Below are 113544 nucleotides of genomic sequence, written 5' to 3'. Positions count from 1 at the left end.
GGTTCCAGATCTGGAAGGTTTCGCCGACGCCGAGGAACAGCGCGAGGTCGTCGAGTTCGCCCTTGCGGCGCATCATCGGGGGCAGGACGATGCGGCCGGAGCTGTCGTAGGGCACTTCCTCGGTGGCGGCGAACGCCATCAAATTGCGTTGCTGATATTCGAGCTGGGCGTCGGCGCTGGTCTCTTCTTTCTCGAGCAATCGTTCCAGCTTGCTGTGCTTCAGGCCGGCGTAGGCGGGGTCGTAGGCGCTGAGGCAAGGGAAGGATTCATGCTTGGCCAGGACGATGCTCTTGGCATCGCCGCGCCGCTCGATGACACTGCGCAGGAAGGCGGGAACGGAGACGCGGCCCTTGCCGTCGACTGCGTTCAGCGCGTTGCCCTGAAACAGATGCTCAAGCGCCACGACCACTCCCCGTTCGCAGCGCAAAGGGACCCGCTCACGGAAGCACGGACAAACCGGCTCCCGCGTCAGGGTCGATTGGGTTGGGTAATCCCCCCGCGCTACAGACGATGTTGGTAACTCAACCCCGTGCGGGATACAATGGGTTTTGATGCCACTACATGGGAATTCATGGAAAGAGGCGGATTAGCGCGGCTTTTTGAACTCAATTCTTGGGGATGTTCCTCAATTGTTCTTGCGCATCTCCGGTGTGGATAAGTCTGTGCAGGGCCAATCCGGCAACGACTCGGATGGTCCGGGCCGAATCAGCGCTCGAGCGCCGCAAGCTCGGCGAGCAGTGCCTTGAGATTGGTACCGGCTGGGTCGTCAAGATGGTCGACATCGAGGAAATCCGCGTCGGCGACGATCGTCGCTTTGCCCTTACCTATATGGCAGTGCGCGACCAGCCGGTCGTCGCTAATCGCGCATCGGCCGAAGAGCAAACCAGGCGAATTGGTGAGCATGTCTTGGCCGCCGAGCTGGCGTGGTTGCAGTCCGCGCTTATCCGGAGCGTCCAATCGCAGCCCCCAATGCTGCAGCAGCCCGGTATCGGCGAACGCCGGCGGCGGCCGCAGCGGGTCGCCTAGCGGCCGGATGCTCGGCCATTCGAGCATCGGGTCGGCGAGCAGCAAGAGCCGCCCCCCGCCCCGCACCCAGCGGTCAAGATCGACCAGCGCCTCGGCCGGCTGGGCGCGCGGGTGCGCCATCAGCAGCAATCGGCGATGACCGAGCGTCCGTGCATCGGTGATCCCGATCGGCTCCACGCGGTAGCGCATCGCCAGCGCCACCAGCGCCGGCGATCCGCCACCGTCGAGCCCGAAAGTCTCGGCGAACACCAACGGCAGGCTCGACAGCAGCATCAGCGTTGGCTTGGCGGCAATCGCATTGGCGACCGGCGGCGCTGCGGCCCGTCGATCCGTAACAAAGACCAGCGCCGCAACCGCGATCAGGCCTGCGCCGAGCAAGGCCACCGCCCGCGTGCGGAACCCCGCCCGCGTGCGGAACCCCGCCCGCGGCGCGGGTTCGCCGGTCACTTGCTATCGCTGCTGTTGTTCGCCTGGCCGGCCCCCGGTGCAACCCCGAGCTCGGCCAGAGGCTCATTGGGTTCAGCATTCATCGCCGCATTCTGGGCGTTCGCGGCGCGGTCGTCGCTCCCCGACCGGCTGATCACCGAGCCCAATAGGACGAGCAGGAACGCAAAGGCCAGGCCAGTCAATCCGATGCGTATTCGTTGGGCGCTGGAGCCGGCATTCTGTACCATTGCGAAACGAAAGCTATGAGCCAGCCTTAGAATATGCAAGCCGCCCACCTTGACGGAAGGCACCGCGCCCGCGCAATGGCGAAATCATGACTCGCACCACAATCGCTTTCACCCTGATCGCGGCCGCCGCGCTAGCCGGCTGCAACAAGGGCGACCAAGCCGCCGCCGACGCGGCCAACGCCGCCGCCGCTGCCGCCGCTCCGATCGAGCTGCCGCCGGCGATCATCGCCAGCAAGATCTACCGCTGCAAGGACAATAGCGTCGTTTATATCGACTGGCTGTCCGACAATAAGTCGGCCAACGTCCGCAACGACAAGAACGGCGCTGCAACCCACGTCGTGGGTCCCGAAGCGGGCAAGGCGATGGTTGCCGAGGGCTATTCGCTGACCGGTTCGGCGACGGGTGCGATCACCTACAACGGCAAGAGCTGCAAGGCTTAAGCAGCCTGACTTGAACGCCTGAGCTTCGCAACTGCGAAGTTCAGGACGTTCGCACCCCACGCCATCTAGGCGTCGGGCGGAACGGCGGCTAGGAGCCGCGCCATGTCGGAAACCCCAATCACCCCCGCAGTCATTGCCGAGCACGGCCTGTCCGAAGACGAATATGCGCGCCTGCTGAAAGCCCTCGGCCGCGAGCCCAATCTCGTCGAGCTCGGCATTTTCTCGGTCATGTGGTCGGAGCATTGCAGCTACAAAAGCTCCCGCATTCACCTAAAGAAGCTGCCGACCGAGGCGCCGTGGGTGATCTGCGGCCCGGGCGAGAATGCCGGCGTGATCGACATTGGCGACGGCGACGCGGCGATCTTCAAGATGGAGAGCCACAACCACCCGTCTTACATCGAGCCCTATCAGGGCGCGGCGACCGGCGTCGGCGGCATCTTGCGCGATGTCTTCACCATGGGCGCACGGCCGATCGCCAATCTGAACGCCCTGCGCTTCGGCCGGCCCGACCATCCCAAGACGCGGCATTTGGTCGCGGGCGTGGTCGCGGGGATCGGCGGCTACGGCAATTGCGTCGGCGTCCCCACCGTCGGCGGTGAAGTCAATTTCGACGCCGCCTATGACGGTAACATATTGGTCAACGCGATGACCGTCGGCGTCGCCCGCGCCGACAAGATCTTTTATTCGGCCGCCGCCGGCATCGGCAATTCGGTGGTCTATGTCGGCTCCAAGACCGGCCGCGACGGCATCCACGGCGCGACCATGGCGAGCGCCGATTTCTCCGAGGACAGCGAGGAGAAGCGCCCGACGGTCCAGGTCGGCGACCCGTTCACCGAGAAATTGCTGATCGAGGCCTGCCTCGAGCTGATGGCCTCGGACGCGATCGTCGCCATCCAGGACATGGGCGCGGCAGGGCTGACGTCCTCGTCGGTTGAGATGGCGAGCAAGGGCGGCGTCGGCATCCGCCTCGACATGAACCAGGTGCCGTGCCGCGAAGAGGGCATGACGCCCTACGAAATGATGCTGTCGGAATCACAGGAGCGGATGCTGATGGTCCTGAAACCCGGCCGCGAGGGTGAGGCCGAGGCGATCTTCAAGAAATGGGAGCTGGATTTCGCGGTGATCGGCACCGTCACGGATACCGGCCACATGGAACTGCTGTGGAACGGCGAGACCATCGCCGATATTCCGCTCGACCCGCTCGCCGACGAAGCCCCGCTGTACGACCGGCCATACACCAAGCCCTACCCGCCAAAGCCGCTGACCGATATTCCCGAATCGACCGACATCGCCGCGGATTTATTGAAGCTGATGGCCTCGCCCGCCCTCGCCTCGCGCCGCTGGGTGTGGGAGCAATATGACCAGACGGTCGGCGCCGACACGATCCAGCGCCCCGGCGGCGACGCCGCGGTGGTCCGCGTCCACGGCACCAAAAAAGCGCTGGCGATGACCACCGACTGCACCCCGCGCTATTGCTACGCCGACCCCTATGAAGGCGGCAAGCAAGCCGTCGCCGAAGCCTATCGCAACCTCTGCGCGGTCGGCGCCAAGCCGCTGGCGATCACCAACTGCCTCAATTTCGGCAACCCGCAGCGACCCGAAATCATGGCCCAGTTCGTCGCCTGCGTCGAAGGCATCGCCGAAGCCTGCCGCGCCCTCGATTTCCCCGTCGTCAGCGGCAACGTGTCCTTGTACAACGAGACCAAGAACGACGACGGCACCTCGACCGCCATCCTCCCCACCCCCGCCATCGGCGGCGTCGGGTTGCTCGACGATTGGGAAAAGAGCGCGACGATTGGGTTTAAGGGTAACGACCAAGCGATCTGGCTTATCGGCAATCGAGCCCCCGCACTCGGACAGTCGCTCTGGCTGCGCGAGATCGCGGGTCGGAAGGATGGCAGCCCGCCACCGGTTGATCTGGACAGGGAACGGAAAGCCGGTGAACTGGTCCGAAAGCTGATCGATGGTGCGCATGTAACTGCGGTGCATGACATATCGGACGGCGGGTTGGCCGTCGCCCTTACCGAAATGGCACTGGCATGCTCAATTGGCATTCGGGTATTTCAGGAAGATTGGCGGGAGACGCCAACGTCCTTCCTGTTTTCCGAAACTCAGGGCTGCTTCGTGGTTGGCGCGGATAAAACTGTCGACATCAAAACTATTGCAGAAGCCAACAATGTATCGGCCGTGCTGATTGGTGAAACCGACGATGATGGCGAATTCTTCTGCTTCGACTCTCCCGACAAGTGGGAGGACGGCAAGCTGATTGAAGAGGCACCGACCTTCTGGCTTGAGCTCGCCGACCTCCGCGCCGCGCACGAGGGCTTCTTCCCCAACCTCATGGGCGCCGACGCCGCGCTCGCTTAGGTCGAAGGCGCGTTTTCACGACGACAGCACGCTAGGACGACAATGATCGATCATCCGACAATGCCGTACACCGCGCTGCCGACCCTGTCGGACGAGGAGCGCATCGCCGCCGCCCGCGCGGTTCGCGACGAGATTTCCACCCGCCGCACCTGCCGCATGTTCGCCGCCACGCCGGTGCCGCGCGCCGTCATCGAGGCGGCAATCCTCGCCGCGGGCTCCGCGCCGTCGGGCGCCAACCATCAGCCGTGGCATTTCGCGGTCATTGCCTCGCCCGAATTGAAGCACCGCATCCGGGTCGAGGCCGAGCAAGAGGAAGCCGCCTTTTACGCCGGCAAGGCGGGCCGCGAATGGCTCGAGGCGCTGGCCCCGCTCGGCACCGATCCCGACAAGAGCTTCCTCGACGTCGCGCCGTGGCTGATCGTCGTCTTCGGCCAGCGCCGCGGCGGGATCGAACCAGGCGCCGACAAGAAGAATTACTATGTCACCGAAAGCGTCGGGATCGCCTGCGGCTTCATGCTCGCCGCGCTCCATCGCGCCGGGCTCGCGACCTTGACCCACACCCCCTCGCCGATGGGATTTTTGCGCGAGATTTGCGGACGGCCGACCAGCGAAACTCCACTGATGATCATCGTTGCCGGCCTGCCCGCCGAAAACGCCACGATCCCCGCCTACGCCACCCGCAAAAAACCGCTCGAGCAAATTTCGACCTGGCTCTAACCGCCGCGCCGCTGCTCGCTATGACGCGGTGGACCAAGCCCCACCATCCGTTGGTCGAATTCATCGCCCCTCGCCGGACCCGCATTGGCTTGACTTCGCTTCCCCACCGCTAAATCTGCGCGGCGTTACAAGGGGGCAAGCAACATGGCACGCACAATCGCTTTGGCGACGCTGGTCGCGGGCACGCTGGACATATTGTTCGCGATGATCCTGACGCTGATTTTCGGCCGCCATATTCCCGACATGCTGCGCTTCGTCGCTTCAGGGCCGTTCCCCGCCGCCACCGACATGGGTACCAACGGCGCTATCCTCGGCCTCTTGGTCCACCTCGCGCTGATGGCGATCATGGTGGCAGTGTTCGTAGCCGCCGCGCGCCAGAAGCCCGACCTCACCGCCCAGCCGATCAAATGGGGCGCGATCTATGGCCTCATCACTTATGTCGCGATGAACCTGATCGTGGTTCCGCTCCGCTTCGGCGCCTGGCCACCCAAGCCGCTGTCGATCGCCACGCAGCTGTTCGCCCACATCGTCCTGGTCGGCATCCCCATCGCTTTGATCGCCGCTCGGACCCTGCGGAGACGCCAGAGCTGGTAACTATTGCGAATAGGTCGCATTAGCACTATATACGGGTCATGATCGTCTGTGTCTGCAACCGCCTGACCGAGACCGACGTCCGCACCGCCGCTCGCGCCGGCGCCGCGACCCCCGAGGCAGCTTACGCCCGCCTTGACTGCGAACCGCAATGCGGTTGCTGCCTCGACTATGCGCAGGAGATTATCGACGAGGAGCGGGCCAAGCGACCGCACCTTCGCGTCGTCGCCGCCTGACTTGACGCCTCGCGCCTCGCGGCGCATCGGCCATCCCGCGATGCGTGGAGGCAGGAATGAAGGGCGACCCCAAAGTTCTCAAGCTGCTCAATGAAGCGCTGAAGAACGAGCTTACCGCCACCAATCAATATTGGCTGCATTACCGGCTGCTCGACAATTGGGGCGTCCACAAGCTCGCCCAGTTCGAACGTTCCGAATCGATCGACGAGATGAAGCACGCCGACCGATTGGCGGTGCGAATCCTGTTTCTCGACGGCCTGCCCAACTTCCAGGCGCTCGGCCGGCTGCACATCGGCGAGACTGTCGAGGAGATTTTGCGCGGCGACCTCGAGTTGGAAATGGACGCGCTGGGCCAGCTCAAGGGCGCCATCGCGCATTGCGAGAAGGCCAAGGATTACGTCAGCCGCGACCTGTTCGCCGACATCCTCGAAAATGAGGAGGAGCACGTCGACACGCTCGAGCAGCAGTTCGAGATGATCAAGCGGATGGGCCTGCAAAATTACATCCAGCTTCAGTCGGAGCCGGCGAAAGCGTGATCCAGCGTCTCCTCACCGAGCTTGTCTCGGGGAGGGGGACCGTGCGAAGCATGGTGGAGGGGAAAGCCATGCTCAGCGGACCAGAGCAACCGTAACCAAGGCGCGAATATTGCGCCGAACCATGACTTGGCCCGAAATTATTCTCTGGCGCCGCCTTCGCCAACGCCCGGGCGGCCTCAAGTTCCGGCGGCAGCATCCGGCAGGCAATTACGTGCTTGATTTCTTCTGTTCTGACGCGCGGCTGGCTATCGAAGTAGACGGGATCGGCCACGATATGGGCGCGCGGCCAGCTCGTGACCAAGCCCGAGACCGATGGCTCAAGGACCAGGGCGTCGATACCATCCGAATTGCAGCGGGCGATATCACGCGCTCGCCGGACTCGATTGTCGACTCCATCGTCAACGCCTGCCTCGATCGCCGCAAACCCCTCCACCAGCTTGCAGCTGGTCCCCCTCCCCGTGCCGGGGAAGAGACAATTTGACCACGGGTTATTCGGGCACCCCGCTGGCGCAAAAACTGTCGCTCAGGGCCGGAATGCGGGTGTGGTTCGACGCGATGCCGGGCAGCGTGCTGGCGGAGATTGCCATGCCGTCGCTGGTCCAGCTTCCCGCGCCCGAGCCCGGGCTCGACGCCGCGCATATCTTCGTCACCGACTGGCACGACATGGTCGCCAAGCTGGCCATTCTGCGGCCGCTGATCGACCCCGCCGGGTTCGTCTGGGTCAGCTGGCCCAAGCGCGCCTCAAGACTCGCCACCGACATCACCGAAGACCGCATCCGCGACGCGATTCTGCCCGCGACGGACTGGGTCGACATCAAGGTGTGCGCGGTCGACGCGATCTGGTCGGGACTGAAACTGGTGATCCGCAAGTCGGCGCGGTAGCTGATGCAACGTCCCTGGGTCTTTTAATCCGGGACGGATGGGGATATTGTAAGAAGCACTGCCGGATCGCGTTGAATTCCTTGGATCGACCAAGCGTCCGGAGGCGTCATGTCATTTTCTGCACGTATTCTCGCTGTTCTCGCAGCGTCCGCATCCCTTTGTTCGTGTAAGCCTGATGAGGTCGCCAAAGGGCTTGGCGATCTTTCGCTCCTTTATGACCTATGCGTTACGGCCCCGAAAATCAGCTTGAGCGCTCCTGCTTCCAATGGCTCGAGGGACGCCATTTTTCAGGCTGTGATATCTAATCCCAAAGCGAGCGAAGCGCATGGGTCAGTGATCGTTTTCATGTGGGTCACGGCGACTGCCGCGGACGGAACGACGATTCAGCCGACCCCAATCAAGCCTGTCGTGGAAACGCCGGTGGCAACGACTTATCCGGCAAATTCGGTCACCGCCTTTACGACGGACGCAATGATCAGCATCCGTCACGATCCCCGGGCGACCTATACGATCAATGCGTACAAGACGATTCCGGGCCAGCCGAACTGGCTCCCGAATGACCCCTGCTACCATTATCAGGCGAAGCGCATGATTCCGGGCTAAGCTGCCCGATTATCGAAGCTAGATCCGGCCGAAGTCCTGGTTGCTGGCCTTGCGGCCGAAACCGTTCTGGGGCGCCCGCTTGACCAGCGGGTTGGTGGCTTTTTCGAACAGGTCGATGGTCTGCTGGAACAGCCGGCGCAGTTCGACCACGTCCTTGACCAACTCATCGGGGCGGCTGTGGGTTTCGATGCACAGCCGCGCGGTTGTCTCGATCAGCTCGGCGATGTCGGCCAAAGGCTCGGCGCCGAACTGGCGCGCTTCGCCTTTCAGCGTGTGCGCCGGGATGACCAGCGCGGTGGCGTTGCCCTCGTGCATCGCTTGCTCGATCTGGCCGACCGATTTCGTGCCGTCTTCACGAAAATAGCTTAGGATCCGGATGAACCCCGGCCCAAGCTCGGCGCGGCTCTTTTCGAAATGCACCCAATCGACGATGTCCGGCGCGCCTTCGCTAGTGTCGGTTGCATCGCCCAAGGTGAATTCGCTCCAAATTGCAGCCGGCGCGCGCCGGCCATGGTCCCACGCTGCCGGGAATAGCCCGGAAAGTGTAAAGACATGCTTAGCGGCGAATGACTTAGCGCCAAGTTGCTTAGCGAACGCTCACTTGCCGCGGTCGAGCTTGCTCGGCGCTGCGTCAAACGGGTTGCGTGATCCCCGGAACGACAGCCGCAGCGGCACCGGGCCCAGCTTCAGATCACGGCGCAGGGCGTTGACCAGATAGCGGCGATAGCTGTCGGGCAGCTCATCGGTGCGGTTGCCGAACACCACGAAGCTCGGCGGGCGGTTCTTGATCTGGGTGATGTAGCGAAGCTTGATTCTTTTGCCCTTGGGCGCCGGCGGCGGGTTGGTTTCGATCGCCGATTCGAACCAGCGATTGAGCTCGCCCGTCCCGACCCGCCGCGACCAGGCTTCGCGCAGTTCAAACGCGGCCTGCAAGATCTGGTCGATGCCCTTGCCGGTCTTGGCCGAGACGGTCAGCACCGGCACACCCTTCAACTGCGACAGCCCTTCTTCCAGCGCCGCCTTGATGCCGTTGAACAGCGACGAGGCGTTATCGGCAATGTCCCATTTATTGACCGCAATGATCAGCACCCGACCCTCTTCGACGGTGGCGTCGGCGATCTTCAAATCCTGCACTTCCAGGCCGCGGGTGGCGTCGAGGAGCAGCAGGACGACCTCGCTGCGGTCGATCGACCGGCGGGTGTCGGCGACCGACAGCCGCTCGAGCTTGTCATCGACCTTGGCTTTTTTGCGCAAACCCGCGGTATCGACCAGCCGCACTTGTTGGCCTTGCCAGGTCCACTCGACGGTGATCGAATCGCGCGTGATCCCGGCTTCGGGGCCGGTGATCATCCGCTCTTCCCCCAACATCCGGTTGACCAGCGTCGACTTGCCGGCGTTGGGCCGGCCGACGATCGCCAGCTTGAGCGGCCCGCCCTCGGTCGTGTCATCTTCATCGGCTGCGCCTTCATAGGCATCGATGTGCGGCCGCAGCGCCTCGAACAAATCAACGATGCCTTCGCCATGCTCGGCGCTGATCGCGATCGGATCGCCCAGCCCCATCGCATAGGCTTCGAGCCGCCCGGCTTCGCCGCCGCGCCCTTCGGCCTTGTTGGCGGCGACGATCACTGGCGTTGCCCCGGTCCGCAGCCAGCGCGCGATTTCCTCGTCGAGCGGAGTCAGCCCTTCGCGCGCGTCGATCAGGAACAAAGCGATATCGGCGTCGCGAACCGCGGCTTCGGTCTGCTGCCGCATCCGCCCGGGCAGCGTCTCGGGCTCTTCGTCTTCATAGCCAGCCGTGTCGACGATGCGGAATTCGAGCCCGAGCAATGTCGCATCGCCCTCGCGCCGGTCGCGCGTAACCCCCGGCCGGTCATCGACCAGCGCCTGCTTCTTGCCGACCAGCCGGTTGAACAGGGTCGATTTGCCGACATTGGGTCGGCCGACGATGGCGACGGTGGGGATGGGCATGTTGGTGCCCTAGCAGCCCCGGCGCCCGGGAGGGAGGGGTTCGTTCGCTTAGCGGAAGGCGCGCAGATTGCCCGCATTGTCGAGGATATACAGCGTCGAATTGGCAACCACCGGGGCCAGCGTGATCGGCACGCGGATTGTCGTCTGGCTCTGGAAGTTGCCAGTCACCGGATCGAAATTGATCAACGTGCCGTTGGACCCGACCAGGATCAGGCGACCGCCGGCCAGGATTGGCCCACGATAGGTGATCTGCCCGCGCTTGGTCTTGGCGCGCTCGAATTGCGGCATTTGATTGATCCAGCGGATTTTGCCGGTGTTGCGGGCAACCGCCATCAGCTTGCCGTCATCGGTCGCCACGAACACCCAATCGCCGGCGACCCACGGAGTAGCGATGCCGGCGATGTTGAGTTCCCACAATCGCTGGCCGCTGATCAGTTCCAGCGCGACCATCCGGCCGCCCTGGCCAATCGAGAACACCTGGCCATTGTCGATCACCGCATTGGCGTCGATGTCCGATAAGGACGACACGCTGGTGCGGATGCTGGTCCGCGACAAGGTGTCCTGCCACACCAGGCGGCCGTTTTCGTAGCGATAGGCGTTCAATTCGCCCGACGAGAAGCCGGCGACCACTGTCCCTTGCGCGAACGCGGGTGAGGCGGTGCCGAACACGCCGGCGATTTCGAGCGATGCCGCGTTCGACCAATTGGTCGTGCCGTCCGACGTTTTCAGCGAATAGATCTGGTTGTCCTGGCTCATCACATAGACCGTGTCGCCGACAACGGTCGGGGCGCCGCGCAGCGGCCCGCCGGGTCTGGTCTGCCAAATGACACCGCCGTTGCGATTGTCGAGCGCGGCCACGAAGCCGAGGCCGTTGGTCGCGTAAATCCGCCCGTTGTCGTAAGCGACGCCGCCACCATAGAGCGACGAGCTATTGTTCTTTTCGGTGCCGAACTGGCTTTCCCAGGCCCGTCCGCCGGTTTGCGCATCGAAGGCGCGAACGGTGGCGTTGGTGTCGATCGTGTAGACCCGGCCACCGCCGACCACCGGTGAAGACGCGAGCTGTCCGCCGACGGTGCTGCCATAACCGATCGGCACGCTGAATACTTGGCCTAGGTTGGTGCCGAGCGCGAGATGACCCATCGACTTCGATGCATTGCCGCCCGCCTGCGCCCAGTCGCTGTTGGCGACCGCTTCCGGCAGCACCATCGGCAGCGCCGCCGTGGCCGGATCCACCGTCGCGTCGTTCTCGGTCATGAGAACCGCGATGCGCTGTCCAAGTACCGGCGTCTTGGGACCTGATTTCTTGAGGATACCGCAGCTGCTCGCGGCCAAAGCGGCGGCAATCAGCAGGGCAATTTTGGTCTTGGTCCGAATCATTGTCGTTTGCATTCCTATTGAGCGGGAGCGGGGAACGACGCGCTCGCATCGACACCCAGTGAGCCGGCGATCTGCACCGCCCTGGCGCGAATGGACTCAGGCACCTGTTTGTCGGCGGAAACGGCGGCGAACAGCCGGCCCGCCTCCAGCGTCTTGCCTTGCTTGATCAGGGCCATGGCGGTCAGCTCGCCGGCGCTACCGAACCACGGATTGCCGGGCTTGGCGATCGGCGCCATCCGGGCGATCACCTGGTCGGGCTTGAGGCTGTCGAACTCCAGCGTCGTGGCGCGGATCAGGCCCAGGTTGCGATAGGGGGTCGGCAGCCCCTTGTCGTTCGCCGCCTCATTATATTTGGCGATGGCGAGCGGGCGATCGTTCTGCTCGATCGCGACCGCGGCGCGGGTGAACAGGGCCGATGCGCGAACGGCGTCGGTGCCATCCTTGGCCAAGCGATCCAGTCGTTGCGGCACCGTGGCCAGCTTGCCGACGCCGATGTCGGTATAGACTTGCGCCAAGGCTTCGGAATCCGCGGCCGCGGCTTGCTTCTGCTTGTCCTGCCAGAACAACCAACCCCCGACTGCGGCAAGCAACAGGACCACGCCGACGATCCACAGCGGGGCATATTTGCGCGCCATCGCGCGCAATTGATCGCGGCGAAGATTCTCGTCGACTTCGCGAAGAAAGGTTTCACCGGTGTCCGGGGTAAGCGCCAAGACGTGCCTCAACTCAAATCATCAGGAATTTCAGGTGCCGGCGGCTTCCTTCCCCACGTGACATGAACGGAAGCTGGCAGCGCCGCGTCTAGCGGGTCAAGCGCCAAAGGCAAACCCTCATCAGCCCTTGGGCCGATATGTCTGATCGGCGGTGGGAAAGGCGCGCGAGCGGACTTCGGCGGCGTAGGTCGCCGCCGCGTCGCCGATCCGGGTGGCCAGATCGTCATAGCGTTTGACGAACCGTGGGGTGCGTTCGAACAGGCCGAGCATGTCCTCGGTGACCAGCACCTGACCGTCACAGTCGGCGGAGGCGCCGATCCCGATGACGGGGGCGCTGACATTCCGCGTCACTTGGGTGGCAATGTCTTCCAATACCCCTTCGACGACGATGCAGAAGGCGCCGGCTTGGTCCACCGCCTTGGCGTCGGCGAGAATCTTGTCGGCTTCGGCCTTTCCCCGCCCGCGCGCGCCATAGCCGCCGAGCATATTCACCGCTTGCGGGGTCAGCCCGACATGACCGATCACCGGGATGCCGCGCTCGGTCAGGAAACGAATCGTCGGCGCCATCGCTTCGCCGCCCTCGAGCTTGACCGCCGCGCAGCCGCTTTCCTTCATCACCCGCGCGGCTGAGGCGAACGCCTGTTCGGGCGAGCCTTCGTACGACCCGAACGGCATGTCGACCGCAACCAGGGCGTGCCAGCTGCCGCGCACCACCGCGGCGCCGTGCGCGCACATCATCTCGAGGCTGACCGGGATGGTCGAGGGCAGACCGTAAATCACCTGCCCGAGGCTGTCGCCGACCAGCAGCATGTCGCAATGCGGGTCGAGCAATTGCGCCATCCGCATGGTGTAGGCGGTCAGCATGACGATCGGCTCGGCGGTCGTGCCGCCGGCCTTGTGCGCTAGGATGGCCGGCGCGGTCACCCGCTTGCCCGGCACCGGCGTCGGCGTCGCCCGGCTGGTATCGCTGTCGTAAGTGATTTTCGACATGGGTGGCCTTTAGCTGCCCTTCCCTAACGCAGCCACCCCCCGCGTTACCGCAACCATTGCCGTTGCCGCGAATGGCGGGCGAACCAGAAGATCGTCCAGGTCAGCGCCGTCACCACCAGCGCGACGATCAAATCATTGGCCGACATATTCTCGCGCAAATTGGTCACCAGCAGCAGCCCCGCCAGCCACACCAGTACCGCCGCCAGCGACACCATCATCAACGCTTCGGCGAGCTTCTTGCGCATCACCAGCAGCACCGTCCCGGCGAAGCCGATCCATACCGCAATGGCGTTGGCCGACAGCACCCACAGCGGCTCGGCTTCATACGCGGCGCGTTGCTCGAGCGGCATCGCTGCGGGATCGGCCAGCACGTGCATCAGGTACATGATGCAGCTCAGCGCCATGAACAGCATCGCGGCGACCGCCGCCGGCAGGTACCAGCCGGCCACCGGCCGCGGTTTATACTCTTCGTCCATGCCCCATCCTTTGTCGTCGTACGAAGCGCGGAACCTGCTCCGGATGCCAAGCGAGCGCAAGCCGCGCCGCGCGACTTCAAAGCGCCACCCGTCACCTGTAAAGGCTCGACTGGCGCGATGCGAACGAGTCGTCGTGCTGGGTCTGGCGAGGGGGAAGACATGCAAGCAATCGCGCACCGCAACCGGACCGTCATCGCCAGGATGATCGTTGCGGCGCTCGGCCTGCTGGGCCTTGCCTCGGCCGCCGCCGCGCAAGGGCCGTCGCTGCCGGCCAGTTTTCAAGCGCGCGAGATCGCCACCAACGGCACGACAATTCACGTCCGCTCGGGCGGCCTCAAAAACGGGCCGGCGGTCATTCTCCTCCACGGCTATGGCGAGACCGGCGACATGTGGGGGCCGCTCGCGATCAACTTGGCGCGCGATCATTTCGTCATCGTCCCCGACCTGCGCGGGCTCGGCCATTCCGCCAAGCCGGCCGGCGGCTACGACAAGAAGACCCAGGCCGGCGATGTCGCCGGCGTGCTCGACGCGCTGCATGTCCAGCGGGCGGACCTGGTCACCCCCGATATCGGCAACATGGTTGGCTATGCCTTTGCCGCGCAAAATCCGGCGCGGGTCACCCGCTTCATCTTGTTGGATGCGCCGCTCCCCGGCGTCGGCCCGTGGGAGGAGATTCTCAAGAACCCCTTGTTGTGGCATTTCCGCTTTGGCGGCCCGGACATGGAACGGCTGGTCAAGGGCCGCGAGCGGATTTACCTCGACCGCTTCTGGAACGAATTCTCGGCTAGTCCCAAGCGCTTCAGCGAAGCGGCGCGGGTGCATTACGCCCGCCTTTATGCGCTGCCCGGCGCGATGCACGCCGGCTTCAGCCAGTTCGCCGCCTTCGACCAGGACGCCGCCGACAACCAATCATTCCTGGCGCGCGGCAAGCTCGCCATGCCGGTGCTGGCGATCGGCGGAGCTAAATCCTTCGGCCCGATGATGTCCACCGTCATGCGCTTCGCCGCCAGCAATGTGACCCAGGTCGTCATCCCCAATTCGGGCCACTGGCTGATGGAGGAACAACCCGCCGCCACGGTCGCCGCCATCCGCGCCTTCCTCGACGACCCGGCCACTGCCCCAGGCCCTGGAGGCAGCGCCGATGGCTGATCCGCAGCAATCGATCATCGACACGCGCCGGGCGCAGATGTTTCCGACGCTGACCGCGGCGGAAATTAGCCGCCTGCGCCGGTTTGGCGAACCGCGCGCATTCGCCGTTGGCGAGGCGCTGGCCAGCGTCGGCGAGCCGAGCCTGGGCCTGCTGATCATCCTGTCGGGCGAAGTCGATATCACCCAGCATGGCGAGCTTGGCCGCCACGCGCCAATCGTCACCCATGGCGCCGGCAGTTTCATGGGTGAGCTCGCCCAATTGTCCGGCCGCCCGTCGCTGGTCGACGGCCACGCCAAGGGACCGGTCGAGGTTCTGGTCGTCCCGCCGGAGCGGCTGCGGGCGATGCTCGTCGCCGAAGCCGAGCTCGGCGAACGGATCATGCGGGCGCTGATCCTGCGCCGCGTCGGCCTGATCGAGACGGGCACCGGCGGCCCGGTGATTGTCGGCCGGGCGGACGATGGCGATGTCCTGCGGCTCGAGAATTTCCTGTCGCGCAACGGCCACCCGCACTTGCGGCTCGATCCCGACGCCGATGCTGACGCCCGAGCCTTGATTGAGCGCTTCCACGTCGAGGCCGACGAATTGCCGATCGTGCTGTGCCCCAGCGGCCAGTTGCTGCGCAATCCGACCGAAAGCGCGCTGGCGCGGTGCATTGGCCTGGTCGGTCCGATCGATCCCGACCGCCTGTTCGATGTCGCGGTCGTCGGTGCCGGCCCGGCAGGCCTTGCCACCGCCGTCTATGCCGCCTCGGAAGGCCTGGCGGTGCTGGTACTCGACTGCCGCGCGTTCGGCGGCCAGGCCGGGGCGTCGGCGCGGATTGAGAATTACCTCGGCTTTCCGACCGGCATTTCGGGCATGGCGCTGATGGGCCGCGCCTACAGCCAGGCGCAAAAGTTCGGCGTCGAAATGGCCATCCCCGATGAAGCGACGTCGCTCGAAACCGCCGGCGCCAAGCAGCCCCTGACCATCCATTTGGCCAATGGCGAGCGGGTCCGCGCGCGCTCGGTGGTGCTGGCGACCGGCGCCCGCTATCGTCGGCTCGACGTCCCGCGGCTCGAGGAATTCGAAGGCACCTCGGTCCATTATTGGGCCTCGCCGCTCGAAGGCCAGCTGTGCCAGCAGCAACAGGTCGCGCTGGTCGGTGGCGGCAACAGCGCCGGCCAGGCCACCGTCTTTCTCGCCTCCCATGCCGCCAGGGTGACGATGCTCGCCCGCCGGCCGCTCGAACAAACCATGTCGGCCTATCTGGTCGAGCGCATCGCCGGCCTCGACAATGTCGAGGTGATTACCGGCGCCCAGGTGTCGGCGCTCGAAGGGCAGGATGGCGCGCTCGAAGCCTTGCGCTGGCGCCTGCGCGGTTCGGACGAGGAGCAGCACCGCGACATCCGACATCTCTTCCTGTTCATTGGTGCCGACCCCAACACCGACTGGCTGGCGTCGTGCGGGATGGAAGTCGACGAACGCGGCTTCGTCCGCACCGGATCGAGCTGCACGCAGGGCCGCTTGCCGCTCGAAACCAGCCGCCCCGGCGTGTTTGCGATTGGCGATGTTCGCTCGGGCTCGGTCAAGCGGGTCGCGGCGGCGGTCGGCGACGGCGCCCAGGTCGTCGCCGCATTGTATCTGTATCTTGCCGATGTGGCGGTTGTCATCGACAAGCCCGCGGCAATGGCCACGGAGCCCGCCACGACCTAACCTTCGATGATGACCTTGGTGCCCATGCTGGTCAGGCCGTAAAGCCGCTCGGCGAACTTCAACGGCAGGCGGACGCAGCCGTGGCTGGCGGGATAGCCGGGGTTGGGGCCGGCGTGGAAGGCGATGCCCTTGGCGTCGTACATCTGCATGAACGGCATCGCCGCGTTGTCATATTTGCGGCTGTGGCCAAGCTTCTGCTTGTTCATCACCGCCCAGAAACCGAGCGGGGTTTCGCGGCCCTTCTTGCCGCTGGAAATGGTCGAGACACCCACCAGCTGGTCGGCGCGATAGACGTAGAACAGCTGGGTCAACAGGTCGATCACGACTCGCGTCTCGCCGGAGTCCGGTACTGCCGCCCAGCGGTAATCGCCGGGCCGCAGCGCCAGGCGGCCGAACACGGCGCTGGCGTCCTTATGTGCCTGGGGCGCGTTGCCCTGGGTCCAGTGGTATGGGAGCGGGGTCGGTTCGGCGACCTGGATTGGCGGCGCGACGCGCGGCGGCATGGTCGAACAAGACGCCAGCGTGACCGCCGCGCTCACCGCCAGAAATGACCAAATCCTGCGCATCCACGACTCCCGACGAGTTTTTCCCGCTCAAGGTTGATGCACAGCGCAAAGTCAGGCGCGGGTCAAGTCTGTCGGCCGGCGTTAAACTTCTGTTAAATCAGTACAAAGTTGCGCCGGCCGAGCATTGTCAGGCAATTGTCACCACGGTCCGGATGACCCGCGTCTGGGGATCGACCTGATAGATATTGCCGTCGGCATAGCGGTACCAATTGTCCGCATTATCGGCATATTGGCCGCGATAGGCGTAGGGGACATTGTACGCATCATAGCCCGCCGGCAGCATCTGGCCGACGCCGAAATTCTGCCCGGTCAGTAAGGCCGCGATCGCTTCCACCATCCGCGTCTTCGGGTCGATCTGGTAGATGCCGCCGTCGGCGTAGCGATAGTCATATCCCGGCTGGGCATAATAGAGGTTGCTGTAGAGTTGCGGCACCACATAGCCCGGATAATCCGCCGGGACCGGATAGCCGACCGCAAAGCCATCGTACGCGACCGGGAACGCCGTTTCGATCACCCGCGTTCGCGGATTGGCGCCATAAATGTAGCCGTCGTCGTATCGGTACATCGTGTTGGCCGTGTCGGCGTAGCTCGAACGATAGGCGTACGGCACATTATAGGCGTCGTATCCCGACGGCAACATCTGGCCGACGCCGAGGTTCTGCCCGGTGACCAAGGCGACCAGCGCCGACACCAGCTGCGATGTCGGATCGACCTGGTAAATGCCGCCGTTGGCATACTGATAATCATAACCGGGCTGGCCATAATATAAATCGTCATAGGCGTAAGGCACCGAATAGCTCGGATAGCCGTAGCCCGCGTAGTTTGGCGCCGGATAACCAACCTGATAGCCGCCGTAGGATACCGGATAGGCGCCCTCGATCATCCGCGAATAAGGGTCGACCTGATAGATGGTGCCGTCGTCATAACGGTACCAATTGTCGGCCGTGTCGGCATATTGGTCGCGATAGGCATAAGGCACGTTGTAGACGTCATAGCCCAGCGGCAATTGCTGTCCGATGCCGAAGTTCTGGCCGGTCAACAATGCCACCACCGCCTGGATCATCTGGGTGTCCGGATCGACGCGATAGATCGCCCCGTCGCCGTAGCGGTAATTATAGTCTGGCGTGTCGTAATACAGGCTCTGATAACCGTAAGGGACGTTGTAATTCTGATAGCCGGTCGGCAGCAGCTGGCCGGCCCCAAACGCCCCGCCGAGCAGCGGAAACAGCCCGGTCACGAGGCTGTTGCTGCGGTTGAGCTGATAGAGATAACCGTCGTTCGAATTGTAATTATAATAGCTGTTCGACGCGTCGGTGTTGGACGCGCTGTAGCGTTGCGCCGCATAGTCGCCGTACCAGTCGGGGGTCTGCGCCTGGAGAGTTAGCCGCTGGCCAACCGCCGCTTGCGGGCGCGGACTCCACTGCTCGCGACGAGCGCCGTCGAATTGCGCGCGCTGCATGGCCCATTTGTCGACCATGGCAGTACGCCGGTCGTCCCGCTGCTGCGCCTGCGCGAAGCGCTCGGCCTGCTGCTGCTGCTTGACCTGCTGCCTGAAGGTGCGGTCGCCCATCTGGCTTCGCTGCATCGACTGTCGGCCGCGCCAATCCGTGGCTTGAGCCTGGCGCTGCGCTTGCACCTGCTGCTCGACCCGGTTCTGCCCGTTGGCGCGCTCCGCCTGCACTTGCTGCTGACGGATCATGCGGTTGTCGATGCGCGGCGCGCGTTGCTCAACCACCTGCCGCTGCGGCCGAGCGACACGCTCCATCCGCTGCTGTTGGAATACCTGACGTTCGGGCCGGGCGCGCTGCTGGAAGACCTGCTGTTGCGGACGGGCGCGCTGCTCAAAACGTTGCATATCGCCGCCGCCGCCGCGATTATCGAACGAGCGCTGGGCGCGCTGCTGCATTGGCGGCGCCTGCTGCATTTGCGGCGTCTGCTGCTGTCGCTGCTGGTGACCGCCGCCGCCACCGCCACCGCGAGAGTTGCCCTGCGGTTGCTGCGGCTGCTGCGCCGGTTGTGGCTGCTGCGCCGCCTGGTCCGGGTTGGCGTGCTTCCCGCCTTTGTCGGCCTGGGCCGGGGCGGCCATGGCGATCGCCGACACGGCAGCCATCAAAAAGATCCTGTTCATGGTCAATCCTGACATTATTTGGCTTTGGCAGTGACTTTGGCAAAAATCGCGTGATTACAACGTGAATGGATCGCCCAAATCGCGCCAAATGCGGTGTTTCAACCCGCTCCCGGCTCGACTCAACCCACCGTCATCCAGGGTTCATTTTACGCGGTCGATTCGAGCGCGCGGACGTGCACGCTTTTGATGTTGGTGAATTCGCGGATGCCGAAGGCGGCGCATTCGCGGCCGTAGCCGGAATGTTTGACCCCGCCGAACGGCATGCGCGAATCCGACCGGACATTTTCGTTGACGAAGCTCATGCCGGCTTCCAGCTCCTCGGTCGCGATCCGCCGGCCACGATCGATGTCACCGGTCAGCACGCCGGAGCCGAGGCCGTAGTCGCTGGCATTGGCGATGCGGATTGCGTCGGCTTCGTCCTTGGCGGCGATGATCGCGGCGACCGGCCCGAACACTTCGTCGTCATGCGCCGGCTGGCCCGGTAAAACGTCGGCCAGCACCGTCGCCGGGTACCAGGCGCCGGGGCGGTCGGGCACTTCGCCGCCGAGCAGCAGTTGCGCGCCGGCCGCGATGCTTTTGATCACCTGGGCGTGAATTTCGTCGCGCGCATGGACGCTCTGCATCGGCCCGAGCTTGCTATGCTCATCGCCCGGATCGCCCATTGCGTAACCACGCATGGCTTCGACCATCGCGGCCTCGAACGCTTCGAGTATGTCGCGAACGACGATGAAGCGCTTGCCGGCGATGCAGCTCTGGCCGCCGTTGACCATCCGGGCGGTCGCGCAGATTTTCGCCGCGGCGGCGACATCGGCATCTTCGAGCACGACATAAGCGTCCGATCCGCCCAGCTCGAGCACGCACTTCTTGAGCACGCCGGCGGCGGCGGCGGCGACGCTTTTTCCCGCCGTCACGCTGCCGGTCAGCGTCACCGCCGCGACATGGTCGTCCTCGATAAGTGCCTTCACGTCACTGCTCGGCAGCAGCAGGGTTCGAAACAGGTCGCGCGGGAAACCCGCCTCATGGAACACTCGCTCGATCGCCAGCGCGCAGCCGGGCACGTTGCTGGCATGTTTGAGCAGCGCGCCATTGCCCGCCATCAGCGCCGGCGCGGCAAAGCGGAACGCCTGCCAGAAGGGGAAATTCCACGGCATCACCGCCAGCACGACGCCCAACGGATTGAAGGCGATGAACGCCTCCGGCCCGCCAACATCGACCGGCTCGGGCGCGAGATAGGTTGCGGCATGGTCGGCGAACCACTCGCAGTGAGCCGCGCATTTCTCGATTTCGGCGCGGCCGTCGGTCAGCGTCTTGCCCATCTCTTCGGTCATCAACGCGGCAAATTCGTCGGCCCGCTGGCGCAGCACCGCGCCGGCCTGGCGCATCAGCTTCGACCGGTGGGCAAAGCTGGTCCGCCGCCACGACTTGAACGCCGCGTGGGCGACTTCAGCAGCGGCATGCGCGTCGTCGATCGAATGGGCCGGATAGGCGTGCCCGGGCTCGCCAGTCGCCGGGTTGACCGCTTGCTGCGCTGACCGCTCGGTGGCCGGCGCAGGTTTGGCGGCGGTGGCTTCAAGCTGGTCGCTCATGCGCCGCTCCCTTGGTTGGTCGTGTCCTTAGTCACGAACCGCCCGCGGGTCGATCCTGTTCCGGCAGCCTTGATCAGTGGTGCATTTCGCCCTCGGCGATCGCCAGATGGTGGCGCTGGTGGTGGACGCCTTGGGTCAGTGATCCAAAAAAACCGAGCCCGCGGATCTGCGCCGCGACCCGGCTGTCGGCACCGGTCAAGGTCAGCGCGACGCCATTGGCGATGTCCTCGACGGTGGCTTTCTGGTCGCTCTCCCCGACCATACTGGCGTGCATCCGCACCATCCGCCCGATCGACGCCTGGACCCGCGGATCGGCGCTGGTAACCACGAACCGCGCGCCGCCGGGGACTGGCTGCGAGACGACGTCGGACCGCAACGTCACATTGTCCATATCGACGAGATGATTGCGCAGCGCATCGATGTTGATTTTCGACCAGTCGGTGGCCGGGTCGGCCTCAAGCCGGGCGGTGACCTCGGCAATGACGGCGAAGGCGCTCTGGCCAACTTCCTTGAGCGGCTGGTCGGCCCCCATCGCGGCCATCCCGCTCATCTGCTGGTGCTGATGTTCCTGGGCGTAGACAGGAACCGCGATCGCGGTGGCGGTGGCGATAGCGGCGATGGCGATCTTCATGGAGTCCTCCCGGCATTTGCGACGCCGGGACTTGCCCTGCCATTCCGAGTCCTGCCATGATTGCTATCATGTCCGATGTGATCGCCGCTTTGGCCCCCTTGTTTGTAACAGAAGTCACCGCGACCGCTGGCACGACGCTGTTCCATCGCGGTGACCAGGTGCGGCACCTGTATGCCGTCCGATCCGGCTGCATCCATCTCCAGCGCCTGTCCGCGGACGGCGCGGCGGCGGTGATGCAGCGCGCCAATGCCGGCGCGCTGTTGGCCGAAAGCTCGATCTTCTCCGACCATTACCATTGCGATGCCGTGGCGGTCGGCGATTCCTGTCTCGACCGCGCCGACATTGCGCAGGTGCGCCGGGCGATCAAAGCCGACCCCGACCTGCACGGAGCGCTGACGCGGCACCTCGCCGGCGAAGTTCAGCGCACCCGCGGGCGCCTCGAAATCCTCGCCCGCAAAACGGTCGCGGAACGGCTCGACATTTGGCTGGCGTTGAACGGCGGCGCCCTGCCGCCGCGCGGCGCGTGGCGCCCGCTCGCCGACGATATCGGCGTCAGCCCCGAAGCCTTTTATCGTGAGCTGCAACGACGGCGCGGTTCAGCGCCCGCGCCTCACTCCCACTCGATCGTCCCGGGCGGTTTGGACGTATAGTCGTAGACGACGCGGTTGATGCCGGGGACTTCATTGACGATCCGCGTTGCGCAGCGCGACAAAAACGCCGCGTCGAACGGATAGATGTCGGCGGTCATGCCGTCGACGCTGGTCACCGCGCGCAGGGCGCAGACGTTGTCGTAAGTGCGGTAATCGCCCATCACCCCGACCGTTCGCACCGGCAGCAGCACCGCGAACGCCTGCCAGATGGCGTCGTACAGCCCGGCGTTGCGGATTTCCTCGAGATAGATGGCGTCGGCCTTGCGCAGTACGTCGCAGCGCTCTTCGGTGACTTCGCCGGGGATGCGGATGGCAAGGCCCGGCCCGGGGAACGGATGGCGGGCGACGAACGCCTCGGGCAGCCCCAATTCGCGCCCCAGCACCCGCACTTCGTCCTTGAACAATTCGCGCAACGGCTCGACCAGCTGCATGTTCATGCGGTCGGGCAGGCCACCGACATTGTGATGGCTCTTGATCGTCACGCTCGGCCCGCCGGTGAACGACACCGATTCAATCACGTCGGGGTACAGCGTGCCCTGGGCGAGGAAATCGGCGCCGCCGACCTTGGCCGCTTCGGCTTCGAAAATGTCGATGAAGGTCTTGCCGATGAATTTGCGCTTGGCCTCGGGGTCGGTGACGCCGGCCAGTCCGCCGAGGAAATCCGCGCTCGCGTCAACGTGGATCAGCGGGATGTTGTAGCTGTTGCGGAACAGGCTGACGACCTGCTCCGCCTCGTCCAGCCGCATCAGCCCATGATCGACGAATACACAGGTCAATTGGTCAGCGATGGCTTCGTGGATCAGCACCGCGGCGACCGCTGAATCGACCCCGCCCGACAGCCCGCAGATTACCCGGCCCTTGCCGACCTGGGCGCGGATCTCGGCGATCTTGGCGTCGCGAAAAGCACCCATCGTCCAGTCGCCGGCGCAGCCGCAGACATGACGGACGAAATTGGCCAGCAACTTGCCGCCGTCGGGGGTGTGGACCACCTCCGGGTGGAACATCATCGAATAGAAATGCCGCGCCTCGTCGGTAGCGATCGCATAAGGCGCGCCTTCGGATTTCGCGACTATCGAAAATCCCTTGGGGAGTTTCTCGACGCGGTCGCCGTGGCTCATCCACACCTGGTGCTTCTCGCCGACCTGCCACAGCCCGTCGAACAGTGCCGATTGATCGATGATCTCAATGAACGCCCGCCCGAATTCGCGATTGTCAGAGGCGGCGACGACCCCGCCCAGCTGATGCGCCATGGTCTGCTGGCCGTAGCAAATGGCGAGGATCGGAATACCAGCGTCGAAGAAATGTTGCGGCGCCCGCGGACTGTCATCCCACATCACCGACGACGGCCCGCCCGACAAGATGATGCCCTTGGGCCGCAGCCGCGCGAACGCCTCGTCGGCGGCGTTGAACGGCGCGATTTCGGAATAGACCCCAGCCTCGCGCACCCGGCGGGCGATCAGCTGGGTCACCTGGCTCCCGAAGTCGACGATCAGGATGGATTCGGCGGGTTGGACGGTCATGCCAAGCCGATAAAGGTTTCGCGCGGGGAGTAAAGTTCAGCAGGCGCGTCCTGAGCTTGAGCGCCCCATTCAACCCGCTGCTTCCCGGAATGTCCACAAAGGGTGGAGTGCGGACGCTACGCTCGCCGGCCGAAACGCCGCATGAGCTTGGCACATGCAAGTATCGCCAACGCAACCGCGAGGAACGCGAACTGGTAGAGTGGAAGGAATAGGACAATGAGATGATTGTAGTCGCCGGGATTCCAAGCCAGTCCCCAGATGAGCAGCGGTGCGCCACCAATCGCCAAAAAGAGCAGTAGACTGAGGGCCACCAATTGCGGCAGTTTCTTCTGAGCAAAGAATGCCGTGGCCAGCGGCACAGCAAGAGGTGAGATTGCCCATAAACCCACCAGGTCGACGCCACCCATCAGCATGAACACCAGCACCGAGTAGCCGAGGGCGGTCAAAACAGCACTCAATCGTATGCCATACGAGTCCATGATGGCGTTATCTGTGCATCTCTAAATGTCCGCAATGGGTCGAGAACGGACGCTCCGCACAACCACCTTCAACTGACCCGTTCCCCCTCCGCCTCCCGATGCTCCCCCGCCGCGAATTGCTCGGCGAGCTTGAATTTCTGGATCTTGCCCGAGCCGGTCAGCGGCCATTGGTCGACCCACAGCCAATGCTTGGGCGTCTTTTGCGGTGACAATCGCGCGCGGATGAAGGCCTTCAATTCGGCCGGGTCGGGCCGGCGCTCGCCGCTGGCGCGCATGAAGCAGGCGACCTGCTCGCCGTACACCGGACACGGGACGCCGATCACCGCGACTTCGCCGACATCGTCATGCTCGAGCATGGCATTCTCGATTTCCGCCGGAAACAGATTCTCGCCGCCGCGAATGATCATCTCCTTGACCCGCCCGGTGATCGTCACATAGCCGCGCGCGTCCATCCGCCCGAGATCGCCGGTATGCAGCCAGCCGTCGGCGTCGATCGCTTTCGCGGTCGCTTCGGGATTGTCGTTATAGCCGGTCATGACGTGATAGCCGCGGGTGCAGATTTCGCCCTGCTCGCCGATCGGCATGACCGCGGCGGTCTGCAGGTCGAGGATCGCGACGTCCAAATTGGGCAGCGGCTGGCCGATCGTCCCGGTGAGGTCGGCAAGGACGTCGTCGTGCCACACCATGGTAATGACCGGTGAGCATTCGGTTTGCCCGTAAACAATCTGCACGGTCGGGCCGAACGCCGCTCTCACCCGGTTGATCAGCTCGGGCGCGACCATCGCCCCGCCGGACATGATCCGCTGAAACGAGGAGACGTCGCGGCCGCTCCGGACCGCTTCGTCGACCAGTGCCACCAGCATCGTCGGCACGCCGAGCAGGTAACCGGGCCGTTCGCGTTCGATGACCCTGACGATCATCACCGGATCGAATATCGGCGCCAGCAACATCGTCGCGCCCGCGTCGATAATGCCGAGCACGCAGATCGCGCAACCAGTGGTGTGGAACAGCGGCATGTTGTGCATGAAACTGTCGCCGGCGCCGAGGCCGAGGCGGACCATACAATCGCGCGCGTTCTGGATCAGGCCGTGGTGGTGGAGCAGCGCGCCCTTGGGGAATCCCGTGGTGCCCGAGGTATATTGAATTTGCGTCACATCGTCGGGGGTGACTTGCGGCAACACGCCGCGATCCTCACCGTCGAACAAGGCGGCATGATCGGTCAGCTCGATCCGGCGGCGGATCGCCGGAACCTCGTCGCACGCTTCGTTGGCGATGGCCGTCATCGGGCTGCCGCGAAACTCCGCGACGTAATAGATGGCTTCGGAGCGCGATTGCTCGAGCACATATTTGAGCTCGCGCGCCTGGAACGCCGGATTGACCGTGACCAGAATGATCCCGGCCATCGCCGTGGCGAATTCCATCAAGACCCATTCGGGCAGGTTGTTGGCATAGATCGCAATCCGCGTGCCGGGCTTGTGGCGGCTGGCGAGCGCGCGCGCCAGTCGCTCGGCATCGCGCAGCAACCCGGCATAGGTCCAGGTCCGGCCAACGGCGCCGTCGTAGCCAAATTCCTTGAGTGCGATCGTTGCAGCGTGCGCCGTCGCCCGGCGGCGCAACAGGTCGCCGATGGTCAGTTTCTCGACCGGCGCGTCGCGGACGGCCGGGAACAAGGATTCGGTTAGTGACACGCGGTACATGCCGGTTTCCCCCACCGGCAGACTGCGCCGCGCCAGCGACCGCGTCAAAACATAGTTATGGGCTAGGCGGTGCCCCGGAGCGCTGCCGCGCAGCTGGTACGCAGCTCAGCGAGCCTGACAAGAGTCGCTGCGTCGACGGGAGAGTCGGCCCGCATCGTCTCGGCGAGCACGTTCAACGTCTGAACGGCAATATCGAGATTCTGCAGCACAATGCCGTGTTGGGCGATGATCGCGGGGTCGCCTACCAGCGCATCGCCAAGACATTCGAGCAACTGCGCAACGCTGCGGAGATCCTCGGTAACTCCGGGCCGCGGTTTCGAACTTTGATTGCCCGGAACCGTCAATGGAACGACGCCGGCCTTCACCGCGGTCACGATTTGATCGACGCGGTTTTGCTCGCGATTGACTGTATTGGCCATCCAGTCCGGGACCGAAATCTGCGAAGTGAATTGCAATCCGCAGCGCCGCTCGGTGCGCCAGGCCACCTGACCCTGAACGCTCAGGCGCCCGCGCGACAAAGTCATCGGGGAGCCGACTTCGGGAAACAGGGGGCCTTCTATCTGCGCGCCCATGGCCGACAAATCGCGGACTTTCACGGCGGTTGCGACGCCCGACGCGTGCAGCGTCGCGGCCATGAACAGGTTGACGCGCACCGTTCCCCGCGCTTCCGGAGAGCCGCGCTGGACGTTGTCCGAAAGTGTGTTGTCTAGCATTCCACCCGCCACCTTGTGCCCAAACTAAGCATGACCAGTTGATGCTTAACCAGCTACTGGGGATGCCTCCATTTCGGATGCATTCTTGCGGTGGGCGGGGCAATCGAACCAGGCATGAATTGGCTCATCGCCATTCGGCGCTCGCCGCCCGGAGCGACGCAAAAAAATGCGCGGGAACCGCAAGGCTCCCGCGCATCCTTACCCCGAAAGGCGATCAGTTAGTAACGGCGATAACCGTAGTCGGCATAACTGTTGCGGTCGATGCTGAGTTGGCTGATGTAGCCGCGGTAATCGACCGTGCAATTGAACCTTAGCTCGCCGGTCTGCGCGCCATTCCCGCTGCCATAGCCGCCGTAGCCGTTATAGCCGCCGGAGCCGCCATACCCGCCGTAACCGCTATACCCGCCGTAGCCGCTATAGCCGCCGGAGCTGCCATACCCGCCATAGCCGGAATTCATGCCGCTGGTGGCGATGCCTTTAACCTTCACCCGGCCACCGCTGTGGACATCGGCATGGGTGATGCCGAGCACTCGTCCACCGCCGGAATTGCCGCCATATGCCCCGTAACCGGCACCGTAACCGCCATAGCCGCCGTAGCCGCTATTGCTGCCATAGCCGCCGTAGGCATTATTGCCGCCGTTGAGGCGTTGCTCGACCGCGGCCGCGCACTGCTGGACGGCGTAGCGGGTGTTGGTGTTATAGCCGTTTTGGCCATATCCTCCGAGTACCTGGGTCAGCACTTGGCTGATGATGTTGCCACCGTTGTTCCCGTAACCATAGCCCGGGTAATATTGCGCGGCCGCGGGGGCCGCACTGGCCAGCGCGGCGATTGCAACGCCGCCCGCCAGGATTTTCATAACAGCCTTCATGGCCACTCTCCTTGTTCGTCCAAAACAGACTCGTCGGCAAAACGCACGACGACCCGATTGGGGTTCCTAGAAAGACGGCGCTGCACGATGGCTGAATGTGACGTTTGCTGACGTTCATTTTATGGCGGTAAGTCCCGCTGTTCAAAGGATGAAAACTCATTCCCTTAAAACGCGCACCGCCGCTCCGGCTGCCCTTAGCGCGGCCCGACCGCCAAGCCGGTGAACTTGGCCAGGAACGCGTAGACGTCGGCGCTTTCCTCGATGATCTTGGTGGTCGGCTTGCCCGAGCCGTGGCCGGCCCGCGTTTCGATCCGAATCAAATGCGGTTCGCCATCCGGGTCGGCGGCCTGCAGCGCCGCCATATATTTGAAGCTGTGGCCGGGCACGACGCGGTCGTCGGTGTCGGCGCTGGTCGCCAAAACCGGCGGGTAATGCACGCTGGGCTTGATGTTGTGATAGGGCGAATAAGTCAGCAGGGTCTTAAAATCGGCGGCCTTGTTGGGATAGCCATAATCGTCGACCCAATAGCGGCCGGCGGTAAAGCGGTCGAAGCGCAGCATGTCCATCACGCCGACCGCCGGGTGCGCGGCGTCGAACAAATCGGGGCGCTGGTTGACCACCGCGCCGACCAGCAGCCCGCCGTTCGAGCCGCCGTCGATCGCCAGCCCCTTGGGCGAAGTAATCCCCTGCGCCTTCAGATATTCGCCGGCGGCGATGAAATCGTCGAACACATTCTGCTTGTTGGCCAGGCGCCCGGCGTCGTGCCACGCCTTGCCATATTCGCCGCCGCCGCGAAGGTTGGCCATCGCATAGACGCCGCCAGCCTCGATCCACGCCATTCGCGTCGGCGAATAGTCCGGAGTCAACGAAACATTGAACCCGCCATAGCCGTAGAGCACGGTCGGCGAGCCGCCGCTACGGTCGAGCCCTTTCTTCATCACGATGAACATCGGGATGCGCGTGCCGTCCTTGGACGCATAGAATCGCTTTTCGACGCTATAATCGTCGGGGTTGAACGCGACCTTGGGCGCCGCCCATTCGGACGCTTGCCCGCCCTTGACGTCGTAGCGATAGATGGTCGTCGGGCGGTTAAAGCTGGTGAACGCAAAGAACGTCTCGGGATCGTCGAACTCGCCGCCGAACCCGGATGCGCTGCCGATCCCGGGAAGGGCAATGGTGCGCTGCAAGGCGCCATCGAGACCATGGACGCGGACCTCACTCTTGGCGTCGGCGAGATAGGTCGCGATCAAGGCGCCGCCAACCATGCTCGCCCCCTCCAGCGTTGCCTGGTCCTCGGCGATCACGGTGTGCGCAACCGGCTTGGCCCGGGCGATGTCGAGGCTGACGACCTGCAATTTGGGGGCGCTGTCGTTGGTGACGAAAAAGAAGGTCGATCCGCGGTTGCCGATGAAGGTGTAATTATTCTCGAACCCGGGCACCAGGACGCGCGGCTTGGCGGCGCGGTTCTTCAAGTTGACCAACGTGATTTCAAAGCGCTCATCGGTGCCGCTCGACGAGGTTACGACCAGCCAGCCGCCGTCGTCGCTGACTTGCGCGACATGGTTGAGATCGGCCCTTTTGGGCGTCGCCAAGACCAAGCGATCGGCCGCTTGCGCCGTTCCCATCTTGTGGAAATAGACGGCTTGGTCCTCGTTTAGCGATTGAAAGGTTCCGCCCGCCTTGGGCTCGGGAAAGCGCGAATAATAAAAGCCCGAACCATCCTTCGCCCAGTCGAGGTTGGAAAACTTCACCCACTTCACTTCGTCGGGCAGAAGTTTGCCGGTGCCGGCATCGAGGACGCGCACCGTGCGCCAGTCGGTGCCGCCGTCCTGGATCGAATAGAGCAGCTTGGTGCCGTCCTCGCTCGGCACCCATTCGGCGAGCGCGGTGGCGCCGTCGGCCGACCAGCCGTTGGGGTCGATCAGGACCCGCCCCGGTCCGCTTAAGCTGTCGCGGACATACAGCACCGGCTGGTTCTGCAGCCCGTCGTTGCGCGTGTAGAAATAATGCGCGCCCTTCTTCACGGGAATGCCGAAGCGTTCATAGTTATAAAGGTCGGTCATTCGCGCCTTGAACGGCGCCCGCGCCGGCAGTGTCGCCAGGAAGCTGCTGGAGACCGCATTTTGCGCATCGACCCAGGCGCGTACCTCGGGATCGGTGCGGACATCATTTTCCAGCCAGCGATAGGGATCGGCCACGGGCACTCCAAACTGCGGTTCGACAAGGCCCACGCGCCGGGTTTGCGGATAGGAGATTTTTTGTCTGGCTAAAACAGCGTCAACAGCCGCGAGCGAGTCCGCCGTAGCGCGATTCACGTCTTCCTCTGCACGTGCATAGGCTTCGGCATTAACGATGGGTGCAGGTTTTACCGTCGTGCAAGCAGCAAGCGGCAGGATCAGGGCTACAAGGACGTGATTGCGCATTGGCGTTGTTCTCTTCTTAAAAGGCGAAGGTGTCAGTCAAGCTAGCAGCCGCGTTGCCGAACTCAACCAGCGGCGCTTGCGGACTCGGCGAAGCTCCATGCGGCTTTGGCCAGCGTCGGCACTTTGGCCGCGATCTCGGCCGCATTGGCGTGGCTGGCGCTGCCGTCGGCGAGGCGCTTCTTGATGCCCTGGACGATGCCGGCCAGGCGGAACAGATTATAAGCGAAATACCAGTCGAGCCTGGCGCCGACGGGTACCCCCGAACGCTCGGTATAACGCTGCGTAATTGCCTCCAGCGAGGGAATCCCCAGCGCCGCCAGGTCGAGCCCGCTCAAGGCCGCGCCGCCGTCGGCCGGCATCACCCATTGCATCGCCAGATAGGAGAAATCGGCGACCGGATCGCCCAGCGTCGCCAGCTCCCAATCGAGCACCGCAGTCAGCGTGCCGTCGCCGTCGAACACGACATTGTCGATGCGATAATCGCCGTGGACGATGGCGGTCCGCGACTGTTCAGGCAAGGTCTCCGGCAGGAACGCGATCAACCGCTCCATCTCGGGCACAAAATCGGTTTGCGAATCGCGATATTGCCGCGTCCAGCGCGCCACCTGGCGCTCGAAATAATTGCCCGGTTTGCCGAAATCCTCGAGCTCCGCGGCGACCGGATCGATAGCGTGCAAATCAGCCAACGTATCGATCAATTGCTCGTACATGCGGCCCCGGGTGGCGGGGTCGAACTCGGGCAGCGCGCCGTCCGCATAAGGCCGGCCCTTGGCCATCTCCATCACGTAAAAAATCGCGCCAATGACGTCCGGTTCGGCGCAGATCGCCAAAGGCTCCGGCACCGGAAAACCGAGCGGGGAGAGCGCCGACAACAAGCGATATTCGCGGTCGACCGCGTGCGCCGAGGGCAGCAGCGGCCCGAACGGCTTGCGGCGAAGCACATAGTCGCCCGACATCGCACTGATCTTGTAGGTCGGATTGGACTGGCCGGAGGGGAATTTGGTCAGCCGGAACGGCGGCGCGAACCCCGGCAAATTGGCCTCCAGCCAAGCGCCCAGCGCCTCCTCGTTGAGAGGCGGATCGCTCATAGATGCTTCTTATATTCCAGCCGCGCGATCGCCCGCCGGTGCACCTCGTCGGGACCATCGGCGAGCCGCAGCGTGCGCACCCCCGCCCACGCGGCGGCCAGCGGGAAATCCGCCGACACGCCGGCACCGCCATGCGCCTGGATGGCATCGTCGAGCACCTTCAACGCGGTGCGCGGCGCGGCGACCTTGATCATAGCGATCTCGCCTTGCGCGGCTTTATTGCCAACCCGGTCCATCATGTCGGCGGCCTTCAGGCACAGCAGCCGCGTCATCTCGATGTCGATCCGCGCGTCGGCGATCCGTTCTCCCCACACCGATTGCTCGGCCAATGTCTTGCCGAACGCGGTCCGCGATTTGAGCCGTTTGGTCATCGCCGCCATCGCTTCCTCGGCGACGCCGATCATCCGCATGCAATGGTGGATGCGGCCCGGCCCCAGGCGCCCCTGGGCGATCTCGAACCCGCGGCCCTCGCCCAGCAGCATGTTCGACGGCGGCACGCGGACGTCCTTCAACTCCACTTCCATATGCCCGTGCGGCGCATCGTCATAACCGAACACCGGCAAGTGGCGGACGATGTCGACGCCGTCGGCGTCGAGCGGCACCAGGATCATCGATTGCTGCTGGTGGGTGTTGGCGGCGGGATCGCTCTTGCCCATGACGATGGCCAGCTTGCAGCGCGGATCGCCGGCCCCGCTCGACCACCATTTGCGGCCGTTGACGACATATTCATTGCCGCGCATTTCGATCTTGCACTGGATGTTCGTGGCATCGGAGGATGCCACCTCGGGTTCGGTCATCAGGAAGGCCGAACGGATTTCGCCGTCCATCAACGGCTTGAGCCATTGCTCCTTTTGTTCGCGGGTGCCGTAACGGTGGAGCACTTCCATATTGCCGGTGTCGGGCGCCGAGCAGTTGAACGCCTCCGACGACCACAGGATCCGCCCCATCTCCTCGGCGCAGAACGCATATTGCAAATTGCTCAGGCCAGGCCCGTCGAAGGCGAAACTGTCATCGACATGCGCGGCGCCGTGGCTCGGCGGCATGAACAGGTTCCACAGTCCGGCCTGGCGCGCGAGGCCTTTGAGCTCATCGATCACCGGCAGGACTTTCCACCGATCGCCTGCCAGTTGCTGCGCATTATAGTCGCCGGCGCGCGGGCGAACCTCGGCGTCGATGAAGGATTTGACCCGGTCCCGCCAGGCGACGTCGGCTGATGATAAGTTGAAATCCATGGCGCGGCTCCGCAAAAGCGTGGCAGCTATAACAGCCGCAGATTGAATTGGGGAATGAGCATGGGATCAGGGCGCCTCAGCGGCAAGGTCGCAATTATCACCGGCGCGGCATCGGGCATCGGCCTCGCCGCCGCCGAGCTGTTCCGCGGCGAAGGCGCGACGGTCGTCGGTAGCGACATCACTGCGGCGGACGGCATCGCCCAGGCCGACGCTGGCAGCGATGCCGACATCAAGCGGCTGATCGACGATACGGTCTTGGCGCATAGCGGGCTCGACATCGTCTTTGCCAATGCCGGCATCTCCGGCGGGCTCGCGTCGATCTTCGAGCAGACGGCGGAGGATTGGGCCGAAATCTTGCGGGTCGATTTGATCGGTCCGTTCCTCGCCATCAAGCACGCCGCGCCGCATTTGAAAGCGCGCGGCGGCGGGTCGATCATTTGCACCGCCAGCGTCGCCGGCTTGCGCTCGGGCGCCGGCGGCGCGGCTTATTCGGCGGCCAAGGCCGGGGTCATCAACCTCGTCACCACCGCCGCCCAGCAGCTTTACGGCACCAACATCCGGGTCAATGCCATCTGTCCCGGCCTGATTGAAACCGGCATGACCGAAATTCTCTACCAGATGGCCCGCGACGCCGGACGGGCGGATCGCATCGGCGACTTGAACCCGCTCCGGCGCGGCGGCGAACCGGCCGAGATCGCCGCCGCCGCCTTGTTTCTCGCGTCGGACGAATCGTCCTACGTCAACGGCCAGGCACTGGTGGTCGACGGCGGCTTGTCCAGCAGTCACCCGACCGCCCGGCGCTTCGACATTCGCGCCGAGTGACATGACGGTAACGCCCGACCATTACGCCACGCTGGGCCTGGCGCCGACCTCGGAAGACGTCGTCATCCGCGCGGCCTATCGGGCACTGGTTCGGCGCTATCATCCGGATGGCAACGCCTCGGCCGCGGCGACCGCACGCACGCGCGCCATCAATGCCGCTTACGAAGTGCTCATCGACCCCGACAAGCGCGCGCAATATGATCAGGTGCGCGCCGCCGACGCTTGGCCGAGCGCGCCGATGCGCCGCGCGTTCCTGCCCGCGCCGAGCCGCTTGTTCGCTGCTGCCTCCGTGACCCTGCTGCTGGTGCTAGTGTTCCTAGTGACCTGGTCCCCCGTCGCGCTTGTCACGCCGGCCGAACGCGCCACCCACGCGCCGCCCCGCACGCCGGCCGTTGCGAGGGAGATTCCTGTCCTGCCGTCGGCCGAAGAGCCGGCCGTCGTGTCCGACGTCGCCCAAGTGGCAGTCGCGGATCCGCAACTGGACGAACCGGTTCCCGAACCACCAATTACCGCCGTGGCGACGCTGCCAAAACCGATCATCGCCAAGCCGACGGTGAAGCCCCGGAAGACCGCTGCGCAAACAATGTCGAACGCCAGCTGCCGCACCGCCGATGGGCGGCGCGATAGCCTGGTTTGCGGGAACCGCAATCTCGCCGAACTCGATCGCCAACAGGCGCTGTTCTACAGTCAGTCGTGGCTACGGGCCGATGCCGCCAGGCGGTTGGCGCTGCAAAGCACGCGCGACCGCTTCCTTGCCCGCCGCAAAGGTTGCCGCCGATCCGTTGCCTGCGCCCGCGCCGCCTACCTCGCCCGCTTGCGGGAAGTCAGTGAGATTATGATTGTCCGACCGCAACCGCGACCGTGAGCAACGGGCCGCGCTGGACATTTAGTCCTGACGGTCGTTGTCGTCGCGGGAGGTCGACCAGATTTGATCGCCTTCCACCACCACCGCGATCGGGCGCCCGCTGGCATCTTTACTCGGGCGATAACGGAAGCGTTGGATCGCCAGGCGGCAAGTGGTCGCATCAAGCTCGGCATTGCCGCTTGAACGCGTCACCGTGCAGGCGGTCACCCGGCCGGCAACCCCGACGGTAAAGCGGAATTCGACTCGCCCGCCGATCCCGGCCGCAAGTACGGCTCGGGGATAGTCCGAACGACGAATCTCGCCCGACAGCCATTCGAGATCGGCACCGCCATCGCCCTCACCAGTGCCAGCTCCATCGCCGGCGCCCTGACCGCCAGTGCCGCCGCCGCTGCCGCCGCCGGACAGCGTGCCAGAACCGGCACTGCCCCCTGGCGAGACGGTCGGGGCCGTGGCAACAATCGGGGCGACCGGGTTTGGCGCCCGGATGGTTGACGGACCGGTTGATCCGCCGGGCTGGTCGCGGGCCGCAACCGGCGCCGCCGACTGCGCTGCGGCGTGGCGCTGGGGTTCGATGACGACCATTGGCGGTGGCGGCGACAGTGTGACGGCAATGAGCCGCGTGACCGCTTGCGTCGACCGTCGGACATCCACCGACAAGCCATAAAGCAGCGCATAAGCCAAGCCCAGGTGAACCACCGCAACCGCCGCGATCGACCGTCGCCGATCGGCCGGTTGCAATAGCCCGCCGGGCGCCAGCGCCCGCTGTGTAAACTTAACGGTGCTCATTCGTCCGGGTCAGAGTCGGCCAACGGCCTGACCTTCGCCGCCGCCGTTTAGCGGCAGCCGCGACGCCGGGCGGTCATGCTGCGATCGATCGCGCGCCCGGCGAGCGCCCCGCCGACTGCGCCCGCGGCAACGCCGACCAAACCATGGCCGATCACCTGGCTACCGACCACGCCGCCGGCGACACCGCCGGCGACTAGGCCGGTGTTGCCCGGCGAGCGGCGACAGCGATAGACTTGGCCGTGGTAATGAGAATGGCGATAATTGCGGGCGTGCGCGCTGGCCGGAGCAGCAAAGCCAACGAACGACGTCGGCAGCACCAAGGAAAAGGCCGCCAATGGAAACAGGATCTTGCGCATTCGAAATTCCTCAACTGACAATGTTCTGGCTGTGTAACGTCCAAGGTTACAAATCGGGTTCAACAATGCAACGATGGGCGCGATAAGGGGCGACCAGCCGTGAGGTAGCCGCGACGGAATTGGAAATTTTACGACGAGAGGGACGGCAGTTGGTCCAGAGATTTTGTCAGTGGCTGATGCTCGTGGCGATGGTCGTCGCGACGCCGCTCGCCGCCAAGCCGTCCGCGCCGCCACGGATCGTCGCCGTCGGTGACCTGCACGGCGATTTCGACGCCTGGCGCCAGATCGCCGTCAAGGCCAGCATCATCGACTCGCGCAATCGCTGGGCGGGCGGTGCGACGATCCTCGTCCAGACCGGCGACATCGTCGACCGCGGCCCCGATTCGTTGAAGATTATCAGCCATCTGATGAAGCTGCAGGCGCAGGCCAAAGCCGCCGGTGGCCGGGTCATCGTGCTGGTCGGCAACCATGAAGCCATGAACATGACCGGCGACCTGCGCTACGTCACGGCGGGTGAATATGCGGCCTTCGCCACTAGCGATTCCGTTCGACTGCGCGACCGCGTTTATGCGGCGAACAAGGTGGCCCTCACTGCCGCCTTCCGGGCCAAGACGCCGGCGATGACCGACGACGCCATCCGGGCGGCGTGGCTGGCGCAAACCCCGCTCGGCAAGCTCGAGCATCAGGCCGCGTGGGGCCCGGACGGTCAATTGGGGCGGTGGACCATCGCCAACCCGGCGATCGCCAAGGTTGGCGACACGATGTTCGTCCACGGCGGCATTAGCATCAGTTATGCCAACACCGCGTTCCAGCTTATCAACCGGCGCGTCGCCGAGGCGCTCAAAGCGCACGACGATTCCGAACAGTCGATCCTCTACGACCCGTTCGGCCCGCTTTGGTATCGGGGCTTGGTCACGCGCAAAGCGGATCCGGAACAGGCTGCCGCCTTCCCCCCCGGCTATCCGTCGATTGATCAGGAACTGGCGGCGGCGCTGTCCTACGCCGGGGCCCGCCGCATGGTCATCGCCCACACGCCACGCCTCGCCGGGATCGAAATTTCGCACGGCGGCCAACTGGCCCGTATCGATACTGGAATATCGCGCTATTATGGCGGCAAGCTCAGCTATCTTGAAATCTTGGGGGGACAGCTCGTGCCACATGACTTCGATCGCTCACCGCCGCTAGCGCAGGCGCACTGAGATGACCTACCTGCGCATCGCCACCTTGCTCGCCGCGATCGTCACCGCCGCGCCGGCCCTCGCGCAAAGCGCGCCCAAGCCTTTGTTCGCGAGCAGTGACGTCCTCCACTTGACGATCCGCGGACCGATCAATCAGATTGCTCGGACGGCGGCGAGGCAGTTGACGAGCGACGCCACGCTATCCGTCCCCGGCGCCGCCCCGGAGACTCTGGCAATCCGGCTGACGCCGCGCGGCATCACCCGTTTGCGGCGCGACGTATGCCAGTTTCCGCCCTTGCGCGTCAGTTTTTCGCAATCCCCGGCACCGGATTCGATCTTCGCCGGCCAGAAGCAACTCAAACTGGTCACGCATTGCCAGGGCGCGGCGTCGTTCCAGCAATATCTGTTGCTCGAATATTCGGTCTATTTATTGTACAACCAGCTCACCCCGGCCAGCTTCCGGGTGCGGCTGGTGACGATCGATTATGTTGATGAGGCCAACCGTCCGATCACTACGCGCTTCGGTTTTTTCCTCGAAGAGGCGAACGACGTCGGCGCTCGCAATGGCTGGCGCCGCGCGGTCACTGGCGACCGCATTCCCGCGGCCCTGCTCAGTCCGGCGGATTCGGCGCGGGTCGCTATGTTCGAATATATGATCGGCAACATGGACTGGTCGATGCGCGCCGGCCCGGTTGGCGAAGGCTGCTGCCACAACAGCCGGCTGTTTGCCCGCGCCAGCGGCGGCGGCTACGTGCCGGTACCCTATGATTTCGATTATTCGGGACTGGTCAACCCGCCGTACGCCGTCTCTCCCAGCGGCGGTTCGGTGCTCAGGCGGCAATATATGGGTTATTGCGCGTTCAATGCGCAGGCACTAGCGGCGGCGGGATTGCTGCGCGCGCAACGCGGGCCGCTGCTCGCCGTGCTCGGCCAGGCCCCGCTGGACGAAGGCGTCCGCCGCAAGGCCGCGGCATATCTCGCCAGTTTCTACAACGACATTGCCGACGACCGAACGACGACCGCCAAGGTGCTCAAGACCTGTGCCTAGGGCTGGGTGACCGGCGGCACGGCTGGTGGCGGCGCGGCCGCGGCCGTGGTGACCGCGGACCCATCGCCGTCGAAATCGCTCATATAGCGCTTCATTCCTTCGCGCTCGCCATATTCGGTGAACCACAGCACCAGGAAGCCGTAGTTGAAGGCGATCGACATGACGACCGCCAGCTCGACCGCGCCGATCCCGGCCGACAGGCCGATGCCGACCGACAGCAGGATGAACAGCGCGTCACCCGAGCTTTTGAGCGAATTCTTGAAGCGCACCGCGCCGGCGATTCCGGCCAGCGAGAAGGCCAGCGCCAGCGAATTCTGGACGATGATGACGATGCCGGTGACGATCAGCGGCAGGATGATGATGGTGCTGATCAGCGACTGATCATATTCGTCGGCATTGCGGATCGACATGTAGGTCCAGCTGACCGGCAGCGAGGTCAGGAAGGCGCCGATCAATGCCGTGGTCAGCCAGAACAGGCTGTCGCCGAGACTGTCGACATGTCCTCCCGTTTGCGCTTGCACTCCGGTCAGGCCGTTCGCCCCGGCTTTTTGCGGCTGGTTGATCAGCTCCTCGACGCCGCCGATCGGCAGATAGTCCCGGGCCCACGGGAACATCTTCAAGGCGACGAAAATTACCAGACCGATGATCAGATAATATGCGCTCAGCTGCGCGAACAACCGCATGGCTTTCATAGCATTCCCCCTGAGCTTATTCGCCGCCCACGCCGCGCAAATTACGCTTTTCGCCGCGCTTCGCAATGCGCATCACTTGTCGAAATTAGGAATGGGCTTCAGCACGCCATATTTTTCCTTGCCCGGCTTTGCGGGCAGGTCCGGCCACGGAATATCCTTCAACGGCAGTTCGGTGTCGGGCACGCGGTCGAGCAAATCGCGCAGCAAGGTCAGTCGCCCCAGCGCCTGGTCGTTGAAGTCGATCAAGGTCCACGGCGCGAAATCGGTGTGAGTCGCTTGCAGCATCAACTCGCGCGCCTTGGTGTAGGCATCATATCTGGCCCGGGCGGCGATATCGATCGGCGACAGCTTCCAGCGCTTGAGCGGATTGTACAGCCGGGCTTCGAACCGTTTTTCCTGCTTCTTCTGGTCGCAACACAGCCAGTATTTGAACAGCAGGATGCCGTCGTCGACCAGCTGCCGCTCGAACTCCGGCACCGCGCGCAGGAAATTGTCGGTCTCCTTTGGGGTGCAAAAGCCCATCACCGGCTCGACGCCGGCGCGATTGTACCAGCTGCGATCGAACAGCGAGATTTCGCCCTTCGGCGGCAGATGCTCGACGTAGCGCTGGAAATACCATTCGCTGCGTTCGCGCTCGCTCGGCGATGACAGCGCCACGACATGGCACAGCCGCGGATTGAGCACCCGCGCGAACATGTCGATCGATCCCCCTTTGCCAGCGGTGTCGCGGCCTTCGAACAGGATGACGATGCGCTGCCCGGTCTCGTCGACCCAGCGGGCCATGGTGCCCAGCTCTTCGGTCAGCGGCTGGACCAGTTTCTCATATTTCTTGTGCGTCAGATCAACCATGCATGCGGGTCCCCCGTCCGCATCTTGGCCAGTCCGGCGAACCTCCGCAATAGTCGGCAGACAATTCGCGTCAGAACAGGATCGACGCGCCGGCGTAGAGTTCGATATCGGGCGTCTGGCGGTTGAGCCCGACATTGGCGCCGAGGTCCAGTTGCAGCGCATTGGACGCGGCATAAGCGATCGCCGCATCGGCCGACGCCTGCTTGACGGTCCCGGCGGGATCGAGGTTCCAATTGCCCCAGAGCTCGCCGCCGACCGTGACCCGGGGCGCGACGGCGACCGACAGGCTGACGAGGTTGGTGAGGCCAAAATGCCGGCCCGATCCGTCGGCGTCGGCCAGCACATCCACTTCGGGGCCGAAAGTCACGGTCACCGGCCCGCCAAGGGCCAGGCCAACCGGGACCGCGAGCCCGCCCTCGACCTTGCCGTTGCCGATGGCGTGCGCGGCCGTCGGCACTTTAACGAAGGGGATGGCCGCGACTTGCAGGTCGGCATCCTTGTCGGTCAGTTGATGCTTGTAACGCACGACGACGTCACCGAATCCTGAAACACGGCTGCGCGACCCGGCCTGTTTTATGGTCGCTTGCACGAACGGCGTCACCCCGACTTCGAGATCGGCCGTGTCCGACAATCCCAGCTTGAGAAACGACGACCCGAGGATCAGCACGGCATCGCGCGTCCCCGCTTGCCTGGTCAGGCTCCAGTCGGCGATGCCGGTTTCGAGCTGCCACTTGCCCGCCGGCACCGTGCACACCGCATTGGCCTTGCCCGGTCGTTCGGCGCAGATCGGGGCCGTCGCCACCTCGGCGGCCAGCAGCATCGCCTGGGCCATGCTCATAGCTGCAATTGGCTACCGAGTTCGACCACCCGGTTGGTCGGCAGCCGGAAAAACTCCATCGCCGATTCCGAGCTTTTGAGCATCCACGCGAACAGCCGCTCGCGCCACGGCGCCATGCCCGGCCGTTTGGTCGACTGGATCAGTTTCTGGCGGCCGAGGAAGAAACTGGTGCTCATCATGTCGAACGCCGGGCCGCAGCCCTTGATCCAGGCGAGGTCGCGCGGGATGTCGACTTCTTCCATGAAACCATAATGCAGGATCATGCGATAAAATCCCTGGCCGGCGTCGTGGAACTCCAGCCGCTTGGGAACCTCGACGTACGGGATATCCTCGACCGCCACGGTCAGCAAGATCACCCGTTCGTGCAGCACCTGATTATGCTTGAGATTGTGGAGCAGCGCCGCCGGGACGGTGTCGGACGCCGACGACAGGAAGACCGAGGTGCCGCGCACCCGATGCGTCGATCCGGCCGCCGATTTGATGAAGACTTCCAGCGGCAGCGCGCTTTCGTTGAGCCGCTCGCGCATCAGCCGGCGGCCGGTCGCCCAGGTCGTCAGCACGGTAAAGCCGATCGCCGCGATCAGCAGCGGGAACCAGCCGCCGTCGGGGATCTTGGTGATGTTCGACGCGAAATAAGCACCGTCGACCACCATGAACAGCCCGATCGTGCCCCAGGCGAGGACCCGGTTCCAGCGCCAGACCTTGGTCACCAGGACGCCGAGCATGACGGTGGTGATCAGCATCGTCCCGCTGACCGCGATCCCGTACGCCGAGGCCAGGCGGGTCGATTCCTTGAACCCGATGACCAGCAGGATGATCATCGCCAACAGCGTCCAATTGACCGCCGGAATGTAAATCTGGCCGGCGGCGCGTTCGCTGGTGTGCAGCGTTTTCAACCGCGGCAGGAAACCGAGCTGGACCGCCTGGTGGGTGATCGAAAATGCGCCCGAAATGACCGCCTGGCTGGCGATGATCGTCGCCGCCGTCGCAATCCCGACCAGTGGCAATCGCGCCCATTCCGGGGCCATCAAATAGAAGGGATTGGTGGCGGCTTCGGGATGGTCGAGGAGTAGCGCGCCCTGGCCCATATAGTTGAGGATCAGGCACGGGTAGACTAGGCCGAGCCAGCTAACGCCGATCGCTTTCCTGCCGAAATGCCCCATGTCGGCATAGAGCGTTTCGGCGCCGGTGACGGCCAGGAACACCGACCCCAGCGCGAGGAAGGCGAGCTTGGGATTGTACAGGAAAAACTGGACTGCCCAGTGCGGGCTGAGGATGCCGATAATCTCTGGCCGGGCGAGAATATTGCTGACGCCCAGCGTCGCCAGCACCGCGAAATAGATCAGCACCACCGGCCCGAACAATTTGCCGACCCGCGCCGTGCCGCGCGCCTGGATGAGGAACAGGCCGATCAGGATGCCGATCGCAATCGGGATCACCAGCGGCTGCAGCCCCGCCTCGACCACGGTCAGCCCCTCGACCGCCGACAGCACCGAGATCGCCGGCGTAATCATCGCATCGCCGTAAAACAGGCAGGTCGCCAGCACGCCCATGAGGACCAGGCTGGCCGTCCAGCTTTTGCCTTCGAGGTTGCGCGAAATCAGCGCCAGCAAGGCAAACGACCCGCCCTCGCCCTTATTGTCGGCGCGCATCGCGACGAACACATATTTGAACGTCACGATCAGCATCAGCGACCAGAAGATCAGGCTCAGCACACCGAAAATGTGCAGCGGGTCGACCGCCAGCGGATGCGGGCCGAGGAAGCTCTCCTTCATCGTGTACAGCGGCGACGTGCCGATATCGCCATAGACGACGCCGATCGCGCCGAGCGCCAGCACCGGCAGGCTGTCCTTGGAGCCGTGATGGGCAGGCGCGGTCGCTGCCTCCGCGGCGGGTGTTGAAGCTTCTGTTGTCATAAGCGAACGATGTGCGCCCTCGGGCCGTAAGGATTCCATGTGGATTCTTGGCCGTCGCCGTAAGGATGCCATGCGAAGCGCCGCCGCACCCCTCGACGATCGCGCCCGGGAAGCGCAGGGAACGCCCATGGCCGACCCCCCGCCATCGCCGAACAGCCCCGAACCCGTGCCGTTCGCCCTTGCCGTGCGCCGTTACGCCGAAGCGCTGATGATGGTCGCCGCCTCGACGCTGATTGGCCTGTTCGTCGCCCCGCGCTGGGGGCCGGCGTCGGTCGACCTGCTCTATTTTCCCGCTGTCCTCGCCGCAGCCGTTTTCTACGGTTTGCGCCCTGCCTTGCTCGCCGCTTTGGCCGCCGCGCTGGCTTATAATTTCTTCTTCCTCGCGCCCGTCCACACCTTCCGCATCGACCGCCCGTCCGACATTGTCACGGTGGTCATCCTGTTCCTGGTCGCGGTGGTGACCAGCCAGCTTGCCGCCTCAATCCGGACCCAGGCCCGCCTCGCCGCTGGTCACGCGGCGCGCAACGCTACCATTGCTGGATTTGCCCGCCGATTGCTGTCCTGTTCGACCGAGGCCGAAATCGGCGCGGTCGCCTGCGGCGAACTGGCGCGCCTCCTCGATTGCAACGCCGTCATGGTCAGCGGCCAGCCTCAACCTTTGGTCATCGCCCGCGATCCCGCATCGACCGCCGTTACCCCCAGCGACCTCGCCGCCGCCGCCTGGGTACTCGATGCCGGCGAACCGGCCGGTCGCGGCGTCGCGCGGATGGTCGCCGGCGAATGGCAGTTCCATCCGGTGAAATCCGAATCCGGCACCATCGCGGCGGTTGGCCTGGCGCGCGACGATGGCTTTCCGCCGGTCGCCGACGACCAGCGCGCCTTGCTCGATAATTTGCTCGATCAGGTTGCGCTGGCGCTCGACCGCGCCCGCCTCGAAGCCCAGTCGCGGCACGTCGCCGAATTGGTCGAGCGCGACCGCCTGCGCGCGGCCTTGCTATCGTCGGTCGGGCACGATTTGCGCACGCCACTGACCGCGATCATCGCCGCCGCCGCCGAACTGCGCCAGCTGGGCGATCCCGAAACGGCTTTGGTCGCCACCATCGGTGCCGAAGCGGCCAAGCTCGAACGCTACATCGCCAATCTGCTCGATATGGCGCGGATCGAAAGCGGCGCGGTCAAATTGAAGCTCGAACCGGTCGACCTGGTCGACGCGGTGTCGGCCGCGCTGCGCGACCTCAAACAGAGCCTCCACGGCCACGTCATCGACGTCGCGCTGGCCGACGATTTGCCCTTGGTCCGGGCCGACCCCGACCTCCTGCACCATTGCCTGATCAATCTGCTCGACAATGCCGGGCGGCATTCAACCCCGGCCTCGCCGATTCACATTCGCGCGACGCTCGACGCGGGCGACCTCGCATTGTCGATCGAGGACGAAGGCCCGGGGCTGCCGGATCCGAAAGCGCCGTTCGACACCTTCGCGACCATCGCCGGCTCCGACCGGAAGGGCGGCACCGGCCTCGGCCTCGCCATCGTCAAGGGCTTCGCGTCCGCCATGGGGATCATGGTCGAGGCCGGCGCCGGCCCGGCTGGCCAGGGCGCCGCCTTCACCCTGCGCTTCCCCAAGACTTTGACGCTCAGCGCCTTGGCCGTCGCCGATGCCGAATAATCCGCCCAAAATCCTGATCGTCGACGATGAGCCCCAGATTCGTACCCTGCTCAAGGCGACGCTCGCCCGCGCCGGCTATCGCGTCGTCGAAGCGGCCAATGGGCGCGAGGCCCTGAATGCCAAGGCCATCGACCGTCCCGACCTGATCCTGCTCGATCTCGGGCTGCCCGACCGCGACGGCCTCGAGCTAGTCGAAGCGTTACGCGCCGACCCGGCCAGCCGCCTGATCATCCTGTCGGCGCGCGAGCAAACCGAACAAAAAGTCGCCGCGCTCGATCTTGGCGCCGACGATTATGTGACCAAGCCGTTCGACACCGAGGAATTGCTTGCCCGCGTCCGCGCGTCGCTGCGCCAGCAGCTTGCCTCCAAGGCCGAACAACAGCGCGTCGTCGCCGGCGGCGTCACCATCGACCTGTTGAACCGGCTCGTGCTGCGCGACGGCGCCGAAGTTCATCTCACCCCCAAGGAGTGGACTGTCCTGGCGGAGCTTGCCAGTCGCCCCGGCCGGGTGCTGACCCACAGCCATTTGCTGCGCAACGCCTGGGGTCCGGCCCAGGAACGGCAGACCGAATATCTCCGCGTGGTCGTCCGCGCGCTGCGCCAAAAGCTCGAGGACATTCCGTCGCAACCGCGGCTGATCTTGAACGAACCGGGGGTCGGATACCGCCTGATCGGCTGATCATGGGGCGCTGCCAGCCGCCAGGCTCAGGCGTCGGCGAGTTCCGCGTCGCTCATCACCGGCCCGCTGTCCTGGCCCTTGGCCGAGACGTCGCGGTCGACAAATTCGATGATGGCGATCGCCGCCGCGTCCGACGCGCGGATGCCGGCTTTGATCACGCGGGTGTAGCCGCCGGCGCGCGCCTTGTAGCGTGGTCCGATGACGTCGAACAATTTGATCAGCTGGGTGTCATCCATCAGCCGGCCCTGCGCCAGCCGGCGGTTGCTCAGCCCGCCCTTCTTGGCCAGCGTCACCAGTTTCTCGACGTAGGGCCGCAGCTCCTTGGCCTTGGCGGTGGTGGTGGTGATCTGCTCGTGCTTGATCAGCGCCGCCGCCATGTTGCGAAACAAGGCGGTGCGGTGGCTGGAAGTGCGCTGCAGTTTACGATGGCCGACGCGATGGCGCATGGCTAAATCTCCGTTCGTCGGGAGCCCGTGTGAGGTAGCTCCGGCCAGGCGCTGATGCGGGGCAGCGCCAAGACCCCAAAATAAGACGGCGAGCCAGGGGCCCGCCGAACCCCCGCTCCTCAAGCCGATTTGCCGTCGCAAGTCAACCGCAGCGGACTATAGCGAGACGGCGCTCGCCGCGGTCCGAAGCCAGCCAACGACCGTTGGTCGAAAGTCGAACTTGTGGCACGCAATCAAGAAGTTAGAGTGCCGGCGCCGATTCGGAAGGGGATTTTCATGCAGTGTCAGCCATTTACGCGGGCCCGCCTGCGGGCCTGCTCGTCGGGCATCGCCGTTGCGTTGTCGCTCGCGTTCATTGCGCCGCCGGCGCTCGCCGCCGCGCCGGCGCGGGCCAACGGCTGGGGCGTCGCGCTGACCGACGTCACGCCCGACCTCGCGATCCGCTACGGCACACTGGCCAATGGCATGAAATATGCCATCCTCGCCAACGCCACGCCCAAGGGCACCGCGTCGGTGCGGCTGCATTTTGCCTTCGGTTCGATCGGCGAAGGCGAGAATGAGCGCGGCCTCGCGCATTTCATCGAACATATGGCGTTCAACGGCACCACCCACGTGCCCGAAGGCGACATGGTCAAGATCCTCGAGCGCCAGGGTCTCGCCTTCGGTCCCGACACCAATGCCCAGACCGGCTTCGATTCGACGACCTACATGCTCGACCTACCCCAGACCGACGCCGAGCATGTCGACACCGCCATGTTCCTGCTGCGCGAAGTCGCCAGCGAAGTGACGTTCGCTCCCGCCGCGGTCAATGCCGAGCGCGGCGTCATCCTCGGCGAAAAGCGCGCCCGCGACAGTTACCAGATTCGCCAACTGATCGACCTGTTGGGCTTTCAACTGCCCGCCACCCCTTACCCTAATCGCATTCCGATCGGCACCGATGCGGTGCTGAACAACGCGACCGCGGCGACGATTCACGATCTGTATCGTCGCTATTATCGGCCTGAAAACGCGACCCTGGTGTTCGTCGGCGATGCCGATCCGGCCGTGATCCAGGCGAAGATCGAGAAGGCGTTCGCCAGCTGGCAGGACAATGGCGCGGCGGGCGCGCCATTGCCGCGCGGCACGGTCGACTTCAACCGTCCCGCGTCGTTCGACAATTTCATCGACCCGGCGGTGCCGACCATTGTTGACATGAGCGTCATGCGGCCGTGGACCGACGACGTCGACACTTCGGCCGACCGCCGCCGCAAAATTGTCGAAGGCCTGGCCACTGCGATATTCAACCGGCGCCTGCAAAGACTGGCCAACGTCCCCAACTCTCCCCTCCTCGGGGCCGGTATGCTGACCCAGGACCAGAAAGACGCGGCCCGCGTTACGACCGTGAAAATCATCGCCAAGGACGGATCGTGGAAGCCAGCCGTGGCCGCCGCCGAGCAGGAAGTGCGCCGGACCCTCGACCATGGCTTCAGCGCGCGCGAGATGAAGACCCAGCTTGCCGAGACGGAATCGCAGCTCCGGACCGCCGCCGAACAGGCCAATACGCGGACCAACCAGGCGCTGGCCGGCGCCATTCTCTCGGTCATCGGTGAGAAGAAATTCGTGACGACCCCGCGCTATCGCCTCGATCAGTTCGACGCGGTCGCGCCTTCGCTCACCCCGGCCGAGGTCGACGCGGCGTTTCACGGCCTGTGGACCGGCAGCGCCCCGCTGGTCCATTTGAGCGACAAGCAGGATGTGCCGATTGCGCAACTTGCGGCGGCATTCACCGACAGCCACAAGATTGCCGTGGCCGCGCCGGCGGAAACGGCTGGGAAGGCTTTCGCCTACGACAGTTTCGGCCCGCTCGGCACCGTCGTCGCCGACCAGCGCATCGCCGACCTTGGGGTTCGCACCGTCCGCTTCGCCAATCACGTCCGGCTCAACATCAAGAAGACCGACTTCGAGGTCGGCAAGGTGCGGTTCCTGGTCCGCTTCGGCGGCGGCCTGCTCGACCTGCCGCGCGATCAGCCCGGGCTTGGCCCGATGATGTCGATCGTCTCGGGCGTTGGCGCCGTCTCCAAACATTCGCTCGAGGAATTGAAGGAGTTGACCGCCGGCAAGGTCGTCACCCTTGGCGCGGCCGTGTCCGACGACGCTTTCATCGCGACCGGGGCCACGACGCCGGCCGATCTCGGGCTGCAGATGAAGCTCAGCACCGCGTATCTGGTCGATCCGGGCTACCGACCGGAAGCGGCCAGCCAGTGGGCCAATCTTGTCCCGGTGATCGAAAAGTCGCTGTCCGAGCAGCCGCAAAATGTCGCCCAGACGCGGCTGCCGGTCCTCCTCGCCAATGGGGACGAGCGGTTTGGCCTGCCGGTCGAAGCGGTGCTGTCGAAACGCAATTTCGCCGAAGCCCGCGCGGCCTTGGCGCCGGTGATCGCGGCGGCGCCGATCGAGGTCACGATCGTCGGCGATGTAGATGAAGCCGCCGCCATTGCCGCGGTTGCCGCCAGCTTTGGCGCCCTCCCGCCCCGCCAGCCCGCCAGCGCCTATACGGCGGCGCGCAAGGTGACATTCCGCTCCGACCGTACCCCGATCAGCCTCACCCATGCCGGCCCCGCTGACCAGGCCCTCGTCCAAGCGGTGTGGCCGACCAGCGACGACCGCAATTACCGCACCGTCGTCGGCCTCGACCTGCTCAAGGACGTCCTCGATTTGATGCTGACCGCCAGCGTCCGCGAAAAGCTCGGCGACAGTTACGGCGTCAGCCTCGGCAGTACGATGTCCAGCGTCTATCCGAATTTCGGCTACCTCTCGGCCAGCGCCGTCGTCGCCCCCGGCAAGGCCGACGAAGTGCAACAGGCGTTTGCCGACGCCGCCGCCCAATTGCGCGACAAGCCGGTGACCGATGATTTGCTGGCGCGGGCCCGTAACCCGGAATTGCAGGCGCTGGACCGGGCCATGCGCGACAATGGCTTCTGGCTCGCGGCATTGGACGAGGCGCAGTCGAAGCCCGACCGGCTCAACCGGATCCGCCAGCGCCGCGCGTTGCTGACCGCCATCACCCCGGCCGACTTGCGCCAGCTGGCCGTCCTCTACCTGCAGCCGGGCAAGCTGCAGCAGGCGCGGATTGTCAGCAGCAAATTGGCCGCCCCGTCGCGCTAGCGGCGGCGCGCTGGTCGCGATTCCGCCTCGGACTCGACCTGTGGATAACTTGCGTTAAATTGCGCGGCGCGACTCGGGGGTTAACGGTCGCTTCGTTGGGAGGGACGGCCGTGGAAGGCGACATTCGCTATTATCAGCGCCGCGCGTGCGAGGAGATGCGCGCCGCGACCCGCGCCGTCACCGAGCCCGCGCGCGAGCGGCGGTTGCAACTCGTCGACCTCTACCTCCAGCGGCTGGCGGAGATGCAAGCACCAAGCCCGTTCGCCGACCGCAATAGAGCCCGGGCCTATGGCGTCAGCGGCAGCCAATCCGCCTTCGCCTGGTCCGCCACGGACGCGGATCCGCGCCACTAGTCGGGCGGACCATCCGCCGCATCCCCGCCATCAAGCCGCCGGTCGGGCGGTGTGTAGGTCAAGCCCAGCCGCTCACCCTCGCACAGATTTTCCGGCGGCGGCGGCGGCGCGACATAGTCGGGATCGCGCACCCAGCCCGGCGGCACCATCACTTCGAACCCCTCGCACCACGTCCATCCCGCCGCCGTCTGTTCCTCGCGATCGCGCTCGCCGAGCCGCTGGAGCCGTTCGATGATCCGCCCGCACGCTTCCTGATAATCCTCCTGCTCGTCCCACTTGGGATCGCCGATCCAGCCGCGCCCGCTCGCCTGCAATTCCCGCTCCTTGCCTTCGCGCGACTTCAAGACGTTGAGCGCTTCGGTGACGCTGACCTGCGGCGCCTCCTCCGACACATCGAGCAGTTCGGGGTCGAAGGCTTTTTCGGCATGGTTGATCAGCAGCATTTGCAGCCGCGCCTTGCCGGTCTCGACCGCCGCTTCCCACAACCGCCGAAACTCGGGTCGCCGGCTGCGCCGAGCATAGATGGCGTTGGTCGAAAAGCCCGCCGCCGCCGCCGCGCTGCGGACGTTCGCCCGATCGGCCAGCGCGGCAAAAAAGCGTTTCTCCGCCGCCGCCGTCCACCGCTCCGCCCCGCCGCGAACCGCCCGTGCCCCGTCCGCCCCCGGCTGCAGCACCGGCAGTCCCTCACCCTTAGTCCCTCTCCCCTCGCGGGAGAGGGACGGAAGCGCGCCGCAGGCGTGGGAGGGTGAGGGGTCGCTTTCCTCGGTTCCCTCACCCGCCACAAACGCCACCAGCGCCTCCGCCCAGGCGTCCGCAAACTCCGCATGCGCCTGTCGCCGCGCATAGGCGGTCGTATGGTCGATTCCGGCGTCCAGCGCCGCCCGCCGCGCCTCGCCCGTCCGTGCCAGCCCGCGCAGGAACGGCTTCACCCATCGGGGTGGTTTGCGTGTCTTGGTCATATTGTCTCCTAAGCCCCTCTCCCCGCCGCGGGAGAGGGCGACTCGGCGTAGCCGAGCGGGGTGAGGGCCTGTTGCGCGGAGGGTTGGCTCCCCTCAGCGAACCGCAATCATTTGCGAGTCACAACAGAATATAACCCATTTGGTATGCTGTAGGACAATGGTTTCTTTCCGGTGCGCGCCGCCGCATCTCCGCCATCGGCGGATTAACCCATTATGGCGGCTAATTATTATGGACTGCCACGGGTCCGGCGGGAACACGCCAAGCGTCCGATTCGTTGGGCTGTCGATGTTGTACCTATTGCTCATCGCCTGCCTGGCGCTTGTCGCCGTCGCCGTGTGGCGGCACCAGGTCAACCACCGCTAGTGGTAGCCTCCCACCCGTTGCGGACACCTTTCCAGCCTTCGATATTTTGCGTTCAAATGACCGATCGATGCGTCGGGCGAGCAACGAGTCTCATCCACAAGCGTTGATCAGGCGGGGCGAGGAACAACAGGGCTCATCGGGCCGTGCGCCACATTGCGCGGCTACAAAGGAGTAGGAAAATGAGGACGACCACGCTTCTAATCGGGGCGGGCGCTCTGATATTGTCGCCCGCCATGGTGCTTGCTCACCCCGGCCAAGGCGGTGGGTCAGGCGCCGGCGCCGCAATGGGTCATGGCCCAATAAGCCAACCCGCCAGTCATACTAGCCTGGGTTCAACCAACGGGTCCGGTTGGGATCATTTGAACGGACCGATCAAAGCAACGGGCCAGCCGAACCAGTCTTGCGAGACGGCCGGTTCACCGCCGGGAAGGTCCGCGAGCGCGCCGGGCTCGGCCTTTAACCCGGACGGCAAGGCTGGAACGCAATATGCCGGCGAACAGCCGCAAAACTCCCGCAACGCCGCGTCCGTTTCGCAGTACGACGTGGCCTGCGCCAATCAGACGCATTAGTCCCTGAACGCATCGCCGGGGTGTTCGCAGCTGCACGAAGGCGAACACCCCGCATGACGGTTCCCGAAATTGTCGGCGATCCCGTGGCGGGGTCAGTTCGAAATTTCGGCCAGCGCTTATAATATTTGGTCGATCAAAAAGAGACTGCCGGCCAGGGCCGCCAGGCCAATCAGCAAGCGCAAAAGAACGCTTTCGCCGCCAAGCCGGACACCAACCGCAATGGATCCGATCAAGGCCAGGAAAAACAGGAAAATGCCGTAGCCGGTGGCAACCAGCGCCTGAAACCATGCAACCATAGGGGCAGATTAGCCTGTCCGCGGCTTATTGAAAGAGCTGCCTAGGCCGACCGGCGCTTGTCCCCTTCAGGTGTGGAACGGCACGCATACTATAGCGACACCAAGCACATAGGAAAAAGGGCCGCCCTTTCGGACGGCTCTTCTTGTTTCTGATCCGGCTCGAAGTAGCACTTCGATCGAAAGGCGTTACCCCAGAATTTCCTGCTCGAGCCTTTGCTTCAATATCTTGACTATCCGTATAATCCGTATTATCTGTCTTTTGCGACTTTCGGAGACGACGGTAGTCTGCCTGTCCCGGCAGCATTGAAGGTCGAGGTAACAATGATGACGGATAACCTGTTGACGGTCCCGGCCAGGGAGGTCGCGAGCAAGTTTGGGTACTATACCGATGAGGCGTTGCTTCACCCGGTGGGTATCCAGCGTCACGGCACGACGCGTGTCGTGATGATCTCGCATAAAGAGTATCTCCGCCTGCTAGGCCGTGATCGTCAGGTTCTCCTCGTGAAGGACCTCGATGACGAAACCCTCGAAGCCATCCGGAATGCCGAACCCTCCGGGCGATCCAAAGCGCTCAACCACCTCATGGACGATCCCCCAACCCGCTGACGTTATCTCCTATTGCTACCTTTGGGCACGCGAAGCGGCGGACGGGCGCGATGAAGGGCTGGAGGATCGGCCGGCCGTGGTCGTTTTGGCGCAGATAATCCAGAATGGGTTGACGCAATTATTGGTCGCACCGATCACCCATTCCCCTCCCCGACAATTGGCAGAAGCGATCGAAATCCCGCCGAAGGTGAAGGCCTATCTCGGGCTTGACGAAGAACGAAGTTGGGTCGTCGTGACGGAACTCAACCGCTTCATCTGGCCCGGGCCGGACATCCGAACCGCCAAGGGGAAAGACACGCCCCTCTACGGACCAATCCCCGCGAAGCTGTTCCAACAGGTCCGTCAGGCGATCAGCGACCGAGCCGAAGCCCATCGCCTTGACATTTCGCCCCGCACCGAATGAAAAAAGGGCCGCCCTTTCGGGCGGCCCTTCTTTTCCCTGAACCGGCTCGAAGTAGTACTTCGGGACGAAGGCGTTAGCCGAGCATTTCCTGCTCGAGCTTCTTGGCCATTTCCTCGATGTTCTCGGGCGGCCAGCCGGGGATGTCCATGCCCAGCCGCAGCCCCATGCTCGCCAGCACTTCCTTGATTTCGTTCAAAGACTTGCGGCCGAAGTTGGGGGTGCGCAGCATCTCCGCTTCGGTCTTCTGGACGAGGTCGCCGATGTAGATGATGTTGTCGTTCTTCAGGCAATTGGCGCTGCGGACCGACAACTCCAGCTCGTCGACCTTCTTCAACAAATAGCGATTGAGCTGGTTGGCGTCGGCCTGGCTTTCGGCCGGCATCGCCGCGGTGCCGCCCATCATCGCCGGCGCGGCCGCACGGATCGCGCCTTCCTCGAAGTGGACGAACAATTGCAGCTGATCCTGGAGGATCCGCGCCGCATAGCCCAGGGCATCTTCGGGGCTGATGGTGCCGTCGGTTTCGATCGTCAGGGTGAGCTTGTCGTAATCAAGCTCCTGCCCGACGCGGGTATTCTCGACCTTGTAAGCGACCTGGCGGACCGGCGAGTAGAGCGCGTCGATCGGGATCAGGCCGATCGGCGCGTCGGCCGGGCGGTTGGCCTGGCTCGGCACATAGCCTTTGCCGACGTCGGCGGTGAGCTCCATGTTGAGCGTCGCGCCTTCGTCGAGGTGGCAGATGAGAAGGTCGGGGTTGGTGATCTCGATGTCGCCGGTGGCGGCGATCATGCCGGCGGTGACGTCGACCGGGCCGGTGGCGGACAGCTGGAGCCGCTTGGGACCCTCGCCTTCCATCTTGAGCGCGATCTGCTTGACGTTGAGCACGATGTCGGTGACGTCCTCGCGGACTCCGGTCAGCGACGAGAATTCATGCAGCACGCCTTCGATCTTGATCGAGGTAATCGCGGCACCCTGGAGCGACGACAGCAAGACGCGGCGCAAGCTATTGCCAAGCGTCATGCCGAAGCCGCGCTCCAATGGCTCGGCGACGAACGCGGCGCGGCGGCGGGCATCGCCCCCGATCCGGCGCTCGAGGCTGTTGGGCTTCTTGAGTTCCTGCCAGTTCTTTGCGTTGACGGCCATGTTCATCCCTTGGCAGTGCGAGGGCGGCTTGTTCGAAGCGCGACCTCTGGGTTAAGTCCTGTTCGTCTCTTCCGGCGGCCCGTTCGGGCGGCGCGCCGGCCATTCAAAGCGTCGTCATCGGACGCCCAAGATCACACGCGGCGGCGCTTGCTCGGCCGGACCCCGTTGTGCGGGATCGGCGTGACGTCGCGGATCGAAGTGATCTGGAAGCCGACCGCCTGCAGCGCCCGAAGCGCGCTTTCGCGGCCCGATCCTGGACCCTTCACTTCGACTTCCAGCGTCCGCACGCCATGGTCGGCGGCTTTCTTGCCGGCGTCCTCGGCCGCGACCTGGGCCGCATAAGGGGTCGATTTGCGCGATCCCTTAAAGCCCATCGTGCCGGCGCTCGACCAGGCAATCGCATTGCCTTGCGCGTCGGTGATGGTGATCATCGTATTGTTGAAGCTGGCGTTCACATGCGCGACGCCGGCGGTGATGTTCTTGCGCTCCCGCCGACGGAGGCGCTGGGGGGCTTGGGCCATGATATTTCGTTCCTAGAATCTCGGTGTGCTGGGAAAAGGCGAAGTGGCTTACTTCTTCTTTCCGGCGATCGCCTTGGCTTTGCCCTTGCGGGTCCGCGCGTTGGTGTGCGTGCGCTGGCCGCGGACCGGCAGGCCCTTGCGGTGGCGCAGGCCGCGGTAGCAGGCGAGATCCATCAAGCGCTTGATGTTCATCGACACTTCGCGCCGCAGATCGCCTTCGACCTTGAAGTCGGAACCGTCGATGGCTTCGCGGATGTGCAGCACTTCCTGATCCGTCAGGTCCTGGACCCGCTTTTCCGCGCCGATGCCCAATTTGTCGGTGATCTGCTTGGCGGTGCTGCGGCCGATGCCGTGGATGTAGGTGAGCGCGATTTCGACGCGCTTGTTGGTGGGTATGTTTACGCCGGCGATACGGGCCATTCTCGATCCTCTATTTAGCTCCACGGGCGGGGTTATTCCGCGCCCATCTCCTCGCTAGTCACCCCGATCCAAACGAAAAACCGACGCGCGCACGAATGCGCCGCCGGAAACCGGAAGATCGGGATGAGTTGCAAATAGGAATTGAGCCAGCGTGAGTCAAGCGCCGCCGGGGCGGCGATTGCCGGGACTGGACCAGCCCGATACAGGCGCGGGACCATGGAGCGGCTGAGCCTCGACCAACCCCTGCCCGAGCGGCTGCGCGGCAGCATTTTGGCGCTCGGCAATTTCGACGGTTTTCACCTCGGCCACCAGGCCGTCGTCGGCCGCGCTGTTGCCCGCGGCTTTCACGAGCGGCGGCCGGTCATCGTCGCCACATTTGATCCCCACCCGGTCCGCCACTTCAAGCCCGACGTGCCGCCGTTCAAGCTGACCAGCCTCGACCAGCGCCAACGCCTGTTCGCCCAGGCCGGGGCCGACGCCATGCTGGTGTTCGGCTTCGACGCCGACCTCGCCGCCACCACCGCCGAGGATTTTGTCACCCAGCTGCTGGCCAAGCGGATTGGCGCCGCGGGCGTCGTCACCGGCGACGATTTCACCTTCGGCAAAGGCCGCGGCGGCAATGTCGAGGTGCTCAAGGCGGTCGGGGCCAAGGTCGGCATCGCCGCCGAAGCGGTCGCGCCGGTGCTGCTCGACGGGGAGCGGATTTCGTCGGGGCGGATTCGCGAAGCATTGGCGGCCGGCGATCCGGGCACCGCGACGCATTTGCTCAGCCGCCCGTTCGCGGTCGCCGGCGTGGTCGAACATGGCGACGGGCGCGGGCGCGATTTGGGCTATCCGACCACGAACCTGACGCTCGGCGATTACCAGCGGCCCGCTTATGGCATTTACGCCGCCCACGTCCGGCTCGACGATGCGCGCGAGTTTGCCGCTGTCGCCAGCCTCGGCATCCGCCCGACATTCCAGCCGCCGGTCGAACTGCTCGAGGCCTGCCTGTTCGATTTCGACGAGGATTTGTACGGCCGGACGATCGAGGTCGCGCTGCACGCGTATATTCGCCCGGAAGAGAAGTTCGACGAGCTGGGTGCGCTCACCGCCCGCATGCGCGAGGATGAGGCGGCGGCGCGGAAGATGCTGGCTTGATCCTCCCCGGGACGGGGAGGTGGCAGCGCGAAGCGCTGACGAAGGGGGGCCTGCGCGTGGTGCGAAACCCCCTCCACCACGCTGCGCGCGGTCCCCCTCCCCGACCCGGGGAGGAGCTAGGCGTTTGCATCCTTGCCCCCACCCGCTAGAGCGCCGCCCAATGTCCGACGCTCCTGAAAAACCCGATTACAGGCACACCGTGTTCCTGCCCAAGACCGACTTTCCGATGAAAGCCGGGCTGCCGCAGAAGGAACCGGCGATTTTGGCGCGCTGGCAGGAGCAGGACCTGTACGGGCAGATCCGCAAGGCCCGCGCGGGCGCCGCCAAGTTCATTTTCCACGACGGTCCGCCCTACGCCAACGGCGACATCCACATCGGCCATGCGCTCAACCACACATTGAAAGACATGGTGGTGCGCACCCAGACCTTGCTCGGCAAGGACGCGCCTTACGTGCCCGGCTGGGACTGCCACGGGCTGCCGATCGAGTGGAAGATCGAGGAGCAATATCGCAAGAAGAAGCTCGACAAGGATCAGGTGCCGCTGCTCGAATTCCGCGCCGAATGCCGCGCGTATGCCCAGTATTGGGTCGACGTGCAGCGCGAGCAATTGAAGCGGCTGGGGATCAGCGCCGACTGGGACCATCCCTATCTGACCATGGCTTATTTCGCTGAAGGGACGATCGTCTCCGAATTGTTCAAGTTCGCGGCCAGCGGCCAGCTGTATCGCGGCGCCAAGCCGGTGATGTGGTCGCCGGTCGAGAAGACCGCGCTGGCCGAGGCAGAGATCGAGTATGAGGACGTGGTCTCGACCCAGATCGACGTCGCGTTCGAGATTGTAGAGAGCCCGATCCCCGAGCTGGTCGGCGCGCATGCGGTGGTGTGGACAACAACGCCGTGGACGATCCCGGTCAACCAGGCTTTGGCTTACGGGCCGAGGGTCGCGTACGAATTGCTTTATGCGAACGACGACCGCAAATATCTCGTTGCTCACGAGCTGCGAGACGATTTTCTAAAGCGAACTGGGCTTCTGGTAAAAGGGAAGTCCGGCACGCGTGATCCCATCGCTGCCGATGACATCGTCGATTGGATGGACGAACATATGTTCATCGGTTCGAAACTCGCCGGCACCATCGCCCGCCATCCGATGCATCATCTCGTCGGCTTCTTCGCCAAGCCGCGGCCGTTCCTGCCGGGCGACTTTGTCACCACCGACCAGGGCACGGGGCTGGTCCACATGGCGCCCGACCATGGCGAGGACGATTTCGAATTGTGCAAGTCGGTCGGCATCGACCCGGTGTTCGCGGTCGAGGGCGACGGCAAGTACCGCGCCGACTGGGCGTGGCTGGGCGGCGCAGATGAGCGCAGAGCCAGCGTCATCAATAATAAGTTCAACGCCCCCGACGGGCCGATCTGCAGCGACCTGCGCGACGCCGGTGCGCTGCTTGCGGCATCCGCCGATTTCAAGCACAGCTATCCGCATTCGTGGCGGTCGAAGGCCAAGGTCATTTACCGCTGCACGCCGCAATGGTTCATCACCATGGATCGGCCGCTGCCCGCCGAGCATTGCGAGAGCTTCGCCGAGCAGCGCTGGGACAATGAGGGCGGCGCGATCGCGCGCACGCCGACGCTGCGCCAGCTGGCCATGCAGGCGATCGCCGACACGCGGTTCGTGCCGGAGAAGGGCCGCAACCGTCTGGGATCGATGGTCGCCGATCGCCCGGACTGGGTGATCAGCCGCCAGCGCGCCTGGGGGGTGCCGATCGCGGTGTTCGTCGCGCGCAAATCGGGCGAGCTACTAGTCGACGCCGAGGTCAACCGGCGGATCGTCGCCGCGGTCAGCGCCGGCGGCGTCGATGCGTGGAATGACGACAATGTTGCGGGCTTCCTCGGTCCCGACCGCGATCCGGCCGATTACGAACGCCAGACCGACATTCTCGACGTGTGGTTCGACAGCGGCTGCACCCATGTCTTCACGCTCGAGAGCGGCCACTGGCCCGACCAGCGCTGGCCCGCCGATTTGTATCTCGAAGGCTCGGACCAGCACCGCGGCTGGTTCCAGTCGTCCTTGCTCGAAAGCTGCGGGACGCGCGGCCGGGCGCCCTATGACGCGGTGCTGACCCACGGCTTCACGATGGACGCCAAGGGCCTCAAAATGTCCAAGAGCCTGGGCAATACGATCAACCCGCTCGATTTGATGAAGGAGCATGGCGCCGACATCTTGCGGCTGTGGGCGCTGTCGGTCGATTTCACCGAGGACCACCGGATCGGCAAGGAAATCCTCGGCGGGGTCGCCGACCAGTATCGCAAATTGCGCAACAGTTTTCGGTACCTGCTCGGCGCGCTCGAGGGGTTCGGCGACGACGAGCGGGTGAGCGACGTGGCGGCGATGCCCGAGCTCGAACGCTACATGCTGCACCTGACGGCCGAGCTCGACGCCAAGCTGCACACCGCGGTCGATGCCTTCGATTACAACAGCTACACGCGGCTGATCGGCGATTTCGCCAACAATGATCTGTCGGCCTTCTATTTCGATATCCGCAAGGACGTCCTTTATTGCGAGGTCAATCCGGCGACCGGCACGCAAACCGCCACCCGTCGCGCTTATCGCACGGTGCTCGACACCTTGTTCCACGCGCTGGTGCGGTGGATGGCGCCGGTGCTGGTGTTCACCACCGAGGAAGTATGGGGCACGCGCTTTCCCGATGGTGGCTCGGTGCATTTGCTGGAATGGCCGGAAGTGCCGGCGGTCGCGGCCGACGATGGGCGCTGGGCGATGCTGCGCGAATTGCGCACGCAAGTGACCGAAGCGATCGAGCCGCTGCGCCGCGACAAGGTGATTGGTTCGAGCCTGGAAGCGGAAGTGACGGCGCCCGAGCTGGTGGCGTCCGCCGACGACTTGGCCGAGCTGTTCATCGTCGCGTCAGTCAAACAAGGCGATGCGGTGACGGTGGTCAAGACTGACAAGAAGAAATGCGGGCGCTGCTGGCGGTATTTGCCCGAAGTGACCGAGGACGGCGCCTTGTGCGACCGCTGTAAGGGGGTTTTACGTGGGTGAGCCGTGGCAAATCCTCCCCGGGACGGGGAGGTGGCAGCGCGAAGCGCTGACGGTGGGGGGTCTGCGCGTGGCCCGAAACCCCCTCCACCATGCTACGCATGGTTCCCCTCCCCGTCCCGGGGAGGATTTCGCTTGAAAGCCCGTTCGCTCGGCTTCTCGATCGCGGCAGTAGTGTTCGCGCTCGACCAGCTGGCCAAGTGGGTCGTCGCCGGGCCGCTCGACCTGCAAGCGGTCCGCCAGATCGTGCTGCTGCCGATTTTCAACCTGACGTGGACCGAGAATCAGGGGATTTCGCTGGGGCTGTTCAACGCCGAGACCGCCGTCGGCCGCTGGCTGCTGGTGGCGGTGACCGGGGCGATTGCCATCGCCGTCGCCATTTGGATCGGGCGCGAAAAGCAGCGCGGCGACCAGATTGCGCTCGGCATGGTGCTCGGCGGGGCCCTGGGCAATATCCTCGATCGCGCCCGGTTCGGCTATGTGGTCGACTTCGCCGACCTGCATTTTGGCGACTTCCGCCCGTTTTTGGTCTTCAATGTCGGCGACGCAGCGATTAGCATTGGCGTCGTCATCCTGTTACTGCGCGCCTTCCTCATCAAGAATGAGCGGCCCAAGGAGAATATCGAGCATGCGTAAGTTGATTCCCGCGCTCCTGCTGCTGCCGGCGTTCGGCCTGGGTGGCTGCGCCATGATGAAAGGGCGCAGTGCGGCGCCGGACGAATTCGCGGTGGTGCGCAACGCGCCGCTGATCATCCCGCCCGATTACACGCTGACGCCGCCGGCCGCCGGCACCGCCTCGGTCAGCCCGTCGGAAGCGCAGTCGCAAGCGATCGAAGCCTTGTTCGGCGGACCCGCGCCGCGCAGCAATGCCGAGACCAGCCTGCTCGAAAGCGCCGGGCGCGATCGGGCGTCGGTCGGGGCGAAGTCCAGCGCCGGCGATCCCAATACGCGGATTGTCGACAAGGGCACGGTGACCGCACAGATTCTCGCCACGGCGCAAGGGGACAGCAGTGTCGCCACGGCGCGGGCTTCGCACTAAGACAAGAGGAAACGGGGGGTAGCAACCGGACCGATGGCTGAAGACACGCTTTCCGCCCGCCTGGTCGACGTCGAATCGATGGTCGACCGGTCGCGTCGCCGTTTCGAAGAAGGCTCGCGGCTGCTCGAGGAAGCGCACCGGGCGCTGGCCGACCTCCAGCAGGCGCTGATCGGGTCGCCGACCACGCTGACCGCCGAAGACAGCGAGGAAGCGTCGTCGCGGTTGCTGGCGTCGTTGAAGGCGGCGGGCGGGGAAATGCCCGAGACACTGTGCGGCGGCCGGCTGGCGGTCGACCAGGTGCAGCGGCTGATCCGCATCGACGGTCATCCCATCGGCATCACCGAAATGGAATATCGGGTGCTCGAACTGCTCGCCTTCGCGCGCAACAATGTCGTCACCCGGGCGATGCTGTTGAAGCACCTGTATCGCCGGGCCGACGACCAGCCGCAGCCCAAGATCATCGACGTCTTCATTTCCAAGCTACGCAAGAAATTGCGGATGGCGTCGAACGGGCATGAGTTCATTGAGACCATTCCGCAGCGCGGCTGGATTTTGCGCGACCTCGAGGCCCCCTCGGACGCTTAACCCCTGAGATTTACGGTTTGTTAGCCGTCCGCGGTTACCGCCGGGGCATGCTTCATCTTGCTCCCGTTCCCTATCTCGATGACACGCCGCAGCCCTATGCCGAGGCGCTCGCGCGACTGGCGAGCATTCGCCATGCGCTGCGGCTGGTCGATCCGTTCGGCGGCGGGCCGGCTTCGGACCCCGACGAGGACGAGCAATTGGCGGCCAGCTGGAGCCAGGCGAGCAAGGCCAAAAACCGCTGTTTCGACGGCCGCACTGGCCGCACCGCGAGCGCGGCGGCGGCGGGGCTGCAAGCCATGCTGGCCGAGCGGGCGACGGGTCGCGAGCCCCATGTCGCGGCCAGTCAGCAGTTGACGGAAGAAATTCGCCTTGGCCTGGAAGACGTGTCCAAGCTGATGCGCCGCAGCTAGGCGGGTCCGATTGCCTTGGGCGTCGACGGGTCGGCGCCCCATTCGCTCCAGCTGCCATCGTACAACCGCGTTGCCCGGTTGCCGAGCAAATGCGCGGCGAAAATCAATGCATTGGCGGTAACGCCGGAGCCGCAAGTAGCGACGAACGACGCGTGCGGATCGGCCCCGGCATCGGTGAATATCCGGGCGATCTCATCGCGGCTGCGAAAGGTGCCGCCATCGTTGTAGAGCGCCGCGAACGGCAGGTTGCGCGCGCCCGGAATATGACCGGCCGCGACTCCGGGACGCGGATCGGCCTCGCTACCCTCGAAGCGGGCCGTGCTGCGCGCGTCGATCAAGGCGGTGCCGAGCCCGGCGCGGACCTCGCTCTTGCTGACCACCTCATCGGCGCGTTCCACGGCGTCGAAGCGGGCGTGGCGCGGGGCAGGCTCGCCGCTCTCCACCGGCCGCCCTTCCGCCGACCATTTCTGGAAACCGCCGTCGAGGATCGCGACCTGGCTGGCGCCAAAATGCCGCAGCATGAACCAGCCGCGGGCGGCGGTGCGCAGCGGCGAATTGTCGTAAACGACGATGCGGTCGTCGCGGTCGACGCCAAGCGCCGCCATCGCCGCGCCAAACGCGGCGGCGGCAGGCAGCATGTGCGGGGCCGGGTTGGCCTTGTCCGAAAGTTCGTCGATGTCGAGAAAGCGCGCGCCGGGGATGTGCGCGGCGAGATATTCGGTGCGGGCGTCGCGGCCACTGGAGGACATGAAAAAGCTCGAATCCACCGCGACGAGGTCGCCGGCGCCGAGATTGTCGCCAAGCCATTGCGTCGAGACCAGATCGTCCATGGGAACTCCGTCATTGCGAGCGAAGCGAAGCAATCCAGCCTCGTGCCGCTGGATTGCCGCGTCGCCGCGCTCCTCGCAATGACGATTTTCTACTGCTAGGGGCGCGGGCATGGACCCCAAGCATCTTGGCAAGAGCAGCGCGCTGCCCGCTTCACCCGACGCGGCAGTGCTCGATTATGTGCCCAACCCGCAAGCTGGCGCGCTCTATTTGGTGCGGTTCGCGGCGCCGGAATTCACGTCGCTGTGCCCGGTCACCGGGCAGCCCGACTTTGCGCATCTGGTGATCGATTATGCGCCGGGCGCAACAATCGTCGAATCCAAGAGCCTCAAGCTGTTCCTCGGTGCGTTCCGCAACCACGCCGGTTTCCACGAGGACGTGACAGTCGGCATCGGCCAGCGGCTGGTCGCGGAAATGCAGCCTGTATGGCTGCGCATCGGCGGCTATTGGTACCCGCGCGGCGGCATGCCGATCGACGTCTTCTGGCAAAGCGGCCCACCGCCCGAAGGCCTGTGGCTGCCCGACCAGGGGGTCGCTGCGTACCGCGGCCGAGGCTGACTTAGCGGAAGGCCGCCTCGGTCGGCGGGAAGGCATCGTCCGCTGGCGCCGGCGCATCCGATGCGCGCGACTTGGTCCACAAGTATAGCGCCCCAATGGCGACGGCAAAGACCACCACGCTGACCAGCATCACTGCCGAGTAAGGCGCAACCAGCCCAAACACATTGGCGCTGTCCGGCGAGCCCGCTTTCTCCGCCCCCGCGACCGCGAAAGCGTAGACGACACCCATCAGGCTCTCGCCGACGATCAGGCCGGTAGCCATCAGCACGCCCATCCGTTCGGCGAAGGCCGGGCTCTTCGATTGCAACGCCCAGCGATTGTAGAACCAGCCGAGCACCGCGCCGAAGGGGATCAGCAGATCCGCCTCGAGCGGCAAATAGATGCCCATGCCGATCGCCAGCGGCGGCAGATGGAGGCGCTTGTTGGAAAACCGCCTCAACAGTTCATCGACGATTACGGCGACGGCACCGATGATTGCACCTTCACGGATCAAGCCCCAATCGAGGCTGCTGCCGAGCACGCCCTGAGCAATCGTCGAGATGATCGCTGCCTGCGGCGCGGCCAGCGCGGTTTCCTTGGCCCCGGGCGCACCCTGGAAGGTGAAAGCCGTGTTCATGAGATCGAGAATTGGCGGAATGACGATCGCGCCGAACACGACGCCGAGGATCAGAGCCACCTGCTGCCGCCAGGGGGTCGCTTCAACCAGCTGACCGGTCTTCAGATCCTGGAGGTTGTTGTTCGAGATGGTGGCGACGCCGAATATGATTGCCGTCACGAACAAAGCGAACGCCACCAGCGCCTTGGTTTGGTCACCGCTGACCCCGGGGAATAGCGCCACGAGGATCAGGGAAATGCCCAGCACCGACAGGATGCCGACGCCTGAGATCGGGCTGTTCGACGCGCCGATCAGCCCCGCCATGTAACCGCACACTGCGGCAATCACGACGCCGGCTACCAGCGTGTAGATGATGCTGAGCGCGATGGTTAGACCAGGTGCGGCCGCGATTGGCGCCGTATTGCCGAAGGCATAAAGCAGAAGGCCGATCGGGATCATGGACAGCAAGATCGTGGCGGTGACGATGCCGATCGGGATGTCGCGCTCAGTCAGGGGCAGATCGGCCCCGCGGCCGGCCTTGCGCTCTTTGTTGGCGATCAGCGCCGAGCGAATGCCCGCGACAATCGGTCCGATGATTTTCAGCAGGGTCCAGATCGCCGCGACGCCGATGGTGCCGGCGCCGACCATGCGGGCTTTTTGCTTGAAGGCCGCGCTGACCAGCGTTTCAAGATCGCCGCCGATCTGGGCAGCGAAGGCTGCGTCCTGGGTCCAGTGGGGAACGATGAACGCCCAGGTGATCAGCATACCGATCACCATCGCGGCGCCGACCGCGACGCCAACCAGATGGCCGACGCCAATTAACGCCATCGACAGGCTGGCGGAAATGGCCGAGCCACCGGAGCCTACCTTGAAGACGCGCCCGGCCGTGTCGGTCAGCAGGCGGGTCTTGGCGACCAGGAAGTACAGCGCAGCGATGATTGTCGAAACGGCAATCAGCACCAGCCCGCGCCGGTTCTCTTCTGCGCCGCCAACCCCGCTGCCGACCTTGAGAACTTCAGCAGCGGCGACTCCTTCCGGATAGGGAAGGTCGGTTCCGGTCACGAGCGCTCGGCGCAAGGGCACCGAGTACATCACCCCAAGGATGCCGCCGATGCCAATGACGGCCACCGACAGCCAGTATGGGAAGTGGTTCCAATAGCCGATCATTATGAGGCCAGGCAGCACGAAGATGATCGCCGACAGCGTCCCTGCCGCCGAAGCAATCGTCTGGACGATATTGTTTTCCTGGATCGTCGAATCGCGGAAAGCTTTCAGGACCGCCATTGAAATCACGGCCGCTGGGATCGACGTCGCGAAGGTAATGCCGATCTTGAGTCCGAGATAGACGTTGGCGGCGGTGAACACGACGGTGATCAGCGCGCCGAGGACGATGCCCCTAAGCGTCAGTTCCTTGACCATGGTGCCGGCCTGTGCCGCGTCGCCCTTGCTCGCCATTCCTCGACTCCCCTGAAAACTCTATACTGCGACGCTGGCCATGGCCGGGACCGGGCTCGAATGGCGTCGCACCACCCGCCAGCGCCCGTCGTCGAACACCCAGACGTCGGTCAGCAGCACGCTGTCTTCGATCTCGCGCCCGAGATATTTGACGCACCACTTGGCCTGGACAGTGCCAACCATCACTTGGTCGAGAACCGTCGCTTCGACGACTTCAAGCTCGATCCTGACCAGCTCGCGTTTCTGAATCGCCTCGAGCCATTCATCTCGGTTGAGTGTGAACGGGCCGCTCGCGCGCGTGCCGATCAACACGAAGTCCGCATGAATCAGCGACCTCAACAGGTCTATGTTCTTGGCACACAAAGCGTCGCGCCACTGGCGTTCAAGCGCCTCGATCAGTTCGCAACCCTTAGCAACCACGCAGCAAACCTCCGGCGTCGAAGGTCGTCCCGCCCACCTTGCTCAGGCGCTCGACAATTCCGTGGAACGTAATTCCGGGATCGCTCATGCGGGCCTCTCCTCCGGTCGCCACTTTGCCGACGCAGGGAGCAAGCGCAAGGGGGGCTCGAGGTACCAGGACTGTGAAACGCGCTAACGAGCGGCGATATTGATTCCGACAAACGCGCCTGGGCCCGGCCCGCGCTGAACCAGCAGAAGCACCGACGTGCGCCCGGTTCGGCGGGCGCCTTCGACCGCCGCCGTGACCTGCGCCGGAGTCGCCACCGATTGCCGGTTGACCGTCACGATTAGATCGCCGCGCTGAAGGCCTTGTTCGGCGGCGTCGCTAGCCGGGTCGACCGCGGTGATAATGACGCCGCGCGCGGTTGCGGGAAGCTTGGAAGCGTTGGCAAGCTCGGGCGTCAGTGGCTGCAACGACAACCCCAGCGCCTGCTGGGTTGGCACTGTCACTGTGGTCCCGACCGCCGAATCTCCACCCGGAGTTCCGCCGGTCAGCGCCGCCAGTTGGTCTTCGGTCGGCCGTTGCGCGACCGTCGCAGTGATCCGGATTGGCCGGCCATCGCGAATGATATCGATCGGAATTTTTGTGCCTACGGCATTGTTAGCGATCAGGAAGGACGCGGTCTGATCGGGCGTGACCGGCTGGCCATTGACCCGTACGACCACGTCGCCAGCCTGGATTCCGGCGCGTGCCGCGGCTTCGCCCGGCTGGACCCAGCGGACGATTTCGCCGCTGTCCTTGGGCAGGCCCAGACTCGGCGCGATATTCTCGTCGAGCGGCTGCAGGCTGATCCCGAGGTAACCACGCTGCGGACGCTGACCACGGCGGAGCGAATCGATCACCGGCTTGGCCAGTTCAGCGGGGATCGCCAGGCCGATGCCGACGCTGGCCCCGGTCGGCGAAATCAACGCGGAGTTGATGCCGATGACATTGCCGTTCAAATCGAACATCGGGCCGCCCGAATTGCCCATGTTGATCGAGGCGTCGGTCTGAATGTAGCGGTCATAGGCGCCGGTGCCGGTGATGCCGCGGTGAAGGGCCGAGATGATGCCCGCGGTGACGGTTCCGCCAAGGCCGTAAGGATTGCCAACGGCAAGCACCCAGTCACCGACCCGGGCGCGAGTGCTGTCGCCGAAGTTGACGTACGGTAGGTTGGTGCCTTCGATCTTGAGCAAGGCAAGGTCAGACGTCTGGTCGCGACCGACGATCCGCGCGGTATATTCCTTGCGGTTGGTCAAGATGACGGTGACGGTGTCGACGGTGCCCGAGCCGTTGATGCCGGCCACCAAATGGTTGTTGGTGACGATATAGCCGTCGGGCGAGACAATGAAGCCCGAGCCCAGCGATCCGGTCTCGCGGGTCCGCGGCGCCACGCCGCCTTGCGGCGCTGGTTGTCCCGGCTGTCCCTGCGGCGCCCCGAACCGGCGGAAGAATTCCTCGAACGGATCATTCGACTGGGCGGTGACGGGGACCCGTTGCTTGGTCGAGATGTTGACCACCGCCGGTTGCAGCCGCGCGGCAAGGTCGGCGAACGATAGTGGCGCGCCGGGACGCGGCGACATTGCCGACGGCTCATTTTGAGCGACCTGCGCGCCGACTGGGCCGCTGGCGATCGAGAAGGCGGTTCCTCCTAGCAGCAGAGCCATTGTGACCCCATAGGCGTAGCGCACTTTTCCGGACTCCTTCGCTCTCATCGATACTCCATGACTTATCTGGCGGATGCAAAGATTATGTGGATTGCAGCCTTAATCCGCTTGGGCCTTAATCCTGATTGAACGAACGCAAGTGAGCGCACGTTCAATTATTCAGCGCGAGCGTCCAGAGAATTCCTTCAGATAGTCGTTCTGCGGCGACAAAATGATGGTCGAAGGCGCGGGACGGTCGTTCGGTTCGCCGATGAATGTCCGCTGATAGCTCTGCATCGCCCGATAGAAATCATAGAATCCCGGATCCTTGCCGAAACTTGCAGCATAGGTTTTGGCCGCCTGGGCCTCGGCTTCGGCGCGGATGATCTGGGCTTTTTTGGCCGCTTCGGCGCGGATCGAGAGGGCTTCCTGCACGCGCGCGTTGCGCATCCGCTCGTAGGCGCTGTCGAGCGGGGTTCCGTCGGGCAGGTCCGCCCGCTTGATGCGGACGTCGATGATCTCGGCGCCATATTGCCGCGCGACGCGGTCGAGGCCGCTGCGGACATTCTCCATCACGCCCTCGCGCTCCGGCGAAAGGAGCGACGCGAACGGCCGCTTGCCAAGCTCATTGCGCAATTCCGAACCGAGAATCGGCTGTAACGCCTGACTCACCCGCTCGGGAGTTCGAGCACGAATGTACATCTTCAGCGGGTCGACGATCCGGTAGCGGGCGAAGGCGTCGACCTCGAGCCGAAGCTGGTCGGTCGAAAGTACCTGCTGGCGGTCCATGTCGACGTCGAGCACCCTTTTGTCGATCCACACTAGGTTTTCGACGAACGGGATTCGCCACGAGATGCCGGCACCCTCCCCGCCGATCGGGTGATTGGGCTTGAATTGGTTGAGAATCCGCACCGGCTTGCCGAAGCGGACGATCACCGCCTGCTTGGTTTCCGGGACGATCGGGAAGCTACCGAGCACGACAAACAGCAGGACCAGGCCTGCAATTCCGGCCAGCAACGAGCGGCGGCGAACGAGCTCCATCATTGTCCAGAATCCGCCGGGGGCTGCCCCTTTTGGGGCTGCGGCAACGGCAAATAGGGCATCACGCCCGGAGCCTCGATGATCGTCTTGTCGACCCGCCGCAGCACTTCCTCCATGGTCTCGTAATACATGCGGCGGCGAGTGACGTCGGGCGCCAATTTATATTGCTCATAGACTTTGTCGAACGCCCCGGCCTCGCCCTCGGCCTTGAAGGTAAGCTGCTGAGCGTAGGAATTGGCCCGGCTGACGTAGCGCTGCGCATCCTGCTGGGCGGCGCTGACCTCCTTGAAGGCGGCGTTGACCGCGTCAGGGGGATCGGCGCGCTTGATCGCTACGCCCTGGACCAGGACACCGGCCCGGTAGCCATCGAGGACTCGCTGGACCGACTCCATCACCTGGCCCTCGATCTGTCCGCGGCGGTCACCCATCGCGTCCCTCAGGGAGACGCGCGCGATAACCGCCCGCATCGCGCTTTCGGCGACCTGGCGAATGGTCTCCTGCGGGTCGGCGAGCTCGAACAGGAAAAGCTCGGGGTCGCGGATGTTCCAGCGCACCGAATAGTCGATATCGATGATGTTCTGGTCGCCGGTCAGCATCATCGCATCCGGCTGCGACGGCAAATTCTCGACGCGGATGTTCTCGACGTCGATTTTCTGCACCCGGTCGATCGGCGACGGCAGGGTCAGGCTGACGCCCGGCCCCAGCGTGGTGTAATATCGGCCGAAGCGGGTGACGACGCCGCGCTGTTCCGGTGCGATGCTGTGGAAGACCGTGAACACCAGCCACACCAGGACGAGAGCAAGCAGCCCCCACATGAAAACCGAACGGTCGGGCCGGCCCGGAAAACCGCCGCCGCCGCCATCGCCGCCGAAGCGGGCCTTGCTGCGCCTCAGGAAATCCTCGAACGACGCGACGTTACCCGCCGGCAACGGGTTGGACCGGCGGCCGCGCTTGGGTGGCTCGCCCCACGGGCCGCCGCGGTCGCCGTCGCCCGGCGGTGGTTCATCCCCGCCGGTCGGGCCCCATGGTCCCTTGTTGTCGCTGAAGAGGCCGCGAGCCCGCGAGCCCAGCCCCGAAAATATGCTCATATCCCCACTATAGGTTGCGTCGCAGTCGAAAAACAGTGGCAAGCGTCGACGGACTTCCTATGTCGCCGGCAATGACCGACCAACCCGATCCGCTGAGCAGCCTCGACACATTCCCTGATGTCGCCCGAATCCGGTCGCGCAAGCTGGTCGGCACCATCGCTTCGCTGGTCGTCGACGCAACGGGGCTCGACGAGGCCAGCCGCGATGCACTGGAGCGCGACCTGCGCGCCGCCGCTTTGGCGATACCCGGTGTCGAGAGCGCCAGGATTGCCCTCACCGCGTCCCAGCCGGGCCGCAAGCTGATCGCCATCGCCAGCGGCAAGGGCGGCGTCGGCAAGTCGACGCTGGCCGCCAACCTGGCGATCGCGTTGGCGCGCACGGGCAAGAAAGTCGGCCTGATCGACGCCGACATCTATGGCCCGTCACAGCCCAAATTGCTCGGCAGCGACGCCAAACCAACGGCCAAGGACGACAAGTTGATCCCGGTCGCCGCGCACGGCCTGCACTTCTTGTCGCTCGGGCAACTGGTGTCGGCCGGCCACGCGCTCGCTTGGCGCGGGCCGATGGCGACGGGCGCGCTGGCTCGTCTGCTCGACGCCGATTGGGGCGACGCCGAATATCTGATCGTCGATTTGCCACCCGGCACCGGCGACGTCCAACTGTCGCTGATCCAGCGGGCAATGCCGACCGGCGCGCTGATCGTTTCGACCCCGCAGGACCTGGCGTTGATCGACGCCACCCGCGCCATCGACCTGTTCCGCAAGACCAAGGTGCCGGTGATCGGCATCGTCGAGAATATGGCAGGCTATGTCTGCCCGCACTGCGGCGAATCGTCGGACCCGTTCGGCAGCGGCGGCGCAGAATCGGCGGCCAAGGAACTCGGCATCGCCTTTCTGGGGCGCCTGCCGCTGTCGATGGCGTTGCGCGCCGCGTCCGACGCCGGAACCCCTCCCGCCGCCGGCGACGGGCCGGAAGCCGCCGCGTTCGCAGCCCTTGCCGACAAATTGCTCGCGGCGCTGGATACCGCCGCCGCGTGATGCATTTGATGGACTGACTGGAGAGCGATTATGCCACTGACCCGCGACCAAGATATCGCCGAGCTACTGACAAGCGCCCGCACCATTGCGATGGTCGGGGCGTCCGATCGGCCCGACCGGCCGTCTTTTGGCGTGATGAAGTTTCTGCAGAGCCACGGTTATCGCGTGCTGCCGGTCAATCCGGAGATTACCGGCGAGCATATCCAGGGCGAGTTCGTGTGGCGCGAGCTCTCTCAGATCGGCGAGCCGATCGACATCGTCGACATCTTTCGCCGGTCCGATGCCGCCGGCGAAGCGGTCGATCAGGCGATCGCCGTCGGCGCCAAAGCGGTGTGGATGCAATTGGGAGTGATCGACGAGGCCGCGGCCGAGCGCGCCGCAGCCGCCGGTCTTAAAGTGGTGATGAACCACTGCATCAAGATCGAAATTATGCGGCTTCAGGTGCCGAGCGTGGCGGCGGCTGGCTAACCATTTCAGCCACTTGACAGCGGCATCACCGAGGCAGAGCCTAGCACTTCTGAGGGCGGCGCATTGGGAGCCGCCAAGAGCGTAATGGGGCACTTGTCATGAAAATCGTCACTCGAGTCGCGCTTGCCGCGTGCGTTGCACTTGGCGCGCTGACGCCCGCGTCGGCTAATCACAGTTGGGGAACTTACCACTGGGGACGGACCGCCAATCCCCTGACGTTAAAGATCAACGAAGCATTGACGTCGAATTGGGAGCCTTATTTGCAGACGGCCATGAACGACTGGGGCACGTCAACCGTGCTCGACTTCACGCCGACGACTGCCGCTCCCTCGAGCGCCAGTCCCAAGCAGTGCAACCCGATCGCCGGTCAAGTCCAAGTTTGCAATGCAACCTACGGTCAGCGCGGCTGGCTCGGCATCGCCTCGATCTGGGCCAATGGCAGTCACATCACCCAAGGCACCACCAAGTTAAATGACACCTACTTCAACACATCCCAGTACAATACGCCGGCGTGGCGGCAAATGGTCACATGCCAGGAAATCGGCCACGATTTCGGGCTCGACCACCAGGACACAAATTTCAGCAACGCCAATCTTGGCACTTGTATGGATTACACCAACAATCCGACCACCAACCAGCATCCAAATGCGCACGATTATGAGCAGCTGGAGACGATCTACGCGCATTTCGACAGCACGAACACTTTCACCTCGTCTCCCGCGAGCACGAACTTTGGAGTGCGCGAAGTCGGCCGTGCGACGCCTCGGCAGCAAAACGACTCCGGGGTCGGCGATACCAAGGCCGATTGGGGCAATGCGATCGGCCGCGACGGCAAGGGACGGCCGGACACATTCGTGCGCCAGCTCTCCGATGGCCGGAAAGTCATTACCCACGTGCTGTGGGCTCCGGACGCCAAGGGCACCGAAGCGAATTAGGAGCGGCGCCGCTTAGGCTGCGCCGACGGTCATTTCGGGAATGAGCAACGTCGGGGCGTCGACGCCCCGGCGGAACTTGAGGTCCGAGCCCGGTTCCAGCGTCGCGAACATGTCGACGAGGTTCGACGCGATGGTGATTTCGGCGACCGGCTCGGCGATCGCGCCGCCGCGAACCATAAACCCGGCCGCGCCGCGGCTGTAGTCGCCGGTGACCGAATTGACGCCCTGCCCGATCAGCTCGGTCACCAGCAGCGCTTCGGGGAATGCGGCGAGAAGCGCGTCGCGACTGCGCGGCCCGGCGGCCATGTAGAAGTTGCTCGGGGACGCTCCCGGCGCGCCGCCCGCCCCGCGCACCGCATGGCCGGTGGGCGCAATGCCAAGCTGGCGCGCCGCTGCGCTCTCGGCGATCCAGCTATTGAGCATGCCATCGGCAACGATCTCCATCCGCGCGACGCCCAGCCCTTCGCCGTCGAACGGCCGCGACCTCAGCCCGCGCAACCGCAGCGGGTCGTCGACGATCGTCACTCCTGGGGCAAATACGCGGCTGCCGAGCCGGTCCTGGAGAAAGCTCGACTTGCGCGCCACCGCCGAGCCGCTGATCGCGCCGGCCAGATGACCAAGCAAGGTCGAGGCCACCCGCGGGTCGAACAGCACCGGCATCCGGCCGGGCTTGGGCCGCGTCGAATATAGCCGGGCGACGACGCGCTCCCCGGCGAGACGGCCAATCTCCTCGGCAGGGTCGAGGTCGTCGAAGTGGCGCGCGCTGTGCCAGGCATGATCGCGCTGCATGCCTGCACCTTCCCCGGCGATGACCCCTGCCGAGCAGCTGTAACCCGACGAGCGAGAGGCTCCGGCGAAGCCCGCCGACGTCGCCAGCGCGAAGGTCGACGCCGAGGCACTGGCCGAACCGCCGCTGGAATTGGTTACACCGGGAACCGCCAGTGCCGCTTGCTCCGCCTCGAGTGCCCGGGCACGCAGGGCGGCGGGGTCGGGATCCTGGCCGTCGTCGGTGTCGAGAATTGCGATGTCGCCGCGCAGCACGAGATCGTCGGGGGCAAGACCCGCATAGGGGTCTTCGGGCGCTTCCGCCGCCATCGCCATCGCCCGCTCGACCAGCGCGGCCAGCGCGTCGTCGGCAAGGTCGGAGGACGCGACCGTCGCCGACCGCTGACCGAGGAACAGGCGCAAGCCGATTTCCTCGCCTTCCGAGCGGTTGACCTGTTCGAGCGCGCCGAGACGCACCGACACGCTGCTCGACCGTTCGCCGACATAGACCGCGTCGGCGGTGTCGGCGCCGGCCGCGGTCGCGCGGTCGACCAAAGCTTGCGCCGCGCAACGCGCTGAATCGAGACTAAGCATAAGCGGGTGCGCCTAGCGGGTGGAAAGGCCGACGGCCAGCATGCCGAGGAACACCAGCAGTCCGCACGTCCGGTTTGACCGGAACAGCCTGAGCGCGCCCTCGCCGTCCTTGGGGTCGGCGCGCAACGCCTGATTGGCGAGATGCAGGGTGGCCGGCAATAGCGCCAGCAGCGCCACCCAGTCGGGCCGCACCGACCAGATGGCCGCGCTCCACAGCAGCACCGCCAGCGCATAGAAAATCGTAATGCCCAGCGGCGCCTGGTCGCCCAACCGCCGGGCCGAGGATTTCACCCCGACCAGCGCGTCGTCCTCCGTGTCCTGGATCGCGTACAGCGTATCATAACCGATCACCCAGGCGACGCTGCCCGCGTAGAGCCACAGCGCGGGCGTTTCGAGACGCCCCGTGATCGCCGGCCAGCCGACCAAAGCGCCCCATGAGAACACCAGCCCGAGCCACGCCTGCGGCCACCAGGTGAGGCGCTTCATGAACGGGTAAGCGGCGACCAAAGCGAGGCTACCGAGCGCGAGCAACTGCGCTGGGCGGTTGAGCTGGAGCAAGACGATGAGGCCGATCAGGCACAGGGCAATCGTCAGCACCCACGCGGCGGTGACCGAAACGCGACCGCTGGCGAGCGGGCGCAGCCGCGTTCGTTCGACGCCGCGGTCGAGCTCGCGATCGACGATGTCGTTGTAGACGCAGCCCGCGCTGCGCATCGCGAAGGCGCCGAGGCCGAGCCACAGGAACAGGTCCCAGCGCCCGTAAACGCCGGCCAGCGCGACGCTCCACGCGCCCGGCCAGTAGAGCAGCCAGCTGCCGATCGGCCGGTCGAGGCGCATCAGCGACGCGAACGGCCGCAGCCGCGGCGGCAGCGCGCCAATCAACCCGCGCCGCTCGCTGTCCGGGACGATGTCGGTGGTTGTGGTCACGAGGACCGCCTAGCGAAGACGCCCGCGCCTGTCTGCAAGTGTCCGCTTTCCGCCCGTTGCGGTCGCTCGTGAACTCGACGCAACCATTTTGACATTGCCAGGTCAGCGGCTCACCCCTGTCGCGTCGGATATCAAGGATAGATGTCTCATGCCTAATGCCCCCATCGCTTGGCCGCGCAAGACGCGCGAGCTGATGAATCATCACATGAATTCCACGGTCTGGAACCAGTTCGTTTTTCGGGACGACGACGTGGTGATCGTCACCTACGCCAAGTCAGGCACGACTTGGATGCAGCAGATAGTCGGACAGCTAATTTTTCAGGGTGATGAGGAGATCGCGATGCACGCAATCTCGCCATGGGTCGATCTGCGTGTGCCCCCCGCGATGGAGAAGCTGGCGATGCTCGAAGCGCAGACGCACCGACGGGTCGTCAAGACGCACTTGCCGGTGGACGCGCTCGTTTTCTCGCCCGAAGCAAAATACATCTACATCGGACGCGATGGCCGCGACGTGTTGTTTTCATTCTACCATCATCATTCCACGGCGAACGCGCTGTGGTATCAGATTATGAACGATACTCCGGGGCTCGTTGGCCCTCCGATTGAACCGCCTGATCCGGACGTCCGTCGTTACTTCCGCACGTGGCTCGAGCAGGACGGCTATCCGCTTTGGTCTTTCTGGGAAAACATTGCCTGTTGGTGGGCAGCCCGCGATCTGCCAAATGTGAAGTTGGTCCACTTCAACGCGCTCAAAGCGGATCTTCCCGGAGAGATGCGGGCGATTGCTAACTTCCTAGACATTGAAGTGCCAGAAGACGTCTGGCCCGCAATCGTCGAGCACTGCAGCTTCGAATATATGAAGGCTCATGCCAATAAGGTGGCACCCTTGGGTGGCGCAGTATTCGAAGGTGGTGCGGGCGATTTCATGAATAAGGGCGTGAACGGGCGCTGGAAAGACACCCTCTCAGAAGCCGAAAGCCACGGCTACGAGAAAATGGCGGTCGAAAAGCTGGGCCCGGAATGCGCCCGCTGGCTTTCCACGGGCGAGCTCAGCTGAGTTGATGAGTCTCTAGCAGCGACTAAAGCGGGGGTGTTGACCCGCAATTTCTCGATCCGAATGTCTGCTTTCCACCCTTGGCGGACGTTGGGCCGTGCGGCTAAGCCTTGGCCATGCCCGCAACCCCCGCCTGGCCGCCTAAATCCCTGGCACGCCTGTTCGTGAGAACGGCACTCGATGACGGCCTGCGGGTCGAACTTGATGCGGGGCAGGCGAATTACCTTGGCAATGTACTGCGGATGAAGGTGGGCGGGGAGCTGCTGCTGTTCGACGGGGCGAGCGGGGAGTGGCTGGCGCGGATTGCCGACGCGGGCAAGAAGCGCATGGCGCTGACCGTCGAGCGCCGCACCCGCGAGCCCGAAACCATCCCCGATGTCTGGCTGGCGTTCGCGCCGGTCAAGCGCGCGCGGATCGACTGGCTGGTCGAAAAAGCGACCGAGTTGGGCGCGGCGCGGCTGATCCCGGTGACGACCCAGCGGACGATTGTCGAGCGGCTCAACTTCGACCGGCTGCGCGCACATATCATCGAGGCTGCCGAGCAGTGCGGCCGGACGTTGCTCCCCGAATTGGCCGAGCCCGTCACACTTGCCGGGCTCCTGCAAGACAAAGCGAGGAGGCTCTATTTCGCCGACGAGAGCGGTGGCGAACCGGCGGTGAACGCGTTCAAGCCCGGCGCGGCGACCATCCTCATTGGACCCGAAGGCGGCTTTACCGATGACGAGCGCGCCATCATCCGCGCCGCGCCGAACGCCATGCCTATCTCGCTCGGCTCGCGCATCCTGCGCGCCGAAACCGCCGCGCTGGCGGCGCTCGCAGCGTACATGACGGTGGCCGGGGACTGGCGCTGACGGAACCCTCGGCACCGTCTATGGATTGCTAATCCAGCAGTTGAAGGACCGCGCCATGGACAAGCCCCTCGTCGAAGTCGAAACCCTGATCGAAGCGGAGGCCGGGGCCGTGTGGGACGCCCTGACCGCGCGCAAATCGGCGATGTTCATGGGCGCCGACGTCGAGACCGATTGGGGGCCCGGGTCGCCGATCAGCTTTACCGGAGAGTTTCAGGGCAAGGCGTTCAAGGACCATGGTGAAATCCGCGACATCGAGGATCGTCGCCGGCTGACCTTCACCCATTACAGCCCATCCTCGGGCAAGCCCGACGTTCCCGACAGCTACAACCTCGTCGATGTGCGGCTCGAGCCGCAGGGCGAGCGCACCCGGGTGAAGCTCAGCCAGACGCCGATCGGCGGCGAGCGACCCGACGCGAAAACCATCGCCGCGTTCCGCCGCAATTGGGAAGTGATGCTCGACGGGCTCAAGACCGCCGCCGAGGAGCGCTCGCTGGCCAAGGGCTGAGGTTTCGGAAACGCTGGCGTCGGTTGTGGCGCGCGGCTAGGGGCGCGATCGATGACTACGCGCACCGACGATGACGGCGAAACCGCCCGGCCGATCGAAAACCGCGATGATTTGCTGTCGGTTTTCATCGACGGCGAGAAGCGGCGCGAGGATTGGCGGATCGGTACCGAGCATGAGAAATTCGTCTATCGCTGCGCCGACCATCGGGCGCCGTCGTGGGAAGAGCCCGGCGGTATCCGTGACCTGCTGCTCGGCCTGACCGAATTCGGCTGGCGGCCAGTCGAGGAAAACAGGAAGGTCATCGCGCTGTCGGGGCCCGATGGCACCGTCAGCCTGGAGCCCGCCGGCCAGTTCGAGCTGTCGGGCGCGGCGCTCGAGAACCTCCACCAGACCTGCTCCGAGGCGGCGCGGAACCTCGAGCAGTGCAAGGCGGTCGGCGACCGGCTCGGGCTCGGCTTCCTCGGGCTCGGCATGTGGCCCGACAAGACCCGGGCCGAGCTGCCGATCATGCCCAAGGGCCGCTACGCGATCATGCTCCGGCACATGCCGCGGGTTGGCAACCTTGGGCTCGACATGATGCTCCGGACCTGCACCATCCAGGTCAACCTCGACTATGCGTCCGAAGCCGACATGGTGAAGAAATTCCGCGTCGGCCTGGCGCTGCAGCCGGTGGCGACGGCGCTGTTCGCCAATTCGCCGATCACCGAAGGCCAGCCCAACGGCTACAAAAGCTTCCGCAGCCACATCTGGGAGGACACCGATCCCCATCGCACCGGCATGCTGCCGTTCGTGTTCGAGGACGGCTTCGGCTATGAGCGTTATTGCGATTATGCGCTCGACGTGCCGATGTATTTCGTGTTTCGCGACGGCCAATATATCGACGTCGCCGGCGAAAGTTTTCGCGCTTTCCTCGACGGGAAACTACCGCAACTGCCCGGCGAGAAGCCGCGGCTGAGCGATTTTACCGACCATTTGTCGACCGCTTTTCCCGAAGTCCGCCTCAAAAGCTTCCTTGAAATGCGCGGCGCCGATGGCGGGCGCTGGAGCCGGATTTGCGCGCTGCCCGCTTTGTGGGTCGGCTTGCTCTATGCCGACGAAGCGCTCGATGCTGCCTGGGACCGGGTCAAGCATTGGTCGATCGCCGAGCGCGAGCAGCTGCGTCACGACGTCCCCCGGCTGGCACTCGAAACACCGGTGCCGGGCGGCGGGAAGATGCTCGATCTGGCGCGCGAAGTGGTCGAGATCGCCTCAATGGGCCTCACGCGCCGCGCGGTGCTCAACGCGGCCGGCGACAATGAGGGCGGCTTTCTCGACCCGTTGCGCGACGTGGTCGCAAGCGGCATGACTCCGGCCGACCGCTTGCTCGACAAATATTCGGGCGAATGGGGCGGCGACATCAGCCGGGTTTACGAGGAAATGAGCTTTTAGATGGACATTGCAACGCGCCAGCTTCGCACCCTTTATCCCGAAATCGAGCCGTACCAATCGGGCCATCTCGATGTCGGCGACGGTCATCAGCTGTACTGGGAACAATGCGGCAATCCGGCGGGCAAGCCGGTGGTTTTTTTGCACGGCGGCCCGGGCGCGGGCGCCAGCCCCAGCCATCGCTGCCAGTTCGACCCGGCGCGGTACAATATCCTGCTGTTCGACCAGCGCGGGTGTGGCCGCTCGACACCGCACGCCAGCCTTGAGGCCAACACCACCTGGCATCTGGTCGAAGACATTGAGCGGCTGCGGGTCCTAGCCGGGGTCGACAAATGGATGGTGTTCGGCGGCTCCTGGGGTTCGACGTTGGCGCTGGCCTATGCGCAAGCCCACCCCGAGCGGGTGACCGAGCTGGTCCTGCGCGGTATCTTCCTGTTCGACCAGTATGAAATCGACTGGCTGTACAAGGACGGCGCCAATTCGATTTACCCCGACAAATGGGAAGAGTTCATCGCGCCAATCCCGCCAGCCGAACGCGGCAATTTGGTCGAAGCCTATTTGAAGCGGCTGACCGGTGACGACGCCGACGAGCGGCTCGTCGTCGCTAAGGCATGGAGCAAGTGGGAAGGCGAGACCGTCACCTTGCTCCCGCACCCCGAGGTGATCGAGGAATTCACCGAGCCCGACAAGGCGATCGCCGTCGCCCGGATCGAGAACCATTATATGTATTACAAAGGCTGGCTCGAGGAAGGGCAGCTGCTGCGCGACGCGGCCAAGCTACGCGGTATTCCGGGCGTCATTGTCCAGGGCCGCCACGACAGTTGTACGCCACCCAAGGCGGCCTGGGCGCTCAAGCAGGCGTGGCCCGAAGTTGAGCTCAACATCATCCCCGACGGCGGCCATTTGTATAACGAGCCGGGCGTGCTCGACGGCCTGATCCGCGCCACCGACCGGTTTGCCGGCTAGCCGTCATTGCGAGCGCAGCGCCTGCGGCTCCTCGCAATGACGATTATTCTCCCGGCCGGTACACCCGCTCGGTGTGACCCTTCAGCTGGTCGGGATAGAAATAAACTTCGCGCAGCGCGCCGCTCGCGTAACGCTGCGCCTCGTCGTTGAAATGCGGCGACGCCGGATTGCCGCTCTCGCCGCCGGCCGTCACCGCCCGGGCACGCACCCGGGGCCCGAATTCGACCACCGCGACGAAGCTGTTGCCCGACGTGCCGTACCAGCGCTTGGTGCCCAGCTTGGGCGCGGCACCGAATGATGCCAGCGAGCCGTAATTGCCCGATGCGAACGGCACCGGAAGACTGGGCGCGGCATCGCTGAACGGATGGTCGATCGCCGGCGATATCCGCTGGAAGCGGTTGATCTCGCCCCACGGCACACGCCAGGTCCCGAAGTCAGCGGTCAAACGCGCAACCGCAGTGCCTAGAGACTCAAGCTTGGCCGCCGGGCTGGTATCCCGGGCCAGCCGCATCATGGTGACATTGCTCTGTTCGCCGGCCGGGATAGTGAGCGCTGCGTGCAACGCCTCGCCCCAGGCCATCGCCAGCGACTGCGCTTCGGACGTGGCGCTCCAGCGATAATCCCACCCGCGCAGCAGGGCGATGGGCTGGGCGAGCGCGGCGCGTTGCGGAGCGCCGCTCGGCAAGCCGTCAAAAGCTTTGATCAACGGCGGGATCAGCGCCGCGAAGCCGGGCTGGTTGGAATCGAACGCCGCCGCCTGCAATGTATCGAGCGTCCAGCCGCGGCTGCCGGTCAGCAGCGCCTGCGCGTGGAGACCGCGGAAATTCTCGCCGAACTTGTCCATATATTTGGCAAAGTGAGCGCGTTTCGCGCTGAATTCGCCAGCGGCGCGATAGGGCCAGGCGTTGGTGTTCTGCACCCAGCCGTTGGGTGGATCGATCACATTGGGCAGCTCGCTGATCCGATGCAGCGAGTTCCAGTCGGTAGCCGGGTCGCCGCCATCAACCGGCCTGGTGTAATCGAAGCGGTCGTCGCGGCGCGGCACGAACTGCGGGTGGAGGTAGGCGATCTCGCCCTTGCTGTCGGCGAACAGCGTGTTGTTGGAACTGTCGGCCTGGAGCCGGGCGACGTCGAGGAACGAGGCGAGATCCGTCGACTTGGTACGGAGGAACGACTGCTGCAGTGCCGAAACCGGCCGGTCCATCATCGCGAACGCGATCCAGCGCCCGCTTTCGGAGCGGACGATCGGCCCGCGGTGGGTGCGCCAGGTGGTGAAGCTGCGCGATGCCAATTTGCCGCTGGCGGTGCGGTAGCGGATGGTGACCGGGCGTGTGGCTAGCGGCCGCCAGCTGCTGCCGTAGCGATAGGCCATTCGCTTGCCCTGCCGTCCGACCAGCTCGGCGAACTCGTCGATATTGTCGACGCCGCTCGAGGTGTGCATCCAGCCGGCGTGGGCGTTGAAACCCTGGTAGATGAAGAACTGTCCCCAGGTCGCGGCACCGTAGACGTCGAGACCCTCGAGGCTCGATACCTGCTGCTCGGAACGGAAGAAGAAACTGGTGTGCGGGTTGATCAGCAGCAGCGCCTTGCCGCCGCTGGTCAGCGCCGGGGCGATGGCGATCCCGTTGGACCCGCGCGGTTCCAGGTCCGGCACGGCGACCGCCGCGACCGCTGCTGTTTGCCTGCCCGAATAGAAGCGCTCCAGCTCGCCCAAATCGATGCTCTCGATGTCGCCGCCGATACTGCCTTCGGTAAACGACAAGGCCATCCACGGCTCGAACCGGGTGAGCACCCGCGGGCGGACCTGCGGATGCGTCGCCAAATAGTAATTGAGGCCATTGGACCAGCCGTTCATCAGCGCCTTGAGCCACGGCGGGCTGGCCGCGTAATCGGCCTTCAATTCGGGCTCGCTGACATAGAGCCGCGCGCGCAGATCCTGCCAGATCGCTTTTTCGCCATCCGCCTCCGCCGTGCGGCCGAGCGAGGTCAGATAATTCGCCTCGATGCGGGGGAAGTCGTCCTCGGCCTGGGCGTAGATCATGCCGAACACCGCGTCGGCATCGCTGACCCCGCGGACATGGGCAATGCCCCAGTCATCGCGGACGATCGACACCCGCGACGCTTGCCCACGCAAGCGAGCAATCTCGGGCGGCGACGCCGCCGTCAGCAGGAGCAACATGGGTGGGAGAAGCGCGCGCATTACGCCTTTGGTAACGCCTGTTTGGCCGATCCCCAACCCGCCAGCATTTTCGATGAGGCACGCTCAATCAGCCGGTCGACGTCGCGAATGGTGAACGCATTGCCGCCGTCATAGTCGTCGAGTTCCTCCCAGGCGATCGGCGTGGCGACGGGAGCGCCTTTGCGAGCGCGGGCAGAGTATGGCAGGACCGCGGTCGCGCCGCGCTGATTACGCAGCCAATCGAGGAAAATACGGCCCTTGCGCTGGGCCTTGCGGATGTTGGCGGTGAAGCGCTCGGGCTCGGCTTCGGCGACCGCGCGGGAAAAGCGCTCGGCGAAGGATTTGACCTTGTCCCATCTGGCCGTGGCGTCGAGCGGCACGACCACGTGGATGCCCTTGCCGCCAGTCAGCAGCGGGAAGCTTTTCAAACCCAAATTGGAGAGCAAGTCGCGCAGCCGCACGGCGGCACTACGGACCGCGGCGAAATCGAGCCCGACGTCGGGATCGAGGTCGAACACCAGCCGGTCGGGGTATTCAACCTTGACGATCTGGCTGCCCCAGCCGTGGAACTCGATGGTCCCCATTTGCACACAGGCCAGAAGGCCGCGCACGTCGTCGACATAGAGGTAATCGGCGACCTTGCCGTCTTTTTCCTTGATGGGGATATGCTTGACCTGCTCGCCCATCGTGCCGCTGTCGTGCTTCTGGAAGAAGCAATGCTTGCCGCGTCCCTGTGGGCAGCGGATCAGGGTCACCGGGCGACGGGCGGTGTCGACCATCATCAGCGCTTCGACCCGCGCATAATAATCGGCGAGGTCGGCCTTGGTCAGACCATTTTCGGGAAAGATCACCCGGTCGGGGTTGGTGATCGTGATCCCGAAGCCGGCCGCGTTGGCGCGCTCGCCTTGCTTTTCCGACTTCGTCAGATGTTTGGGCGTTTCACGGACGACGTCCTTGGCCGGCTTGTCGTCCCTTAGCGCAATGAAGCTGGGATGGCGCAAGGTGCCTTCACGGGTGAATTCGGCAAAGGCGATCTCGGCGACCAGCTTGGGCGCGATCCAATGCGCGCCCTTGCGCTCCGCGCTCGGCACCTCGAGCGGTGGCTCCGGTTGCTGGAGGGGGCGCATCTTGCCGAGCAGGACCTGCATCGTCTGGGCGTCGAAGCCGGTACCGACCTTGCCGGCATAAGTGAGCTTGCGGCCCTGCTTGAGGCCGAGCAGCAGCGAGCGGAAGCCACGGCGCTTGTCGCTGTCCGCCCAGCCGACGACGACGAATTCCTGCCGCCGGGTGCATTTCACCTTGAGCCAGTTGCGGGTGCGCGCGCCGCGATACGGCGCCGACGCCTTCTTGGCGATGATCCCCTCGCCGCCTTCGGCGCAGATCGCGTCGAACAGCGCCTCGCCCTTGCTGACGAGATGGTCGCCGTAGAGGATCGGCGAGCCGACGACTTTGAGTAGCGCGGCGAGCCGCTCTTTGCGCTCGACATTGGGGAGTTTGCGGATGTCTTGGCCGCGGTCGACCAGCAGGTCGAAGGCGTAATAGGCCAGATTGGCGCCTTTGCTGTCCTTCAATGTCGATTGGAGCAGCTGAAAATCGGGCTTGCCCTTGGCGTTCAGCGCCACCGCCTCGCCGTCGATCAGGCAGCCGGCGGGCAGGCTTGCCGCAGCCTTGGCGAGGCTGCGGAACTTGTCGGTCCAGTCCTTGCCATTGCGGGTCCACGCGGTCGCGGCGCCGTCGCCAGTGGCGATCAACAGCCGGTAGCCGTCATATTTATACTCGTGGATCCAGTCGGGGCCGGTCGGCACGGCATCGACCAGAGTCGCGAGTTGCGGCGATTGGAACGGCGGCGGCCCCTGCCCCGCTTGCTTGGTCGCGCGGCCGCGCTTCTGGCCATCCGAACTCGAGTGCCAGACCTCGCTGCCCGAAGCGATTTCGGCCATCGTCCGGCCGGTGGTGACGCTGGTCACGCAATCGTCGACCAGCGCGTCGCCGGCCTCCGCATTGGCGAATTCGTCGGTGACTTTCTTGAGCATCCACGGCTCGGATTTTTCGCCCGGCTTACCCTTCAGCCGAAACATCACCCAGTCGCCCTTCATCCGCTCGCCCTCGAGGCGGAAGTGGAGGTGGCCCTCGGCGATGGTCTTTTTGGGGTCTTTGCCCGGCTCGGGAATCCAGCGGCCTTGGTCCCACAGCATTACCGTGCCGCCGCCATATTCGCCCTTGGGGATGGTCCCTTCGAAGCCGCCATAATCGAGCGGGTGGTCTTCGACGTGGACCGCCAGGCGGTTCTGACCGGGGTCGAGGCTCGGCCCCTTGGGCACCGCCCAGCTTTTCAGCACGCCGTCCATTTCGAGCCGGAAATCCCAGTGCAGCCGCGATGCTTCGTGCTTCTGGACGACGAAGCTATTCCCCTTGCCCTTGAGCTTGCGGCCCTTGGGCTCGGCGGTCTTCTTGAAATCGCGCTTGGCGTTGTAGGTGGCGATGTCGAGTGGTCGCTTGGCCATTGGCTAAGCCCGCTTGCGCGCCGGCGCTTTCTTCGCGACCGTTTTCTTTGCTCCGTCGTCGCCCAGACTCTTCTTGAGCGCTGCCATCAGGTCGATGACGTTGGCGCCTTTGCCGGGCTTGCGGTCGTCGGGGTCTTGGATGATTTTCTCGCCTTTCTTTTTCTGCTTCTCGGCGATCAGTGTTTTGAGCGCGTCGACGTAGCGGTTGTGGAATTCCTTGGGGTCGAATTCGCCCGACTTCTTTGCGATCAGAGTCGCCGCGAGGTCGAGCAGATCGGCATCGGGCTTGGCCTCACCGATCTCGCGGAAGAAGCCCGCCGCCCGATTGACTTCGTCGGCATAGCGCAATGTTTCGAGCAGCATCCCGCGCCCGCACGGCTTCAGCGCGACGACATATTCCTGGCCGCGCATGGCGAGCTGGCCGATGCCGACCTTGCGCGCTGCCCGCAATGCATCGCGCAGAACCACGAACGCTTCCTCAGCGAGGTCGTCGGCCGGCACGACATAATAGGGTTTGTCGAAATACATCGGGTCGATGTCATTGAGGTCGACAAACTGGACCAGGTCGACGGTCTTGCGGCTCTCGAGCTTGACGCTTTCAATCTCTTCGGGGTCGAGCAGCACATAATGGCCCTTCGACACTTCATAGCCCTTCATGATCTCGTCGCGGGCGACCGGTCCGATGCCGGGGACGACCTTTTCATATTTGATGCGCTTGCCCGACGGCTCGTGGACCTGGTGGAAGGCGATCGACGCGCCGCTCTTGGTCGCCGAATAGATCTCGACCGGGATCGACACCAACGCCAGCCGGATCTGTCCCCGCCATATTGGTCGCGCTGCCATGATCCATCGCCTCCTGGTTTCGGAGCCGATTCAATCAATGCCGAGCGGAGTCGTTCCGAGTCGCCGCTTTCAAGGTGGCAACAAATGCCGCGACATCGCCTCCCTGGGCGGCCAGCGCGACAATCGCCGAGCCGCTGATCACCCCCGCCGCGCCCGCCGCTAGCGCCGCCGTGACGTGCTCGGGAGTGGAGATGCCGAAGCCGAACACCGGCGGCGGCGCGCCGGCTTCAGCAAGCGCGCGTAGCAAGGCCGGGTCGAACCGGGCGTCGGCGTGCCCGCCGGTGATCCCGGCCCGGGTCACGCAGTAGGTGAACGCCTCGCTCAGCCGCGCGATTTCGGCGAGCGTGGCGGACGGGGTATTGGCGGCGGCGATCAGCACCGGCGCGATGCCCGCTACCCGCATCTCGACTGCCCACGGCTCGGCCTCACGCGCCGGCACGTCCGCGACGAGGATGCTGTCGATCCCGGCAGCGGCAGCGCGCGCGAAGAACGCTTCGCGCCCACGGGCCATGACCAGATTCGCGTAGGTCAATATGCCGACCGGGATGTCGGGGTGGCGGGCGCGGAAGCCGGCGATGAGGTCGAAGCAATCGGCCACCCGCACGCCAGCGTCGAGCGCCCGCTTGGCGGCGGCCTGAATCACCGGGCCATCGGCGACCGGGTCCGAGAAGGGGATGCCGACCTCGATCATGTCGGCGCCGCCTGCAACCACCGCATCGAGCAATTTGGCGCTGGTTTCCAGATCGGGATCGCCGAGCATCAGGAAGGCGCCGAGTGCGCCTTCGCCGGTGGCGCGCAGGTGATCGAACATCGCGGCGTAGCGGCTCATGCCGACGGCCCCAGCAGCGTCTGCGCCTGGGCGACGTCCTTGTCGCCGCGACCGGATAGGCCGACCAGCACCAGCACTTCCGGCTCCGCGTCGGCCAGCTTGAGCGCGTGGGCCAACGCGTGCGCCGATTCGAACGCGCACAAAATCCCCTCCTTCTCCGCCAGCAGCTTGAACGCGGCGAGCGCCTCGGCGTCGGTGGCGCCGACATATTCCGCGCGCCCGCTGTCTTTCAAATGCGCGTGTTCGGGGCCGACCGCGGGATAATCGAGGCCGGCCGACACCGACCAGCTGTCCGATATCTGCCCGTCTTCGTCCTGGAGTACATAGGTCTCGGCGCCGTGGAGGATGCCGGGCCGGCCGCGCAGCAGGGTCGCGCCATGCTCGGCGCCATCGAGTCCCTTGCCCGCCGCTTCGACCCCGATCAGCCGCACGTCATCGTCGAGGAAATCCGCGAACAGCCCGATGGCGTTGGAGCCGCCGCCGACGCAGGCGATCACCGCATCCGGCAAGCGCCCGATTTGTTCGAGCATCTGGGCCCGCGCTTCCTTGCCGATGACGCGCTGGAATTCGCGCACCATCAGCGGGAACGGGTGCGGACCCGCGACCGTGCCGAGCAGATAATGGGTGTCGGCAAAGCTCGCCGACCAGTCGCGCAGCGCCTCGTTGATCGCGTCCTTGAGGCCGCGGCCGCCGCTTGTCACCGGCACTACTTCGGCCCCCATCAACTCCATCCGGAACACGTTCAATTGCTGTCGTTCGATGTCGTGCGCGCCCATGTAGATGCGCGTCTTCAGCCCAAGCAGCGCGCCCGCCAGCGCGGTGGCGACGCCATGCTGTCCGGCGCCGGTTTCGGCGATCAGCCGGGTCTTGCCCATGCGCTTGGCGAGCAATCCCTGGGCGAGCACCTGGTTGGTCTTGTGGGCGCCGCCGTGGAGCAGATCCTCGCGCTTGAGGTAGATGTTCTGGGGCAGGTTGCGGCAGCGGGTGAGCGGTGTCGGCCGGCCGGCGTAGTTGGCGAGCAGGCCGTTGAGTTCCGCAACGAACGTCGGGTCCTCCTGTGCGTCAAGGAACGCGCCTTCGAGCTGCTCGAGCGCGGGTATCAGGATTTCGGGCACAAAAGTGCCGCCAAAGCGCCCGAAGCGGCCGCTCAGGCGCATTGTCGCACCTCGTGCCGCGCCGGCTGCCGCAGTGTCTCGAACAAGGCGCGGATTTTCTCGGCGGATTTGACGCCCGGGCGGGCATCGACCGCCGAGCCGACGTCCAGCGCGTAAGCTCCCAGCCGCGCTGCTTCGCGGGCATTATCCGGACCAATGCCGCCCGCAATGAGCGCACGCGGCAGCTCCGGATGGTCTCTGACCAGGCTCCAGTCGAATGTTCGCCCACTGCCGCCGGAGCCATTGTCGAACAGCAGGCGGTCCGCGCCGGGCCGCTCGAGCGGCTCCGAGCCAACGCTGACCGCGGCCCAAATCTCGCAACGTTCAGGAATTGCGCGCCGAAGCTGCCGCAAATCATCAGCGCTTTCGTTGCCGTGTAGCTGGACCGCGGCAAGGTCGAGCGACGACACCGCTTCGACGATTGTGGACAACGGCGCATCGCGAAAGACTCCGACCGGTTTGGCGGCGCTTCCCAGCAGCGTACGCGCCTCGGCAAGGCCAATCGCGCGTGGGCTGGCCGCAACGAAGACCAGGCCGATGTGGCTGGCGGCGACGGCGGCGGCGACATCGTCGGGGCAATTGACGCCGCACAGCTTGATCCGGCCGAATACCAGCGCCCGCGCCGCGTCCGCCGGGTCGTCGGCCAGCATCAGCGCGCTGCCGACAAGGAACCCGTCGACGCAAGGCGCTAGTCGCGCGATGTCGCTGCGTCCGGCAATTCCGGATTCGGACAGCAGCAGCCGGTCGCGCGCCAGCGGGGCCAGCCGTTCGGTCGTCGCAAGGTCGATCGACAGGTCGCGCAGATCGCGATTGTTGATGCCGATCAGCGGCGCGCCGAGCGCCAGCGCGCGCTGCATCTCGGCCTCGTCATGGACCTCGACCAGCGCGTCCATGCCGAACCGCCGCGCTTCTTCGATCAACAGACGCGCCGCGCTGTCGTCCAGGACCGACAGCATCACCAGCACCGCATCGGCGCCGGCCAGCCGCGCCTCGACCACTTGCCGCGGGTCAATGAAGAAGTCCTTGGCCAGCACCGGCCCGTCGAATTCCGCCCGGGCGAGGGCAAGGTCGGAAACCGAGCCGCCGAAATAACGCTGGTCGGTCAGCGCGCTCAGGGCATCGGCGACGCCGGCATAGCCCCGCGCGATCTCGGCTGGATCGGCGGCCGCGCGGATCGACCCCAGCGACGGCGAGGCCCGCTTGATCTCGAGAATGAAGCGGGCGCCGGGCTTGGCGATGGCTTGTTCAAGGCTGCGGGCGGTCGGCACTGCCCGGGCCCGCATCGCATCGAGCGACCGCCCATCGAAGCGGGCGGCCAACTCGGTGCGCTTGGCGGCGACGATGTCCCCGAGAATTCCGTTAGCCATGGCTCGCCTCAACAAACCGGTCGAGCACGCGCCCTGCCGCGCCCGACGCCAATGTATCGGCCGCCCTGGAGACGGCTTCCTTGAGCGTCGGTTCAAGGCCAGCGGTCATCAGTAGCGCGCCGGCGTTGAGCGCGACGATAGCCCGCTCCGGCGGCGTCCCCGCGCCATGCAACAAGCCCCTCAGCCGGGCGCCATTCTCTTGCGCGTCGCCGCCGATCACCAGGCTCAGCGATGCCCGTTCGAGGCCAGCCTCCTCGGGCGTGATGACGATCTCATGCATTACGCCGGCCGACAGTTTGAGGGCTCGAGTTTCGGCGTGCAGCGCGACCTCGTCGACGCCGCCGCCGTGGACAATTAGCGCCTCGCGGACGCCCATCGCATCCAGCGTCTGGGCGACCCGGCGCAGCATCTTGGGATCGGCGACGCCGAGCAACTGGACCGGCGGCCTCGCCGGATTGATGCACGGGCCCAGTAGATTCATCACGGTGCGCACCGATAATTGTCGCCGTACCAGCGCGGCGTGCTTCATTCCCGGATGATAAGCCGGGGCGAACAGGAAGCAGAAGCCGATCTCGTCGAGCAGGCGGCGGGCGTCGCCGGGTTCGACGTCAAGGCGAGCGCCGAGCGCTTCGAGCACGTCGGCCGACCCGCACAACGAACTGACGCTGCGGTTGCCGTGCTTGGCGACCGGCAGCCCGGCGGCCGCAACGACGAACGCGGTCGCGGTCGAGACGTTGATCATGCCCGAACCGTCACCCCCAGTGCCGCAGCAATCGGCGAACAAATAATCGGGCCGGTCGAACGGCGTCGCCGCCGCGAACAGCGCGCGCGCCGCGCCGATCATCTCTTCCGCGGTCTCGCCCTTCATGCGAAGCGCGATCAGCATGCCGCCGATTTCGGCCGGTTCGAGCTTGCCGACCACCAGTCGCTCGAACAGATGTTCGCTGTCCTCACTGGTCAGATTATCCCCGGCGAGGAGGCGCGGAAGCGGGTTGGGTACAGGCGTGGAATGGTCAGCCGATAAAGGAAATGCACGCGCCGGCGCGGTCGCGCGGGCAAGCGAGAGATTGCTGTTCATGACGGAATGCACCTTAAAAAAAGCCCGCCGGAAGGCGGGCGGGCAAACGATGATCTGGTGGGAGCTAGATCAGTCGCGCCATCGCGCCGCAAAGGTCGCGGAACGCCACCAAGTGACGGTCGGAGCTGCGGCGGCGGTTTGCAGGCGGTGCATAAGTGGCTGGTAGGCGATGCTTTTGCGCGGCGTCAAGCGGCGCTGCGGAAATAGTCAGGCGGCCTTGGCGCGGTCTGGGGCGCCGCGGTGGCGGGCGCCGACGATCCGGTAAGTGAGGCCGGTCGGCGCGAAACCGACCTCGGCCTTGCCGCCGGTTTCGAGCTCCATCGCGCGCTGGAGAATGCGCATGCCGAAGCCGCTGCGGCTGGGCGTCTCGGCAGCCGGGCCGCCGCTCTCGACCCATTCGAAATCGAACCGTGTGTCGTCGTCGGCCACCCCGCTCCAGCGCATCGCGACGGTCCCGCCGACGACCGACAGCGCGCCATATTTGAACGCGTTGGTGCACAATTCATGGACCGCCAGAGAGACCGTGATGGCGGTCGAGCTGTCGATGCATAAGTCGGGCCCGGCCGCGGTCACCCGATCGGCCGGTGCGGCGCAACCGTCCAACGCTTCCTTGACGATGTCGCCGAGCAGCGCTGCCTGGCCACTCTGGGCGTGGAGGATTTCGTTGGCCTTGGCGATCGAATCCAGCCGTCGGTCGAAGATCGCCTGAGCCTGGGCGAGGTCGCTGGCCGAGCCAAAGCTCAAATGGGCAATGGCGCGGACCACCGCGAGAATGTTCTTGGCGCGGTGATTGAGTTCGGCCAGCAACAGCGCCTGGAGTTCCTCAGCTCGGCGGCGCTCGTGGACTCGGCCGACCTGGGCGCCGATCGCGCGCGCCGACAGCAATAGCGCCGGCTCCGGTTGGCGCGGGTTGGTCGAGAAAAATTCGAGCACCGCGATGCAACGCCCGCCGCTGGAGACGGGGAACGCAAAGCCGCTTTCGAAGCCAAGCCCCTTGCGCAGGAACGCGCGGTCGCTTTCGAGGGTGGAAATCCACACCGGCTGGACGGTCTCGAGCACTTGGCCGGGCAGACCGATGCCGCGGCCGAAGGCAATCGCGGCAGTCGCTTCGACGAGCGGCCGGGCAGCCGTTTTCGCGCTTGTGCTCCAAACCGAGGAGACCAGAGTGCAATCGTCGTCATCGACCAAGAAAGCATGGCCAACCGGCCATTCGGCGAGTTCGCAAATGGCGTCGAGCGTCGCCACCAGCGCTTTTTCGAAGCTTGCATCGCGGCCAGCCAGTTCGCTCAGTTCGAGCATCAGCCGGCTCTCGCGCAGCTGAAACTCGACCTGCGCCTCGGCTTGGCGGCGCTCGGAGATGTCGCGGAGAAAGCCGACGAACATCTCGCGGCCTTCGCGGTTGACCAGCGTGATCGACAATTCGACCGGAACTTCGCTGCCGTCGCGGCGGATTCCGGACAGTTCGAGGCGCTGGTCGAGCACACGCGCTACGCCCTCGGCGTTGAAGCGGGCGAGACCGCGGTGGTGCGCTTCACGCATGGCGGGGGGGACGATGAGGTCGCCGAGGTTGTGGCCGATCGCTTCGTCCGCGGTCCAGCCGAAGATGGTCTCGCTATGGTGGTTCCAGGCGCGGATGATGCCGTTGCGATCCATCACCACCACCGCGTCGAGCACGGTGTCGAGGATCGGGCGCAGGATGGTCTCGATCGGCATTGTTATTGGATAACCCCCTGAACGCGAAGCAAAAGCCAGCGCCGTAACAAATTAGCCGCGGCCCCTGCGACGCGCAAGCTTTCGCGCTGCTGAACGCGGACGCGGTTGACGCGGTGAAGCCGCCGATGGCATTGGTCCCTGCTCGCGGGCGGGTGTAGCTCAATGGTAGAGCAGAAGCCTTCCAAGCTTACGACGAGGGTTCGATTCCCTTCACCCGCTCCATAATCCGACCTCGCGAAGTGAGATTGAGATTTTGGAGCGCCTTCGCTTCCCGCGAGTTGGGACAATTGACAGCACACCGGCCCGTGGCCATGTGCCGCGCCTCTGGAGAGGTGGCCGAGTGGTTAAAGGCAGCAGACTGTAAATCTGCCCGCGCAAGCGTACGCTGGTTCGAATCCAGCCCTCTCCACCACGATCTGAACGAACGACACCCAAACGCCGTCAAACGCCAATAAACTTAACCTTGGTTAGATATAAATTAGCAGTTCCATCGATTCTGGCTTAAGTTACTGCTGACTCGGGCGCAGTTTCGCGGCAGTGTCGAGTTGCGTTTGGGAGGAGCTCGGGTGGCCATCGCGGCAGCAGGTTCGCATGATCCTGCACAAATTGATGACGTTGTGGCGAGCCGCGTGGCGCGACTGAGCGCTGGCCAACTTGATTGCCTCCTCCTGGTCGACCAGCATTTGTCGTCCAAGGAGATCGCCAACGAACTCCATATCTCCTCGCATACCGTCGACCAACGCATCCGGGGAGCGCTTCATATTCTGTGCGTCGAGCGCCGCAGCCAGGCCGCTCGCCTCGTCTCCCGCCACTGCGGCCCATATCAGCGGTTGATACATCAATCGCCGTATGTTGAGCCGGACGACGGGACCGCCCAGTCCGATGGGGCGGTCAGTATTCAGATTCGGCACGCTGACCGAGCAGGGGGGACCGGAACCGCTGGTTTCATAACCGAGCAGAGGCCAGCGACCTTCCGGCCCTCCCTGCAGATGCCGTTCGCAACGAGGAGCAACCCCCGGAATGAGATGAGCGTCGGCCAGCGATTGCTGTGGATATTTCTGATCGCGACCGGAGCAGCTTTTTCGGTGGGGATGTACCTCGCTGGGCTCGAAAGTCTCGGAAGACTCCTCAACCGCTAGATCCTTCGCCGCTTACTCCGACAACAGACCCGGCGCATTCGCGTGCGTTCGGGGAAGGAGCAGACATGCGCAAACAAATGATCGAGAACGCTGCTTACGAAGTCGCCACCCAGGTCCGGGCCGTCGAAGACAGCATTGACCTCGCGCTCGCCGAGCTTGGCGAACTTCAAGGCAAGATGGTGCGCGTCCGGTCGGTTGCGGGCATCGGCGTCGGAACGGGCCACGAAGCCTTCGAACAACTAGCTGGAGCGCTGACCGCCTTGGTCGGGGCTCGCGGGTCGATGGTCGGCTGCCACGCCGCGTTGGTCGACGCCAAGGGCCAGGTGCCGGGCTTGCGCACGGTTGGGTTCGGCGACGAAGGCGATTGCCCCAAAATCGCACGCACCGATTTGCGCATCGTCGCCTGAAATGGGATTGACCGGGCAATGCAAGCATTGTCCGGTCACTTTGCATGATACGGCTGATCATCTTCAATACGCTCCTGGTCGGGGCGTGCGGATATGCCCTTTGGCGCGGACGCTCGGACGAGCGGCTGGCGGCGATTGCCTGCATCATTGCAACCGCGGCCAGCATTGCCCTCGTCGCCCCCGCCGGCCTGCGCTACGCGAGCGTCGAACTCGGCGTCCTGATCGTCGACGTCTTCACCCTTGGCGCATTCACCTTCGTTGCCCTTAGGTCCGATCGCTTCTGGCCGTTGTGGATTAGCGGCCTCCAGCTAACGACCAGCACTGCGCATTTCTTAAAGGCGCTGGATCCCGACATGGTCCCGATCGCTTATGCCGCGGCCGGCCGCCTGTGGAGTTATCCAATCTTGCTGATCCTGGCGGTTGGCACCTGGCGATCGCGCCGCCGGCTGCACTTCCAGCCAATCGACGCGTCCGCATACCGGCCATAACCTCCGGCTTGCCAGCCCGCCGCTGTCGCCGCATGAGCGCTCGCCAATGGCCAGGCACAAACGCTCTCACCCCCACGGCTCACCCAATCGCCCGCGCATGTGGGGTAAGCACGCGGTCGCTGCGGCGCTCGACAATCCCGAGCGCAAGGTTCTGCGCGCCTGGGCGACCCAAGAGACCGCGGGCCTCATGCAATTTCCAAAAGATGTCCCGGTGACGTTTGCCGACGTCGCCGACCTCGGCCGGCTGGTACCGCACGACGCCCCGCACCAGGGCGTCGTGATCGAAGTCGAACCGCTCGAGGATATCTGGCTCGGGGACATTATCAGCAGCGCGCCGGAGCAAGCTCTCCTGCTGGTCCTCGACCAGGTCACTGATCCACACAATGTCGGCGCTATCTTGCGCTCGGCGGCGGCGTTCGGGGCCGTTGGCATCGTTACCCAAGACCGCCACTCGCCGCCCGAAAGCGGGGCCCTGGCCAAGGCCGCATCGGGAGCGCTTGAGCGGGTGCCGTGGGCACGGGTCGTCAACCTGGCCCGCGCGCTCGACGAAATCGGCGAGGCGGGCTTCTGGCGGGTGGGACTGGCTGGGGAAGCCGAGATGGATTTGAAAGACGCGCTGGGGCCGGCGCGCGTCGCCTTGGTACTGGGTGCCGAAGGCCCCGGCTTAAGGCCCAATACGCGCGAGCATTGCGACGCCGTCGCCCGGTTGCCGATCAGCGCCGCAATCGAAAGCCTCAACGTGTCCAATGCGGCCGCGGTCGCGCTTTACGCGGCGAGCATCGCCTGATGGTCCGCACTGCCGCGTCGCTTAGTAAAAGCATCGACGCGCTGGCCGCGCTCGAACCGGGGTTCGCGGCGGTGCTTAAGCAGCACGGCAAGCCCGAACCGCGCAACAGCGAGCGCGGGGCGATCACTTTGTTGCGAACCATCGTCGGCCAACAAGTCAGCGTCGCCGCGGCGCGATCGATGTGGGCCAAGCTCGAAGCCGCCTATGGCACCCCGCCGGATTTGACGCGCATCCTCACGGCAAGCGACGAGGACCTGCGGGCGGCGGGCATCTCGCGCCAGAAAGCGGGCTATTCGCGCAGTCTTGCTGGGCTGATCCTGTCGGGCGAGCTCGACCTCGCCCATCTGCCATCCGACGACGAAGAAGCGATCGCGCTGCTGACCAAGATCAAGGGCATCGGCCGTTGGTCGGCGGAAATCTATTTATTGTTCGCCGAAGGCCGGCCCGACGTGTGGCCAGCCGGCGATCTCGCGGTCCAGGTTTCGATCGGCAAAATGCTCGGACTCAAGGAGCGCCCGACCGAAAAGCAATTGCGCGACTTGGGCGAAACCTGGCGCCCGCATCGCGGTGCCGCCGCCGTGCTCGCCTGGCACAATTATAATGCGGTGGGGACGGCGCTGTAGCGCGTTGCCATGTTTGGCGTTTGCCGGAGCAGATCTGGCCGTGACCGCGCTCCGCCCGAAATTCGCCAGGACATATCTCCGGGAGGTGCAGCTTGGCTGGCACCATGTGAGCGATGGCTCGGTAGCTGTCTTGGGCATGCTGGCAATCTGAGTCTTTGCCGGCGCTGTCGAGACTGCGCTTTCTCGATTGCATTGTCGCTAGCCGACTTGGTCCTGAATTACCGTCGGCACACTTCGGTACTATCGCTCGAAAGGCGCGTGAGGGACGTCGTCGGCGAGGTGCTGATCACAATCCCGGTTGACTCGCAATGCCGCAATTGGAAGCGGACTTTGCGCCGCCGAAAGTCGAGCGATATCCGGCGGAACACTTCGAGCAGGTCGGTCCCCAGCAGCAACGCAGGCTGGTCGGAAAGGCCAAACACCGCGAACGGTGGCACCTGCGCAAAGGCAATCGGCACATTGCGCAGGGTTATCGAGCCCAGCTGAAGTTCGGCAATCGTGGCAATTTGCAAATCGATGGTTACCCCGGTGACACCGGTCGCGGCGACCGTTGTGAACTTGTCCCGATTGCCGCGGATCAAACGGTCGCGAAGCGCAAGATTGCCGATCGTGATTTCCGATCCGGTATCGATGACTGCGTCGACCGGCAAACGAGCGGCGCGGACCTGGGTCAGGATCAATTGGCCACGCCGGCGCCGTGCCGTCACGACGATCTCGCCATCCAGCATTCGTGCGGGCTGTCGCGCGTCTTCGACCTTGATCACGCGCTTTTCGAAATCCATCAACAGTCGCTGCTCGACGAGTGCGTCGATGCCGACCATGCCCTCACCGCCCAAGTCCCGTTCCATCAACACCGGAATCTGCAGGTTCCTGATTGTGCTCTGTCCCAGCGACAGCTGGTCGACCAGGACGCGGTCGACGCGGCCGCTGGCCGTCATGCCGTGCAGCATTACCGGCGTGCCAGCCGGCAATTGCAAGTCGCGAGCGATGCGCTGTCCGACGACCGAAGTGTCGGCGCCGCTGTCGACGACAAAATGGTAGGGGCCGCGATCATTGAGCTTGACCTCGACGGTCATGCGCGTGCGAACCTTGCGCGCGTTGATGTCGTCTCCACCAATGGCCAGCGTATCGTCGATCGCGGCCGGCGGAAGCGGGGCCATATTCGAGGGCGGAGCGGGGGTTGGCTTGCGTTTGGTGAAGGCTGGCACGGCCGCCACGACGTCGCCCGGCATTGCCGAAAAGATCAGTCCCAATGCCAGGCACAGGCTGTAGCGACGCTTAAGCAAGCGCTTCCTCCCCCCAAATTCGCCGCCCCGCGCTATCCTTGGCACCGTCCGCTTGCCATTCAAAGAGAACATTAGCGCCTAACGACCCGATGTCCTTCATCGCTACCTCAGCGCCCCAAACTCTCCTTTCGACGCGACCAAGCGCGTCGTCGCGGGATTGGGCGGCATTGTGCCTGCTGCAGCGACACCTATGATGTCCGCGCTCGGTTGGAGACGGCAATGTTGCTGCTATTGATGACCATCGCCCAGCCCGTGGCTGCGATTAGCGCAATCGAGCCGCGGCAATTGACGGAAAAGCGGTGCAAAGCCGGCGCCGATCGAGAAACCGGCGAAATTGTCGTTTGCGCCAAGCCACCGCAAGACTATCGCCTTGGCCCAGAGGCACCTCTTGGTCCGGCGCTGCCACCCGCGTCGGTTAAGCTTTCCGGCAATGTCGCAGCAAAAATTCACGTCGAACAACAAGACGTCGGCGGCTTTCCGAGCAACCGGGTCATGCTGTCCGTCAAACTTCGTTTCTAAGCCGCCCTAACACCTACGTCCGGACGCCGACACTGTGCTGGCGCGCACCAAGCCCGCGAAAGATGCGCGGGCCGAGGTCGAGGCGCAACGGGGCCATTTTCTCGACCTGGGTATCACGCCCGACGACATAACTGGTGGACGTCTGACCGTCCCCGCCGCTCCATTTGTAGAGAGCGTTGAAGCCCACCAGCGGGACGAACAGGCGCCGCCCGCCAACCTCATACTGACGCATCTGTTCGCGCGTCAGGCTGACTGCACTTTGCATGGCAATGCGCGTCAGCGGTTGGATCGCCGGGATCCGTTGGCCCTGGGCAACGGGGTGGGCGAAAAACGCGCCGATCTCCGCGTCCTGCTCGGGACCGGCGTTGAACATGCTGGCTTCGACCAGCACTTCGCGCGCCGGCGCGGTGCCGGAATTGTACACCTCGACTTCGAACTGAATCGTCGCGCCGTCCTCCTCGACGACGCAACGCCCTGGCAGGAAGGCGATCTCGAGCCACGGGCGCAGCCTGGTTGAGACGATGCCCGACGGCGTCGGCGAGGGTTGCGGGGGAGCAGGTTTCGAAGGCGCCGACTGCGGCGCAGGTGCAGGTGGCGGCGCGGCGCGAGAGCGGGGCTGCGGCGGGAGCTCCGGCAGCGCCAATTCGAGATAGTCCGAATCCCCGCCGGCGGTCGCATATCTTGGTTGCGACCGCCGGCGACATGCGGCGAAGGCTGCGCCGGCCCCGAGCAAAAGCAAGGCCAGCAGCCACGGGAGATGGCCGCTCGATGAGCTCGCGGTCGCATCGACGGGCGCAGTCGGCGTCGATTTAAAACTGGGCTGGGCGGCCGGCCCTGGCATCGGCCCGGCCACGATCGCGTCGGGCAGTGCACCGGCGGGCGGTAGGGTCACGGTCACCGGCGGTGTCGACGCTGATCGCGGGGGCGTCGCAGTCGGCGCTCGATTGCGCGGCTGTGTTACGCTGGACGGGGTCGTGGTCGCTGGCCGCGTCGCGGCCGGTGCAGGAACCGGGCGGACGGGCGTCGGCGGTGCCGCGCGTGTGACGGTGCCGTTCAGTGTAAAATCCTGCAAGTCGCGCGGGCCGATGCTGTCGGTGGCCGGGGTGTTGGTTGCGGGTGCGGCGTCCTGCGCCAGCAAGGGCGCAGGCGCCAGCGCTAGCGCTAGCGCAAACGCCGATGCCACGATGCCAAAGCGCACGCCTGCCCTCATTTCATCCCGTTCATTACCGTTGAATCGCACAGCCTTCCGGCGCGCGCCGGTGCCTCATGGCGCGCAATCCCAAGCTCTTCAAGCATAGCGTCGATGAATGGAAGGCGACTCGGGCCAGGTTAACAGGCGTCGACCAGCACCAGCTCGGCGTCGTCTTTCGCCTCTATCCGCACTTTGTCCTCACCGGTGATGGCAACGCCGTCGCGCGCCTGCGCCTCGACGCCATTGACCCGCACCCGCCCGCTCGGAACCAAATAGAGGTGACGGTCGGGCGAAGCGTCGATCTCGATGGCCTCGCCGGCCTTGACCGTAGCCCCGAAAATCCGTGCGTCGGCGTTGATGGTCAGCGCGCTGTCGTCCTGATTGCCGCTCGCCAGCAGCTGGAATTGGCCGTCGCGCACATCCTTGGGAAACGGCTTTGCGCCCCAGCCAGGCTGGGCGCCGGGACGGTCGGTCTCAATCCAGATCTGGAACAAGGTCGTGTCCTCGTCCTCGAGGTTGAACTCGGCGTGGGTAACGCCGGTCCCGGCGCTCATCACTTGGACATCGCCGGCGCCGGTGCGGCCCTGGTTGCCAAGCGAATCCTGGTGCGTGATCGCGCCGGTCCGCACGTAAGTGACGATTTCCATGTCGCGATGCGGGTGCGGCGGGAAGCCGGACTTGGCCGCGATCTTGTCGTCATTCCAGACGCGGATTTTGCCCCAGCCCATGCGGGCCGGATCATGATAATCGGCGAAGGAGAAATGGTGGCGGGCATCGAGCCAACCGTGGTCGGCGTGGCCGAGCGAAGCGAAGGGGCGAATGTCGATCATGCGGGCAAGATGGCGAGCGGCGGCGGCGCTTCAAGTATCAGCGATGTAACCGCAGCGCCTGCGCATAATGCGCCGCCTTGTCGGCATAATGGGAAGCGGAGACGCGGATCGCGGCTTTCTCGTCGTCGGTCAGCGGCCGAACCACGCGCGCCGGCGCGCCAACGATCAGGCTGCCGGGCTCGAATGTTTTGCCTTCGGTAATCAGCGCCCCCGCACCGACCAGGCATTCCGTACCCAGCACCGCGCCATTGAGAATGCGCGCGCCCATGCCGATCAGGCAGTCGTCGGCGATGATGCAACCGTGGAGGATCGCCTGGTGGCCAACGGTGACGCGGGCGCCGATGGTTAGCGGCGCGCCCGGATCGGAATGGCCGATCGCGCCGTCCTGGATATTGCTGTCGTCGCCGACCAGGATCGGCGTATTGTCGGCGCGGATCACGGTCCCGAACCAGACACTCGCCCGCGACCCGAGCCGGACGTCGCCGATCAGGTCGGCCGACGGCGCCGCCCACGCTCCATCACCCAGGGAAGGCATAAGACCATCGAGTGCATAGAGCGGCATCCGGCCCGCCTAATTCATGCCGCGGCCGCACGCCAGACCGGACAGGCTTTCCAAGTGCTTGATTATAGGCGTAGCGTAGCCAGCCAGCTGGTTGGCGGTTACCGCCAACTTTGATAAATCGCGGGAGCGCAGCGGGGGCCGACCGATGCCGAAGGTTGCCCGACTATCGAAGTGGGGCCGAGTCCGCGGCAGTAAGGCTGGACCGCGCGCGGCCAACGCTCATCCCCTGAAATATCACGCCTTCCTGAGCTACAGCCACGTTGACGCGGCGACGGCGGACTGGTTGCACGGCGCGCTCGAGCGGTTTCGCACTCCGGGAGCGTTAGCCGGCCGGCTGACCCAGAACGGCGCGATTCCCCGACGCCTAACGCCGATTTTCCGGGACCGGCACGAGCTCCCGGCGTCGCAGGACTTGGGCCGGGACATTCAGGACGCGCTGGATTCGTCGCGTTTCCTGATCGTCCTGTGCTCGCCGGCGGCGGCGGCTTCGCACTGGGTCAACGCCGAGATCGTCATGTTCAAGCGGCACCGGCCCGACGGCTGCGTGTTGGCCGCGATCATCGCTGGCGAGCCGTTCGCAAGCAGCATGCCGGGGTGCGAGGCGGAGGAGTGCCTGCCGGCCGCCCTGCGCCATAAATATGACCGCCGCGGGCGCCCCACCGCGCACGCCGCCGAGCCGCTTGCGGCCGACCTTCGCGATCATCGCGACGGCAAGCGCCTTGGCTTGCTGAAGCTCATTGCCGGCATGCTCGGGGTCGGGCTCGACGAGCTCGTCCAGCGGGAAACCCATCGCCGCCAACGCCGGCTGGCGATCGTCGCCAGCGCTTCCATTGCCGGCATGGCCATCACCAGCACGCTTGCCGTGTTCGCGCTCGACTCCCGCGACGAAGCGCGCGACCAGCGGCGCGAGGCCGAAGGGTTGGTCGGCTTCATGCTCGGCGATCTGCGAGACAAGCTTGAACCGGTGGGCAGGCTCGACGCGCTCGACGCTGTTGGCAGCCGCGCCCTCGCTTATTTCCAAAAGCAGGACAAAAGCAGCCTGTCGGACGCCGCGCTGGTGCAACGATCGCGAGCGCTCAGCTTGCTTGCGGAAATCGCTACCCTGCGTGGCGACTTCGACGGGGCGCTGCGCCGTTACGACGAAGCGATGGCCGGCACGGCGGAGATGGTGCGCCGGTCGCCCGATGACCCGCAGCGCTTGTTCGACCACGCCCAGAACGTGTTTTACGTCAGCGATATTGACCGGCAACGCGGCCAGATGGGGCGCGCCGAGACCGCCTTGCGGGAATATAAGCGCCTTGCCGACCGGATGGTCGCAATCGACCCAGACAACCGCAAATGGCGCATGGAAACGCAATATGCCGCAGCCAATTTGGGCATCGCGCTGTACGAGCAGCGCCGCTTCCCGGAGGCGAGCCGGCAGTTCCAGGAGGCGCTCAACACCATCGAGCAATTGGCGGCGGCCGAGCCCAACAACAGCGACTATCAAAAATCCGTCGTCAAATCCCTGGCCTGGCTCGCCGATTCCCAGCGCGCTGATGGCCGACTCGACGAAGCGATCGGTCAGCGCGAACGACAGGTGGCGTTGCTTAATCGGCTGATGCAGGGCGGCACCAGCGACGTAGACTACCGGGAAAAGGCGATTCCGGCTTATCGGGCGCTCGGGCGATTATTCGCATCCAAGGGGGAACTCGATCAGGCTTTGGAACAACTGCGGCTGGCGGTGAGCCATGCTGACGAGCTCATTCCAACCGAACCCGGCAATACCAAATGGCGGGAAATCGCCGCGTCGGCCCGACTGGATCTGGCGGAAACGCTGTTGGCCAAGCGCCAGACCGACGAAGCGGCGAGCCAGACCCGAGCCGGCTGCGACCTTGTCAGCGGCCTGACCGTTCGCGATCCTAGCGTGGTGGCATGGCGCGCCCTCGCCCGGTCCTGTCTGACGATGCGGACCAGGATTGCCCTCACCGCCGGCGCAACCGGAGAGGCGCTGTCGCTGGCCGAACGGGCGCTGGCCGACGCGCAATCGGCAAAATGGACCGACCAAGTCGAAAAACGTTACACTATTGCCGGGGCGTACCGACTGGTCGGTGACATTCAGCGTCAAATCGGCGATCAAGGGGCCGCCCGGTCGGCTTGGCAGGCGGGGTTCGCTTTGCTGCCGCAGGGGATCAAGGAAAAGCCCCCCGAAACCAGCGAGCGCGCGGAATTGCTGCAACGGGTCGGAAGGACCCAAGAAGCCAAGCAGCTGAAAACCGGGCTTGAGACGATCGGATATCGAAAACCGGGTTAAATTCGAAGGGCAACAGGAGGGACCAAAGCATGAGCAACAAACCGCGCCCCGTAACTATCAACAGCCATCAGGATTCGCACGGAAAAATTACCTTCGACATGGTCGAGGACAGCAAGAATACCGACACCTTGGTGTTCAACAAAACCAAGGACAACATGAAGAAGACCGAGAATTACGACATCCACTTCACGCTCGTGAACAACGACGGCCTGAAACTGGCGTTCGTCCAGGATATGAACGACGTGATGTGGGTCGCCAAGGGCAGCAAATCGTCGCCGCCGGGCTGTCCCGTCAGCCACATCAGCGACCCCGAGTTTACGGTTACCGGCGTGACCGCAGCCACACTCGACGTCACCAACACGGATTTGGATGAGTGCAAATTCAAGTTCGTGCTGAACTTCATCGATACCGGAAATCACAACAAGGCGGTGCAGTTTGATCCCATTTACGACAATCAGAATGGCGGCTTCAAACCGCTGAACACACTATCAAGCTACGTCATTATTGGTGGGCTGGCCGCCGCCGGGGCATTGTTGGTCGCGATGTGCACAATGAATCGGATGGGCTGACCGCGCTGACCAGCACCAAGGGCAAGCCGTTGGCCGAGGAGCGCGGGACCAAGTCCCCGCCACAGGTTCCGTTCGTGCTGTGCGTCGGGATTACCGGCCACCGGCATGAGGCCTTGCCGCCCGACTATCTAGCCGGATTGCCCCAAAAAATCCGCGACGCTCTCCAAATGCTGATGCGCGGCGCCGTGGCGGTTCAAGCCAGCGCTGCCGATTGTTTCGCTTGCACCGACCCGCACTTCGTGTTCGTGTCTGCGCTCGCCGACGGGGCCGACCAGATGGCCGCCGAAGTTGCCTTGAAGCTGGGTTTTTCGCTGCAGGTTGCGCTGCCGTTCGTCCGCGATGATTACCGCCGTGATTTCACGCGCGCTGAGGCCGCGACGCGATTCGATGCCCTGATCGACAAAGCGGACCGAGTTCTTGAGCTGCCGGGTTCGCGCGATGACGAGCCGGAAAGCTATATGATGGCCGGCCGCGCCATTGTCGCCCATTGCGACGTCCTCATCGCGGTCTGGGATGGCTTGCCGGCCCGCGGCCGCGGCGGCACCGCCGAAGTCGTCGAACTGGCGATAAAGCGCGGGTCTCCGGTGATCCATCTGCCCGTCGACGGCGTCATGCCGACGCGGATTGTATGGAGCGCGTTCGATCCGATGGTGGTGACGGAGGGACTGCAATCGACCGCCGAGCGACCATTCGACGTCAAGCATGTGGAGCAGACCTTGGCGGCCGAATTGTTACCGCCGACAAATTCGCAGGAACGAACCTTTCTCAAGCAGTTCGCGCATGAGCGGCGGCGCGGCTATCGCATCAGGGTCGAATATCCGCTCCTGTTGGCGGTGACCGGCGTCAAGCGTTTCAGGCCAGGCAATTTTCGCGACTCCCATTGCGCCGCTCAAATCGAAGAGGAATGGCTAAGCTACCCGGACGTCCAATTTGAACCTGACAAAGCTGGACCCACCGTCGATTTGCTGAAGGAGGCCTACAGCTGGAGCGACCGGCTGGCCGGCCAATTCGCCCAAACCTACCGCAGCGGCCACGTCTTCAATTTCGTCCTTGGCGGGATTGCCGTTTGCATCGGCCTGAGCGGTTTCATGGCACCCCATGCCAGCCTGCAACTAGCGCTAGTCGAATTCATCATTACGCTGGCCATCATCCTCAACACCAAGATGGGGGTGCGCAACCAATGGCACCGGCGCTGGCTCGATTATCGCCAGTTGGCCGAACGCCTGCGCCCGATGCGCAGCCTCAAACTGCTCGGCATCGCCGCGCCCGATCCACCCGGGAGCATCACCAACCCGGTGTCGGCGCGCTGGATCGATTGGTATGCCGGCGCGATCTGGCGCGTGATGGGATGCCCGGGCGGCGTGATCGACAAGGCCCGCGAAGCCGAGCTGGCGCGGGCCGTGGCGACTTTCGAGATCGCACCGCAAGTTGCCTATCATCACCGCAGCGCCGGCCAGATCGACACGCTCGACCAGCGGCTGGAAAAAGTCGCCGGGTGGCTGTTCCTGGCGACGCTATTTGTCTCGGTTGCCGTCATCGCCGGCTATGCGGTCGCGCCGTTTATCGTTCAGGAATTCAATAGCTGGTTTCAGTTGGTATCGTCCGGCTTCCCGGCCCTTGGTACCGCGGTGTTCGGCATTCGCTTTCAGGGCGATTTCGGCGGCAGCGCGGTCCGGTCGGAGGCGACCGCCAATACTTTAGGGCAAATTGACGCCGAGCTGATGCGAGGCATTGCGCTCCCTCGCGCTGCCGACCTTGCCGAGCAGGCGGCCCGGACAATGCTCTCGGATCTCGACGAGTGGCGGCTGGTCAACCAGCAGCAGGATTTGGGTATGGCCTAGCCCTCAACGGAGGCAAATAGTGCCAAAAGAGGACAGGAACGCCATAATTGCAGCTTGCCCGGCGGACTTCGGGGGTCGACTTTTGGCGTTAGTTAACAGAGAGTAAAAAGCGCGTGTTCGAATCGCGTGCGGCGGAACGCATCTGGTTGGGGGCAACCAGTGACGCGTCTTAGCGGCGTGGTGACGGCCTCCCGTAGGGCCGATGGGTTCACACTTAGGGGTTTTGTTTGTCCGACACTGACATCTTTTTGTCATACAGCAGGGAAGACCGGGCCGCGGCCCGGCACTTCGCTGAATCCTTCGCGCAGGAGGGATTCAGCGTCTGGTGGGATGCCGCCTTGCGTTCGGGTCAAACGTTCGACGAAGTCATCGAGAAGGAGCTGCGGGCGGCCAAAGCCGTCGTCGTGCTGTGGTCGCCTCGCTCCGTTCTTTCGCGTTGGGTAAGGGCCGAGGCGACGCTCGCTGATCGGCGCAACAAGCTCGTGCCGGCGATCATCGAACCCTGCGATCGGCCGATCATTTTCGAACTGACCCATGCCGCGGACCTTTCCGACTGGACGGGCGATCTATCCGACAATCGCTGGCGGACGCTGGTCAATGATTTGCGCCGCCTGGTCGGTGAAGGCGACGAAGCCCTGGATCAACCCACAGCTGCCAAGCCCGTTGCCAAGCCGGAGCCGGCCCCTGCCCCTCAACCACCGGTGGACCCTGTCGCTGTCGACGCGAAACCGCCGCCGCTGGCCAGTATCGACGACTTGATGTTCGCGGCGGCACGGCTGCGCGAGGCGCGCGGCGGGGAGAAGCTCCTGCAACCGACCTCCGATGACGACGATCGGACTCAGTTCTACAAGCGGTCTGACGACTTTCGACAACATGAAAGCGATCAGATCCATTGCTTGCTGAAGCTTGACGGAGAAGTACCGGAAACCAGGTTTGTCGTGAGCGCCGAGGGCCTGAAAGTCGGCCGGACCGCGCCTGCCGATATCATCGTCGCCGGCGCCGGGGTTTCGCGGTCGCATTGCCTGGTGGAATTGGCCGGCGACCAGCTGCGCGTCTCGGATCTCAATTCGACCAACGGCACTTATATCGACAACCAGCGAATTGTCGGCGCCCAAGACCTCCCGGTCGGCGCCGTGCTTCGGGTTGGCAATGTTTCGTTCGAACACGAGATCCGCTCCCGCGCGGAAATCGATCAGCAGAGCAGCGCAATAAGCGGCAATCGGGGCAATCCGCGCGAACCCAAGCTTGCTAGATCATCCTGATCTGACGAATTCCCATCGTCGGACCGCAGAGCTTATTGCGCCGCCGACGACTGCTTGTTGAGGAAGACAATGTAGGCCTTGGTCTGGTTGGCTTCCTTGATCAGCCGATCTGCTTCCTTATCGGACTTCACCCCGCGCCCGGAATCCCTAAGGTTGGCGAGGTATTTGTCATAGTTCTTGGCCAGGCCGGCGTTGGCTTTACGGGTCGCATTCGAGCTGTGGTCGCCCATGCGGATCACCGCTTTCGCCAATCCGCGCGCACCGTCGATGGTGGCGTTGAGCTGAGACAGTTTGCCCGCCGAAAGACCAGTGCTTGATGGAGTGGCTACGACCTCTGCCGCGGCAGTCGGCTTGACGGTTGTGGCGGCTCGCTCAGTCGCCGACGGCAATGCTGTCCCTGCGGTCTTCTTCGCCGTCCGTTGTGCCAATGCTTCGGCGCCGCGCCGGTTCGCGGCCTGCAGGCTATACGTAAACCCCTGCGACTTACCTAGGGCGTCCCGGGCAGCGTTCAAAGATTGGGCGGGATCGGTAGCGGCGGCCGACGCCTGAACCGCAGCGCGCAAAGCCGAAAGCGCATTCCCCACGCTCCCCTGGCTTGCTGCATTGGCGTCCGACGACATTCTCCGGGCCCGGGCCTCGGCATCACTCAGCAAGGCGGCCGTGAACGCCACATTGGCTGCGGCGGCCAGGTGCTTCATCTCATCCGCTTTGGCGGTTGCCGCGGCGGTCTGCTTTGGGTTGCTTTGAAGCGTTCGCAGCGCTGCCGACTGGGTGGCTAGATTATCGCTCGCGGCAATGAGATCGCTGACCGCCGTAGCCGGAGCGCCAGCTTTTTGCGCATCCTCGGCAAGCGAGCGCTCGGCGGGCGCGAGGCCGTCAACCTCAAGATTGGTAACCGGCGTGAAGGTCGGCCCGCTGAGGTTCGGGACGGGCTCGTAACCCGAATTCGAATCCCCTTTGCCGAACAAGAAGGAGCCGGCCGCGACGGCCGCCAGCAGCGCCACGGCACCGCCGCCGGCGAGCATCGCAACGCGCGGCTTCTTATACCATTCGCTCGGCGGCTCCCTGGCACCATCCCGGACAGCGCCAACCGGTTTCTTCTTGGCGGCGGCTGCCCGGTCGAGGGGCACAACTTCAGGGGTTGTCGCCGCCTCTTGCTCTTCTTCCTCAACTTTGACGGGCTCGGCTTCCTTGCCCTTTTCGGAGTCTTTCTTCCTCTTCGTCGCACCGGTGTCCTCGCCGGCACGCTTGAATTGCACGTCGCCCGGATCTTTCGGCACCTGCGTTTCAAGTGGCTCTTTCTGGTCGAAGCCCGCCTCCGGCGGCGCGACCGGCATGATTTCCTCGGCGGTCACTTCGTGGGCGAAGAAACGAGTCGGCTCCTCGTCCGAGCTGATTTCTTCCTCCACGTCCTTCTTGCCAAACAAAGCGAGCCATTCGCGGATCGACTGCGGCCGCTCGGTCGGACGGATCGTCATGCTAGCGTCGATCGCCTGCAGGAAACGCTTGCCAAAGCCTGGCCACGTGCCCTCGGCGAGCGGCGTCCCCATGCTGCCATGCATCCGCTCGAGAACCTCGGGCGGCTTTTCGCCGGTCACACACTCGTAAAGCACCACCCCGAGCGCGTAGATGTCGGTCCACGGCCCCTGCGGATAGGTCTTCACATATTGCTCGAGCGCCGCGTACGGCGGAGTGTGGAATGTCACCGTCGTGCTGGTTGCTTCGGCGGCTTCGAATCGCGCCGAGCCAAAATCGATCAGGACCGGCCGGCTGTCGTCGGTGATGAGAATGTTCGGCGGCTTGATGTAGCGATGGAGGACACCAACGCGGTGGGCGCGGTCGAGGCCCTCGGCGATCGGCCGGACGATGTTCCACAGGCTGCGTTCGTTGAAGCGCCGCCCGTCCTTGAGCAGCTTTGACAGCGACACGCCGTCTTCAAAGTCCATCACCATGTAGGCGGTGCCATGAACCTCGAACAGGCTGCGAACGCTGACGATGTTGGGATGCCGGGTGGGGGTCGACAAATTCCACAGGAGCTTGGCTTCTTCGACAAACTTCTTGAGCCCCAGCGCGTGCACTTCTTCGACGTCTGAGCCGATCGGCACAACTGTGGATTCGGAATCCCGTTCGCTGATCGAGCTCGGGAAATATTCTTTGATGGCAACCAGTTCGCCGAAAGAGATGCCGCGGCCCTTGTATACTATGCCAAAGCCGCCGACGCCCAGAACGTCTTCGAGACGCCATTCACGAATGACGGTCCCGGCAGGCAACGCCTTGTTGCTGTAGGCCTTACTCACAGCCGACTTCCCCCAGACGAATGCAATGAAGTAAAAGTAAATCGCATGAACCCTCGGCAATTGCTAGTCTCTCTGCTGTGGATGGTAAGCGGGGAGTGAGCGTGGCCTTCGAATGTATCAGCCGAACCGACGTTGGGCTTCGCCGCAAGGTGAACGAGGATTCCATGCTGGTCCGCACCGATCGCGGCCTGTGGGCGGTTGCCGACGGCATGGGTGGGCATGACAAGGGCGACGTTGCCAGCGCCATGGTCACCGAGGCGCTCCTCCGCATTCCGATCGTCTACGGCCTGGATAACCTGCTGGAGGCCGCGGTCGCCGCGCTAAGCCAGGTCAATCGTGAGCTGATTGCCCTGGCTGGGTCGGATGACTCGTCGCGCACCATTGGCAGCACGGTCGTCGGACTGGCCATCGCCAACCAGCAATTTCGCTGCTTCTGGGCCGGCGACAGCCGCGCCTATCGGGTCCGCGACGGGCAGATCGTCCAGCTGTCGCGCGACCATAGCCTGGTACAGGATTTGGTCGACGCGGGGATGCTGACGCCGCAAGAAGCGGACTCGCACCCCAACGCCAACGTCATCACCCGCGCCGTCGGCGTCGCCGCCGACCTCAAGATCGAAACGGTGAGTGGCGACGCTCGGCCGGGCGATCTGTTCCTGCTCGCCAGCGACGGCCTGACAAGGCTAGTCAATGATGCCGAACTGGCCACCGAACTTGCCACCAAAAGCCCCGCCGATGCGGCCGAGAGCCTGGTTGCCGCCGCTCTGGCCCGCGGCGCGCCCGACAATGTGACGATGGTCATCATCAAGGTGACGTGATCTTTAATCCCGGCGATGCGCGCTGGGTCGAAATCGTTTGAGAATTTGCGCGAGAATCCGCACGCCGTCGATGAGTTCGGCCTCGCTCCATCCGGCATAGCCGAGCAGAAAACCATTGCGCGCGAACGCGCGGATCGAGTGCGACGACAATGGAGCGAGGTTGAGTCCCTCGCGCGCCGCTTCCTCCGCCAGCCTTTCGTCGGCGGCGACATCGTGGAAGCGGTCGTCGAGCACGATCGTCAGGTGCATGCCGACTTCCTGAGGAAGCACGACAACGTCCTCGCCGACGTCATTCTCGAGCAGACGCAGGAGCAAATTGCGCCGCTGGTTCAAATGGCCGCGCAACGCCCGCAAATGTTTGGCGAACGCCCCTTCGCTGAAAAATTCGGCCAGGGCAGCCTGGCCCGTCGTTGCAACCTGGGTGCCGAGTTCGGCTCGCCTTGCGACCAGGTCTGCGATCATGGGCCCGGGGCCGGCAATGTAACCGATACGCAAACCCGGGAAGGTCAGCTTCGACAGGCTCCCCAAGGACAGGACCGAGTCACTTTGCCCAAGCGCAGCCAGTGACGGCATCGCCCGCCCGGCGAAGCGAATTTCGCTGTCATAATCGTCTTCGATGAGGATCGTGCCGCTGTCCCGCGCCCAATTTAGCAACTCCAGTCGACGGTTGAGCGCGAGCGGCATGCCAAGCGGAAACTGACGGGCCGGCGTGATCAGCGCGAAACGGGCTTTGGGGTCGAGCGCGATACCGGCCGCAACATTCAGTCCGATGCTGTCGACGGGCACCGGGACGATGGCGAGACCTTCGGCGCGAAGGACCCGGATGGCGGCGCCGTGACCAGGATCCTCGACCCACACTGTATCAGCAAGAGTCCCGAACGAACGAACGATGAGTTGCAAGGCGTCCGAATTGCCCGAAGTAATCAGGATTTGATCGGGGCGGTAATCGACGCCGCGCAACGCATAAAGATGGTTGGCGATGGCCGCGCGAAGCCCGCCATGACCAGCGGCGGTCAGGTCATTCGGCATCGTTTCTGGCCGGCGCCAGCTGCGGCCAAGCAAGCGCGCCCAGGTTTGGTGCGGGAACAGGTTCGTGGCTTGTGCACTGGGATTGAACGGGCGGGCCAAAGCCGCGGGTTCGTCCCAAGTCGCGTCGGCCCGACGGACGTTTTCGACGCCCGCGTTCCGGCTGTGATGTTGGACGAGCGGTTCGACGAAATAACCGGATCCCGCGCGACTGGCGAGATAGCCCTCGGCCGCCAATTGGTCATACGCGGCAAGCGTGACCGTCCGCGATACTTGCAGGTCAAGGCACAATCTTCGCGTCGACGGCATCCGCGCGCCATCGCCGAGCCGCCCGCTCAGGATGATGTCGCGCAACTGGGCGTACAGCTGATGCGTTAGCGTGGCGCCGTCGCCGCGATCGAGAACCACGGCAAGAAATGCCGAGGATTGACCGTCGGGGGCCACCATGGCGGTCAGATCGCTTGAGCAAGACGGGACATTCGACTGTCCGTATCGCGCAATGAGATTTCGACAAGTCGAACGTGGTCGGGGCAAACGCGGAATAATCGGTTGCGTCCGGACTTAGGGGTTAGTTGCCCAGGCTCGGATACGATCCTCTGGGGGAACATACAGCTTGTCACCGCTGGCAACCTTGAAGGCGTCATACCACGCGTCGATGTTGGCGAGCGGCCCGTTGATCCGCATGTAAGGCGGGGCGTTGCTCCCGGTGGCAATTTGGTTGCGGGTGAATTCCGGCGAGAACTTGGCCCGCCACATTTGGGCTCTGCCAAGAAAAAAGCGCTGATCGCCGGTGTAGCCATCGATCAATGGCGCATCAATTCCGCCCAATGAGGCGTGGTACGCATCGAGTGCAATTTGCACACCGTCGATATCGGACATCGCTTCATCGGCCAGCAAGTCGCCTTTTAAATGCATCCCAGGCAGGGGTTCCTGCTGCGAGTATCGAGCACTTAGCTTGCGCCTGATGTCGCTAAGTCGTGACGCATCTGCCGGCGGCAGCCATTGGCGAAGACGGCCGGTCGCGTCGTAATTGATCCCGATGCCACTGAACGCGGCAGCAAACTGGGAGCCGATGGTTGTTCCGTCGGCGCCATAATTGACCGCGTCGTCGGCATTAATGTCGAAGAATGGCGGCACGAGCAGCGCCGCGGGCACTTCGACCGTGTTGGCGGTCGGCGTGTAGTTATACTGGGGATAGAATGGTGTCAGACGCCACGCCGATCGATCATACTTTTGTTTCAGTTCGCGCACCTGCTTGCGCCAATCGTAAGCGGCGGCGCGGGACGCGTTGCCATAAAAGTCATTATCTTTGATCATTAGACCCCGGTAATCGTCGAAATTATCGGGATAACCGACATGGACTTGCAGGCTGCCAAGCTTTTGGCGGGCCCTCGCCTTGCCTTCAGCGCTCAGCCAATCCGTTTGTGAAATCCTGTGGTTGAGCGCCTGTTTCATGAGCGCGGACATATTACTGACCTTGGCCTTAACTTCGGGCGAGAAAAAGCGCTCGACATAGATTGCCCCGACCGCGTCAGGGACCGCGCTTTCAATCACGTTGATCGCGTCGGATTTACGATTGGGACCCGCTTGCAAGCCGGCAAGTGCGCTGGCGGCGAATTGTCGATAGGCATCATAAACAATGGGGCTCAGACGAGCGGCATTGACGTAAGCGGCACCGAACGCCTGCTTCGCTTGCAGCACCTCGATCGGGGCCGAAGCATAGATTTTGGCAATCCCGTTGATTGCCGCCGGTGAGTCGATGACGGTGATCACGTCTCGGGGCAGCCCAGCACCACCGAGGAATGCGTTCCAGTCGAAACCCGGCGCGAGGTTGCGCAACTGCTTGATGGTCACGCGGTGATAATTGTCGCTGACCTCGCGGACCTGTTCATGCGACGAGCTGACCATCGCGATCCGGGTTTCGAGATCGACGATTTGCCCGGCCCGTTCGACGGCATCCGGCCAGCCGATTAGCCGGAGCATGGTCGCGATATGCGCCTGATACGCGGACTTGAGATCACGAAAACTCGGATCGACATAATATTCCGGCCCCGGCAGAATCAATCCGCCTTGGCCGATGTACAGCGCATAGCACTCGGGATCGCTTTGATCCTGGTCGATCTGCAATGTGAACAGGTCCCGGCCGGGGTTCAGTCGCACGGCGATCTGGCGCAGTGTTCCGGGTCCTTCGACCGAACCCATGAGCGCGGCAAATCTGGACTTGTCGGACGCCGCGCCAATAGCGGCCAATTCCGGCGCCAGGGGCGTGATGCCGCGGGCAGCGATGGTCGCCTCGTCCATGGCCGAGCGGCGGAATGCGGACACCAGCGCCTTCGACCCCAAGCGTTCTCCGGCGGGCAGCGCGTCAAGATCGTTAAGCATGGCGTCGATGCGCTGCCCCGCTTCAATCCGCACGTCGCGCCAATAAGCCGCGTTGGGCTGGCCCGATCCAATCTGGGTGCGGCCGAACCAGCCGCCGTTCTGATACATGGCGAAATCGTCGCCTGGCCGAACCGTCGGGTCCTGATCGGCAAGATCGACACCCCACGGGCCGTGCGCCGGTCGCGGCGGGGCCGTTGCCGCGGCAAGCGGGCTCGCCCCGACCGTCAGCATAAGTGCGCAAAGCATGATCGAGCGACGAGACATGGCTGCTCCTGTCGAAACGCGGACTTCCGGCCTAGGAAGTTACGCGACGACTGTGGTCACTACCAATATCCACTTTACTTATAATTATAGTATCCAGATTGCTGATCAGAGTGCGACGGGGATGTAGGTGTAATCGTAGCGTTCGACCCATTTGACCCCGTCGATCGAGGCGTCGGAATATTGTCGGACGGTACCGTCGCGGTTGGCGGTAAAGATCATCCGCTCCTGGGCGGTCTTGCCCGGCGTCCGAACGCTGGGATGGGCCCAAACCAGGACCATTTTGCCGTCAACCAAGCCACCGACAAACTCGCGCCAGCTGCCCGAGGAGTCGGTCCACGTCTGGTGCCATTTGCCGTCGGTCGCAACAAAAGTGTTGAGGCTGCCGCCGTCATAGCCCGGCTCGGACCAATTCTCGCGGATAGTGCAGCCTTGATACAGCTTTTCGATCCGGCTTTCGCCGGCCGGCTGACGATCCGTGGTGTTGATCACGCGCCAGTGCCCGATCCAGAAATCGAACTGGCGGTTTTCCGGCTTGGTGCATGCCGGTGGCGGCGGCGCGGCGGCGGTTGTCGCGCCTGGCGGCGACGCCTGGGCCATGGCCATTTGGCTGGCGATGGCCAGCGCCATTGGCAAAACTAACGCAATCACTTTCATTGGTTCGCCCTTGCTAAAGGCGCGACGATATTCGGGATCGGCGATCCGCCATACGGCCAGTTCGGAGCGCCCCCAGATAACCGGTTGGCGCATTGCGCCCGTTAACCAATGGCGCCCAGGAGAGGACTCGATAGTCGACCTTATCTAATTGAAATTATTGCTTGTTCTTGCGGCACAATCTGAAAAAGGCCCCCAAATAGGCCCCCACAATTATTTGTTGGCGTCGATTATTTTCTACCCGGTCACGTTCGCGTCGGGTTGCCCTCCCAGCTTTCGGGTTAATGCTTAGGACGTTTCCCCGTCGGGGCAAGGCGGGTCAGGCTTTTGCCTGAATTGCTCGAATTAACGCGATGACGTTCGGGTCGTCGAGCGTGTCGCAGTGCGGACGCGGCTCGCTCAGCGACCGGATCAGCTCTCCTTGGCGGTGAGCGGGCACGTTGCCATAGCTTGTGAATGTCGTCAGCACGTCGGCATGGCCCAGGTTCTGCGACCAGGCCTTCATCGTCTCCGCTGACAGGTTGAGCGTCATGGCGTGGCGCACCAGCATATCGCGGAAGCTGTGCGGGTTGAAATAGGGCAAGCCCGCCCGCTCGAACGCGCGGCGGAATATCACATTGATCGGCTGGGTCGTGCGCCAGCCGCTCCGCAAAATGCCGGCCGGCGTAAAGCCGCCATGGGCGTCCAGCCCCATTTGCGTTGCCGGGAACAGCGGATCGTCGCGGCCCCAAAGGTGATCGCGCTCCAGCTCAGCAGCCCAGTCGGTGAAAATGGCCAGTGCTTCCCCGCCGATCGGCATGAACCAGGTGCGAAACGTCTTGGCGAATTTGGTCCGCACATCGCGGGCGTCCTGTTCGACAAAGGCGTCGTCGATATTGACGTGCCCCAGCCGGAACGACGCCAGCGCCGCCACCCGTGCCCCGGTCAACGCGGCGAAGGCAATCAGCGCTCGGTCGCGGCGTTCCAGGATCGTTTCGGCTGGCATGGCGGACAGGACGTGATGGACTTGCGCCAGCGTCGGCACTCGCTTCTCCCGCCGCGCTCGCGCCACCGCCACGTCCTTGTCGCTCAAATTGAAATAGTCTGCGTCGGCATAATGGATATGTGACTTGAAGCCGGGCAGGTGCGCCAGCCAGAAAAAGAAGGCGCGCAGATCGCGCAGCGTCGAAAGCATCGTTGCCTTGCTGATCCGCTCCCCGGTGCGCGCGTTGGTCGCCTTGGCCAGTGTCGCTTTGAACGCGACCGCCTGTTCGCGATGAAACCGCTTGAAATCGCGCGCCTTGGTTGATTCCTCGAACCGGGCGAGCGACTTGGCCACGCCGTCGATCGTCGCCTCGTCGCGGCCCAGCGCTTCCTTCAGATAGGCGAAATAGTCGCGCTTGATCCGCTCGTTTGCCCCACTGTGATTCGTCATGCCGCCGCTTGCCTTTCCAAATCACAATTCAGGGAGGGCGGGGAACGGCCCTTTAGGCGTGGCAAGGCTTCCCCATATTGGACGTCACATCCCGGCAGGATCGACGCCAGCGCGGCTTTCGACGCCCGCCGGTGCATCACGGTTTCGCATGTAGCGCAGATCGCGCGGACGTTTCCGGAATTGGAGTTGAGCGACAGATAATCGACCATGCCAAGCGCGGGCGGGCGCGGCTCCCGGCACCGGAAGCAATAGAGCGTTCCCGGAGGGCAAGGGCGCTTGCGGCTGGCGTTACGGGTCGAAAGGAAGGTCCGGACGACGGCTCCTTGAAATAGTAGCGGACGCCCGCCATCGATCGGCTTCAGGCCGTCGCGCTGCCAATGGCGCACGGTATTCTTATGGACGCCGAGACAAGCCGCCAGTTCGGGAACACTATAGCTCCGGTGCAGCTTGACGGCGCGCGGGTTGACCCGTCGCGCGGCCATGACCTGCCCCTCAGCCTTGCGCCGCGACCAGCCGCCGGATCGACTCCGCTTTCACCAGCGTACGCCGCCCCAACTTGAACGCCTCGAGCCGCCCGTCGCCGATCATCGCATAGATTGACGTGCGCCCCAGCCCCAGGGCCTTTGCCGTGTCGTTGATCGAAACTGCCAATGCTTCCATTTTCGTCACTCCGTTGCTGCCGGCCGGATGCCAGCGAACACGGCAGTGCATTTGCGCGCGTAAAGTTTGAATCGCGGCCGGAAACGGACGAAAACGGGCGGAAACTATTCGTCGATTGCCTGAATACGATCCCATAGCCGCCGCGCGCGAGCGCGAACGGTGCTGTCGGCCGCGCTGTGGTCGTTCGCTGTAATCCAATCTGCCATCGCTCGCTCGACGTCGGCCTGCGTCTTCGGCTTCAAGCTTCCGACATAAAGAGCAGCCGCAATTGCCGCCCACATGTCATCCCAAAATTCCGCTGGTGGCCGCCCGCCCTTCTTCGGTGAGGGTAAGGCTGGTGGAATGGGCGGTGCGATAACTGGCGGCGGTCCAGCCGCTTCAAAATCAAAGGCCATGATTGCCAGCTTGGCCTCGATGACCGCACGCATTTGATCAAAGATTTCACGCCCCGCACTTTCAATGCTCTGATCGCGCGGCCCTTGCAGCCGTCCGCTCGCCATGCGCGTGACGGGAGGCAATTGCTCTTCCAAGCATATGTCGAGAAACTCGCCGACGGCGGCGGACAGCATTTCGAAGGCTTCTGGGTTGGCGGCAATGTCCTTTGTTTTCGAGGAGAGGTCATCAAGAAACGCCTGCCCAATCTCTCCCATTGCTCCAACGGAAACTTTGATTGTAGCGCCAGACTGCAATCGACCGCGTGCGGAATGATTGGCAAACACCGCGCCAATCCGTTCCTCCAAGCCGCGCCGAGCAGCTCCCAGTTCGTGCGTGACTATCAGGGTTAGTTGCGCGCGTTCGCGATCGTTCATCGTTGCACATTCGGCGATCGGCTCGAATGTGTCGAGTGATGGTTCCCCGCGCGCCCCGCCAACACGGCCATCTGCTCTTACTTGAGTCGCCGTTAGCTTAGCGCGAGCGCCGGTGTAAACGGCGTTCGGCTATGAATCGGTTAGAGAAGGAATGTCTCTTTTGGGTTGAAAGTGGACATTAACAGAAATCGCCTCATCGACTATGCCCAGTATCGAACGTGCATTCGCGAGCCATCAGAACTGCCATGGTCCCACTTTGGCACGGCTCCGAAATTAAACCATTGCTATACCTTAGAAAATTCTTCTAGGTTAATTGTTTATTAACGATTCGCCCGGGGGGCGAGTCGGCACGTCGCGCCGTGCTGAAGCGCGAATTCCTCGGGGGGAATTAGACATGGCGACCCAGACTACTGGCGGGGGATCCGTCACATCCTTTACGAACACGCCTCAGGCGAAGGACGACAATTACGTCTTTCTCGAGGACGTCCTTCGAGCGAATACATCGCTTTACGACGCCGCTACAGGCACGATTTTTCTCGACGTCATGGCCAACGACCTTGGCGGCAGCGCTAAGACTCTGTTCTCGGTTGAGGACGGCGATGGCAACCCGCTGACGGCCGACTTCGATCTTCTCGTCAAGGATGTGAACGCGGCCGGGGTGTCGCCCTGGGAGGAAACACTCAACCACAACTGGGTGCGCATCAACAACGGCAAGATCGAATACCGGATTGCCGACGGGTCGGGCATCCCTGGCCAGGGCCGCAGCGTCGATTCGCTCACCGCCGGCCAGGTCTTCGCTGACCAGTTCGTCTATGCGATCCGCCTCGGCAACGGCACGCTGAGCGAAGCGACAGTCAAGATCAACATCACCGGCGCCAACGACAATGCCTCGATTGCTGTGGTCGGCGCGAGTGACAATTTGGTAACGGAATCCGGCGTCAAACCGGGCAACAGCCCTTACCCTGGCGACCCCTCGGCGGGCGGCACTTTGGTCGTCAATGACGCAGATCTTGGCCAGAACCATTTTCAGGACCCATCCCCAGGCTCCCTGAACGGTACGTACGGCGCGTTCACGTTCAATGCGACCACCGGTCAATGGACCTACGCGCTCAATAATAGCGATCCCGACACCCAGTCCCTGGCCCAGGGAGCGAGCGCCACCGATACGTTGACCGTGATGTCGTTTGACGGGACGGCTTCGTACAATATCGTAGTGAACATCACCGGCACCAACGACGCCCCGGTGGCGGTCGCCGACGTCAATGGCGCCGACCTCGTCACCGAGGCCGGGGTCAACCCCGGCAACACCGCCTTTGCCGGCGATCCCTCGGCCGCGGGCAACGTGCTTGCCAACGACACCGACGTCGACACCGGCGCGACCAAGACCGTCTCGGCGGTCAACGGCGTGGCGGGCAACGTCG

General features: G+C 64.4%; 110 protein-coding genes, 2 tRNA genes and 1 pseudogene (1 of these 113 only partly in view). 52 read left to right on the top strand and 61 right to left on the bottom strand.

The window, feature by feature from the left end; translation table 11 throughout:
- From RMO25_RS08130 to RMO25_RS08120, 3 genes are all read right to left on the bottom strand, one after another.
- Positions 1-403, bottom strand: the 5' portion of a protein-coding gene (locus tag RMO25_RS08130; RefSeq protein WP_309662102.1) for a hypothetical protein. 89 nt of this gene lie to the left of the window's left edge; the window shows 403 of its 492 coding nt (coding positions 1-403); its start codon is at positions 401-403; its stop codon lies beyond the left edge, outside the window.
- A gap of 302 nt (positions 404-705) precedes the next feature.
- Positions 706-1473, bottom strand: a complete 768-nt coding sequence (locus RMO25_RS08125) for a hypothetical protein (protein ID WP_309662101.1) — start codon at positions 1471-1473, stop codon at positions 706-708.
- Complete coding sequence (locus RMO25_RS08120; RefSeq protein WP_309662100.1) at positions 1470-1655, bottom strand: hypothetical protein; 186 nt, start codon at positions 1653-1655, stop codon at positions 1470-1472. Before RMO25_RS08120 ends, RMO25_RS08125 begins: the two co-directional genes overlap by 4 nt.
- 131 nt (positions 1656-1786) lie before the next feature.
- On the opposite strand from RMO25_RS08120, the gene RMO25_RS08115 reads away from it, so the two are divergent.
- The 9 genes from RMO25_RS08115 (at position 1787) to RMO25_RS08075 (ending at position 8072) form a co-directional block, all read left to right on the top strand.
- Positions 1787-2140 (top strand): hypothetical protein, encoded by a 354-nt coding sequence (locus tag RMO25_RS08115; RefSeq protein WP_309662099.1) that lies wholly within the window; start codon positions 1787-1789, stop codon positions 2138-2140.
- A 102-nt stretch (positions 2141-2242) separates the two neighbouring features.
- On the top strand, positions 2243-4507 hold the full coding sequence (gene purL / locus RMO25_RS08110; protein ID WP_309662098.1) for a phosphoribosylformylglycinamidine synthase subunit PurL: 2265 nt from the start codon (positions 2243-2245) through the stop codon (positions 4505-4507).
- Between the two features lie 42 nt (positions 4508-4549).
- Positions 4550-5224 carry a nitroreductase family protein gene (locus RMO25_RS08105; protein WP_309662097.1) on the top strand — a complete coding sequence of 225 codons (675 nt, stop codon included), beginning with the start codon at positions 4550-4552 and terminating at the stop codon, positions 5222-5224.
- Between the two features lie 144 nt (positions 5225-5368).
- The gene (locus RMO25_RS08100) at positions 5369-5818 is read left to right on the top strand and encodes a hypothetical protein (RefSeq protein WP_309662096.1); all 450 of its coding nucleotides are present in this window, start codon (positions 5369-5371) and stop codon (positions 5816-5818) included.
- Positions 5819-5856: 38 nt separating this feature from the next.
- Positions 5857-6051, top strand: a complete 195-nt coding sequence (locus tag RMO25_RS08095) for a (2Fe-2S)-binding protein (RefSeq protein ID WP_309662095.1) — start codon at positions 5857-5859, stop codon at positions 6049-6051.
- Positions 6052-6107: 56 nt separating this feature from the next.
- Positions 6108-6587 carry a bacterioferritin gene (gene bfr, locus RMO25_RS08090; RefSeq protein WP_309662094.1) on the top strand — a complete coding sequence of 160 codons (480 nt, stop codon included), beginning with the start codon at positions 6108-6110 and terminating at the stop codon, positions 6585-6587.
- Between the two features lie 121 nt (positions 6588-6708).
- Positions 6709-7068 (top strand): endonuclease domain-containing protein, encoded by a 360-nt coding sequence (locus RMO25_RS08085; RefSeq protein ID WP_309662093.1) that lies wholly within the window; start codon positions 6709-6711, stop codon positions 7066-7068.
- The gene (locus RMO25_RS08080) at positions 7065-7469 is read left to right on the top strand and encodes a hypothetical protein (protein ID WP_309662092.1); all 405 of its coding nucleotides are present in this window, start codon (positions 7065-7067) and stop codon (positions 7467-7469) included. Before RMO25_RS08085 ends, RMO25_RS08080 begins: the two co-directional genes overlap by 4 nt.
- A gap of 108 nt (positions 7470-7577) precedes the next feature.
- On the top strand, positions 7578-8072 hold the full coding sequence (locus RMO25_RS08075) for a hypothetical protein (RefSeq protein WP_309662091.1): 495 nt from the start codon (positions 7578-7580) through the stop codon (positions 8070-8072).
- An 18-nt stretch (positions 8073-8090) separates the two neighbouring features.
- On the opposite strand, the gene RMO25_RS08070 is transcribed toward RMO25_RS08075, so the two are convergent.
- The 6 genes from RMO25_RS08070 to RMO25_RS08045 form a co-directional block, all read right to left on the bottom strand.
- Positions 8091-8543, bottom strand: a complete 453-nt coding sequence (locus tag RMO25_RS08070) for an Hpt domain-containing protein (protein WP_309662090.1) — start codon at positions 8541-8543, stop codon at positions 8091-8093.
- Between the two features lie 126 nt (positions 8544-8669).
- On the bottom strand, positions 8670-10040 hold the full coding sequence (gene der, locus RMO25_RS08065; protein WP_309662089.1) for a ribosome biogenesis GTPase Der: 1371 nt from the start codon (positions 10038-10040) through the stop codon (positions 8670-8672).
- A 48-nt stretch (positions 10041-10088) separates the two neighbouring features.
- Positions 10089-11417: a PQQ-binding-like beta-propeller repeat protein gene (locus RMO25_RS08060; RefSeq protein ID WP_309662088.1), complete on the bottom strand. Its 1329-nt coding sequence runs from the start codon at positions 11415-11417 to the stop codon at positions 10089-10091.
- 14 nt (positions 11418-11431) lie between these two features.
- Positions 11432-12130: a tetratricopeptide repeat protein gene (locus RMO25_RS08055; protein WP_309662087.1), complete on the bottom strand. Its 699-nt coding sequence runs from the start codon at positions 12128-12130 to the stop codon at positions 11432-11434.
- 120 nt (positions 12131-12250) lie between these two features.
- Complete coding sequence (panB, locus tag RMO25_RS08050; protein WP_309662086.1) at positions 12251-13120, bottom strand: 3-methyl-2-oxobutanoate hydroxymethyltransferase; 870 nt, start codon at positions 13118-13120, stop codon at positions 12251-12253.
- A 44-nt stretch (positions 13121-13164) separates the two neighbouring features.
- Positions 13165-13596, bottom strand: coding sequence for a hypothetical protein (locus tag RMO25_RS08045; RefSeq protein ID WP_309662085.1), 432 nt, complete (start codon positions 13594-13596; stop codon positions 13165-13167).
- A 159-nt stretch (positions 13597-13755) separates the two neighbouring features.
- Between RMO25_RS08045 and RMO25_RS08040 the strand changes: the two genes are divergently transcribed.
- On the top strand, positions 13756-14745 hold the full coding sequence (locus RMO25_RS08040) for an alpha/beta hydrolase (RefSeq protein ID WP_309662084.1): 990 nt from the start codon (positions 13756-13758) through the stop codon (positions 14743-14745).
- Positions 14738-16438: an FAD-dependent oxidoreductase gene (locus RMO25_RS08035; protein ID WP_309662083.1), complete on the top strand. Its 1701-nt coding sequence runs from the start codon at positions 14738-14740 to the stop codon at positions 16436-16438. Before RMO25_RS08040 ends, RMO25_RS08035 begins: the two co-directional genes overlap by 8 nt.
- Here RMO25_RS08035 and RMO25_RS08030 read toward each other — a convergent pair.
- Positions 16435-17004: a L,D-transpeptidase family protein gene (locus RMO25_RS08030; protein ID WP_309662082.1), complete on the bottom strand. Its 570-nt coding sequence runs from the start codon at positions 17002-17004 to the stop codon at positions 16435-16437. The genes RMO25_RS08035 and RMO25_RS08030 overlap by 4 nt on opposite strands.
- Positions 17005-17131: 127 nt before the next feature.
- The gene (locus tag RMO25_RS08025) at positions 17132-18481 is read right to left on the bottom strand and encodes a hypothetical protein (RefSeq protein ID WP_309662081.1); all 1350 of its coding nucleotides are present in this window, start codon (positions 18479-18481) and stop codon (positions 17132-17134) included.
- Between RMO25_RS08025 and RMO25_RS08020 the strand changes: the two genes are divergently transcribed.
- Positions 18449-19144 carry a hypothetical protein gene (locus RMO25_RS08020; protein ID WP_309662080.1) on the top strand — a complete coding sequence of 232 codons (696 nt, stop codon included), beginning with the start codon at positions 18449-18451 and terminating at the stop codon, positions 19142-19144. The genes RMO25_RS08025 and RMO25_RS08020 overlap by 33 nt on opposite strands.
- A 134-nt stretch (positions 19145-19278) precedes the next feature.
- On the opposite strand, the gene RMO25_RS08015 is transcribed toward RMO25_RS08020, so the two are convergent.
- Both RMO25_RS08015 and RMO25_RS08010 read right to left on the bottom strand, forming a co-directional pair.
- Entirely contained in the window at positions 19279-20718 is a 1440-nt protein-coding gene (locus tag RMO25_RS08015) for an NAD-dependent succinate-semialdehyde dehydrogenase (RefSeq protein WP_309662079.1), read from the bottom strand.
- A gap of 73 nt (positions 20719-20791) precedes the next feature.
- The gene (locus tag RMO25_RS08010; RefSeq protein ID WP_309662078.1) at positions 20792-21349 is read right to left on the bottom strand and encodes a hypothetical protein; all 558 of its coding nucleotides are present in this window, start codon (positions 21347-21349) and stop codon (positions 20792-20794) included.
- Between the two features lie 68 nt (positions 21350-21417).
- On the opposite strand from RMO25_RS08010, the gene RMO25_RS08005 reads away from it, so the two are divergent.
- Positions 21418-21999 carry a Crp/Fnr family transcriptional regulator gene (locus RMO25_RS08005; RefSeq protein WP_309662077.1) on the top strand — a complete coding sequence of 194 codons (582 nt, stop codon included), beginning with the start codon at positions 21418-21420 and terminating at the stop codon, positions 21997-21999.
- Here the strand turns inward: RMO25_RS08005 and guaA are convergent.
- The 8 genes from guaA to RMO25_RS07965 form a co-directional block, all read right to left on the bottom strand.
- Entirely contained in the window at positions 21960-23519 is a 1560-nt protein-coding gene (gene guaA / locus RMO25_RS08000; protein WP_309662076.1) for a glutamine-hydrolyzing GMP synthase, read from the bottom strand. The genes RMO25_RS08005 and guaA overlap by 40 nt on opposite strands.
- A 116-nt stretch (positions 23520-23635) precedes the next feature.
- Positions 23636-23998, bottom strand: a complete 363-nt coding sequence (locus RMO25_RS07995) for a hypothetical protein (RefSeq protein WP_309662075.1) — start codon at positions 23996-23998, stop codon at positions 23636-23638.
- A 68-nt stretch (positions 23999-24066) separates the two neighbouring features.
- Positions 24067-25695, bottom strand: a complete 1629-nt coding sequence (locus RMO25_RS07990) for an AMP-binding protein (protein ID WP_309662074.1) — start codon at positions 25693-25695, stop codon at positions 24067-24069.
- 62 nt (positions 25696-25757) lie between these two features.
- Positions 25758-26408 carry a PilZ domain-containing protein gene (locus RMO25_RS07985; protein WP_309662073.1) on the bottom strand — a complete coding sequence of 217 codons (651 nt, stop codon included), beginning with the start codon at positions 26406-26408 and terminating at the stop codon, positions 25758-25760.
- Positions 26409-26626: 218 nt separating this feature from the next.
- Entirely contained in the window at positions 26627-27277 is a 651-nt protein-coding gene (locus tag RMO25_RS07980) for a hypothetical protein (protein ID WP_309662072.1), read from the bottom strand.
- Between the two features lie 194 nt (positions 27278-27471).
- Positions 27472-29700 carry a prolyl oligopeptidase family protein gene (locus RMO25_RS07975; protein WP_405051858.1) on the bottom strand — a complete coding sequence of 743 codons (2229 nt, stop codon included), beginning with the start codon at positions 29698-29700 and terminating at the stop codon, positions 27472-27474.
- 62 nt (positions 29701-29762) lie between these two features.
- The gene (locus tag RMO25_RS07970) at positions 29763-30788 is read right to left on the bottom strand and encodes a phosphotransferase family protein (RefSeq protein ID WP_309662071.1); all 1026 of its coding nucleotides are present in this window, start codon (positions 30786-30788) and stop codon (positions 29763-29765) included.
- Positions 30785-32020 (bottom strand): acyl-CoA dehydrogenase family protein, encoded by a 1236-nt coding sequence (locus tag RMO25_RS07965; protein WP_309662070.1) that lies wholly within the window; start codon positions 32018-32020, stop codon positions 30785-30787. The genes RMO25_RS07970 and RMO25_RS07965 overlap by 4 nt, the downstream gene beginning before the upstream one ends.
- 54 nt (positions 32021-32074) lie before the next feature.
- Between RMO25_RS07965 and RMO25_RS07960 the strand changes: the two genes are divergently transcribed.
- Positions 32075-32842, top strand: coding sequence for an SDR family oxidoreductase (locus RMO25_RS07960; RefSeq protein ID WP_309662069.1), 768 nt, complete (start codon positions 32075-32077; stop codon positions 32840-32842).
- 1 nt (position 32843) lies between these two features.
- Positions 32844-33707: a DnaJ domain-containing protein gene (locus RMO25_RS07955; protein ID WP_309662068.1), complete on the top strand. Its 864-nt coding sequence runs from the start codon at positions 32844-32846 to the stop codon at positions 33705-33707.
- Between the two features lie 21 nt (positions 33708-33728).
- Here the strand turns inward: RMO25_RS07955 and RMO25_RS07950 are convergent, their stop codons facing one another.
- Together RMO25_RS07950 and RMO25_RS07945 are read right to left on the bottom strand one after the other, a co-directional pair.
- The gene (locus RMO25_RS07950) at positions 33729-34493 is read right to left on the bottom strand and encodes an energy transducer TonB (protein ID WP_309662067.1); all 765 of its coding nucleotides are present in this window, start codon (positions 34491-34493) and stop codon (positions 33729-33731) included.
- A gap of 47 nt (positions 34494-34540) precedes the next feature.
- Positions 34541-34849, bottom strand: a complete 309-nt coding sequence (locus RMO25_RS07945) for a hypothetical protein (protein WP_309662066.1) — start codon at positions 34847-34849, stop codon at positions 34541-34543.
- Between the two features lie 149 nt (positions 34850-34998).
- On the opposite strand from RMO25_RS07945, the gene RMO25_RS07940 reads away from it, so the two are divergent.
- Positions 34999-36048, top strand: a complete 1050-nt coding sequence (locus RMO25_RS07940) for a metallophosphoesterase (RefSeq protein WP_309662065.1) — start codon at positions 34999-35001, stop codon at positions 36046-36048.
- 1 nt (position 36049) lies between these two features.
- A complete protein-coding gene (locus RMO25_RS07935; RefSeq protein WP_309662064.1) occupies positions 36050-37075 on the top strand; it encodes a hypothetical protein in 1026 nt (341 codons plus the stop codon).
- On the opposite strand, the gene RMO25_RS07930 is transcribed toward RMO25_RS07935, so the two are convergent.
- The 4 genes from RMO25_RS07930 to RMO25_RS07915 form a co-directional block, all read right to left on the bottom strand.
- Positions 37072-37767 carry a hypothetical protein gene (locus RMO25_RS07930; RefSeq protein ID WP_309662063.1) on the bottom strand — a complete coding sequence of 232 codons (696 nt, stop codon included), beginning with the start codon at positions 37765-37767 and terminating at the stop codon, positions 37072-37074. The two genes, RMO25_RS07935 and RMO25_RS07930, sit on opposite strands and share 4 nt — an antisense overlap.
- A 72-nt stretch (positions 37768-37839) precedes the next feature.
- Positions 37840-38616: a polyphosphate kinase 2 gene (gene ppk2 / locus RMO25_RS07925; RefSeq protein ID WP_309662062.1), complete on the bottom strand. Its 777-nt coding sequence runs from the start codon at positions 38614-38616 to the stop codon at positions 37840-37842.
- A gap of 70 nt (positions 38617-38686) precedes the next feature.
- Positions 38687-39448, bottom strand: coding sequence for a transporter (locus RMO25_RS07920; protein ID WP_309662061.1), 762 nt, complete (start codon positions 39446-39448; stop codon positions 38687-38689).
- A 2-nt stretch (positions 39449-39450) separates the two neighbouring features.
- Complete coding sequence (locus tag RMO25_RS07915; protein ID WP_309662060.1) at positions 39451-41370, bottom strand: potassium transporter Kup; 1920 nt, start codon at positions 41368-41370, stop codon at positions 39451-39453.
- A gap of 127 nt (positions 41371-41497) precedes the next feature.
- On the opposite strand from RMO25_RS07915, the gene RMO25_RS07910 reads away from it, so the two are divergent.
- Both RMO25_RS07910 and RMO25_RS07905 read left to right on the top strand, forming a co-directional pair.
- On the top strand, positions 41498-43036 hold the full coding sequence (locus tag RMO25_RS07910; protein WP_309662059.1) for a DUF4118 domain-containing protein: 1539 nt from the start codon (positions 41498-41500) through the stop codon (positions 43034-43036).
- Complete coding sequence (locus tag RMO25_RS07905) at positions 43026-43715, top strand: response regulator transcription factor (protein ID WP_309662058.1); 690 nt, start codon at positions 43026-43028, stop codon at positions 43713-43715. The genes RMO25_RS07910 and RMO25_RS07905 overlap by 11 nt, the downstream gene beginning before the upstream one ends.
- A gap of 26 nt (positions 43716-43741) precedes the next feature.
- Here the strand turns inward: RMO25_RS07905 and rplQ are convergent, their stop codons facing one another.
- Entirely contained in the window at positions 43742-44161 is a 420-nt protein-coding gene (gene rplQ / locus RMO25_RS07900; RefSeq protein ID WP_309662057.1) for a 50S ribosomal protein L17, read from the bottom strand.
- A gap of 276 nt (positions 44162-44437) precedes the next feature.
- Between rplQ and RMO25_RS07895 the strand changes: the two genes are divergently transcribed.
- On the top strand, positions 44438-47305 hold the full coding sequence (locus tag RMO25_RS07895; protein WP_309662056.1) for an insulinase family protein: 2868 nt from the start codon (positions 44438-44440) through the stop codon (positions 47303-47305).
- A 110-nt stretch (positions 47306-47415) separates the two neighbouring features.
- On the top strand, positions 47416-47658 hold the full coding sequence (locus RMO25_RS07890; protein ID WP_309662055.1) for a hypothetical protein: 243 nt from the start codon (positions 47416-47418) through the stop codon (positions 47656-47658).
- On the opposite strand, the gene RMO25_RS07885 is transcribed toward RMO25_RS07890, so the two are convergent.
- Positions 47655-48617, bottom strand: a complete 963-nt coding sequence (locus RMO25_RS07885) for a hypothetical protein (protein WP_309662054.1) — start codon at positions 48615-48617, stop codon at positions 47655-47657. The genes RMO25_RS07890 and RMO25_RS07885 overlap by 4 nt on opposite strands.
- A gap of 1049 nt (positions 48618-49666) precedes the next feature.
- Positions 49667-49846 carry a hypothetical protein gene (locus RMO25_RS07880; RefSeq protein ID WP_309662053.1) on the bottom strand — a complete coding sequence of 60 codons (180 nt, stop codon included), beginning with the start codon at positions 49844-49846 and terminating at the stop codon, positions 49667-49669.
- A gap of 303 nt (positions 49847-50149) precedes the next feature.
- On the opposite strand from RMO25_RS07880, the gene RMO25_RS07875 reads away from it, so the two are divergent.
- Positions 50150-50452: a type II toxin-antitoxin system Phd/YefM family antitoxin gene (locus tag RMO25_RS07875; protein WP_309662052.1), complete on the top strand. Its 303-nt coding sequence runs from the start codon at positions 50150-50152 to the stop codon at positions 50450-50452.
- A 157-nt stretch (positions 50453-50609) separates the two neighbouring features.
- On the top strand, positions 50610-50855 hold the full coding sequence (locus RMO25_RS07870) for a hypothetical protein (RefSeq protein ID WP_309662051.1): 246 nt from the start codon (positions 50610-50612) through the stop codon (positions 50853-50855).
- A gap of 73 nt (positions 50856-50928) precedes the next feature.
- On the opposite strand, the gene RMO25_RS07865 is transcribed toward RMO25_RS07870, so the two are convergent.
- The 3 genes from RMO25_RS07865 to rpsM all read right to left on the bottom strand — a co-directional run bounded on the left by RMO25_RS07865 (position 50929) and on the right by rpsM (position 52937).
- Positions 50929-51996: a DNA-directed RNA polymerase subunit alpha gene (locus RMO25_RS07865; RefSeq protein WP_309662050.1), complete on the bottom strand. Its 1068-nt coding sequence runs from the start codon at positions 51994-51996 to the stop codon at positions 50929-50931.
- A gap of 131 nt (positions 51997-52127) precedes the next feature.
- Positions 52128-52517, bottom strand: coding sequence for a 30S ribosomal protein S11 (gene rpsK / locus RMO25_RS07860; RefSeq protein ID WP_309662049.1), 390 nt, complete (start codon positions 52515-52517; stop codon positions 52128-52130).
- Between the two features lie 48 nt (positions 52518-52565).
- Positions 52566-52937 (bottom strand): 30S ribosomal protein S13, encoded by a 372-nt coding sequence (gene rpsM, locus RMO25_RS07855; RefSeq protein WP_309662048.1) that lies wholly within the window; start codon positions 52935-52937, stop codon positions 52566-52568.
- A gap of 216 nt (positions 52938-53153) precedes the next feature.
- Between rpsM and RMO25_RS07850 the strand changes: the two genes are divergently transcribed.
- The 6 genes from RMO25_RS07850 (at position 53154) to RMO25_RS07825 (ending at position 59163) form a co-directional block, all read left to right on the top strand.
- A complete protein-coding gene (locus RMO25_RS07850; RefSeq protein ID WP_309662047.1) occupies positions 53154-54077 on the top strand; it encodes a bifunctional riboflavin kinase/FAD synthetase in 924 nt (307 codons plus the stop codon).
- A gap of 160 nt (positions 54078-54237) precedes the next feature.
- The gene (gene ileS, locus RMO25_RS07845; RefSeq protein WP_309662046.1) at positions 54238-57132 is read left to right on the top strand and encodes an isoleucine--tRNA ligase; all 2895 of its coding nucleotides are present in this window, start codon (positions 54238-54240) and stop codon (positions 57130-57132) included.
- Between the two features lie 132 nt (positions 57133-57264).
- The gene (gene lspA / locus RMO25_RS07840) at positions 57265-57765 is read left to right on the top strand and encodes a signal peptidase II (protein WP_309662045.1); all 501 of its coding nucleotides are present in this window, start codon (positions 57265-57267) and stop codon (positions 57763-57765) included.
- Entirely contained in the window at positions 57758-58168 is a 411-nt protein-coding gene (locus RMO25_RS07835) for a DUF3035 domain-containing protein (protein WP_309662044.1), read from the top strand. The genes lspA and RMO25_RS07835 overlap by 8 nt, the downstream gene beginning before the upstream one ends.
- Before the next feature lie 33 nt (positions 58169-58201).
- Complete coding sequence (locus RMO25_RS07830; RefSeq protein WP_309662043.1) at positions 58202-58753, top strand: winged helix-turn-helix domain-containing protein; 552 nt, start codon at positions 58202-58204, stop codon at positions 58751-58753.
- Between the two features lie 47 nt (positions 58754-58800).
- Positions 58801-59163 carry a hypothetical protein gene (locus tag RMO25_RS07825; RefSeq protein ID WP_309662042.1) on the top strand — a complete coding sequence of 121 codons (363 nt, stop codon included), beginning with the start codon at positions 58801-58803 and terminating at the stop codon, positions 59161-59163.
- On the opposite strand, the gene RMO25_RS07820 is transcribed toward RMO25_RS07825, so the two are convergent.
- Positions 59160-59993, bottom strand: coding sequence for a sulfurtransferase (locus RMO25_RS07820; RefSeq protein ID WP_309662041.1), 834 nt, complete (start codon positions 59991-59993; stop codon positions 59160-59162). The genes RMO25_RS07825 and RMO25_RS07820 overlap by 4 nt on opposite strands.
- Positions 59994-60102: 109 nt before the next feature.
- On the opposite strand from RMO25_RS07820, the gene queF reads away from it, so the two are divergent.
- On the top strand, positions 60103-60549 hold the full coding sequence (gene queF / locus RMO25_RS07815; protein WP_309662040.1) for a preQ(1) synthase: 447 nt from the start codon (positions 60103-60105) through the stop codon (positions 60547-60549).
- A 1-nt stretch (position 60550) separates the two neighbouring features.
- Here queF and RMO25_RS07810 read toward each other — a convergent pair whose 3' ends face one another.
- The 5 genes from RMO25_RS07810 to hflK form a co-directional block, all read right to left on the bottom strand.
- Positions 60551-62599 carry an OPT family oligopeptide transporter gene (locus RMO25_RS07810; RefSeq protein WP_309662039.1) on the bottom strand — a complete coding sequence of 683 codons (2049 nt, stop codon included), beginning with the start codon at positions 62597-62599 and terminating at the stop codon, positions 60551-60553.
- Between the two features lie 21 nt (positions 62600-62620).
- Positions 62621-63019, bottom strand: coding sequence for a nuclear transport factor 2 family protein (locus tag RMO25_RS07805; RefSeq protein WP_309662038.1), 399 nt, complete (start codon positions 63017-63019; stop codon positions 62621-62623).
- Positions 63020-63190: 171 nt separating this feature from the next.
- Positions 63191-64753 carry a Do family serine endopeptidase gene (locus RMO25_RS07800; protein WP_309662037.1) on the bottom strand — a complete coding sequence of 521 codons (1563 nt, stop codon included), beginning with the start codon at positions 64751-64753 and terminating at the stop codon, positions 63191-63193.
- A gap of 111 nt (positions 64754-64864) precedes the next feature.
- Positions 64865-65725, bottom strand: coding sequence for a protease modulator HflC (locus RMO25_RS07795; protein WP_309662110.1), 861 nt, complete (start codon positions 65723-65725; stop codon positions 64865-64867).
- Entirely contained in the window at positions 65725-66813 is a 1089-nt protein-coding gene (hflK, locus tag RMO25_RS07790) for an FtsH protease activity modulator HflK (RefSeq protein ID WP_309662036.1), read from the bottom strand. The genes RMO25_RS07795 and hflK overlap by 1 nt, the downstream gene beginning before the upstream one ends.
- 71 nt (positions 66814-66884) lie before the next feature.
- Here hflK and RMO25_RS07785 point away from each other — a divergent pair, with 71 nt between their 5' ends.
- From RMO25_RS07785 to RMO25_RS07775, 3 genes are all read left to right on the top strand, one after another.
- Positions 66885-67850, top strand: a complete 966-nt coding sequence (locus RMO25_RS07785) for an Mrp/NBP35 family ATP-binding protein (RefSeq protein ID WP_309662035.1) — start codon at positions 66885-66887, stop codon at positions 67848-67850.
- Between the two features lie 30 nt (positions 67851-67880).
- The gene (locus RMO25_RS07780; protein ID WP_309662034.1) at positions 67881-68318 is read left to right on the top strand and encodes a CoA-binding protein; all 438 of its coding nucleotides are present in this window, start codon (positions 67881-67883) and stop codon (positions 68316-68318) included.
- 98 nt (positions 68319-68416) lie between these two features.
- A complete protein-coding gene (locus RMO25_RS07775; protein ID WP_309662033.1) occupies positions 68417-69253 on the top strand; it encodes a hypothetical protein in 837 nt (278 codons plus the stop codon).
- Between the two features lie 12 nt (positions 69254-69265).
- On the opposite strand, the gene RMO25_RS07770 is transcribed toward RMO25_RS07775, so the two are convergent.
- Together RMO25_RS07770 and ubiA are read right to left on the bottom strand one after the other, a co-directional pair.
- Entirely contained in the window at positions 69266-70612 is a 1347-nt protein-coding gene (locus tag RMO25_RS07770) for a metallopeptidase TldD-related protein (protein ID WP_309662032.1), read from the bottom strand.
- A gap of 12 nt (positions 70613-70624) precedes the next feature.
- Positions 70625-71539, bottom strand: coding sequence for a 4-hydroxybenzoate octaprenyltransferase (gene ubiA / locus RMO25_RS07765; RefSeq protein WP_309662031.1), 915 nt, complete (start codon positions 71537-71539; stop codon positions 70625-70627).
- A gap of 148 nt (positions 71540-71687) precedes the next feature.
- On the opposite strand from ubiA, the gene RMO25_RS07760 reads away from it, so the two are divergent.
- The 5 genes from RMO25_RS07760 (at position 71688) to pip (ending at position 76340) form a co-directional block, all read left to right on the top strand.
- A complete protein-coding gene (locus RMO25_RS07760; protein ID WP_309662030.1) occupies positions 71688-72596 on the top strand; it encodes a sulfotransferase domain-containing protein in 909 nt (302 codons plus the stop codon).
- A gap of 113 nt (positions 72597-72709) precedes the next feature.
- Positions 72710-73444 carry a 16S rRNA (uracil(1498)-N(3))-methyltransferase gene (locus RMO25_RS07755; RefSeq protein ID WP_309662029.1) on the top strand — a complete coding sequence of 245 codons (735 nt, stop codon included), beginning with the start codon at positions 72710-72712 and terminating at the stop codon, positions 73442-73444.
- Positions 73445-73499: 55 nt separating this feature from the next.
- Positions 73500-73949: an SRPBCC family protein gene (locus tag RMO25_RS07750; RefSeq protein WP_309662028.1), complete on the top strand. Its 450-nt coding sequence runs from the start codon at positions 73500-73502 to the stop codon at positions 73947-73949.
- Between the two features lie 51 nt (positions 73950-74000).
- Complete coding sequence (locus RMO25_RS07745; RefSeq protein ID WP_309662027.1) at positions 74001-75377, top strand: glutamate--cysteine ligase; 1377 nt, start codon at positions 74001-74003, stop codon at positions 75375-75377.
- Positions 75378-76340 carry a prolyl aminopeptidase gene (gene pip / locus RMO25_RS07740; protein ID WP_309662026.1) on the top strand — a complete coding sequence of 321 codons (963 nt, stop codon included), beginning with the start codon at positions 75378-75380 and terminating at the stop codon, positions 76338-76340. It abuts the gene before it with no gap.
- 43 nt (positions 76341-76383) lie between these two features.
- On the opposite strand, the gene RMO25_RS07735 is transcribed toward pip, so the two are convergent.
- The 8 genes from RMO25_RS07735 to RMO25_RS07700 form a co-directional block, all read right to left on the bottom strand.
- Complete coding sequence (locus RMO25_RS07735; RefSeq protein ID WP_309662025.1) at positions 76384-78540, bottom strand: penicillin acylase family protein; 2157 nt, start codon at positions 78538-78540, stop codon at positions 76384-76386.
- On the bottom strand, positions 78540-81023 hold the full coding sequence (gene ligD, locus RMO25_RS07730) for a DNA ligase D (protein ID WP_309662024.1): 2484 nt from the start codon (positions 81021-81023) through the stop codon (positions 78540-78542). Before ligD ends, RMO25_RS07735 begins: the two co-directional genes overlap by 1 nt.
- Positions 81024-81026: 3 nt before the next feature.
- Entirely contained in the window at positions 81027-81866 is an 840-nt protein-coding gene (locus tag RMO25_RS07725) for a Ku protein (RefSeq protein ID WP_309662023.1), read from the bottom strand.
- A gap of 34 nt (positions 81867-81900) precedes the next feature.
- Positions 81901-82695 (bottom strand): tryptophan synthase subunit alpha, encoded by a 795-nt coding sequence (trpA, locus tag RMO25_RS07720; RefSeq protein ID WP_309662022.1) that lies wholly within the window; start codon positions 82693-82695, stop codon positions 81901-81903.
- On the bottom strand, positions 82692-83852 hold the full coding sequence (gene trpB / locus RMO25_RS07715; protein ID WP_309662021.1) for a tryptophan synthase subunit beta: 1161 nt from the start codon (positions 83850-83852) through the stop codon (positions 82692-82694). Before trpB ends, trpA begins: the two co-directional genes overlap by 4 nt.
- A complete protein-coding gene (gene trpCF, locus RMO25_RS07710; RefSeq protein WP_309662020.1) occupies positions 83843-85216 on the bottom strand; it encodes a bifunctional indole-3-glycerol-phosphate synthase TrpC/phosphoribosylanthranilate isomerase TrpF in 1374 nt (457 codons plus the stop codon). The genes trpB and trpCF overlap by 10 nt, the downstream gene beginning before the upstream one ends.
- Positions 85209-86294 (bottom strand): anthranilate phosphoribosyltransferase, encoded by a 1086-nt coding sequence (gene trpD / locus RMO25_RS07705; RefSeq protein ID WP_309662019.1) that lies wholly within the window; start codon positions 86292-86294, stop codon positions 85209-85211. Before trpD ends, trpCF begins: the two co-directional genes overlap by 8 nt.
- Positions 86295-86501: 207 nt before the next feature.
- Positions 86502-88007, bottom strand: a complete 1506-nt coding sequence (locus tag RMO25_RS07700) for a PAS domain S-box protein (protein WP_309662018.1) — start codon at positions 88005-88007, stop codon at positions 86502-86504.
- A 148-nt stretch (positions 88008-88155) separates the two neighbouring features.
- Here RMO25_RS07700 and RMO25_RS07695 point away from each other — a divergent pair.
- Both RMO25_RS07695 and RMO25_RS07690 read left to right on the top strand, forming a co-directional pair.
- A tRNA-Gly gene (locus RMO25_RS07695) sits at positions 88156-88229 on the top strand.
- Between the two features lie 104 nt (positions 88230-88333).
- Positions 88334-88419: transfer RNA gene (locus RMO25_RS07690), tRNA-Tyr, on the top strand.
- Between the two features lie 94 nt (positions 88420-88513).
- On the opposite strand, the gene RMO25_RS07685 is transcribed toward RMO25_RS07690, so the two are convergent.
- Positions 88514-88846: a hypothetical protein gene (locus tag RMO25_RS07685; RefSeq protein ID WP_309662017.1), complete on the bottom strand. Its 333-nt coding sequence runs from the start codon at positions 88844-88846 to the stop codon at positions 88514-88516.
- A gap of 365 nt (positions 88847-89211) precedes the next feature.
- Here RMO25_RS07685 and RMO25_RS07680 point away from each other — a divergent pair, with 365 nt between their 5' ends.
- Genes RMO25_RS07680 through RMO25_RS07665 form a run of 4 tightly spaced genes read left to right on the top strand, consistent with a single transcriptional unit; the run spans position 89212 to position 91451 of the window.
- Entirely contained in the window at positions 89212-89553 is a 342-nt protein-coding gene (locus RMO25_RS07680; RefSeq protein ID WP_309662016.1) for a hypothetical protein, read from the top strand.
- A gap of 44 nt (positions 89554-89597) precedes the next feature.
- The gene (locus RMO25_RS07675; RefSeq protein ID WP_309662015.1) at positions 89598-90041 is read left to right on the top strand and encodes a hypothetical protein; all 444 of its coding nucleotides are present in this window, start codon (positions 89598-89600) and stop codon (positions 90039-90041) included.
- Between the two features lie 46 nt (positions 90042-90087).
- Positions 90088-90828 carry a 23S rRNA (guanosine(2251)-2'-O)-methyltransferase RlmB gene (gene rlmB, locus RMO25_RS07670; protein WP_309662014.1) on the top strand — a complete coding sequence of 247 codons (741 nt, stop codon included), beginning with the start codon at positions 90088-90090 and terminating at the stop codon, positions 90826-90828.
- Positions 90828-91451: a DNA-3-methyladenine glycosylase 2 family protein gene (locus RMO25_RS07665; protein WP_309662013.1), complete on the top strand. Its 624-nt coding sequence runs from the start codon at positions 90828-90830 to the stop codon at positions 91449-91451. The genes rlmB and RMO25_RS07665 overlap by 1 nt, the downstream gene beginning before the upstream one ends.
- Before the next feature lie 218 nt (positions 91452-91669).
- Here RMO25_RS07665 and RMO25_RS07660 read toward each other — a convergent pair whose 3' ends face one another.
- Positions 91670-92737: a retroviral-like aspartic protease family protein gene (locus tag RMO25_RS07660; RefSeq protein WP_309662012.1), complete on the bottom strand. Its 1068-nt coding sequence runs from the start codon at positions 92735-92737 to the stop codon at positions 91670-91672.
- Positions 92738-92971: 234 nt separating this feature from the next.
- Between RMO25_RS07660 and RMO25_RS07655 the strand changes: the two genes are divergently transcribed.
- Complete coding sequence (locus RMO25_RS07655; protein ID WP_309662011.1) at positions 92972-93256, top strand: hypothetical protein; 285 nt, start codon at positions 92972-92974, stop codon at positions 93254-93256.
- 13 nt (positions 93257-93269) lie between these two features.
- Here the strand turns inward: RMO25_RS07655 and RMO25_RS07650 are convergent, their stop codons facing one another.
- The 3 genes from RMO25_RS07650 to RMO25_RS07640 form a co-directional block, all read right to left on the bottom strand.
- Positions 93270-94454 carry a hypothetical protein gene (locus RMO25_RS07650; protein ID WP_309662010.1) on the bottom strand — a complete coding sequence of 395 codons (1185 nt, stop codon included), beginning with the start codon at positions 94452-94454 and terminating at the stop codon, positions 93270-93272.
- A 131-nt stretch (positions 94455-94585) separates the two neighbouring features.
- Positions 94586-95278, bottom strand: coding sequence for a pirin family protein (locus tag RMO25_RS07645; protein WP_309662009.1), 693 nt, complete (start codon positions 95276-95278; stop codon positions 94586-94588).
- A gap of 37 nt (positions 95279-95315) precedes the next feature.
- Positions 95316-95840 carry a gamma carbonic anhydrase family protein gene (locus RMO25_RS07640; protein WP_309662008.1) on the bottom strand — a complete coding sequence of 175 codons (525 nt, stop codon included), beginning with the start codon at positions 95838-95840 and terminating at the stop codon, positions 95316-95318.
- A 145-nt stretch (positions 95841-95985) separates the two neighbouring features.
- Between RMO25_RS07640 and RMO25_RS07635 the strand changes: the two genes are divergently transcribed.
- From RMO25_RS07635 to RMO25_RS07615, 5 genes and pseudogenes are all read left to right on the top strand, one after another.
- The gene (locus RMO25_RS07635) at positions 95986-98133 is read left to right on the top strand and encodes a TIR domain-containing protein (protein ID WP_309662007.1); all 2148 of its coding nucleotides are present in this window, start codon (positions 95986-95988) and stop codon (positions 98131-98133) included.
- A 29-nt stretch (positions 98134-98162) separates the two neighbouring features.
- Positions 98163-98702, top strand: a complete 540-nt coding sequence (locus RMO25_RS07630) for a hypothetical protein (RefSeq protein WP_309662006.1) — start codon at positions 98163-98165, stop codon at positions 98700-98702.
- Entirely contained in the window at positions 98678-100543 is a 1866-nt protein-coding gene (locus RMO25_RS07625; protein ID WP_309662005.1) for a DUF4231 domain-containing protein, read from the top strand. Before RMO25_RS07630 ends, RMO25_RS07625 begins: the two co-directional genes overlap by 25 nt.
- A gap of 227 nt (positions 100544-100770) precedes the next feature.
- A pseudogene (locus tag RMO25_RS13850) lies at positions 100771-101046 on the top strand (toll/interleukin-1 receptor domain-containing protein); the annotation flags it as partial.
- A 99-nt stretch (positions 101047-101145) separates the two neighbouring features.
- Complete coding sequence (locus tag RMO25_RS07615; protein WP_309662003.1) at positions 101146-101805, top strand: FHA domain-containing protein; 660 nt, start codon at positions 101146-101148, stop codon at positions 101803-101805.
- Between the two features lie 32 nt (positions 101806-101837).
- Here the strand turns inward: RMO25_RS07615 and RMO25_RS07610 are convergent, their stop codons facing one another.
- Entirely contained in the window at positions 101838-104102 is a 2265-nt protein-coding gene (locus RMO25_RS07610) for a serine/threonine-protein kinase (RefSeq protein ID WP_309662002.1), read from the bottom strand.
- Between the two features lie 95 nt (positions 104103-104197).
- Here RMO25_RS07610 and RMO25_RS07605 point away from each other — a divergent pair, with 95 nt between their 5' ends.
- Positions 104198-104917 (top strand): protein phosphatase 2C domain-containing protein, encoded by a 720-nt coding sequence (locus RMO25_RS07605; protein WP_309662001.1) that lies wholly within the window; start codon positions 104198-104200, stop codon positions 104915-104917.
- A 3-nt stretch (positions 104918-104920) separates the two neighbouring features.
- Here the strand turns inward: RMO25_RS07605 and RMO25_RS07600 are convergent, their stop codons facing one another.
- From RMO25_RS07600 to RMO25_RS07575, 6 genes are all read right to left on the bottom strand, one after another.
- Entirely contained in the window at positions 104921-106390 is a 1470-nt protein-coding gene (locus tag RMO25_RS07600; RefSeq protein ID WP_309662000.1) for a PLP-dependent aminotransferase family protein, read from the bottom strand.
- A gap of 114 nt (positions 106391-106504) precedes the next feature.
- Complete coding sequence (locus RMO25_RS07595) at positions 106505-108589, bottom strand: M13 family metallopeptidase (RefSeq protein ID WP_309661999.1); 2085 nt, start codon at positions 108587-108589, stop codon at positions 106505-106507.
- A gap of 105 nt (positions 108590-108694) precedes the next feature.
- Positions 108695-109336, bottom strand: a complete 642-nt coding sequence (locus tag RMO25_RS07590; RefSeq protein WP_309661998.1) for a hypothetical protein — start codon at positions 109334-109336, stop codon at positions 108695-108697.
- A gap of 223 nt (positions 109337-109559) precedes the next feature.
- Positions 109560-110654 carry a site-specific integrase gene (locus RMO25_RS07585; RefSeq protein ID WP_309661997.1) on the bottom strand — a complete coding sequence of 365 codons (1095 nt, stop codon included), beginning with the start codon at positions 110652-110654 and terminating at the stop codon, positions 109560-109562.
- Between the two features lie 492 nt (positions 110655-111146).
- On the bottom strand, positions 111147-111314 hold the full coding sequence (locus RMO25_RS07580; protein WP_309661996.1) for a helix-turn-helix domain-containing protein: 168 nt from the start codon (positions 111312-111314) through the stop codon (positions 111147-111149).
- Between the two features lie 104 nt (positions 111315-111418).
- Positions 111419-112123 (bottom strand): hypothetical protein, encoded by a 705-nt coding sequence (locus RMO25_RS07575; protein ID WP_309661995.1) that lies wholly within the window; start codon positions 112121-112123, stop codon positions 111419-111421.
- 394 nt (positions 112124-112517) lie between these two features.
- On the opposite strand from RMO25_RS07575, the gene RMO25_RS07570 reads away from it, so the two are divergent.
- A partial coding sequence (locus RMO25_RS07570; RefSeq protein WP_309661994.1) for a VCBS domain-containing protein occupies positions 112518-113544 on the top strand: 1027 nt, incomplete at its 3' end.

Source organism: Sphingomonas sp., from assembly GCF_031361285.1.
Lineage (GTDB): Bacteria > Pseudomonadota > Alphaproteobacteria > Sphingomonadales > Sphingomonadaceae > Sphingomicrobium.
Note: the sequence above shows the minus strand (reverse complement) of the source record. Positions and strands in the feature narration are given on the sequence as shown.

Coding starts and splice junctions, on each gene's coding strand:
- RMO25_RS07945 (WP_309662066.1), bottom strand. CDS start 34,849: ATGCGCAAGATCCTGTTTCCATTGGCGGCCTTTTCCTTGGTGCTGCCG.
- RMO25_RS07750 (WP_309662028.1), top strand. CDS start 73,500: ATGGACAAGCCCCTCGTCGAAGTCGAAACCCTGATCGAAGCGGAGGCC.
- RMO25_RS07885 (WP_309662054.1), bottom strand. CDS start 48,617: ATGACCAAGACACGCAAACCACCCCGATGGGTGAAGCCGTTCCTGCGC.
- RMO25_RS07995 (WP_309662075.1), bottom strand. CDS start 23,998: ATGGACTCGTATGGCATACGATTGAGTGCTGTTTTGACCGCCCTCGGC.
- RMO25_RS08100 (WP_309662096.1), top strand. CDS start 5,369: ATGGCACGCACAATCGCTTTGGCGACGCTGGTCGCGGGCACGCTGGAC.
- RMO25_RS07950 (WP_309662067.1), bottom strand. CDS start 34,493: ATGAGCACCGTTAAGTTTACACAGCGGGCGCTGGCGCCCGGCGGGCTA.
- RMO25_RS07590 (WP_309661998.1), bottom strand. CDS start 109,336: ATGCGCCAACCGGTTATCTGGGGGCGCTCCGAACTGGCCGTATGGCGG.
- RMO25_RS08005 (WP_309662077.1), top strand. CDS start 21,418: ATGTCCGATGTGATCGCCGCTTTGGCCCCCTTGTTTGTAACAGAAGTC.
- RMO25_RS07985 (WP_309662073.1), bottom strand. CDS start 26,408: ATGCTAGACAACACACTTTCGGACAACGTCCAGCGCGGCTCTCCGGAA.
- RMO25_RS07665 (WP_309662013.1), top strand. CDS start 90,828: ATGGTCCGCACTGCCGCGTCGCTTAGTAAAAGCATCGACGCGCTGGCC.
- RMO25_RS07960 (WP_309662069.1), top strand. CDS start 32,075: ATGAGCATGGGATCAGGGCGCCTCAGCGGCAAGGTCGCAATTATCACC.
- RMO25_RS07965 (WP_309662070.1), bottom strand. CDS start 32,020: ATGGATTTCAACTTATCATCAGCCGACGTCGCCTGGCGGGACCGGGTC.
- hflK (WP_309662036.1), bottom strand. CDS start 66,813: ATGAGCATATTTTCGGGGCTGGGCTCGCGGGCTCGCGGCCTCTTCAGC.
- RMO25_RS07775 (WP_309662033.1), top strand. CDS start 68,417: ATGAAAATCGTCACTCGAGTCGCGCTTGCCGCGTGCGTTGCACTTGGC.
- RMO25_RS08040 (WP_309662084.1), top strand. CDS start 13,756: ATGCAAGCAATCGCGCACCGCAACCGGACCGTCATCGCCAGGATGATC.
- RMO25_RS07680 (WP_309662016.1), top strand. CDS start 89,212: ATGCGCAAACAAATGATCGAGAACGCTGCTTACGAAGTCGCCACCCAG.
- RMO25_RS07905 (WP_309662058.1), top strand. CDS start 43,026: ATGCCGAATAATCCGCCCAAAATCCTGATCGTCGACGATGAGCCCCAG.
- trpD (WP_309662019.1), bottom strand. CDS start 86,294: ATGAACAGCAATCTCTCGCTTGCCCGCGCGACCGCGCCGGCGCGTGCA.
- RMO25_RS07685 (WP_309662017.1), bottom strand. CDS start 88,846: ATGTATCAACCGCTGATATGGGCCGCAGTGGCGGGAGACGAGGCGAGC.
- RMO25_RS07915 (WP_309662060.1), bottom strand. CDS start 41,370: ATGACAACAGAAGCTTCAACACCCGCCGCGGAGGCAGCGACCGCGCCT.
- RMO25_RS07780 (WP_309662034.1), top strand. CDS start 67,881: ATGCCACTGACCCGCGACCAAGATATCGCCGAGCTACTGACAAGCGCC.
- RMO25_RS07835 (WP_309662044.1), top strand. CDS start 57,758: ATGCGTAAGTTGATTCCCGCGCTCCTGCTGCTGCCGGCGTTCGGCCTG.
- der (WP_309662089.1), bottom strand. CDS start 10,040: ATGCCCATCCCCACCGTCGCCATCGTCGGCCGACCCAATGTCGGCAAA.
- purL (WP_309662098.1), top strand. CDS start 2,243: ATGTCGGAAACCCCAATCACCCCCGCAGTCATTGCCGAGCACGGCCTG.
- rlmB (WP_309662014.1), top strand. CDS start 90,088: ATGGCCAGGCACAAACGCTCTCACCCCCACGGCTCACCCAATCGCCCG.
- RMO25_RS08010 (WP_309662078.1), bottom strand. CDS start 21,349: ATGAAGATCGCCATCGCCGCTATCGCCACCGCCACCGCGATCGCGGTT.
- RMO25_RS08060 (WP_309662088.1), bottom strand. CDS start 11,417: ATGATTCGGACCAAGACCAAAATTGCCCTGCTGATTGCCGCCGCTTTG.
- rpsK (WP_309662049.1), bottom strand. CDS start 52,517: ATGGCCCAAGCCCCCCAGCGCCTCCGTCGGCGGGAGCGCAAGAACATC.
- RMO25_RS08025 (WP_309662081.1), bottom strand. CDS start 18,481: ATGGTCGACAAATGGGCCATGCAGCGCGCGCAATTCGACGGCGCTCGT.
- RMO25_RS07970 (WP_309662071.1), bottom strand. CDS start 30,788: ATGAGCGATCCGCCTCTCAACGAGGAGGCGCTGGGCGCTTGGCTGGAG.
- RMO25_RS08105 (WP_309662097.1), top strand. CDS start 4,550: ATGATCGATCATCCGACAATGCCGTACACCGCGCTGCCGACCCTGTCG.
- RMO25_RS08075 (WP_309662091.1), top strand. CDS start 7,578: ATGTCATTTTCTGCACGTATTCTCGCTGTTCTCGCAGCGTCCGCATCC.
- RMO25_RS07895 (WP_309662056.1), top strand. CDS start 44,438: ATGCAGTGTCAGCCATTTACGCGGGCCCGCCTGCGGGCCTGCTCGTCG.
- RMO25_RS08030 (WP_309662082.1), bottom strand. CDS start 17,004: ATGCGCAGGATTTGGTCATTTCTGGCGGTGAGCGCGGCGGTCACGCTG.
- RMO25_RS07930 (WP_309662063.1), bottom strand. CDS start 37,767: ATGAAAGCCATGCGGTTGTTCGCGCAGCTGAGCGCATATTATCTGATC.
- guaA (WP_309662076.1), bottom strand. CDS start 23,519: ATGACCGTCCAACCCGCCGAATCCATCCTGATCGTCGACTTCGGGAGC.
- RMO25_RS08045 (WP_309662085.1), bottom strand. CDS start 13,596: ATGGACGAAGAGTATAAACCGCGGCCGGTGGCCGGCTGGTACCTGCCG.
- RMO25_RS07800 (WP_309662037.1), bottom strand. CDS start 64,753: ATGAGAGCGAAGGAGTCCGGAAAAGTGCGCTACGCCTATGGGGTCACA.
- queF (WP_309662040.1), top strand. CDS start 60,103: ATGGACCCCAAGCATCTTGGCAAGAGCAGCGCGCTGCCCGCTTCACCC.
- bfr (WP_309662094.1), top strand. CDS start 6,108: ATGAAGGGCGACCCCAAAGTTCTCAAGCTGCTCAATGAAGCGCTGAAG.
- RMO25_RS07980 (WP_309662072.1), bottom strand. CDS start 27,277: ATGAAGGCTGTTATGAAAATCCTGGCGGGCGGCGTTGCAATCGCCGCG.
- RMO25_RS08085 (WP_309662093.1), top strand. CDS start 6,709: ATGACTTGGCCCGAAATTATTCTCTGGCGCCGCCTTCGCCAACGCCCG.
- RMO25_RS07865 (WP_309662050.1), bottom strand. CDS start 51,996: ATGGCCGTCAACGCAAAGAACTGGCAGGAACTCAAGAAGCCCAACAGC.
- rplQ (WP_309662057.1), bottom strand. CDS start 44,161: ATGCGCCATCGCGTCGGCCATCGTAAACTGCAGCGCACTTCCAGCCAC.
- RMO25_RS07640 (WP_309662008.1), bottom strand. CDS start 95,840: ATGCCGCTCTATGCACTCGATGGTCTTATGCCTTCCCTGGGTGATGGA.
- RMO25_RS07630 (WP_309662006.1), top strand. CDS start 98,163: ATGAGCAACAAACCGCGCCCCGTAACTATCAACAGCCATCAGGATTCG.
- RMO25_RS07955 (WP_309662068.1), top strand. CDS start 32,844: ATGACGGTAACGCCCGACCATTACGCCACGCTGGGCCTGGCGCCGACC.
- RMO25_RS07655 (WP_309662011.1), top strand. CDS start 92,972: ATGACCATCGCCCAGCCCGTGGCTGCGATTAGCGCAATCGAGCCGCGG.
- trpCF (WP_309662020.1), bottom strand. CDS start 85,216: ATGGCTAACGGAATTCTCGGGGACATCGTCGCCGCCAAGCGCACCGAG.
- RMO25_RS07880 (WP_309662053.1), bottom strand. CDS start 49,846: ATGGTTGCATGGTTTCAGGCGCTGGTTGCCACCGGCTACGGCATTTTC.
- RMO25_RS07725 (WP_309662023.1), bottom strand. CDS start 81,866: ATGGCAGCGCGACCAATATGGCGGGGACAGATCCGGCTGGCGTTGGTG.
- RMO25_RS07735 (WP_309662025.1), bottom strand. CDS start 78,540: ATGCGCGCGCTTCTCCCACCCATGTTGCTCCTGCTGACGGCGGCGTCG.
- ileS (WP_309662046.1), top strand. CDS start 54,238: ATGTCCGACGCTCCTGAAAAACCCGATTACAGGCACACCGTGTTCCTG.
- RMO25_RS07760 (WP_309662030.1), top strand. CDS start 71,688: ATGCCTAATGCCCCCATCGCTTGGCCGCGCAAGACGCGCGAGCTGATG.
- ligD (WP_309662024.1), bottom strand. CDS start 81,023: ATGGCCAAGCGACCACTCGACATCGCCACCTACAACGCCAAGCGCGAT.
- RMO25_RS07785 (WP_309662035.1), top strand. CDS start 66,885: ATGACCGACCAACCCGATCCGCTGAGCAGCCTCGACACATTCCCTGAT.
- RMO25_RS07745 (WP_309662027.1), top strand. CDS start 74,001: ATGACTACGCGCACCGACGATGACGGCGAAACCGCCCGGCCGATCGAA.
- RMO25_RS08115 (WP_309662099.1), top strand. CDS start 1,787: ATGACTCGCACCACAATCGCTTTCACCCTGATCGCGGCCGCCGCGCTA.
- RMO25_RS07575 (WP_309661995.1), bottom strand. CDS start 112,123: ATGAACGATCGCGAACGCGCGCAACTAACCCTGATAGTCACGCACGAA.
- panB (WP_309662086.1), bottom strand. CDS start 13,120: ATGTCGAAAATCACTTACGACAGCGATACCAGCCGGGCGACGCCGACG.
- RMO25_RS07755 (WP_309662029.1), top strand. CDS start 72,710: ATGCCCGCAACCCCCGCCTGGCCGCCTAAATCCCTGGCACGCCTGTTC.
- RMO25_RS07595 (WP_309661999.1), bottom strand. CDS start 108,589: ATGTCTCGTCGCTCGATCATGCTTTGCGCACTTATGCTGACGGTCGGG.
- RMO25_RS07580 (WP_309661996.1), bottom strand. CDS start 111,314: ATGGAAGCATTGGCAGTTTCGATCAACGACACGGCAAAGGCCCTGGGG.
- RMO25_RS07635 (WP_309662007.1), top strand. CDS start 95,986: ATGCCGAAGGTTGCCCGACTATCGAAGTGGGGCCGAGTCCGCGGCAGT.
- trpA (WP_309662022.1), bottom strand. CDS start 82,695: ATGAGCCGCTACGCCGCGATGTTCGATCACCTGCGCGCCACCGGCGAA.
- RMO25_RS07810 (WP_309662039.1), bottom strand. CDS start 62,599: ATGGCGAGCAAGGGCGACGCGGCACAGGCCGGCACCATGGTCAAGGAA.
- RMO25_RS07820 (WP_309662041.1), bottom strand. CDS start 59,993: ATGGACGATCTGGTCTCGACGCAATGGCTTGGCGACAATCTCGGCGCC.
- RMO25_RS07600 (WP_309662000.1), bottom strand. CDS start 106,390: ATGGTGGCCCCCGACGGTCAATCCTCGGCATTTCTTGCCGTGGTTCTC.
- RMO25_RS07825 (WP_309662042.1), top strand. CDS start 58,801: ATGCTTCATCTTGCTCCCGTTCCCTATCTCGATGACACGCCGCAGCCC.
- RMO25_RS07975 (WP_405051858.1), bottom strand. CDS start 29,700: ATGCGCAATCACGTCCTTGTAGCCCTGATCCTGCCGCTTGCTGCTTGC.
- RMO25_RS07910 (WP_309662059.1), top strand. CDS start 41,498: ATGGCCGACCCCCCGCCATCGCCGAACAGCCCCGAACCCGTGCCGTTC.
- pip (WP_309662026.1), top strand. CDS start 75,378: ATGGACATTGCAACGCGCCAGCTTCGCACCCTTTATCCCGAAATCGAG.
- RMO25_RS07920 (WP_309662061.1), bottom strand. CDS start 39,448: ATGGCCCAGGCGATGCTGCTGGCCGCCGAGGTGGCGACGGCCCCGATC.
- RMO25_RS07795 (WP_309662110.1), bottom strand. CDS start 65,725: ATGGAGCTCGTTCGCCGCCGCTCGTTGCTGGCCGGAATTGCAGGCCTG.
- RMO25_RS07585 (WP_309661997.1), bottom strand. CDS start 110,654: ATGACGAATCACAGTGGGGCAAACGAGCGGATCAAGCGCGACTATTTC.
- RMO25_RS07675 (WP_309662015.1), top strand. CDS start 89,598: ATGATACGGCTGATCATCTTCAATACGCTCCTGGTCGGGGCGTGCGGA.
- rpsM (WP_309662048.1), bottom strand. CDS start 52,937: ATGGCCCGTATCGCCGGCGTAAACATACCCACCAACAAGCGCGTCGAA.
- RMO25_RS07770 (WP_309662032.1), bottom strand. CDS start 70,612: ATGCTTAGTCTCGATTCAGCGCGTTGCGCGGCGCAAGCTTTGGTCGAC.
- RMO25_RS08095 (WP_309662095.1), top strand. CDS start 5,857: ATGATCGTCTGTGTCTGCAACCGCCTGACCGAGACCGACGTCCGCACC.
- RMO25_RS07645 (WP_309662009.1), bottom strand. CDS start 95,278: ATGATCGACATTCGCCCCTTCGCTTCGCTCGGCCACGCCGACCACGGT.
- RMO25_RS07850 (WP_309662047.1), top strand. CDS start 53,154: ATGGAGCGGCTGAGCCTCGACCAACCCCTGCCCGAGCGGCTGCGCGGC.
- RMO25_RS08015 (WP_309662079.1), bottom strand. CDS start 20,718: ATGAGCGACCAGCTTGAAGCCACCGCCGCCAAACCTGCGCCGGCCACC.
- RMO25_RS07990 (WP_309662074.1), bottom strand. CDS start 25,695: ATGTACCGCGTGTCACTAACCGAATCCTTGTTCCCGGCCGTCCGCGAC.
- RMO25_RS07830 (WP_309662043.1), top strand. CDS start 58,202: ATGGCTGAAGACACGCTTTCCGCCCGCCTGGTCGACGTCGAATCGATG.
- ppk2 (WP_309662062.1), bottom strand. CDS start 38,616: ATGGTTGATCTGACGCACAAGAAATATGAGAAACTGGTCCAGCCGCTG.
- RMO25_RS08035 (WP_309662083.1), top strand. CDS start 14,738: ATGGCTGATCCGCAGCAATCGATCATCGACACGCGCCGGGCGCAGATG.
- RMO25_RS07935 (WP_309662064.1), top strand. CDS start 36,050: ATGACCTACCTGCGCATCGCCACCTTGCTCGCCGCGATCGTCACCGCC.
- RMO25_RS07700 (WP_309662018.1), bottom strand. CDS start 88,007: ATGCCGATCGAGACCATCCTGCGCCCGATCCTCGACACCGTGCTCGAC.
- trpB (WP_309662021.1), bottom strand. CDS start 83,852: ATGCGCCTGAGCGGCCGCTTCGGGCGCTTTGGCGGCACTTTTGTGCCC.